Below are 115,343 nucleotides of genomic sequence, written 5' to 3'. Positions count from 1 at the left end.
TCGCCCGCCCGCCGCCGGAACCAAAACAGACCGCCTCCCGGAGGAAGCGGTCTGTAACCGGCGCCGCCGTCACAGAAACGGCGCCATGATCGGCTGGATCAGCCCCAGCGAGAACAGCGCGGCCAGGATCATCGCGACGCTGGCGATGGCTCCCTCCTCGCTGCCGAGCTCGTGGGCTTTGCTCGTGCCGGCCCCGTGGGCGCCCATGCCGAGCAGCAGGCCCCGCGAGATGCCGCTGCGGATGCGCAGCGAGCGGATGACCAGCGGCCCGATCACCGAGCCGCAGATGCCCGTCACGACCACGAACACGGCCGTGATCGAAGGAATGCCGCCGAGCGAACGCGACACCTCCATGGCAATGGGAGTCGTGATGGAGCGAGGCGCCACGCTCTCGATCATCTGCGGGCTGGCGTGAATCCAGCCCGCAGGCAGCACCGACGTGAGCACGGCGACGACGGAGCCGCACAGCACGCCCGCCACAAGCACGATAGCGTGCTTGCGGAGCAGCTTGAACTGGCGGTACAGCGGGATCGCGAACGCTACGGTGGCGGGCTGCAGCAGATCCGTCAGCGGCTTCGTGCCGGCGTTGTAGGCTTCGACCGGCGTACCGGTGAAGAACAGACCGGCGATAAGCAGAACCGGCGCGACGACGAGCGGCGACAGGTAGGCTCTGCCTGTTTTCCGGTACAGCCGGTTGGCCGCCCAGAAGACGACGATGGTGATCAGCAGGTACAGAAGTCCGGTTCCGGTCATAAGGATGCTTCCTCCTTCTTGTCTTTGCCTGCGCGTCTGCGCCCCAGAAATTCCGCCACGAGCCCCGTACTTGCCATGACGAAGAACGTGCTGATAATGATAATGAGCAGGTACCGGCTTCCCGATACCGAGAACATTTCTTTATATTCCAAAATGCCGACGGCGGGCGGGACGAAGAAGAGCAGCAGCTTCGACAGCAGAAAATCGGCGCCCTTCTCGACCCATTCCAAACGGACCCAGCCGAAGTGGAGCGCGGCGAAGACGATGAGAATGCCGACGATGCTTCCCGGCACCGGCAGGTGCAGCCGCTCGGACACGAGACGTCCCAGGTAGGCGAACGCGATCAGCAGGACGATCTGGCCGCAGGTGACGAGCGCCCGCCGGACGTGAACCGGAGCAAACCGGTCCGGCGGCCAAACGAAACGTTGTTTTTTATGTGGACCGCTTAAAGGTGGTGCGGGTTGTTTGTTCATCCGGATAATCCCCTTCCATAATTTCGAGTATACGCAGGGGACAAGGATAGGTAAAATACATATAACGAATGGTTTTCATTCCTTTTCTCTATGGAAGGGGAACCAATGCAGTCACATAAAGGAGACGATGACTTGGACGTTAGGCATCTGCAATATTTTCTGGAAACGGCTAAGCGCAGAAGCTTCACCAAAGCGGCGGAAGCCCTGCACGTCACTCAGCCCACGATCAGCAAAATGATCCGCATCCTGGAGGAAGAGCTCGGCGTCGAGTTGTTCGACCGCACGGCACGACAGATTGTTCTGACGGATGCGGGCGAAGCCGTCATGATCCAGGCGCAGCAGATCGTCCGCTCTCTGGAAAATCTCTCTGTCGATCTGGCGGACGTGACTTCCATGCGCAAGGGGCAGATCCGGATCGGCCTGCCGCCGATGACCGGAGCGCCCTTCTTCCCGGAGCTGATCGCCGCCTTCCATAAGCTGTATCCCCGGATCGGAATCCGGCTGATCGAGGAAGGGGCGCGCACGATCGAGCGCGAGGTGGAGAGCGGGAGCCTCGATCTGGGCGTCGCGGTGCTTCCCGTCGATGCGGAGCGCTTCGACATGTTTACCTTCGTCAAGGAAGAGCTCCGGCTTGTCGTGCATCACGGGCACCGGCTCGCCCGCAGGCAGAGCGTCCGCCTTGCGGAGCTCAGCGGCGAGAAGTTCCTTATGTTCCGCGAAGGCTTCACCCTGCACGAGAGCATTCCCGCAGCCTGCATTCAGGCGGGATTCAAGCCCGACATCATCTACGAGAGCTCCCAGTGGGATTTTCTGAGCGGGATGGCGGGAGCGGGTCTCGGCGTCGCCCTGCTGCCCGAAACGATCTGCCGCAAGCTGAGTCCGGACAAAGTAGCCACGATTACCCTGGTTTCTCCGCGGATTCCGTGGCATCTTGTTATGATTTGGCGCAAAGAGGGTTACTTATCTTATGCCGCCCGCGAATGGCTGCGGTTTTCGAAGGAGCGGCTGTCCCTGCCGAATCTCTAAGAAGTCTGGGAGGCCGGCTCCAATCGCTTCGCGCCAGGCACCGTTTTGTTTCCAGGCAAAACATGGTACGATATACCCAATGCTTTCACCCTGATCACGGACGAAATGAGGACCTTTATGATTCGCACGGTCGCTGTTACCCGCAGCGGAGAACTGGTCTTGGACCTGCCTTTGCAGGAGCTGGACGGAGATTCTATCGACTGGTACTGGGTAGACTTCAACAATCCGACTCACGAAGAGGCTATGCTGCTCGACACCCATTTTCATTTTCATCCGCTTGCGGTTGAAGACTGCTTTCATCTGCTGCAGAGGCCGAAGCTGGACCACTATGAGGATGTCCACTTTTTCGTTCTGCACGCGATTCATCCGCAAACGCTGGAAGCCGATGAGGTCGATCTTTTCGTCGGACCTCGCTTCCTCGTATCTTTCCACTTCACCGAGCTCAAAGAGATCGACGACGCCTGGCAGAAGCTCCAAGCCGAACCGGACAACTGGAAAAGAGGCTCTTCCTTCGGGGCTTATCTCGTCATGGACATGCTTGTGGATGAATATTTTCCTTGTATACATATGCTGGAAGACGAAATGAACGATTTCGATTCCGACCAGAAAGGCACGTCCATTCACGCGCTGATGCGCGGCGTTTTCGATATCCGCTCCAAGCTGGCGCATCTGAGACGGACGATCATCCCGATGCGCGACCTGCTCTACCGGGTCGTCAATTCGGACAAGCTGCCGAACGGGCGCGAACAGAAGATTTATTATGCGGACATTTACGATCATCTGCTGAAACTGGCCGAAATGATCGATTCGATCCGGGATACCACCGCGGACATGCGGGAAAATTTCATTTCATTGAATTCTTACCGGATGAATACCATTATGAAAACGCTGACTGTCATCACGACGATTTTTATGCCGCTGACGTTTCTCGCGGGAATTTACGGAATGAACTTTGACAACATGCCCGAACTTCATTGGCACTACGGTTACTTTATCGTTCTTTTGATTATGTTCGGAATCGGGTTTGCCATGTATGTCTGGTTTAAGCGCAAAGGCTGGTTCGATTGAGAAACCGGCAGTTTATTTATAATCCGTACTAAAAAAGATCGGGAGGATGCGGGCATGAAAGTTAAAAGCGCGTGGTACCGGGAAAGCTTCGGAAAAGACTATCTGCTGGTGTACAAACACCGCAATTTCGAAGGAGCTTACGCCGAGGTCAAACGGATGATGAACTGGCTTCATCTACCCGAAGGCGCCCGTGTGCTGGACCTGTGCTGCGGCATGGGCCGCCATTCGCTGGCGCTCGCCGATTTCGGCTATACGGTGACGGGTATCGACTTATCGGATACGCTGCTGGGGGAGGCGCGGAAGCAGGACCCGGAGGAGCGGGTAACCTGGCTGCACGGAGACATGCGGCGGGTTCCGAGCGAGGAATCTTTTCACGCCGTGGTCAATTTGTTCACTTCCTTCGGATACTTCGAGCAGGAGGAAGAAAACCGCCTGGTGTTGTCGGAAATCGCACGGCTTCTGCAGCCGGACGGGAAATTTATTATTGACTATTTAAATCCCGCTTATGTCAAAATGAACCTCGTTCCCCATTCAAGCCGCGAGGAGAACGGCCTTTTTATAGAAGAGACACGCTCCATCGAGAACGGCTATGTCCGTAAACAAATCTGCATCACGGATGAACAGGACGGCCCTCGGTATTATACGGAACAGGTGCGCCTATACAGCTGCGAGGCTTTTGTCGATATGCTCTACACGGCGGGCTTGCGGGTCGAGCGGATTTACGGCAGCTATGACGGTAAGGATTATGACCGGGAATCGTCTCCCCGGATGATTTTTGTCGGAGGAAGGGAAGGAGAAAGCTTGCAATGAGTCATTCAACAACAGTCATCGCTTTACGGGAGGGGCTTTGGCAGATCAAAGTCCCTCTGCCTTTTCCCCTGCGCTGGGTCAACAGCTATCTGCTTCGGGAGCCGGACGGGAGCCTGACGGTGATCGATCCGGGCCTGCGCACGGAAGCCGCGGAGGCGCTGTGGAACGAAGCGCTGGAGGGGCTCGGCTTCGGGTACGGCCGCATCTCGCAGGTCGTGCTGACCCACCACCATCCCGACCACTACGGGATGGCGGGCTGGTTCCAGGAGCGCACGGGCGCGCCGGTTTACCTGTCGGAAACCGGCATCGGTCAGGTGCGGCTCCTGTGGGGCGACGGTCAGCCGATGACTTCGCAGCTGACCGGGCTTTTCGCGCGGCACGGCATGGACGCCGCGCTGTGCGGGGAGCTGGCGAAGCATATGGACAGCTTCGTCCCGCTCGTTTCCCCGCAGCCGCAGCTGACCGCGCTGCGGGCGGGAGACCGCGTGCGTCTGGGCGGCGCGGCGTACGAAGCGATCGAGACGCCCGGACATGCGGCCGGGCATCTGTGCTTCTACGACGCGCAGACGCGGGAGATTTTTTGCGGCGATCATGTGCTGCCGCAGATTTCGCCGAACGTAAGCTTCATGCCGGGCGTCGAAGACGACCCGCTTGGCGCTTACATGGCCAGCCTGCGCGACATCGCCCCGCTGCCCGTCGACATGGCGTACCCGGGCCACCGGTCGCCCTTCGCGGGCTTCGGCCGGAGGGCGGAAGAGCTTGTCCGCCATCACGAGGAACGGCTTGAGCTTATGGCGGACAAGCTTCATGAGCCGATGACGGCGTATGAGCTGTGCCGCGACACGTTCGGCGACCGGCTCACGCTGCATCAGCTCCGCTTCGCCATGGCGGAGACGATCGCGCATACGGTTCGCCTCGCGGTTGAAGGCCGGGTGACCGAGAGCGAGAGGGAAGGGCTGATCGTGTACGAGGCGCGGGATGAAGGGTAGACGCGGATGCCGAACAAACAACATACAGCGGACTCTCCGGTAAGGGGGTCCGTTTTTTATGCGCCGCGTACCTATTTGACATTCCTGGTGCTTCTTTTTACAATCAAGATGTAAAAACATTTTGACATTGGAGTCTGCTATGGAAAATCGGATTCATGAGCTGCGCAAACGAATCAGGCTGTCTCAGGAAGATCTCGCAAAAGCGTGCGGCGTGTCCAGACAGACTATTAACGCTATTGAAAACAACAAGTACGATCCGAGTCTCCAACTGGCTTTTCATCTGGCCCGTACGCTGGGCGTTACGGTGGATGAGTTGTTCCAGGCAGACAAAGATACGTAAACCAGCCGTATACAAGGAGGCGGAAGCTGTGACCGGACGGAAAACACCGAAGCAGCGGCTCATTGCCGCGGGTTTCGGACTTACCTCACTGGTTGTCATCGGATTTACGCTTAAAAAGTACGCGTCCGGAGAACCGGTCGGAACCAGCGAATTAACGAGCATAGCGGTTGCCCTGGCAGCGATGTTCGGCGCTCTGACCTGGGGGAACAAGGAGGACGGGGAAGGCATTACCCAGGAGGAAGAGAGGGGCAGGCACATTACGTTCGTAAGCGCCAAAGCGGCCTATTTTATTATGCTTGCCGCTTCCCTGATCGTCTGTATCGTGGAAAAACTGGCTTTCGGGCGGGATAATATGGCTGTGCTGATTTTGCTGGCACTGGGCATCGTGCTCCTTCCGGCGGCGGAATATATCGTTGCCCGGAAATACCGGTGACCTGAGGGGAAGCCGCAAACTGCCTATGTAAGAGGAGCGAGCAAGAGGGAAGCCGCAACCATCTTGGGTTTGGGATGAAAAAGGAAAAAAGGAACCGCCGTGACGGCGGTTCCTTTTTTGTGTCGGTTGATCTATACAAAGCTTCCGCTTCTACAGCCGGAAAACGACTCTCCTGACGGATTTTCAGCCCCGTCCCCCCACAAGCGGTTCGCCTTTTTACACGGCTTGCAGTTTCCCGCTGCGGGAATGCTTGGCATCGTATAACGAGGGGACATATCCCGGTAAGAAAGGCCTCTCAGCTCCCGGGAGCATCGCCTTTCGTTTCGGCTTCCGACTGCTTGCGGTGGGCAATGCGGGAGCTTGCGGCAGCGGCGATGGCGCCGACGATATCGTCGAGAAACGTATGCTTTTCGTAGGTGCTTTTATCGTTGAGCTTTTTCAGGATGCCGGGTTTCAGCTTGTCGATGTAGCCGAAATTCGTGAACCCGATGCTGCCGTAGACGTTCACGATCGACAGGGCCAGGATCTCGTCGCAGCCGTACAAGCCTTCGTCATGCTGAATCATCTCCTGCAGAGGGGAGATCAGCTTGCCTTCTTCCGCAAGCATGTCCAGTTGAATGCCGGTCAGGACGGCGTTTTGTACTTCCCTTTTGGCCAGGACGGATTCTACGCTCGCCAGGCACTGCTCCAGGGTCAGCGATTCGAAATAGTCTTTTTGCAGAAAATAAGTCAGTTCGGCGATCTGAGACGTTTGAACGCCTCTTTTTTCAAGCAATTCACGGGTAGCCGAAGCTACTTTTTCACTATCCAGGGAATATTTCACGTTGGGCTTCTCCTCCGTTGTCAAATGAAAGCAGATACCTTAGTATACCCTTTTTTTAGGAAAGAGTATCGCTTCGGAACGGATTTGTCTATCGAAAGAGGAGGACGCAGGGGATACAAGCCCGGAAATTGTCCCGTTTTTTCGGACAACTCGGGCATAAAGTGAGAGGGCCCCCTGTATACATAGGAATACGAAGGACAAACGTCATCCGGACCGGCAGGAAACTCACGAAAGAAGGCGCTGCCGGCGGCGGGCTCAGGCCGTGCCGAACCTTTGCGAAGGGCACATACGAACAGGAGGGGATGGAATTGAGAAAAGTACGCTGGCTTCAGGCGGCAGCCGTGACAGGAGCGATCGCAATTCTCGGGACGGGGTGCGGAATGTGGGGATCGGAGTCCAAACCGATCGACGCTCCGCCGCCCGGCACCGAAACCGCAATGGAGACGGGAACCGGTACGGGGGGGACCGGAGCGGACGCGGGCGCCAAAACGTCGCAAACCGCCAAAATGACCGTCTATGCGAAAGACCCCAAAGGCTTCGTCGTTCCGGTCAGCCTGGATTTGCCGAAGACACAGTCGGTGGCGAAGACCACGCTGGAATATATGGTGGCCAAAGGGCCGGGCGAAAGCCAGCTTCCCGCCGGGTTTGCCTCTCTGCTGCCCGAAGGGACTACGCTGACGGTGGACATAAAGGATAAACTGGCCACGGTCAATTTCAACCAGGCTTTCAAAAAATACGACGCCAAGGAAGAACGCAAAATCATGGAGGGGATCACCTGGGCCATGACCGGTTTTTCATCCGTCGAGCAGGTGAAGATCAAAATAAACGGGCAGGAGCTCAAGGAAATGCCGGTGGCCCACACGCCGCTGGACGAACCGCTTTCGCGGAAAATCGGCATCAACCTGGAGAAGCAGGAAGGGGTCGATTACGGCCAGTCCACGCCGGTGACGCTCTATTTCACGAATGCTACGGCTCAAAACGGCAAATATTATGTACCGGTTACACGCCTGGTAAAAAGGACCGATGACGTCGCCAAGGCGGTCATGGACGAACTTTTGAAAGGCCCCAACACGTCGAAGGGCCTTCAACCGGTATTGAACGCTTCCGCCAAGGTGCTGGATGTGAAGAAGACGTCGGACACGGTGCTGACGGTAAACTTCTCCGACAAGATTCTGGACGAGAACAAAAAAGCGCCTGCGGACGGGCTCCAGTCGGTTATTTTGTCTCTGACGGAAAATACGAACGCCGCCAAAGTTCAAATCACGGTAAACGGCAGTCCGAAGGTGGAAACCTCCGATTCCCAAACCTACAGCCAGCCCGTCTCCCGGCCGCTTCATTTGAACCCGAATCCGGAAAAGCTGTAAAAGGTTCGGCCTTCAGGGGAGAGGAGAGCTCCCCCTTTTTTTTCGTCGAATTCCGCGGTGCTTTTGCTCGGCTCCTTTGTTTGCTACAATAGGAAGGATAGAAATGGATGCTATGATCGTACAGGAGGATACAGAATGCGAGCCGATGGAAGACAGAATGACCAGCTAAGACCGATGAAAATTACGCCGCACTATATCAAACATGCCGAAGGTTCGGTTCTAATAGAAATCGGAGAGACGAAAGTCATTTGTACCGCAACCGTGGAAGAGCGCGTTCCTCCCTTTATGAAAGGCCAGGGCAAAGGCTGGGTAACCGCCGAATATTCGATGCTCCCGCGCGCTACCCAGGTCCGCAACCAGAGAGAAGCGGCCCGAGGAAAGCTCGGCGGCCGCACGATGGAAATCCAGCGGCTGATCGGACGCGCGCTGCGCTCCGTCGTTAACCTGGAAGCGCTTGGAGAGCGTTCCGTGACGCTCGACTGCGATGTGATCCAGGCGGACGGAGGGACGAGAACGACTTCCATCACGGGAGCCTTCGTCGCGATGGCGCTTGCCATGGAGAAGCTGGTGGCGAACGGCAAGCTGAGCAAGCTGCCGATTACGGATTACCTTGCCTCCGTCAGCGTCGGGATCGTGAACGGCAAACCTCTGCTGGACTTGATGTACACGGAAGATTCCCAGGCGCACGTCGATATGAACGTGGTCATGACCGGAACCGGGAAGTTCGTGGAAGTACAGGGGACGGGAGAAGAGGCGCCTTTTTCGCGCGAGGAGCTGAATACCCTGCTGGCCTTGGCCGAGGGCGGCATCAACACCATGGTCGAGGAGCAGAAAAAAGCGCTCGGACGCGTAAGCGGCCTGATCGGAGCGGGTGTCCGTGCCTGATCGTTCCGCTTCCGGCGTCGTGGTGATCGCGACGCGCAACAAGGGCAAAGTGCGCGAGTTTGCCCATTATTTCGGCAGCTTCGGCAAGGAAGTGCGCAGCCTCGACGATTTCGACGATATGCCCGACATCGTCGAGGACGGCGCGACCTTCGCGGCGAATGCCCGGATCAAGGCGTCGGCGATTGCAGGCAGGCTGAACCTGCCGGTGCTGGCCGACGACTCCGGGCTGTGCGTCGACGCGCTCGGCGGCGATCCGGGCGTATACTCCGCCCGGTATGCCGGCGAGCACGCCGCCGACGCGGCGAACAACGCCAAGCTGCTGCGCGAGCTTGGCGCGGTCTCGGCCGCGCCCGGCCGGCCCGGGCCCGGCGCTGCCGGGCAGGCGGCGTCCGCCGGCGAGACGCCTGCGGCTGCGCCGCAGGTGCTCAGCACCGCGCGCTTCGTATGCGCGCTGGCGCTGGTCGACCCGCTCCGCGGGGACACGCTCGAGGCAGAGGGGACCTGCGAGGGTGTCATTATCGCGGAGCCGCGCGGCACGGACGGGTTCGGCTACGACCCGCTGTTTTATTTGCCGGAGCGGGGCTTGACGATGGCGGAGCTGCCGCTCGAAGAGAAAAACGCGATCAGCCACCGGGCCGCGGCGCTCCGGCAGTTTTTCGAGCGCCATTCCGGCCGCTTGACTTAACCGAATAAACAACGTGTCCGCTTGGCGGGCACGAACCAAACCGGTTTCCGATTCGCTTCGGAACCGGTTTTTTTGCGTGTCATAGCGGGTCCGGCAGGCGAAGGTGACAATTGTCATCCGGAAAAGGTTACGGTTGTGGGTAGGGATGAAATTCGCCGCGCGGTATGATGGATTCAGGTTAAAGAGCTTAACGAAACGATGAATCGATGAATCGGAAAGCCCACATAACAGAAGGAGCTGAACCCCTGTGACAACAGCTATCGAATTGAGGCAGGTTACGAAACAATATAAAGGCAAAAAGGCGGTCGACGAGTTAACGCTGACCGTGGAACAAGGAACGGTGCTCGCACTGCTCGGTCCGAACGGAGCGGGCAAGACGACCACGATTTCGATGATTCTCGGCCTTCAGGAGCCTACGAGCGGGACCGTCAAGCTGTTGGGAGGCCATCCGAAAGATCAGCGGGTCAGGGACCGGATCGGAGCCATGCTCCAAGATGTCAGCGTGATCGACAATCTGAAAGTAGCCGAGACGATCGACCTGTTCCGTCATTATTACGCGAACCCGCTCTCGCTGGAGCAGCTTCTGCTCATCTCCGGCCTGGAAGCCGAGCGGAATAAGATGGCCTCGGCTCTCTCCGGCGGGCAGCAGCGCAGATTGGGCTTCGCGATGGCCGCGGCCGGAGACCCGGAAATTATTTTCCTGGACGAACCGACCGTCGGCATGGACGTCACGTCCCGGCAGCTGTTCTGGGATACGATCCGCGCCATGGCCGCGAGAGGAAAAACCGTCGTCCTGACGACTCACTATCTGGAGGAAGCGGATCAGTTGGCCGATAGAGTCGTCGTGATCAATAACGGCAAGCTGATTGCGGACGGGACGCCGAGCGAGATTAAAGCGGCAACGACGGGGAGAGTCATTTCTTTTACGGCAGGCGCAGGGGTTACACATGAACTGCTCCGTGCGATGCCGGGTGTCAGCGATATCAAGTGGAGCGGGCGGCGCGTTGAAATGTTCGGACCGGACACGGACCGGCTGCTTACCGAGCTGATCGACAAACGTGTCGATATGAAAGATATCGAAGTTCGAAGCGGCGGGCTGGAAGACGCCTTCCAGACTTTAATTCAAAAAACGAATGCAGGTTAAAGGAGAGAGAACGATTATGAATGCGACGATTCTGAAAGCGACGACGGCCCAGTGCCGCGCGGAGCTGCTGCGGACCTTCCGGAACAAACGATTTATCTTCTTTTCGATAGTAATGCCGGTGGCCTTCTATTTTCTGTTTACGAGTACGATGGGAAGCGATACGAAGATCGGCAGTGTGGACTGGACGTCCTACTATCTCATGTCCATGACCGTATACGGCGTTATCGGCGCCAGTCTGACTTCCTTCGCCCAGCGGATTTCGAGGGAACGCACCCAAGGCTGGGTCCGCCTGCTCAGCATTACGCCGCTGCCTTCCTGGTCTTACATGGTATCCAAGGTAGCCGCCCAAGGCGTCATTAATTTATTTATCATTCTGATGATGTTTATTATAGGAGGGCTCGGCAAACAGGTGGATCTGCCGGTTTCCGTATGGATCGAAAGCTTCCTCTGGATTTGGATCGGCGGCTTCTCGTTCATGGCGCTCGGTACGCTGCTCGGTTCCATGCGCAACCCCGATGTGGTTCAGGTGCTGACGATGATTCTGTACATGGGGCTGTCCGTTCTGGGCGGATTATGGTTCCCGACCGCGTCCATGTCCGGGACTCTTCAGACGATCGCCAAGTTCACGCCGACCTACCGGTTGGGGCAGGGAGCCTGGAATTTGATCGGAGGCGGTTCGATCGACTGGACGGGCGTGCTTATTCTGGCTGTGTATGTCGTCGTATTTGTGCTATTATCTTCCTATATCATCAAGAGACAGGAAGCGGTTTAAATGTTTCGTCGGCAACCGGCAAGGCCCCGCGAGGGGCCCCCTTTTATTTTTACGATCATCTGGCTGGTGTATCTGATCTTCCCGGTCGTTTCGGTTCTGCAGCTTCCTTTTCCGGAGAAAATACTGGGTTCGGGGCTGCTTATCGCCTTTGTGGCGGCTTATTTGACTTCTTTTCACCGGACGGCGGGAAGGTACTGGTTCATTCTGTTTCAGACGGTCGTTATCGGCTTTCTGTCGATCCGGTATAACGAGAATTTTATTTACCTGGCGTGTTATCCGTCTCCGGTGATCGGGATGCTGCGGAGCGTCAGGCAGATGGCCGCCGCCATAGCGGGTTTGTTTCTGATGTTTGTGGCGGTAGGCTGGCACTACAAGTTCATGAACGATGTCGATTTGTTTTTGCAGCTTCTTCCGGCCCTTGTCATTATCCTGATCATGCCGGTCGCGATGCGCATCGGACGCAGGTCGAAGGAGCTGCGGGGCAAGCTTCAACTGGCTAACGAAGAAATCGCCCGTCTGTCCAAAATCGAGGAGCGTCAGCGGATATCCCGCGATTTGCACGATACGCTCGGGCATACGTTGTCTCTCATCACGCTCAAGGGCGAACTGGCGGAGAAAATGATTCCGAAAAATCCGGAGAAAGCGGTCCGGGAAGTTCAGGATATCCAGGCGACCTCACGGGCGGCGCTCAAACAGGTGCGCGAGCTTGTATCGGATATGAACATGGTCACGATCCGGGAGGAATTCGACCGGGCCAAGCAGATTCTTGCGGCGGGCGGCATTGTGCTGGAATTGAAAGCCGGTGAAGGCGCCGATGACGAAGCTCCCCCGCTGATCGGCAACATTCTCGGCATGTGCCTGCGGGAAGCGGTGACGAACGTCGTCAAGCACAGCAAAGCGAAGCTGTGTATCGTGGAATGGGCCGCCGATGAAGAGGGGTATACGCTGATCGTATCGGATAACGGAGTCGGCTTCGAGAGGGACGAAAGGCAGCCGGACTTGGGTACGAACGGGCTTAGAGGCATGAAAGAGCGGCTTAAGCTGGTGGACGGGCACTGCACGTTCGAATCGGCGGCCGGCCGGGGCACCCGGGTCGTTTTTACGATCCCTAAAGTAACCAAAAACGGAGAAAAGGAGGCGGGCGGAGAATGAAGGTCATTGTCGCGGAAGATCAGGGCATGCTCCGGGGAGCGCTGAGCGCCCTGCTGGATTTGGAGGACGATATCGAAGTGATCGGCCAGGCGGCGGACGGCGCGGAAGCGCTGGAGATGATCCGTACGCTCCGGCCGGATCTTTGCATCATGGACATTGAGATGCCGAAAATGTCGGGCCTCGATGTGGCCGAGGCGCTCCAGAAAAGCAAGGACCCGTGCGGAGTCGTCATGTTGACGACCTTTTCCCGCTCCGGCTATTTTCAGCGGGCCATGCGGGCGGGAGCGCGCGGCTTCCTGCTCAAAGATTCGCCGGTCGGCGAGCTTGCGGCTGCGCTTCGCGATGTGCAGGCGGGCAAGCGCGCGGTCAGCCCGGAGCTGGCGCTCACGTTCTGGGAGGCCGAGAATCCGCTGACGGAACGGGAGCGCGAGGTGCTCAAGCTGGCCAGAGAGGGGCTGTCGTCCGGCGAGATTGCGTCGCGTCTGTTCCTTTCGGGCGGCACGGTCCGCAATTACTTGTCGGAGGCGATCCAGAAGCTGGAGGCGAAGAACCGGATCGACGCCATTGCCGCGGCGGAGAAGAACGGCTGGCTCGATTAGGCCGGAGATTCGGCGCCGGGACCGGGAGTGCGGTCTCGGAATGCGGACACGCAATGTGTGGTCCGGCAACGGAAGCGACAGCGGTACGTATACTCCCGGACTTCGGGCGAAAAGGATAAAAACCTCCAGTGCCATTAAGATGGCGGCTGGAGGTTTTTTTGAAGTTTTTTTTCGCACCGCGCGAAGCTCCCGGCGCACGGTGCTCAGCGCTCGGCGTCACATGACGTGGTCAACCACAATCGGCTCTACTCGGAAGCCGGTGTGCGTGTAAACAGACGTAAGTTTAGACGCGCATTGGTGTGTATAGACATGCATAGACAAGCGGCGGTAAATGCTTAACGGATCGATACCTTATATTCGCGCAGCCACGTATCTACCTGGATCAGATACGCGAACATTTGCGGACCGGACATGAGCTGGCCGAACCAGGGGAATTCGGTCGATTCGGCTCCCGGAGCCGCCATGGCGCGCAGCGTTTTGGCATCCACAAAGGGAAGAAGCGGCGACGACGAATCGTTTAAGATCTCAAGCGCCTGCTGTTTGACCGCGGTCGCATAGTTCGGATTGTGCGTCTTGGGATAAGGGCTTTTTTTGCGGGCCAGCACGTCTTCCGGCAGCACCTCCACGAGCGCCTTCCGCAGAATTCCTTTCTCGCGGTCGCCCGCCGTTTTGATGTCCCAAGGGATGTTCCACACGTATTCCACGAGCCGATGGTCGCAGAAAGGAACCCGGACTTCGAGCCCTACGGCCATGCTCATGCGGTCTTTGCGGTCAAGCAGGGTCGGCATGAAGCGGGTGATGTTCAGGTAAGACATCTCCCGCATCCGGTTCTGCTCCCGCGTTTCCCCCGCCTGACGAGGCACCTCGGCCAGCGCCTGCTCGTAGCGGCCGCGGACGTATGCCTCGGGCTTGATCCAGTCGGCGAAATCGCGCGACAGAATGCCCGCCCGCTGAGGCAGCGAAAGCGACCACGGGAACGTGTTCGCATTCAGGGCGTCTTCCCGGTGGAACCAGGGGTAGCCGCCGAAGATCTCGTCGGCCGCTTCGCCGGAAAGCGCCACGGTGGCGCCTTTCTTGATTTCGCGGCAGAACAGGTAAAGCGAGCCGTCGATGTCGGCCATTCCGGGCGTGTCGCGGGCGAGTACGACGGTGCGGAGCGATTCGACGAGTTCGGGCGTGTCGAACTCGACGTAATGATGCTCCGTGCCGAGGTACTCCGTCATCCGCTTGATCCACGGAGCGTCGGAGTTGGGCTGGAACGCATTCTCCTTGAAGTTCTTGTCGTTGTCGGCATAATCGACGGAGTACGTATTCAGCACGCCGCTGGCGCTGTCCCGGTAATGGTGGGAGGCGAGTGTCGTCAGTGCGCTGGAATCCAGTCCGCCCGACAGCAGGGTGCAGACCGGAACGTCCGAGACGAGCTGGCGCCGGGCGGTGTCGGCCAGGAGCTCGCGGATACGGAGCGCCGTTTCCTCCACATTGTCCGTATGGGGCCGGTTTTCCAGCTTCCAGTAAGGACGGATCGTCAGCCCGCTGCGGTCGTAAACCATAAAATGGCCCGGCTTCAGCTCGGCCAGGTTGCGGTAAATGCCGTGGCCGGGCGTGCGCGCGGGTCCGACGGCGAAAATCTCGGCAAGGCCTTCGGCGCCGACCTCGGTTTTGATATCCGGATGGGCGAGTATCGCCTTCGGTTCCGAGCCGAACAGGAAGGCTCCGTCCGTGTGGCTGTAGAATAGAGGCTTGACGCCAAGACGGTCCCGGGCCAGGAACAGGGTTTGCTCCTGTTCGTTCCAGGCCGCGAACGCGAAGATCCCGTTCAACCGCTCCACGCAGCTCCGGTCCCATTCGACGAACGCGGCCAGCAGAACTTCGGTGTCGCAGGAGGTCGCGAACCGGTGGCCACGGTGTTCCAGCTCGCTGCGCAGCTCGGGAGCGTTATACAATTCCCCGTTATATACGATGGAGTATGTCCGGTCCCCGTCCTTGCGGATCATGGGTTGAGCGCCGTTAAGCGGGTCCATGACACTCAGCCGTCTGTGCCCCAGGGCGCAGTGGCCGGATATCCACGTGCCGGAAGCGTCAGGACCGCGGTGGACCAAGGTTTCCGTCATATTTTCGAGAATGGATGAAGATGTGGTCAGATCTTTGCGCCAGTCTATCCACCCTGTAATTCCGCACATGATGTTCACCCTTTCGAAATACGTTCTAAGCGAGTCTTTCGAGAAGACTGCCGTATGCGATGATTAAAAGGTATGCGGCGTCAGGAGCGAAAATGTCTGTCCGCCCCGTAAGGTCCGGAAGAACCGGAAGGGCGAAATCGGTTTTGTTTCCAGAAAAATTTTGTTACAATAGGATTTGGTAGAAGAAAACTCCCCTGCAAGCGCTATTGGGGAAATCATGCTAAAGGTGGACTGTTATTGATGAAACGTAAATACGCCAGGGCGCAAATCGATTATTTGGCGGCCAAAGAACAATTTCTCGCAGCCAGCCAGCAGGCTGACAAGAAACTGAACGACATGAGACAAAACGGTGCGGAAATCGGTCAGAAAGAAATGGAAGATGCGATTGAACGCAGCGGTTTCCATAAAGCTTTCAATGAGCTTCGCCAGGCGGAGAACCGTCTGATCGAGTGGAGCCATTTCACGATCAAGAACGAAGGCGAGTTCAAAGAAAACAAAGCGGCTTTCGAGAAGCTTTACAGCGAAGTCAAAACGAAGCCGGAAGCGCGCGCGGTTCTGGTTGACATGGCTATGAGACTGGAAGCGGAAGCTTAAGATCTTCCTGAACGGACAAGCACTTATACGTATAAAGAACCGAGGAGCGCCGACTGGTGCTCTTTTTCTTTTTTTCGCGGTCAACGGCATGCTTTCCCCCAAAGCCCGGACATACTAAGACGGCTTCACGAAACTTACTTCCCGGGGAGGCTTGCGGAGATGGACAGTCATTTCATCAGCAAACTGCATGACACTCAGCGTAAAGACGAACGCAACCGGAGGACGCAAGGCAAAAACCGCCCGGACAAACGGCTCCCCAACAAACAGCACTGAGCAGTGCCGCTTTGACTGTTCCGTTCACCGTCCCTTTGCGGCGGAGGCCGGAATAAAGGAAATCGACAAACGGGCGGGGGTGATGAACATGGCGAAGGTTTCGAAAGCGACCAAAGGCAAAAAGTACGAAGTAAACGCGGAATTTGCCGAGGAGATGGAGGCCAAAAACGTCAAGCATTCGGCCCAGAACAACCTCAGTCACGGGACGGAGAAGTAAGCGTAAGGAAGAACGAAAGCCTGCTGCGGCTGCAGCGGGCTTTTTGACGCGGACGCATAAGGAGGCGGAAAAGCAAATAAACTGAAGGAAAGAATAAACGCTATTAGGTATAAAAATGATGAAATAATTGATAATAACGCGATTAATATTTATTTTCTATGACTAATTTCACTTTTTATATTGACATCATGTAAACGTATACATATACTTGATTTAATTAGTTTGTTAGTCATTTTAACTAAGTAAGGTGGTGATTGGGCTTGTGATCGGCAAGGGGAAAACGGGAAATACGAAATTAGTGAAACAAATGAACCGGGAAGGCATTTTGTACCAACTGCGTCAGCATCCCCGTTTGTCGAGAGCCGAATTGTCGGTCCGGACAAAGCTGAGCAGACCCTGCGTCTCCTCTCTCGTGGACGAAATGATCCATGAAGGGCTTATTCATGAAGTGGGAACCGGGGAGTCGAAGGGCGGACGCAAGCCGATTCTCCTTGAATACAACGTGCAGGCGTATACGGTCGTCGGGGCCGTTTTTGAAGGCAGTGCGCTGGAAATGGCCATTGCCGATATGAAGGGCGAGCTGCTGCATCATGTGCATACCCGCCTGGAGCAGCCGGTTGACGGCGATTCCGCTCTGGAAGCGCTCAAGACGAACCTGGATACGCTGCTTGAGAAAAGCGGGTTCGGCCGCGACCGCGTTATCGGAATCGGCGTCGGCCTGCCGGGTATTACGCAGAAACGCAGCGGCACCGTCAGTTACGCGCCGAGCACGGGCTGGATGAACCTGCCGGTCGGGAAGGAAATCGAAGAACGGCTCGGCATTCCCGTTATTCTCGACAACGACGTCAATATGATGACGATGGGCGAATTTTACGGGGGCGCCGGCTCGGGGGTTTCCAGCCTGGTCTACATGTATGTGGGAACCGGGATCGGGGCCGGGATTATCATCGACAAGCAGTTTTACCGGGGCAGTAAAGAGGCTGCCGGCGAAATCGGCTACATGCTGATCGGCGGCGACCGGCTCCGCAGACAAGGCGAATTCGGCGTTTTCGAGAAGAACTACTCCGTTACCGGTATCTGCGACAAAGCGAAAGCTGCCGGCCTTGCCGTCGATCCCGGGCGCAGCATCCTGCGGCAGTTGGTCGAACAGGCGGAGCAAGGAAGCCGCCAGGCCGGGACGCTGCTCGAAGATGTTTACGTCCACTGGGCGTCCGGTATCGCCAATACCGTCAGCGTGCTGGACCCGGAGCTGCTCATCCTGAGCGGCGAAATGGTCCATCTGAGCGAAAGCGGCTTGACCCGTATCCGCCAGCTGCTTGCGCAGTGGGTTCCGGTGCTGCCGGACATCCAACTGGCGGGGCTGAGGGAGCGGGCAGGTTTGCTGGGGGCCGTCCACAGTGTACTGGAAGCGTTTCCGTCCGCCCAGCCGGCCAGATCCTCCGGATCTGCCGGCGCGGATTAAACGATACAATCTAGAACTAGGGGGAGTACAAGTGAAAAAGAAGATGACCAAATGGACTAGTTTGACTCTTATCGCGGCAATGGCTGTCGGCCTGTCGGCCTGCGGCGGCGGTGACGACGGTGCGAAGAAGGGTGCCGAAGGCGCCGGCGGCGGAGCCGCTTCCGGTTCCCAGAAGCTCGTGATTTACACGGCCCGCGACAAGAACGTGGTCGACGAGATTTTGCCGAGATTCAAAGAGAAAAATCCGGGCATTGACGTGGAAGTCATGACGATGGGCGCCCAGCAGGTTCTGGAGCGTATCCGCGGCGAGAAATCGAATCCCCAGGCGGACTTCTGGTGGGGAGGCACGCAGTCCTCTTTCATAACCGGGGCCGAGGAAGGTCTTCTTGAGCCGTATAAGCCGACTTTCGCGGATAATGTGGCGGCTGAGAATAAGGACGCCCAGGACCGCTGGTACGGCGAAATGCTGCTGCCCGAAGTGATCATGTACAACTCCCAGGCGTTGAAGAAGGAAGACGCTCCGAAGGACTGGGATGAGCTGCTCGACGCGAAATATAAAGATAAGCTTCTGATCCGCGGCGTTATGGCGTCCGGTACGATGCGCACGATCTATTCCTCGATGATTTACCGCCAGGACCCTGCGGACCCGCAGAAAGGGTATGAATGGCTCAAGAAGCTGGATGCGAACACGAAGGAATACACGCAGGATCCGACCAACCTGTATCTGAAAATGGCCCGTCAGGAAGGCACGCTTTCCCTCTGGAACCTCCAGGATATCCTGATTCAGAAGGAAATGAAAAAGCAGCCGTTCGATTTCATTTATCCGGCCAGCGGCGCTCCGATCCTCGTAGACGGTGTGGGTATTGTCAAAGGCGCCAAAAACATGGATGCCGCCAAGAAATTTTACGAGTTCCTTTTCGATAAAGAAGAACTGAAGAAGAAAGCGGAAAAACTGTTCCAGATCCCGACCCGGACGGACATCAACAAGGATGAATTCCCGGCTTGGCTGAAAGGAATCGAAACGAAACCGCTGCAGCTCGACTGGAAAGTACTGGCCTCCAAAGAAAAAGAGTGGATGCAGTACTGGGATGAAAACATCAAGGGCAAAGGCAAGAAATAAAGCCCGAAGCCTGACAGATCCGGGTGGGGGAAGCCCCATCCGGGCCCGTTTAGGGCGGGTGCAATATACGATTTGTGCCTTTGTGCCGGCGGGATAGACGTACGGATAGGCAGGGAAGTTTTACTTTCTAGGAGGGATTCCACTTGATAGAAGTCAAGCTCGATAAAGTAAGCAAGAAGTTTAACGGCGCACGCGGCGTTGAAAACGTCGACATTCACATCCAGCCGGGCGAATTCTTCACGTTTCTCGGACCCAGCGGCTGCGGCAAGACGACAACGCTCCGCATGATCGCCGGTTTCTATTACCCGACGGAGGGACGGATCATGTTCGGCGAGAACAACGTGACGTATACGCCTCCCAACAAACGCAACACCGGTATGGTGTTTCAGAACTACGCCTTGTTTCCGCACATGACCGTGTTCGAGAATATTGCTTTCGGTCTCCAAGTCCGCAAACAGTCCAAGGCGGAAATTATGGATAAGGTGACGCGCGCCCAGAAGCTCGTCCACCTGGACGGATACGGCGACCGCAGAATCGACCAGCTGTCCGGCGGGCAGCAGCAGCGTGTGGCACTGGCCCGCGCCTTGGTGATCGAACCGAATATTCTCCTGCTTGACGAGCCGTTGTCCAACCTCGACGCGAAGCTGAGAGAAGAGACGCGCTTGGAAATTAAGCGCTTACAGCTTGAGCTGGGCATTACGACGATTTATGTGACGCACGACCAGGCCGAGGCCATGTCCATGTCCGACCGGATTATGGTCATGAAAGACGGCATCGTGCAGCAGATCGGCACCCCGCACGACATTTACAATCGTCCCGTCAACCGGTTCGTCGCTTCCTTTATCGGGGAGTCGAATCTGTGGGAAGGGACCGTGGAGCGCCTGGAAGGCGACACGGTGTACGTCCGCACCTCGTCCGACACGCTTATCACGGGATTTACCGCCAATGCTTCGCCGGAGTGCCGGTTGGCACAGGGCAGCAAGGTGACGGTTTCGGTCCGTCCGGAATCGATCCGCGAGGCCGCGGCTTCGGAGAGAGGCCTGGAGAACATTCTCGCCGGCAAAGTGCTGATGTCGGAATTTACGGGCGTGAGCGTCAACTACGTCGCGCAGGTCGGCACGCTGCCGGTTAAAGCGATGTTTATCGGTCCCGGCCAGCGCATGCGTCACCGCGATGAGGATATCGCTTTTGCCGTCCCGAAGGAAAGCGTTTATTTCGTAGAATAAGGAGGGTGCGCCCGTGCAGACGAACAAACCGCAAGCCAAGCAGCAGCCGGCCATCCGTCCGAACAGCCGATGGACCACGATCACGACGTCGCCTTACTTCGTCTACGTGCTCATCGCGCCGTTGTTTCTGATTTTGCTTGCCTATGTCATTTATCCGTTTTTTCAGACATTTTTACAGAGTGTGAAGCTGGAAGGGGCTTTTTCGTTCAAAAATTACGCCCGCTTCTTCAGTCTTGAGCATACATCGAATCTGGAAGCGCTGTGGAACAGCGTCTACATCTCCGTACTCAGCGTTATCACCTGCGGCATCGTGGGTGTCGCGATGGCGTTCCTGCTGGAGCGCTACGAGTTTCCGGGACGCAAAATTTTGTCCGTCCTCGCGATCGTGCCGATGGCGCTTCCGCCCCTGATCGGGGTGCTGTCCTTCTCGTTCCTCTACGGGGACAGCGGCATTATCCCGCGCGCGCTTCAGAAGCTGTTCGCTCTCGATCATGCGCCGCTTGCGCTTAAGGGCATCTGGGGGGTCATCGTCGTCCATACGTTCACGATGTACACCTATTTCTATATGACGGCGTCCACCGCCATCAGAGGTTTGGACCCGTCGCTGGAAGAAGCGGCGGCCAATCTGGGCGCCGGACGACTGCTCATCTGGCGCAGAGTCATTCTTCCGATGCTGACGCCGGCTATCATCGCGGCTTCGCTGCTCGTCTTCATGATCTCGATGGCGTCCTATACGGCGCCGCTCGTGTTCGGGATCGACCGGACGCTCACCATGCAAATTTACTTGTCCCGTACGAACGGGGACCTCGACATGGCGGCGACCCAATCGACCCTGCTGTCGATCGTCTCGATCCTGTTCCTGATTATGATGCGCTGGTACCAGAACGCGCGGAACTATCAGAACATGAGCAAAGGCGTCAGCGTCCACCGGACCGAAGTGAAAAGCAAGGCGGGCAAGTACACGGCGATGGTGCTGTCGTTTATCGCCACGCTCGTGCTGATGCTGCCGATTCTCGTCATCGTCCTGCTTTCCTTCTCCGAAGACAGTACGTGGACGGTCCAGGTCCTTCCGCCGGAGTATACGCTCCAGCACTTTAAAGACTTGTTTACCGATCCGAAAACATGGCGCCCGATCGCCAACAGCTTCAAGATGAGCTTTGTGGCGACCATCGGCAACCTGCTCTTCGGCGTTGCGGCGGCTTATGCCATCGTGCGGATGAAATTCAAGGGCAAAACGCTGCTCGACATCCTGATCATGCTGCCATGGGCGCTGCCGGGTACGGTCGTAGCCGTCAACCTGATCACGGCCTTCAGCGAACCGAACGCATTCTCGTTCAACCAGGTTCTGATCGGCAGCTTCTGGATTTTGCCGCTCGCTTATTTCGTCCGCCACCTGCCGCTGATCTTCCGGTCGACATCCTCGACCCTGATGCAGATGGACAGCTCGGTAGAGGAAGCCGCGCGCAACCTTGGAGCTTCCTGGTGGTACAGCTTCCGGCGGGTTGTCTTCCCGATGGCCCTGAGCGGTATTCTCGCGGGAACGCTGCTGGCCATGGTGGAGGGCCTCGGTGAGTTCGTAGCGTCGATCCTTCTGTACACGAATAACACGACACCTATGTCGGTTGAAATTTTCCAGCGCATGTACGCGTTCGAATTCGGTACGGCATGCGCCTACGGGGTCTTGCAGATTGTCATGATCATTCTCGTTCTTTTCGTTTCCAGGAAGCTGACCGGCGGCAACGCCGGGTCTGCTATCTGACCCGAGCTACGGTTCATTATCGTCTGGTCGCCGGCCGTTCCCCCGCGGAACGCCGCGACCGCCGCGATTTTGATAAAGGCAGGGAGTCATGCAGGATTCCTGCCGCCACTTTTACGCCTGAGGAGGAGAAGCGATTGAGTCAAGCAAGTGCAAACAGATGGATGAAAAAGTGGGTGGCAGCCGCCGTCTCGCTGACGGTTGTCGGAACCGTCGCCCTACCGGCGGCGCCGCAGACAGCCTCGGCCGACAGAGGGGTTGTCGATCTCTGGAAATCGATCAAGCCGCTCACCACAATCGCCAGTGCCATGAATACGGGGGCTCACCCCGATGATGAGCACAGTGCTACACTCGCGTATGTATCTCTCGGTCAAGGGGTCGACACGTCCAGTGTGATCGCCAACCGCGGAGAAGGCGGACAGAATGAAATCGGCAGCGAGCTCGGAAATGCCCTTGGCATTATCCGGACCCGGGAACTGCAAGAAGCTTCCAAAATCACGAACATTACGCTGGCCAACCTGAGCGTGAAGCTCGACGATCCGATCTACGATTTCGGCTTTTCCAAAAGCCCCGACGAAACGCTGGAGAAGTGGGGCGAATCCGTCGCCTACGAGCGGCTGATCCGTCAAATCCGCCAGAAGCGGCCGGACGTGCTGATTCCCGCATTTCTGAACGAAGCGTCGACTCACGGTCATCACCGGGCCATCAACGTTTTGACGGTACGGGCGTTCAAAGACGCCGGCAATCCGGCTATTTTCCCGGAGCAGCTTAAAGAAGGCCTTGCCGTATGGCAGCCGAAAAAGCTGTACCTGCCGGCCACGGACAAAGAGTACGACGTCGCTCTTCCGGTCGGAGACTACAACGAAATTTACGGCGCCTCCTACTCGCAGCTTGGGGAAGAATCTCGTTTTATGCACAAAAGCCAAGGCATGGGCCGTCATGTAGATGAAGGTCCGGGAAATTCCTATTACAAGCTGGCAGGCACCGCCGGGGACAACAAGACAGCCGTTTCCAAAAGCAGCTCGCTCTTCGACGGCATTTCCTTTACATTCGAAGATCTTGCCAAAGAACTGGACACCAAAGGCAAAGACAACAAGATCGTCAAAGATCTGAAAACCCTGCAGCAGGATGCCAATGAAGTCATTGCCGCCTATCCTAAATTCGCGAACGTCGCACGCGAGGTTCATGAAATGAAGGCGGACGTAAAGTCAGCGATTGAAAATGTGGAAAAATCCACTTTAGATGCTTCCGTTAAAACTGATATCCTTCATAGATTGCAGGTGAAAACCGATCAGCTTAACAAAGCAAGCATGGAAGCGGCCTCTCTGACCGTTAAAGTGAAGCCCGTATCGGGCGAGCTTGTAGCCGGACAAACGGCGAAGGTAGCGGTCACCGCACACAGCGGCGGCAGCGTGGATATCTCGGACATCGCGATGAAGCTGAATGTTCCGGAAGGCTGGACGGCCAAGGCGGCGGGCGCCGCCGAGTTCAAGAAACTGGGCTACAACCAGACGGTCAAAACCGAGTTCGAAGTGACCGTTCCGGCGAAATCCGCCGACTTCAACCCGTACGCTCTGCCGCTCATCAGCGCTGATGTTACATACACAGCCTACGGCACGCAGGCAGCGGTCCATGCGGTACCGGACAACGCGATTGCCGTTCTTCCGGCAACGTCCTTGACCCTCAGCCCGGAAGCGGCCGTGTTCAATACGCTTAAGCCGGACGAAGCCGTGCCGGTTAAAGTAACCGCCCGCAATTACGCGCCGGGAGCTTCCAAAACAACCGTTTCGCTGAAAGCACCGGAAGGCTGGACGGTCGAGCCCGCTTCGCTGGACGTAAGCTTTGCGGCGAAGAACGAAACGAAAGCCGTCGAGTTTACCGTGAAAGCGCCGAAGGGCGTGAAACCGGGCAAGGTGGACATTTCCGCCGTGGCCAGAGAAGGCCAGACCGATACGAGCCGTACGGTGCAGGTCATTTCGTACCCGCATATCGGCACGACTTATTACGTGAAACCGGCGACTCTGACGATTCAAGCTTTTGACCTTAACGTGCCGAAGGACCTCAAAGTCGGCTACGTATCCAGCGGATTCGACAATATCGATGCCGTTCTGCGCCAGGTAGGCGTTAACGTGACGAATCTGGATGCGAAAGCGATCCAGTTCGGGGATCTGTCCCAGTACGACACGATCGTGCTCGGCATTCGCGCTTACGCGTTCCGTCCCGAACTGATTCCGAGCAACCAGCGTCTGCTTGATTACGCGAAAAACGGCGGCAACCTGGTCGTTCAGTACCACAAGCCGGAAGACAAATGGACGCCGGACCTCGCGCCGTATCCGATCAAAATCGGCCAGCCTCTCATTCAGTGGAGGGTAACGGACGAGAATTCGAAGGTGACCATGCTGGCACCGGATCACAAGATTTTCAACACGCCGAACAAAATTACGGACGCCGACTGGCAGAACTGGATTCAGGACCGTTCCGCCTACAATCCGGCTGAGTGGGGCAAGGAGTACACCGAGCTGATTTCCAACGGCGATCCGGGCGAAAAAGAATTTACGGGCACGTTCCTGTCCGCCAATTACGGCAAAGGCACGTACACGTACAGCTCGCTTGTCTGGTATCGCGAAATGCCGAGTCTTGTTCCGGGCTCCATCCGGATGTTCGTGAACATGATCAGCCTGAAGCAGTAAGCTGGGCAAGCCGAACTTATACCGTTCTTTGATTTTAGAAAAGCTCCATGATTCACGCCTTATTTAAATGAAGAAAGACCGCAGCGGGGGATCTTCCGATCCTCCGTTCTATCGCGGTCGGCTTGGTCCGGCAGCAGGAACAAACCAAAGAAACCGGAGGGGACAGCATGAAGGCCCTAGATATCCACGGAAAGCATGCCGAGGACGCTTTCAGAAATGCCGCCTTTGCGGTCGTTCCGCTGGGAAGCTTGGAGTACCACGGTCCGCATTCTCCGCTGGGGACGGATTTTTTTCTCGCCCAAGGCTTCGCAGATCTTATTGATCCAGGGTTAAATCCCCTCGTTTATCCGGCTATTCCTTACACGGCATGTCCGGGCAAAACGGGAGATTATCCCGGCACCATATCCATTGATCCGGCCGTGTTTCACCGGTATTTGAGCGATGTGCTGGAAGGCATCTGCCGTTCGGGATTCAGACGGATCGTGCTGCTCAACGCCCATGACGGCAACATTGGAGCTTCCAGAACGGTTGCCGAGGAAGTAACTTCCCGTTGGAAGGATGCAAGCTTTCTCCTGATCAACTGGTGGCAGCTGGCTGCTGCGGACGCTCCGGAAAAGCTCGGATTTTTTCAAGGGACGACAGGAAGAGGACACGGCGGGCCTTACGAAATGTCCGCTGTCAAAGCGTTCCGTCCCGACCTGGTTCATGTATCGGAAGAAGATGCGGAATTGACTCCGCCTCCTCCGCTTTCCCCGATGCCTTACGTATTGGTGGAAGGCACGCCGGAAGGCTGGGCGGGCTACACGGGTCACATCCGTCAGACTTCTCTTCAAGCGGGCGATTGGATTGTAGGCGAGGTCACGGCCAACATGAACGCTCTCATTGCGAACTGGCTCGGCCGGCCCGCTCCCTGAACCGCGCACCGCTTACCTGTCATAAACATATAGAAAGTACCACTAGGAGGAATGGACCGCATGAGAAACCGCGAACAGATTTTACAGGAAGAAGGCGCCGCCTTTCCGGGACTGACCTATACGGAAGCCGTGCTTAAACCCGCTTTTAACGAAGCGAAAGCAAGTCTTCTCGGCCCGATGATGGCAATCAATAAAGCGCACCTGATTATGCTTAAAGACCAGGGACTCGTTACCGAAGAGGAAGCGTTGCAAATTGCGGACGCGATCCGCGGACTGGATCTGGAAGGGCTGCGCCAAGCCGAGTATACGGGTCAGTTCGAGGATTTGTTCTTCCAAGTGGAAAGCGACCTGCTGGAAGCGGCCGGAGACATCGCCGGCAATCTCCATCTGGCCCGCAGCCGCAACGATATGGGCATCTCGATTTACCGGATGGTTCTCCGGGAGAAGCTCCAGACGACGATCCGGGGAGCGCTTGCCCTCAAAAGCCAACTGCTCGCTTTCGCCGAGGAACACGCCGAAACGATCATGATCGGCTACACGCACACCCAGCAGGCGCAGCCGACAACGCTTGCTCATTACATCATGGCGGTGGCGGATTCGCTCGACCGGGATGTGCGCCGTCTGCAGGCCGCCTACGCCAACTGCAACCGCAGCAGCATGGGCTCCGCCGCATTGACCACTTCCGGGTTCAATATCTCCCGGGAGAGAATGCAGGAACTGCTCGGCTTCGACGAGCTGATCTACAACTCCTACGACGCCATCGGCGGAGCCGATTATGTCGGCGAGATTGCTACAGCCGTGCAACTGGCCGCCATTAACCTCGGCCGCTCTTCCCAAGATTTCCTGCTGTGGTGCACACAGGAATTCGGTGTTCTGCGCGTAGCCGATCCGTACGTCCAGATTTCGTCGATCATGCCGCAGAAACGCAATCCGGTCTCGTTCGAACACATGCGCTCGCTTCTTTCGAGCTGCGTGGGGAACACCCAGACCGTACTGACGATGATGCACAACACGCCGTTCGGCGACATCGTCGACACGGAAGACGACATGCAGCCGTACGCATGGAAAGCTCTGGCTGTCCTCGATCAGATGTACCGCCTTCTGTCCTGCGTCATCGGTACGATTCACGTGGACAAGGATGTGCTGCGCAAGCGGACGGAAGGCAGCTTCGCCACGGTGACCGAGCTTGCCGACACCCTGGTACGGACCGACAATCTGTCTTTCCGCAAGGCCCACCATATCGTCAGCGGAGTCGTGAAACGCGCGGTATCCGAAGGGCTGGCCGCCAACGAAATATCGCTGGCCATGGTTAACGAGATTGCCCGTCAGGTGATCGGCCGCGACTTGTCGATTACAGAGGAAGCGTTCCGCAGCTCGCTCGACCCTGTCCATTTCGTCTACATCCGCACCCTGCCCGGAGGACCTGCCCCGGACGAAATCCGCAGCACGATCGCAGACCGCCGCAGCCGTCAGCAGACCCAGGAAGCCTGGCTCCGGGATTCGCGGAGCAAAACGGAAGAGGCGCTGTCCCATCTGGATGCGGCGCTTGAAGGATGGAGCTCCGGTCAATGAAGGAGCGCAGCATTCCGCTGCTTGCCGTAGACGGCGGTGGAACCAAGTGCCTGGCTGTTTTTACCGATAGGCAGGGAAAAATAGAAGGAACCGGCCGGGGAGGTTCCTGCAATTACCAGACGACAGGCAAGGAAGCCGCCGTGGATGAGCTGGTACGGGCCATGAAGATCGCCAAGGAGGAGCTAGGCGAACCCCCCGCTCCGGACGAGACGCTGCGCGTCGAATGCGCGGTCTTCGGGATGGCCGGGCTCGATACCGGATACGACCGGCAGATCATAGAAGGGCTCGTCCGCGAAGCCCTCTCCAGAGCGGAGATTCGGGCGGACCGGGTCGTCGTGGAGAACGACGGACTAGCCGCGCTGCTCGGAGCGACGGACGGCAAGCCGGGCGTCCTGCTTATCGCGGGCACCGGCTCCATCGTTTACGGCGTCAACGGGCAGGGACGCAGCGCCCGGGCGGGCGGCTGGGGTTACCGGGTCGGAGACGAGGGCAGCGCCTACTGGATCGGCAAACAGGCCCTCACCGCTATCCTGCAGACCCTGGACGGCAGGCAGGGACCGACGAGTCTCGCCCGCAGAGTCCTGCCCTATCTCGACCTCCGTTCGGAGGAGGAGCTGTACAACTGGGTGTATTCGGCCGACTACCGGGTAGACACCGTTGCGGAACTGTCGCTGCTTGTCAGCGATTCCGCCCGGGAGGGAGACGCATCCTCCCTGCGTATTCTCGAAGCCGCCGCGGATGAGCTTTTTTACGGGGGGCGGGCCGTTATCGAAAAGCTTGGAATGAAAGACACTTCCTTCACTTTGATTCTCCAGGGCGGGGTTCTCCAGAATAATGAGTTTGTGCGGAGTACTTTGACGAAAAAATTGCGCGAATTCGCCCCTTCATGTAATCTGGAAGAAATAAAAAAAGAACCGATTTACGGAGTGATCGCCCAGGGACTCAGCCTGCTGCCGTAAATCCGGAGGAGGTTGGGGGACGTTATGAGGAAAACGCTGCTCTTTGTGTTTGCGCATCCGGACGACGAATCGTTTGCCTGCGGAGGCACGATGGCCAAATACGCGGAACGTGGACATGCTGTCCATCTGGCCTGCGCTACATCCGGCTGCAAGGGCAAAACGGGGGAGTACACGTTTACCTGCAGGGAAGAAGTCGCAATGTACCGGGAAGGGGAGCTCCGCCGGGCCGCCGCCGTTCTCGGCGTTGAGCGGGTTCACTTTTACCGTTATCCGGACGGAGGCCTGGCCGAGGTCCGTGAAGATCTCCTGGCCGCCCGTGTGGCCGCGACGATTCTGGACCTGCAGCCTCATCTCGTCGTCACGTTTCCCCCGGACGGAGTAACGGGGCATCCCGATCATATCGCCATCTCCAAGGCCGTGCTGCGGGCGGTCGAGGAATTGGACGCGGACGGCGGGGCGGCGCCCGACCTTTATTACGCGTCCATTCCTAACTACTACGACCACTGCGGGGACTGCGGCCCGTCCGAGTGCTGCCCTATTACGGCACGCGTGAATATATCGGAATTCCGCAGTCGCAAGGGCGAAGCGCTCCAGGCGCACAAAAGCCAGGTATATTCCGTGGACCGGGCCTATCCCGGCGTCATGCACGGCGACTACTCGGTGATCGGGCGCTACGAATACTTCACGCTTGTGCGGCGGGGCGGACAGCCAACCGGATTAAACAAATGCGCCGGTGAAATTCCGGTTGTTGAACTGGTCTGATATTCTTTTTTATGAAGCAGCTCAATAAACGAGGCCGGCTTTCCTTCGAGGGGAGGCTGGCTTTTTTACGTGTCGGGCCTTAGGAAAAGACAAGGGGGCTTGCGAGAGCGGAGGGACCCGCCCGAATTTCGTTCTTTGATTTCCTTCCGTTAATCCGGTACACTTTATGGATGATCTTTTGCAGGAAGAACTGCGGGAGAATATTTCAAAATCAGCCGGGACGAGTCCGGTTTTGAGGTGGAACTTTTGACTCATTCCTACGACAATGTAGTTTTATTTCCCAAAACGGCCGCTTCCTACGAGAAGCAGATGACCCAGATGCTGGAGCAGGAGCGCTATGAAGAGGCGGTCCGCCTGCTTCGCTACCTTCTGCAGTTCGCCAGGGACGACGCGGAGAAACAAGCCCAGTGGAGAGCTCTTCTGCAGTGGCTGGAAACGATGTTCCCGGAAACTCTGTACGACGACGCCGTCATGCAGGAGGGCGGTGAAGAGGAGGAAATTACCGAGGAAGACCTCAAGCGCCAGTCGGTGGCCGGAAAGTCCGCGGAAGGCCGGCAGTATGTCGGGCGTCTGCTGGACATGCTTGAGGACGGTACGGATATGGAGCGGCAGATGATCGCACTGGAGCAGCTTGCTTTTGCGGAGGACGACCGGATCGACGAGTTTGTAAAAGAGTGGCTCCATACGGCCCCGAGCCATCCGTTCGTTCAGTTCAGAGCTCTGCAGATGCTGAAGCAGCGGGGAGGAAAAGGCCCTGTCGTGCTTGCGCGCGCACAGAACAAAATGGTGCTCCGCATCGAGGATACGCCCCTGAAGCTCGAAGAATTCCCGGACCGGATACGCGAAATGGTATACCGGGTTCAGCAGATCAGCGAGTCGGAGCAGCCCGACTTCGGTTTTTTCGCCGAACAGACGTGGCTGGAATTTCTCAAGACGGTGTACGGCACGGAATTGTACACGTCCATGAGCGGCTGCCGGGAAGAAGAGGTGGACGTCTGGGCGAGCGCCCTGCATACCGTTCTTCACGAATCTTTATTCGGGAGCGCGGACAGGGAGCATATGCGGGAGCAGTACGGAATCACCGCTTCCATGCTGCAGGCGTGGGGCGAAGCTTACGCTTGTCTGCAATCTTTTATCCGGGCTTTGTACACGGGCGGCTAAAATAAAGCCATTCCTGTCATTCGCTTGAAAAAGCAAGGGTTTGTGGTATACTAGAATGGTTATAATGGCCACTAAAAGGCTTACGGGCCTAATTATGAGGTCAGAACGTGAAAAAATACTTGTCAGGGTACATTTTTGGAGGGGAAAGCATAAAATGAAAGCAAGCTGGGAAAAAATAGAGAAGAACACTGCAGTTCTTGATATCGAAGTGGAAGCGGAGCAAGTTGCCGACGCTCTCGACAGAGCTTTTAAGAAAGTCGTAGCCAAAGTAAACGTTCCGGGATTCCGTAAAGGTAAAGTGCCGCGGTCCATTTTTGAAAAGCGTTTCGGCATCGAAAGCCTGTACCAGGATGCGCTGGACATCATTCTGCCGGAAGCTTACATGCAAGCCGTTCAAGAAACGGGCATCGAGCCTGTTGACCGTCCAGAAGTGGACGTTGAACAATTCGGCAAAGGCCAAGCTCTGAAGTTCAAGGCGAAAGTAGCCGTGAAACCTGAAGTGGAACTCGGCGACTACAAAGGCATCGCGATTCCTGCAGCGGACAGCGCGGTAACTCCGAAGGAAATCGACGAAGAGCTGGAACGCCTGCAGCAAAGACACGCTGAGCTTGTCGTGGTTGAAGAAGGCGCGGCGGCAAACGGCGACATCACGATCATCGACTTCGAAGGTTTCGTGAACGGCGAAGCGTTTGAAGGCGGCAAAGCGGAGAAGTACTCCCTTGAGCTGGGCTCCAACAGCTTCATCCCTGGTTTCGAAGAGCAAATCGTCGGCATGACCAAGGACGAAGAGAAGGACATCGAAGTGACATTCCCGGAAGAATATCACTCCGAGCAGCTTAAAGGTCAAGCGGCTACTTTCAAAGTGAAGCTGCACGACATCAAACGCAAAAACCTTCCTGAGCTTGACGACGAGTTCGCTAAAGACGTAAGTGAATTCGACACGCTCGAAGAGTACAAGCAGGACATCGCGAAGAACCTGGAAGAGAAGAAGAAGCAGGATGCTGAAGTTCAGCGCGAAACAGCCGTGGTCGAGAAGGCCGCTGCTAACGCGAACGTTGAAATTCCGGCTTCCATGATCGAAACCGAACTTGACCAGATGGTAGGCGAATTCGAAAGACGTCTGCGCATGCAGGGCATGACGCTGGATCTGTACTTCCAATTCTCCGGCCAGAACGTGGACGTGCTGAAATCTCAAATGAGAGAAGACGCCGAAAAACGCGTTCGCAACAACCTGGTTCTCGAAGCGATCGCGATCGCGGAGAAAATCGAAGCGACGGACGAAGACGTGAACGCCGAGCTGGACCGTCTTGCCGAGCAGTACCAGAAATCCGTTGAAGAGCTTCGCTCGATCTTCGAAGCTAACGGCAGCCTGGAAGGCATCAAGCAGGATCTGGCTGTTCGCAAAACCGTAGACTTCCTGCTAGCTAACAGCACGGAAGAGAAAGAAAAGCCGGCTAAGAAAGAACCGAAAGCTAAAAAAGCAGCGAAAGAGGAAGCCAAGGAAGAAGCGGCCGAGTAATCGCCCCGCTTTCCCGGGCACTGCACGATCCCGACAAAAGCTGTATAATAGGACACATACAAAGGCACGTAATCCAAAGCGTGCCTTTGTTTTACCCGAAAACAGCCGCGAAAGCGAGATTTAGCGGGATTTATCCTAAAAATGACTTTACCTTTTAAACATGGTAAAATGAAAAGTAAGTACCCGCAAAGGAGTTGGTCCAATGAGTCTTATCCCTATGGTTGTGGAGCAAGAAGCCCGTGGTGAGCGTTCCTACGACATCTATTCTCGCCTGCTCAAAGACCGTATTATCTTTATCGGCAGCGCGATTGATGATGATGTGGCTAACCTTGTCATTGCCCAACTGCTGTTTTTACAGTCCCAGGACGCAGAGAAAGACATTCACGTATACATTAATTCTCCGGGTGGCTCGGTAACGGCCGGACTCGGAATTTACGATACGATGCAGCACATCAAACCGGACGTGTCGACGATTTGCGTAGGCATGGCAGCGAGCATGGGTTCCCTGCTTCTGACGGCCGGTGCGCCCGGCAAGCGTTTTGCCCTGCCGAACAGCGAGGTTATGATCCATCAGCCGCTGGGCGGTGTCCGGGGGCAGGCGTCGGATATCAAAATCCACGCCGACTGGATCATCAAAACGAAGCAGAAGCTGAATAATATCTATGTGAAGCATACCGGCCAGCCGTATGATAAAATAGATCGCGATACTGATCGCGATAACTTTATGAGCGCGGAAGATGCGAAGGCGTACGGATTGATCGACGAAGTCATCACTCGAAGCGACCTGAAATCTTAAAGGAGTGATCCAATGTTTAAATTCAACGATGAAAAAGGTCAGTTGAAATGTTCTTTCTGCGGAAAGTCCCAAGATCAAGTCCGCAAACTCGTTGCGGGTCCCGGCGTTTATATCTGCGACGAGTGCATTGAATTGTGCACGGAAATCGTGGAAGAGGAGCTCGGGCACGAGGAAGAGCTGGATCTCAAAGACATTCCGAAGCCGAAAGACATTTGCGGCATTCTCGATCAATATGTAATCGGTCAGGATCAGGCGAAGAAATCCCTATCCGTTGCCGTTTACAATCACTATAAGCGGATCAATTCCCAAAGCAAGCTGGAAGACGTGGAACTGCAGAAGAGTAACATCATTCTCGTCGGTCCTACGGGAAGCGGTAAAACCCTTCTTGCCCAGACGCTTGCCAAAATTCTCAACGTTCCTTTCGCCATCGCGGATGCGACTTCCCTTACGGAAGCCGGCTACGTGGGCGAGGACGTCGAGAACATTCTCTTGAAGCTGATTCAAGCAGCCGACTACGATGTGGAGAAAGCCGAGCGCGGCATTATCTACATCGATGAGATCGATAAAGTAGCCCGCAAGTCCGAGAACCCGTCGATTACACGCGACGTGTCCGGCGAAGGCGTACAGCAGGCTCTTCTGAAAATTCTGGAAGGTACGGTCGCTTCCGTACCGCCGCAAGGCGGACGCAAGCATCCGCATCAGGAATTCATTCAGATCGATACGACGAACATCTTGTTCATCTGCGGCGGCGCGTTTGACGGCCTGGAACAAATCATCAAACGCAGAATCGGGAAGAAAGTCATCGGTTTCAGCTCCGACGGTCTGAAAACCGATTTGAAGCCGGGCGAGTACCTCTCCATGGTACTGCCGGAAGACCTGCTGAAATTCGGATTGATTCCGGAGTTCGTAGGACGTCTGCCGGTTGTTTCCACGCTGGAACCGCTGGACGAAGCGGCTCTCGTTCGTATTCTCACCGAACCGAAGAACGCCCTCGTGAAGCAGTATCAGAAGATGCTGGACATGGATAATGTCAAGCTTGAATTCGATGCGGAATCGCTCGATGCTATCGCCAAAGAAGCCATTAAGCGCAACACCGGTGCCCGCGGTCTGCGTGCGATCATTGAAAGCATTATGCTTGATGTGATGTTCGACGTGCCGTCCCGCACGGATGTAACGAATTGCACCGTTACGAAAGATACGGTTCAGGACAAATTGACCCCTATTCTTTCCTCTCAGGAAGGTCAGGATGTCAACAAGAAGAAAGAAGAAAGCGCCTGATCTCGGTTGAGATCGGAGCTCATACTATAGAGTAACCGACAGCCTCCAAGCTGCCCGGCCTTGGCTGCCCGCTTCATCATTTGAGGCCGGCGCGGCTTTTGCCGGTGCGGCGCGGAGGATGTTTGGTTCATGGGAGAGAAGACACGTATGTTTCACAGAAAAGATACGAGACCGGTTCGTGTCGGAGATTTAACGATCGGCGGCAGCGATGAGGTTATCATTCAAAGTATGTGTACGACGAAAACGGCGGATGTCAAAGCGACTGTAGCCGAAATCCACCGGCTGGAGGAAGCCGGCTGCCAGCTCGTTCGTGTGACCGTCAACAATATGGAAGCGGCTGACGCCGTCAAGGAAATCAAGAAGCAGATTAACATTCCGCTTGTATCCGATATCCATTTCGATCATCGCCTCGCACTGGCGGCCATTGAGAACGGTATCGACAAAGTCCGGATCAACCCGGGCAACATCGGCCGCCGTTCGAAAGTCGAAGCCGTTGTGAAGGCTTGTAAAGAGCGGGGAATTCCAATCCGGATCGGCGTAAACGCGGGTTCTTTGGAAAACCACCTCTTGGAGAAATACGGATATCCGACGCCTGAAGCGATGGTGGAAAGCGCCTTGTTCCACATCGGCATCTTGGAAGAGCTCGATTTCCACGACATCATCGTGTCCCTGAAGGCGTCCGATGTGCCTATGGCAATCGCCGCGTACACTCAGGCTGCGCAGGCATTTAATTACCCGCTTCACCTTGGTATTACCGAAGCCGGAACGCTGTTCTCCGGCACGGTGAAGAGCGCTGCGGGGCTCGGTGCGCTGCTTAGCATGGGCATCGGCTCCACGATGCGGATCTCGCTCAGCGCGGACCCGGTCGAGGAAGTGAAAGTCGCCCGCGAGCTGCTTAAAACGTTCGGCCTCATTACCAATGCCGCGACGCTTATATCCTGTCCGACCTGCGGACGTCTGGACATCGACCTCTTTTCCATCGCCAACGAAGTCGAGGCCTACATCGCCAACCTTAAGGTGCCGATTAAAGTTTCCGTACTCGGCTGCGCCGTGAACGGACCGGGCGAAGCCCGCGAAGCCGATATCGGAATCGCCGGAGCGAGAGGCGAGGGCTTGCTTTTCCGCTACGGGGAGATGGTCCGCAAGGTACCGGAAGCCGAGCTTCTGAACGAGCTGAAGAAAGAAATCGACATCATTGTCCACGAATTCAACCGTACGGGTGAAATTCCGGGACGCCGGCAGCATCAAGAACGTATCGAGCTTGCTCAAAAGCAGGCTCAAGCCCAGCATTCCTGATGCATAAAGGATTCCCCGGCTAAGGCGGGGGGGCAGTCAACCGGAGTATTCCGTTTAAAAAATCAAAAGTCACGATCCCTTAAGGATCGTGACTTTTTTTGTCGGAGCTTAATGCCGGAAGCTGCCGGGGGGACTGTTGTCCTTCGCAAAAAAACGAATTCTCCTGAAAGCGAAGCGGGCTGTCCGTCATTTTGCGGGTGCGGAATCCTTATTTTGGCTGCTGCCGCCGGGCCCGGGGCCTAGATCCACATGGGCGATATAAGCGGCAACGGCATCCCGGATCGCCGCTGCGATTTTTTGCCGGCCCTCGTCGCTCGTCATCCGTGCCCGGTCCTCCGCATTTGTGATAAACCCGATTTCCACGATGACTGAGGGGCTTTGGGCTCTTTTAAGAAGGTAATACGTTTTACCAAGGATGGGGAGATGCCGGGTTCCTGAAATGGCGTTCAACCGTTCTTGGATCTGAGTGGCAAGAAAAAGGGAACCGGCGTTGTTTTGATGCAGCACATAGGGTCCTTTTTTGGAGCGGCTGAACGAAGAATTCACATGCAGCGAAATGAGCAGCTTCGGTTTGAGGTCGTTGGCCATCTGCATCCGCTGAGCGAGGTCTCGGATATGCCGGCTGCGGTTATTAAGCCATTTGTTGTCGTCGCTTAGAGCGTAGTCTTTGTCCCGGTTCAGAACGACCCGGTAGCCCGCTGTCGTCAGCAGCTGATAAGTCTGCTTGGCTACGGCCAGGTTGATGTCTTTTTCGAGCAGATCGCCGTGAACGGCCCCGCCGTCAATGCCACCGTGTCCGACATCAATCAGCACATCCGGCGGATTTATGTGGCTGTTGGTCCTGGAAGCGGATTTGGGAGGCTGCGCGTTGAGCGGGGAGTCAGGTGTCGACGGGGGGTTCATTATATCGGGCAACGATTCCGCATGGGCTTTTCCCGCAGTAAGCGATTTTTTGGCGTCGGCTGCAAGTTTGGATGCCTGCGAGGCGGTATCGGCGGTAAGAGTTTTGGTTTCGGCGAGCCGGTTTGGCGTTCCGCAGGCCGCAGCAAACAAAGAAAGGCCGGTTATGCAAGCGGCCAGACAGGAACCCGTTAGTAAGCGTTTGGTAAACATCCGGTCCATCCTTTCCGGAAAAGAGATAACGGTAGTTTTCTACACCTGCCTTCCTCTCATTCATTATTAGCCGAGAAAACATTTGGACGGCATGATTATTCCTTACCAGGAGGGGAATACTGCCATGTATGAGATCGGACCGGAAAGGACTGAAGATAAAATGGATATGAGCTTTAGTATGATTTTAATGTTGATTCAGGTGTTTTTTGCAGTTGTCATCGGGATGTACTTCTGGAACTTGCTGCGCAATCAGCAGACCAACCGGTCTGCCATCGATAGAGAATCGAAGAAAGAGCTGGAGAAGCTGAGAAAGCTCCGATCCGTATCGCTGACCAAACCTCTGGCGGAAAAAACGCGGCCTTCCAGTATGCAGGATATCGTCGGACAGAAGGAAGGGCTAAAGGCATTAAAAGCCGCTCTGTGCGGTCCCAATCCCCAGCATGTGCTGATATACGGTCCTCCGGGTGTGGGAAAGACGGCCGCGGCTAGGGTTGTCCTGGAAGAAGCGAAGAAAAATCCGCAATCACCTTTTCGAAATGAAGCGAAATTCACGGAAATCGATGCGACCACGGCACGTTTTGACGAGCGGGGCATTGCCGATCCGCTGATCGGCTCCGTTCACGACCCGATTTACCAGGGCGCCGGTGCAATGGGCGTTGCCGGAATACCGCAGCCGAAGCCGGGTGCCGTTACGAAAGCTCACGGCGGTATTCTGTTCATTGACGAAATCGGGGAACTGCACCCGATTCAGATGAATAAATTGCTTAAGGTGCTGGAAGACCGCAAAGTGTTCCTGGAAAGCGCCTATTACAATTCGGAAGACAACAACATTCCGAACTTTATCCATGATATTTTTCAGAACGGGCTGCCTGCGGATTTTCGTCTCGTTGGTGCGACGACGCGCACGCCGAATGAAATTCCTCCGGCCATCCGTTCCCGCTGTATGGAAATCTTCTTCCGTCCGCTTCTTCCGGAAGAAATCGGGGAGATTGCGGCCAATGCGCTGGCCAAAATCGGATTCCCGGCGAACGAATCCGCCATTGAGGTCGTCAAACGCTATGCCACCAACGGCCGCGAAGCGGTCAATGTGATTCAGCTCGCGGCCGGTCTCGCTTTGACAGACAAGCGCGAAGAAGTGACCGCGGCCGATATCGAGTGGGTCGTTAACAGCTCACAGATTCAGCCCAGACCGGAACGCAAAATCCCTTCGGAGCCGCAGATCGGCTTTGTAAACGGGCTTGCGGTATACGGTCCGAATTTGGGCACGCTATTGGAGCTGGAAGTTATCGCAATCCCCGCCGCCCGTCCGGGAAGCGGTTCGTTCAACATCACCGGAGTCGTCGACGAGGAAGAGATGGGCGGCGGTTCCCGCACGCTGCGCCGCAAAAGCATGGCCCGCGGGTCCGTGGAGAATGTGCTGACGGTTCTGAAGCGCATGGGACTGCGCACATCGGACTACGACCTGCACATTAATTTCCCCGGCGGGACGCCGATCGACGGACCGTCCGCGGGAATCGCCATGGCAACGGCAATCGCATCGGCCCTAAACCAGATACCCGTGGACAACAAGCTCGCCATGACCGGCGAGATGAGCATACACGGGAAAGTGAAGCCGGTCGGCGGCGTGGTCGCCAAGGTGGAGGCCGCTTTCCAGGCGGGTGCTACGCGCGTGTTTATTCCGAAGGAAAACTGGCAAGAGCTTTTCGCGGATCTGCCCGGTGTCGAAGTCATCGCGGTGGAATCGGTCGAAGAAGTGCTTTCGCTTGCCCTCGGCCTCCAGATCGCCAGTAATGTCATTCCGATGCCTGCGGCCGGAGAGCAGATGCTGCCGGGCACGATGCCGTTCCTGCATGCGGGACCGACCGATGGATCGGAATCCGCCAAATCGTAACATTTCCGTCTCCGGGCAGAAGCGGCTTTCGGCAGGGAGAAATTCCTTTCCGGGGGCCGTTTTGTGCCCAATTGGTGTTTTTCAGACAATTTTGTTAAAATGTTATCTACAGCATTAGCCCACCAGTAAAAAAGTGGAGGTGTCGGAACATGGGGCCTAATAAAACGCGGATACGCCGCCTGCCGTTATTGCCTCTCAGGGGACTGCTCGTATATCCGAGCATGGTACTGCATCTGGACGTAGGCCGGGAGAAGTCGGTCAAAGCCTTGGAAAAAGCAATGATCGAAGACAGTATGATCCTGCTCTGTTCCCAGGCCGAAGTGAATATAGAAGAACCCGCCAAGGAAGATATTTACCGGGTGGGGACCATCTCGAAAGTTCGTCAAATGCTCAAGCTTCCGAACGGAACGATTCGCGTACTGGTAGAAGGAGTCGTCAGGGCGGAAATTGCCGAGTATATCGCCAACGACGAGTTTTACGAAGTCAACGCGAAAGAACTTCCCGAAGAAGAAGTGAACGACGCCGAAATCGACGCGCTGATGCGTACGGTGCTCAACCAGTTCGAGCACTATATTACGCTGTCCAAAAAAGTAACGCCGGAAACACTGGCTGCGGTATCCGATATTGACGAGCCGGGGCGACTTGCCGATGTCATCTGCAGCCATCTTTCCCTTAAAATCAAAGATAAGCAGGACATTCTCGAAACGGTGGACGTGCGAAGCCGTCTGGAGAAGCTGCTTAATATTTTGAACAACGAGCGCGAAGTGCTTGAACTCGAACGCAAAATCAGCCAGCGCGTGAAGAAGCAGATGGAGAAGACGCAGAAGGAATACTATCTGCGGGAGCAGATGAAGGCCATCCAGAAGGAACTCGGCGATAAAGAGGGCCGGGCCGGAGAGATCGAAGAACTCCGCAGCCAGCTTGCCGCCTCGGAAGTGCCCGAGAACGTTCAGGAAAAAATCGAGAAGGAAATCGACCGTCTCGAGAAGATGCCTTCCACATCGGCGGAAGGAAGCGTTATCCGCAATTATATCGACTGGCTGCTTGCTCTCCCGTGGACGAAGAAGACGGAAGACGATCTGGATATCCATAAAGCGGAAGAAATTTTGAACGCCGATCATTACGGACTGGAAAAACCGAAAGAACGCGTGCTGGAATATTTGGCCGTCCAGAAGCTGGTCAAGAAGCTGAAAGGGCCTATCCTCTGTCTCTCCGGTCCTCCGGGAGTAGGTAAAACGTCCATCGCCCGCTCGATCGCGAAATCGATGAACCGCGAGTTCGTCCGTATCTCGCTCGGCGGCGTACGCGACGAAGCGGAAATCCGCGGTCACCGCCGCACCTATGTCGGGGCGATGCCGGGCCGGATTATTCAGGCGATGAAGACGGCAGGCAGTGTGAATCCGGTTTTCCTGCTTGATGAAATCGACAAAATGGCGATGGATTTCCGCGGAGACCCGGCCGCCGCGCTTCTTGAAGTGCTGGACCCGGAACAGAACAACACGTTCAGCGACCACTTCATCGAAGTGCCGTTCGATCTCTCTAACGTGATGTTCATTACGACGGCCAACGCCCTTCACAACATTCCGCGGCCGCTGCTCGACCGGATGGAAGTTCTGTACCTTCCGGGCTACACGGAAATCGAGAAGCTTGAAATCGCGGACAGCTACCTGCTGCCGAAGCAGAAGCGCGATCACGGGCTCGAAGACGGCCAGATGGTGATGAACCGCGACGCCCTTCTCCAGGTGATCCGCGAATACACCCGCGAAGCGGGCGTCCGCAACCTGGAACAGCAGCTTGCCGCGATCTGCCGCAAGGCCGCCAAGAAGATCGTCTCCGAACCCGGCCGGACGGTCGAGGTTACGGTGGACACCGTGAAAGAAGACCTCGGTCCGCCTAAATTCCGCTATAATATGGCGGATGAGCAGGACCAGATCGGTGCGGTCACGGGGCTGGCCTGGACGGAAGTGGGCGGCGATACGCTGGTCATCGAAGTGACGGTCATGCCGGGCAGCGGCAAGCTGACGCTGACGGGCAAGCTCGGCGACGTGATGAAGGAATCCGCCCAGGCGGCATTCAGCTATACCCGCTCGAGAGCGGAGCAGCTCAAGATCGCGCCGGATTTCCATGAAAAGAATGACATTCATATTCATATTCCGGAAGGCGCGATCCCCAAAGACGGACCGTCGGCAGGGATTACGATGGGAACGGCACTGATCTCCGCGCTGACGAACATTCCCGTGTCCAGCCAGGTGGCAATGACGGGCGAGATTACGCTGCGCGGCCGCGTCCTCCCTATCGGAGGACTGAAGGAGAAGGCGCTGGCCGCACATCGTGCGGGAATCCGCACCATCCTTCTGCCGAAGGACAACGAGAAAGACATCCGGGATGTTCCCGAAAGCGTCCGTAACGATCTTACGTTTATTCCGGTCGCTCATATGGACCAGGTACTGGAACACGCGCTCGTCAAGGAAGTGGATCTGAAGGCTTAAGCCGGTCAGGAATCTTCCGGTCTTCCCCAAGCGGAGACCGGGTGCATATCGATGAAAAGAGTGTGAAACATGAAGGTCAACCAGGCTGAATTTATTATCAGTGCGGTGGGACCGGGACAATACCCTGAGGATGCCTTGCCGGAGATTGCTTTGGCAGGGCGTTCCAATGTGGGTAAGTCTTCGCTCATCAACCGCATGATTTCCCGTAAAAATCTGGCCAGGACAAGTTCCCAGCCGGGCAAAACGCAAACCCTCAATTATTACCGCATTAATGACGACTTATATTTCGTCGATCTTCCCGGTTACGGCTATGCCAAAGTTTCCAAAACGAAACGTGCCGAATGGGGCAAGTTTATCGAAAATTACTTGCTGAAGCGGGAACCGCTGAAAGCGGTTATGCAGCTGGTCGACCTGCGTCACCCGCCGTCCAAGGACGACCAGGCCATGTATGCCTGGCTGAAGCATATGGGGGTGCCGGTCATTGTCGTTGCGACCAAAGCGGACAAGGTACCCAAAGGCAAATGGCAGAAGCACGCCAAGGTCATCAAGGACGACCTGGAGTTTGACCGTTCGGGACCCTTCATTATTTTCTCGTCGGAAACGGGAATGGGGAAGGACGAGCTGTGGGAGATTCTGGAGTCCGCCATCGGCTGGGGACAGGCGCAGCCGGACGGCGACGTTTTGCCGGAATCCGCTCCATCTGAATAAGATTCGCAGTCTTTCGTTTGCTTACGGGCTGTAGTGCAGGAACCGTCTCTTTACGGAGATGGTTTTTTGCTGTCTGCTGAGTAGGAAAAAGATGGGGAGCGGTCCCTTGACGAAGAGGAACAAATCTTGTATTCTTTATTTAGATATTTGTCTAAATATCTAATTAAGATCAATAAAAGGTGTGACTCGACTATGAACCCGTCTACTGATTTAAAGCAGCTCCAGGAGCATCACATCCGCTTGTCCCAGCTGATGTCTCCGCTTTACCTCCTGATCCCGCTGGTCTTCTGGGCGTTTTTCAACTATCAGGGAGTGGACATAACCGTAAAACTGGTCCTGCTGGGCGCAGCGGGCTGGATAGCCGCTCTCGCACTCAGAGGGCCGGTAAGTCTTCTTGCAGCCCGGATGCCCGCGGAAAAAGGGCGCCTGCTTCTCGTATCGTCCTCCGGACCGTTGGAAGAACTCGTCCGCCTGGCTACGCTGCTCATAGCGGGCTTGACGATCGGCTCCGCGGCTTCGATAGGCATTGGCTGGGCCGCTATCGAGATTGTGTACACGCTCGTATCCCTTTTCGCGGTAGCCTCCCTGTCCAAGCGCACGGACGAGAAAGCGATGCAGGCCAAAGCCATGCTGGAGGCCCAAGGGACGTACGGGGCCCATCCGGCCTGGGGGCTTATCGAGCGGGTCTTCGTGAGTGCTTACCACATCGGCGCAGCCTTGTGTATAGCACGCTACCCCTGGTCGGTTGTCGTGCTGATCCCGCTTCATTCTCTGCTCAACCTGGCCGTACTGGCGGTCGCCAAAAGATCGCTGGCCCAGGCCGAAGCCGTCGCCGCATTCGTCGGAACGACGGTACTTGCGATCGGCTGGCAGCTCTACCTGTAACCCGAAGGCTGCCGCGGCATGATAGCTGCCGTTTTCCGATCGGAATGCAAACAAGTTTTTCATGAGGAGGTGAGGGTGGTGAACGATACCTTCAAAGCCCTGTCGGACCCGACGCGGAGACAAATCCTGAAACTGTTGAAAGAAAAGGATTTATCCGCGGGCGAAATCGCCGACCATTTTCAAATGTCCAAACCGAGTATCTCCCATCACCTGAACGTCATGAAGCAGGCTAAGCTCGTGCTGGACGAACGCAAGGGGCAAAGCATCATCTATTCACTGAACACGACCGTCATTCAGGATGCTTTGGGATGGTTGATGGATTTTACGCATAAAGACGAAGGAGGCTCTTAACATGACAAACTCGATTAGTAAAGTGCCGAAATGGACCTGGAAAGATACCTTGCTGCTTATTATTGCCGCCGCGCCCATTCTGTACGCGATAGGGGTCTACGGAAAATTGCCCGAGCAAATGGCGGTCCACTTCGGAGTGGGCGGGGAACCTAACGGCTATCAGAGCAAAGGCTCGTTCCTGATTCTGATGTCCGTTCTCAGCTTGGCTTTGCCTCTGCTGATGAAATGGTCGCCTTCCCGTGATCCGAAACGTGCGAATTACGAGAAATTCCAAGGGGTTTACGATCTTTTCCGAATTTTAATCACGGTGTTATTAAACGGCGTTTTCTTCATGACCCTGTTGACCAATCTCGGATACGATGTACCCATCAATTTCTGGGTTCCGCTCGGCGTAGGCGCTCTTTGGATGGTTGTAGGCAACTATATGGGACGTGCGCGCCCCAACTATACGTTCGGGATACGCACTCCCTGGACGCTGGCCGATGAGGATGTTTGGCGCCGGACCCATCGGATGGCAGGTCCCGTCTGGATGCTGGCGGGAATCGTCTTTATGGGAGTATCGCTGTTCCCGTCGGTCGTCCCCGCCTGGTTCGGAATTGTCGTTATTCTGCTGAGCGTGCTCGTCCCGATCTTGTATTCGTTCATCAAATACCGGCAGCTGAAAAATTAAATGTTCACCAAAGGTTAATAAGTAAAAAGCGCGGACTCCGCGCTTTTTTTGTTTAATCGGAAGCTAGAACGGGTAAAAAGCCGTATGGAAGACTATTTTGCGAAGTGTGCATGGAAAGCGATGAGTTTTCAAGGCAATTGAAGACTTTACGGTGCTGATAGCCAATTTTTTCAGGCAGGAGAGCGTTTTTTCCGGTTTTCGCCGGATTTTCATGCATGATACGCAGGAATATTAAGTCTTGATGTAGTATAATATGAAGTAGGCAAGATCAAAGGCGTTGAAAAAATAGAATTGAGGGATTTCCATGGCACAGAGGTTAGCGACTGAATATGTCAAAACCCGCCTGCAATTAACGGAAGCCGAAATGTCCAAATTTGTCCAAATGTTTGCCGATCAGCAAATCACGGCTCAGGTCAAAGTCATCGAGAACGGAAACCAGGAGTTTGTCTTTCAGGAAGAAGCGGGAGAAGAGATCGTTCTTTCGTTTGAACGCGTCGGTAAGCAGTATATTAGCTCGGGATCCTGCCGTGTAACGAGTCTGCGTTTGACTAATCTTATGCGTAAGGCGATAGCCGAATTCAAAGGTTCAGCCATCGTTAAGCGGATATACGCTACGTTCGTGATGATGTACACCTACGAGAACGGCAAAGTCATCAAAATCGTCGAGATCAAAGGCCAGCATACGAACGTCGTCTATGAGTATCACGATACGCTCGGCCAGTTGGAGAACCTGTTCCGCCGGACGGAGATCGAGCGGGAAATCGATATGATCCAGGATCAGATCAACCATTTGCTGGATATGCGCAACGAAGTTCCCTGCCCTTCGCTTAAAGGCGATATCGACGCACGGCTGACCATGCTGACCCGTCGTTTGTTCGTACTCGAAGCGTAGAACCGGCCCAAGCCCGGCAGTAGGCCTACTATTTTACGTGCAAGTTAAGCTCTATATACAGAAGCGAAGAGCCTGTCCGCAGGCTCTTTTTTTATTTTTTTGTGAAGAAAAAATGGATTCGTCCGGCCCCTTCTGACAGACACGAAGCCGCGTACCGTTACATAGTGTATTACAGACAGAAACGCAAGCAAGGCATTCCGAAAATGAATCTTGCGAATATGAAAAAAACTATTGCATTTCTGTTCAATAGATGTTATTTTTAATTTCGTTGAAAACAATATAGGAACCAGGATTCACTCAGGACATTGAATGTTGCGAGAGATTATTCCCTCGGGAAGTGAATGACGTAGGTCCTAGCGGATGAAATGCGAGAACAATTTTATTCCTAGGAAGGGGGAACCGGAAGATGGAATATTCAACTTTCGGAAGACACGTTGCTGTAGATACTTGGGGAGTAGATTTTGAACTTTTGAACAATGCAGAGTGGCTGCAAGCCCAAATGGTAGACGCAGCTGAAGCGTGTGGAGCAACGGTCATGTCTGTTCAGTCCAAGCAATTTGAGCCACAAGGTGCCACAGTACTAGTACTGCTGTCTGAGAGTCATCTTTCCATTCATACGTACCCTGAGAGAGGTTTTGCCGCGCTGGATTGTTACACTTGCGGTGAAACGGTAGATCCTCAATTGGCTATCGACCACATGATCTCGCTGCTTAAGCCGGAGAAGGTCTATGCCAAGAAACTGGTTCGCGGAATGGGCGAGTTTGAAGTCGAAACGCCGGAAATCAAGCAAGCCGTATTGGCTAAGTAAGTTCGTTGTTTTAGTATACAAGATAAGCGTTTATATAAGTAAGGTAACCACGGAGTCCGCATTCCGTGGTTATTTGTTTGTCAGGCCTCTCATACAATGGTACGGGTCTTCTTAACGGGGACCCGGAAGGAGAGAGGTACCGTGCGAAGCCGAATCAAATCGAAGCTCATCCTGTTTGTGCTGGCAGCCGGGCTGGTTGCCTGGCCGCTTACCAGCTTATACGGCTATGTGACGAAAGGCGCGGATAAGCCGGATGCGGAGCGTCTTTTGTTCCAGGTTTCTTTGTTCCAGATCGAGCTGCTGAACCGATTTCTGCAGGATGCCGCACGATCGGCCGATACGCGGGAACTCGATTCGCTTAAACAGGCGCTGTACACGGCCAGTTATACGCACGAGAGACTCGTACTTGCGGAAGGAAGCGAGAAGCTGCATACGCTGGGCAGTTTGCCTCAGCTGATGCAGTACATACTGAGGCTGCAGATAGGCGGGGAGCGCGCTCTGAAAGCGGAGGAGCAGGGTGTCCTGCAGGAATCCGCGAAGCTCTACGCTCAGCTTTACGAGGCCTATGGGAAGCTCATGACCTCCTCGGGGAGCGTCGTTACTTCGCAAAGCGAAGCCGTGTCGAAAAATGATGAAGCGTTAAGAGAACTGCTTGAAAAAAAGCTGCTCCAATAATCGGTATATCTACAAGAAACATAGACCACACTAGGCATAGCGGGTTCCGGCAGCATTCAAAATTTAGTCAAAATATTTGTCGGTTACGACGGTCGGCTATGTTATAATAATTATTGTTAGCTGCAAAGAAAGGTAGGTGTGCCCCATGCATATTGTCGTCGTCGGATTAAATTACCGGACAGCTCCCGTCGCGATTCGCGAGAAGTTTACTTTTACACAGGAAGAGTTGTCGCAAGCGCTCGTGGAGCTGAGGCAGACAAAAAGCATACTGGAATGTGTTGTCGTGGCCACTTGCAATCGTACTGAAATCTACGCCGTGGTCGATCGTGTACACATTTGCGGGCACTACATTCGCAAGTTTATGGAAGACTGGTTTGAGATTCCGCGGACGGAATTCAATAACCATCTGTATATATATGAACATGACCGGGCCATTGAGCATTTGTTCCGTGTCGCAAGCGGTCTTGACTCGATGATTATCGGCGAAACGCAGATTTTGGGGCAAGTGAAGGACGCATTTTTGGAAGCCCAGCGCCTTGGAGCCACGGGCACGATATTTAATACGCTGTTCAAACAGGCCGTAACGATGGCCAAACGCGCTCACTCGGAGACTTCGATCGGAGAAAATCCGGTTTCCGTCAGCTATGCCGCCGTTGAGCTGGGCAAGCGGATTTTCGGAAGCTACGAGGGTAAGAAAATTCTGATCGTGGGCGCGGGCAAGATGAGCGAGCTGACGGTGAAGCACTTGTATGCGAGCGGCGCCGAACGGGTTGACGTCGTCAACCGCACCTATGAGCGGGCTTTGGAACTGGCCGGCAAGTTCAACGGCCACGCGTATCCGATGGAGAGGCTTTACGAACGGCTGGCCGAAGCAGATATCGTCATTTCGTCCACGGGATCGAGCGATTACGTGCTGACGAAGAAGCAGCTTCAAGCCGTGCTGCCCAAGCGGAAGTCCCGTCCGTTATTTATGATGGACATTGCGGTTCCGCGCGACCTTGATCCGGACATCAGCGATCTTCCGGACGTTTTCCTGTACGACATCGACGATCTGGAGGCCATCGTGGACAGCCATCTCAAAGAACGGAAGAAAGAAGCTGTCAAAATCGAGGAAATGATCGGCGCCGAGATTGCGGCTTTCGACCAGTGGACGAAGACGCTCGGAGTGAGCCCGGTTATTCACGCGCTTCAGGCCAAAGCGAATATGGTGCATCAAGAAACGATGGACAGCTTGTTCAAGAAGCTGCCGGACCTGGATGAGCGCGAGATAAAAGTGATCCGGAAATTAACCAAAAGCATTGTCAACCAGATGCTGAGAGACCCGATTCTCGCCATTAAAGAAATGGCTGCCGAGAAGAAGGGCGACGAGGCGCTTGAAATGTTTACGAAAATGTTCGCTTTAGAGGAACTTATGGCGGAGCAGGCACAAGCCGAAGCTTTGGGAGAAGCCAAAGCGGAAGCGGTCCAGACGGCTGCCCAGAAGCATGCCAAAGAAGAGCTGACCGGCGGTTTTACGATGCAGCCGGCGCTTGCACGCTCCTGATTCCCGGTTCTCCGAGATAGAGGAAGGAGAAATGCCGTGTTCACTCGCAGCTTTCTGTACGATGCGATAATTTATTTATATGCCCTGAGCCTGCTGTTTTACTTCTCTGATGTTGCGCGCGCGAATCGGAGTGCGAAACGGATGGGTACGGGGCTGCTTTCTTTTGTATGGGTTTTGCAGACAGCCTATCTGGGCCACAATTTATATGAACACCTGGGACGATGGGTGTTCTCCATGTTTGAGACGCTCTTTTTATTTTCCTGGGTGCTCGTCACGGTATCGCTCATTATGAGCCGGTTTTTCCGGATCGAGCTGGTGGTCTTTTTCGTTAATTTATTCGGGCTTGCCGTATTGGCCTTAAATTTCTTCAGCGATTCCAATGTCTCTCCCATGATTGATTCCTGGAACGTCAACGACGAGCTGTTGTTCATTCACGTCTCTCTCGCTGTCGGAAGTTATGCGGCCTATACGATCTCGGCCATTTTCTCGGGCATGTATTTGTTCCTGCACCGTAAGCTAAAGCAGAAGAGCTGGACGAATACGATGAAGAGGCTGCCTTCCCTGGAAAAAATCGAACGCTACACGTATGTGAGCGTCGTGATCGGAACGCCGCTGCTCATGCTGGCGCTGGCTCTGGGAGTCGTGTGGGTGCTTATCGAAAAGAACGTCAACGTGCTGTTCGACTCGAAAGTCATCAATTCGCTGCTGGTGCTTTGCGCGTACGGGTTCTACCTGTTCCAGCATCATTCGCTAAGCATGTCGGGCCCGAAGCTGGCGAAGTGGAACTTGGCGGCTTTTGGCATCGTACTGCTCAATTTTATCCTTTCCAACGTGTTCTCCGGATTTCATAACTGGCAGCAGACGGGGGTTGGAGGATGAAGGAATATCCGGCGATGCTGCGGCTCGAAGGCAAGCGCTGCCTCGTTGTAGGCGGCGGAGCCGTAGCCGAAAGAAAAATCGCTTCCCTGCTGGAAGCGGGCGCGCTCGTTACGGTGATCAGCCCTAGGGCTGTCGCGGCCGTCGAGAAGTGGGCGGAAGCCGGCCGGTTAACCTGGCACTGCGGACGCTACGGAGAAGCGGATTATGGTTACACAAAAGATAAAGAAGGTTCGGATAAGGGCCGGCCGGGCACGGCGGCCTCCTTCTATCCGGACCTCTCTCCATATCTCATTGTTTTTGCGGCGACGGACAATCCGGAGGTCAACGAGCGGGTTCGGGCCGACGCCGACGCGGCGGGGAAGCTGGTAAGCTCGGCGGACAAGCCGGACAGCGGAAGTCTGATCGTGCCGGCCGCCGTAAGGCGGGGCAAGCTCACGCTGGCCGTGTCGACATCGGGAGCGAGTCCCGCGCTGTCGGCTAAAATCGGCCGGGAGCTGCAGGAGAGGTACGGACCGGAGTACGAGATTTACCTCGATTTTCTGGCGGAGCTGAGAGAGCTCGCCCGCAGCCGGGTCGGCGATATGCCTCTGCGGCATGAGCTGCTCCGGCGGCTTCCGAACTGGCGTGTCCTCGACCGTATCACCGCCGGCACATACGAAGCGTGGAGAGCATCCCTGCTGGACAGGCTGCTGGCGGCGCAGGATTCGGAAGAAATTTTTGCCGCGATATGGATGGAAGCGGATCAGCAATAGAGGCGGCACCCGGCTACGGGCCCCGCAGTTGAATTAAGGCGGCATTTTCACGGCCTCATAGAAGAAACGGAGGAATTACATATGCGTACGATCGTCGTGGGCACCCGTCAGAGCGCTCTGGCCCTCACTCAAACGAATCAGGTTATCGACGAATTAAAGGAACTGAGCCGGCAATACGGCATAGAATGCGAGTTTGAACTTCGCAAGATTGTGACCAAAGGGGACCGGATTCTGGATGTGACGCTGTCCAAGGTTGGAGGCAAAGGGCTGTTCGTCAAAGAAATCGAGCAGGCGATGATGGACAAAGAAATCGACATTGCCGTACACAGCATGAAGGACATGCCGTTCGAGCTTCCCGAAGGGCTCATGGTCGGGGCGGTGCCTAAGCGGCAGGACCCGCGTGATGTGCTCATCACGAAAGGGGAGAAATCGCTGGACGAGCTGCCCCAGGGCGCGCTCGTCGGAACGAGCTCGCTGCGGCGTTCCAGCCAGCTGCAGCACAGCCGCCCGGACCTGCGCATCCAGCCGGTCCGCGGTAACATCGATTCGAGGCTGCGCAAGCTCGAATCGGAAGGCTTCGATGCGATCGTACTGGCCGCTGCCGGTATGCACCGGATCGGCTGGCAGGATCGCATCAGCGCCTACGTTCCGCCCGAAGTGTGCGTGCCTGCCGTCGGGCAGGGCGCGCTGTGCATCGAATGCCGGGCGGACGACGAATTCGTCTTGAATCTGCTGAGCAAGATTCAAGATGACGATACGGCGCTCGCGGTCAGAGCGGAGCGCAGTTTCCTCGGCAGACTCAACGGAGGCTGCCAGGTGCCTCTCGGCGCGTACGCGATCGTCGAGCGTACCGGCGGCGGCACGGAGCTGTCGCTGACGGCGATGGTCGGCTCGCCGGACGGCGCCGAGCTGCTGAAGGAGACGCTGCGGGGCAGCGATCCGGAAGCGCTCGGCAGAGAAGCCGCGGAGAAGCTCATCGCCCGCGGCGCGGACCGCATTCTGGCCGAAGCGTACGAGAGCGGCCAGATCGAATAGGCGGACGGACGGATTCCGCCTTGCTTTCGCCTATCGGCATCTTTTTACAAACAGCGGTTAACGATAAGCTAAGAATAGCGGACAGCGGGGAAGCTTCCGGTTGAGAAAGGGCGCAAGGTCCGCCGGAGACAGTGGGGGGGCTTGCCGCAAGGGAGACGGAAGCAGCTGAGAGGGAGTGGGCGAGTGGAGAGAGGGAAAGTTTATTTAGTGGGCGCAGGACCCGGTGACCCGAAGTTAATTACGGTCCGGGGACTTCAGGCGATTGAGCGGGCCGACGTGATTGTCTACGACAGGCTCGCGAGCCCCAGACTGCTTAAACACCGCAAACCGGATGCGGAGCTGGTATTTGTAGGAAAGCTCCCGGATAAACATATGATGAAGCAGGAAGACATTAATCGTCTGCTCGTTGATCTGGCCCTCCAGGGCAAGGTCGTGACCCGTCTGAAAGGCGGCGACCCGAGCGTATTCGGCCGTGTCGGGGAAGAGGCTGAGCTTCTGGCCGATCATGGAGTTCCGTTCGAAATCATTCCCGGTATTACTTCCGCCATAGCGGTTCCCGCTTATGCAGGCATTCCCGTCACACACCGGGATTTCACTTCTTCGGTCGCCATCGTAACCGGGCATGAATATCCGAACAAGACTTACACGAAGCTCGATTGGGAGCATCTGGCCAAAGGAATCGGCACGCTCGTGTTCCTGATGGGCGTAGCGAATCTGGAGCAGATCAGCGAGCAGCTGATCCGGCACGGAAAGCCTGCCGACCTGCCTGTCGCGCTGATCCGCTGGGGCACATGGACGGAGCAGCAGACGCTGACCGGCACGTTGTCCGACATCAGCGCCAAAGCGCAGGAAGCGGGTTTCAAGTCACCGGCCGTCATTATCATCGGCGAAGTGGTCAAACTGCGCGAGAAGCTGGCCTGGTTCGAGAAAAAGCCTCTTTTCGGCAAGCGCGTACTCGTTACGCGGGCAAGGAGCCAAGCCAGCGAACTCGTTGCGATGATCGAGGAGCTTGGAGGGGAGCCGGTCGAATTTCCGGTGATCAAGCTCCAGCCGCCGAGCAGCCCGGATGCGCAGCGTCTGCTGGACGAAGCGCTCCGCGGACTCGGGAATTACAATTGGGTCGTGTTTACGAGCACGAACGGGGTGGAGTTCTTCTTCCGCCGCATGCGGGAGCTGCGCCTTGATATACGCGGACTGGCCGGCGTGCGGATCGCGGCAGTCGGACCCAAGACCGCGGAAGCTCTGGAATCCCGCGGGCTGCTCGTCGAGACGCTTCCCGGGGAGTTCCATGCGGACGAGCTGCTTGCGGAGCTGGGAAAAGCGGTCCGCCCGGGAGAGCGCGTACTGCTGCCCACCGCGGATATCGCCCGCAACGCGCTTCCGCAAGGCCTGCGTTCGCTTGGTCTCGAAGTTAGCGAAGTGGACGTTTACGAGAACGTCCCCGAAGTCGAAGGCGGCGAAGACGTGGTCCGGCTGCTGGAGGAAGGGCAGGTGCACATCACGACGTTCACGAGCTCCTCGACGGTCACGAATCTGATCGGAGCGCTTCAGAAGCTCGGGGTCCAAGACCCCGTATCCCTGCTGAAAAATACGGAGATCGCCTGCATAGGTCCGAAGACGGAAGCGACGCTGGCTCATTACGAGCTGGCGGCCGCCTATATGCCGCCGGAAGCGACCATCGCGTCCCTCGTGGAAAGTATTGCCGCAGGCCGGTCCGTTAAAGCGGGAGAGCCTGCGGGCTCTTGAGTCTAATAAACTTTTCGTTATGCGGCGGGAGCGGCCGGGGCTCGAAGTTTGTGGGCCCGCTGCCCTGCCGATATGGATTAAAAGGAGGAAGTTATCATGAGTTTCCCGTTAGTGCGCCACCGCCGTCTGCGCGGTTCGGCTGCAATCCGCAACCTCGTGCGTGAAAACGCGTTGTCCGTCAACGATCTGATTCAGCCGGTTTTCGTGGAAGCCGGTCACAATATCAAATCCGAAATTCCGTCCATGCCGGGCGTTTACCATTTTTCCCTGGATCGTCTGGAAGAAGAAATCCGCGAGATTTCCGAGCTGGGCATCCAGGGCATTCTTCTGTTCGGTGTTCCCGAAACGAAAGACGCCATCGGAACGTCGGCTTTTCACGAGGAAGGAATCGTCCAGCAGGCGTCGCGCCTGATTAAGAAGATTAACCCGAATCTGCTCATTATTGCCGATACCTGTCTGTGCCAGTTCACGGATACCGGTCACTGCGGCGTTGTGCATCATAACCCCGAGACGGGCTGCACGGATATCGCCAACGACGAATCGCTGGAGCTGCTCGTTAAAACGGCCGTTTCCCAGGCGAAGGCCGGCGCGGACATTATCGCTCCGTCCAACATGATGGACGGCTACGTGCATGCCATCCGCGCGGGACTGGATGCGGAAGGTTTGGAACATGTGCCGATTATGGCTTACTCCGTCAAATATTCTTCCGCTTACTACGGCCCGTTCCGTGAAGCGGTGGATTCGGCGCCTCAGTTCGGGGACCGCAAAACCTACCAGATGGATTCGGCCAACTCCCGCGAAGCTCTTCGCGAAGCTGAGAGCGACGTCCTGGAAGGCGCGGATTTCCTGATGGTCAAGCCTGCGCTTGCGTACATGGACATTCTGCAGCTGCTTAAGCAGAACTTCGACCTTCCGCTCGTGGCTTACAACGTAAGCGCGGAATATTCGATGGTCAAGGCTGCGGCCCAGAACGGCTGGATCAATGAAAAAGAAATCGTGCTGGAAACGCTGCTTGGTTTTAAGCGCGCGGGAGCCGATATTATTTTGACCTACCATGCCAAGGACGCGGCACGCTGGCTTAAAAACGTATAATGAAACCTTTTCTCCGCAGGAGCCCGGCCGGGAAACTGCGGAGCGTTTTTTATCCGGATAAAAAGGATCAGAAACTACTGACGAAAGCTGTGTGCCCTAGAAACCGTACCTGTGACAAACCGCCGTGCAGTGTCGCGTCGAGCGCCTGGGATTCGTACGAGTTGAAAATGATAAACCGGGCTTCAAACGGCGTTAACGGAAGTAAGAGTTCGGAGAAAAGCACGCTCCCGGCGGCTTTGTCAAAGATTTGTCGGAAGTCGGAGCGCGGCTGCGGTTGTGACCGGGGTATAATTAGGGCATAATGGTAACAAATCATGACAGGGTCAGGAGAAGGTGTCTTGTGATAAATAATGACCGTTTTATTCGAGCCTGCCTCAAGCAAGAGGTAGACCGGCTGCCCGTGTGGTACATGCGTCAGGCCGGACGCTACGATCCCGAATACCGCAAGATCAAAGAAAAGTACTCGCTGCTTGAAATATGCGAACAGCCGGAACTGGCTGCGGAAGTCACGTTGATGCCGGTGAAGAAGCTCGGCGTGGATGCGGCTATTTTGTATTCCGATATTATGAATCCCGTAGCGTCGCTGGGTATTCAATTCGATATTGTTAAAAACGTGGGGCCGGTGATCGAGAATCCGATCCGTTCCCGTGAAGATGTGATGAAGCTGAAGCCGATCGACGTGGAAGGCGACTTGTCCCATGTTATCGAAACGATCCGGATTTTGGATCGCGAGCTGACGGTTCCGCTCATTACGTTTGCCGGAGCGCCTTTCACTATTGCAAGCTACTTGATCGAAGGCCGTCCTTCGAAAAGCTACATTCGCACGAAAGAACTCATGTACGGAAATCCGGAAGTATGGCACGCGCTTATGGATAAACTCGGAGACATGGTCATTACATATTTGCGTGCTCATATCGCGGCAGGGGCGAAAGCGGTTCAACTGTTCGATTCCTGGGTCGGCGCGCTTGCGCCGGAAGATTTCCGGGTGTTCGTCCTGCCTACGATCCAGCGGATTTTCCGCGAACTCGGCGATCTGAAGCAGCCTAAAATTTATTTCCCGGGCGTAAGCTCGGGCGAACTGCTTCCTCTGCTCGGCGATCTCCAGGCGGATGTGATCGGTCTTGATTGGCGCGTCTCCATTTCGGAAGGACGGAGAAGAACCGGAGGACGTTTTGCCGTCCAGGGAAATCTCGATCCTTACGTGCTTACGGCGCCGATGCCGGTCATTCAGGAGCATGCGAAGCGCATTATCGATCAGGGGATCACGGAGCTGGGTTACATTTTCAACCTTGGTCATGGCTTGTTCCCGGAAGCGTCGCTGGATAAATTAAAGGAACTCACTGATTTTATACACGCCTATTCTGCCGAGGCGCTGGCCGGGCGGAACGCGGGCAAGGGGGTCTGAACCATGAGCAGGAAGAAAGTCGGCGTACTGGTGATGTCTTACGGCACTCCACAGAGCATGGAGGATATCGAAGCTTACTACACGCATATCCGGAGGGGCAACAAGCCGAGTCCGGAACAGCTACATGAGCTGACCAGCCGTTATGAAGCGATTGTCGGAGGTGTTTTTCCGCTGCGGGAAAATACGGACAATCAAGTAGCGGGTCTGCAAAATGCACTCGCTTCCGAACATGACGACGTGGAATTCGTCTGTTTCCAAGGCTTGAAGCACGCATATCCCTTTATCGAAGACGGTATTGAACAAATGGCTCAGAGCGGAATCACCGAAGGAGTGGGCATCGTTCTCGCTCCTCACTATTCGACGATGAGCATCGGCAGCTACAACAAGCGCGCACGCGAAAAGGCGGCCGAGCACGGCATTTCCATGACGTTCGTCGACAGTTACCATCTGCATCCGAAGCTGATTCAAGCTCTGACCGAGCGGGTGGAACGCGCACTCGGCAAGTTCGGAGAGGAGAATCGTTCCTCCGTCCGCGTCCTGTTCTCGGCGCACAGCCTGCCGGAGAAAATTCTCGAGCTGGGCGATCCGTACCCGGAGCAGCTGCTTGAAACTTCGCGCGCGATCGCGGACAAAGCCGGCATCGAGAACTGGCAGTTTGCGTGGCAGAGCGCGGGGCAGACGGCTACCCCATGGCTTGGCCCGGACATCCTGGATGTACTGCGTACTCTCGCGAAGGAAGACGTGAAGCGCGTACTCGTGTGCCCGATCGGATTCGTTTCGGATCACCTGGAAGTGCTGTACGATCTGGATATCGAGGCGCAGCAGCTCGCCAAGGAAATAGGCCTGCACCTCGAACGTACGGATTCGCTTAATACCGACCCGCTGTATATGCAGACGCTCAGCGATGCCGTATGGAAGCAGTACGGCGAACTGACGAAACAAGCTTAAAGTAAGACGACAAAGGAGCGCAGACATTCGGATGCGCCTCTTTGCGATTTTATAATCCGGGCGGCCTTAAGATGCTGTCCGGGCGGAAAGGACGTTGCCCTATGAACGAGGCCCGTAAAATAATCGTTGTCGGCGGAGGCATCACCGGTCTTACCGCCGCTTATTACGTGCGGAAGCGGTTGAAGGAGGCCGGATGTACGGCGGATGTTACCCTGGTTGAAGGAGCCGAAAAGCTCGGCGGCAGAATCCATACTCTGCGTAAAGAAGGATTCGTCATCGAGAAGGGCCCGGATTCTTTCCTGGCCCGGAAGCTTCCGATCATTGAGCTGAGCCGCGAGCTCGGGCTGGAAGGGGAACTCACGGGTACGAACCCGGAGGCGAAGAAGACGTACATTTTACGGGACGGCACCCTGCACCCGATGCCTGCGGGACTGGTGCTCGGCATTCCGACGGACATCGAACCGTTTATGAGAACGGGCCTCGTTTCCGCGAAAGGCAAGGCGCGTGCGATGATGGATCTCGTGCTGCCCAAGAAGGAAGACGACAGCGACGAATCTCTAGGCCATTTCCTTCACCGGAGACTGGGTAAAGAAGTGCTGGACCAGATCGTCGAACCGCTGCTGGCGGGCATCTATGCGGGCGATACGTATGCGCTCAGCCTGAAATCGACCTTTCCGCAGTTCGGCGAAATGGAGCAGCAGTACCGGAGCCTGATCTACGGCATGATATCGAATCGCAAGAAATCCCAGCAGGAGGCTTTGAATTTGCCGGCTCCCGGCCGCAACTCCGTCTTCCTGACCTACAAGAACGGCCTGCAGACGCTGGTTGAGCGGCTGGAGGAAGTGCTGCGGGAGGAAGGGGTTACAATCCGGACGGGCACGAAAGTGACGGAACTCCGCAAGGAAGGGAACCTCTACGAGGTCGGATACGAAGGCGGACAGCGGGAAACGGCCGACAGCGTCATTCTGACCCTGCCGACCTATCACTCCGCCGAGCTGCTGGGCGACCATCCGTCCGTGGACAAGCTGAAGGCGATCAATTACGTGTCGGTCGCGAACGTGGTGATCGCGTACCGGGAAAAAGACGTGAACGTCAAATTCGACGGATCGGGCTTCCTGATCCCGAGATCCGAAGGGCGCTCGATCACGGCATGCACCTGGACGTCCACGAAGTGGCTTCACACGGCGCCGGAAGGTCACGTCCTGCTTCGCTGCTATGTCGGCCGCTCGGGCGAGGAAGACTGGGTGCACCTTACGGACGAAGAAATCGTGGCGAAAGTCCGCAAAGATGTGGCGGAACTGATGGGCATCACGGCGGAGCCTTTGTTCTACGAAGTGACCCGCCTGTACCGGTCGATGCCGCAGTATCCGGTCGGCCATCTGGATCATGTCCGGGAGCTGCGGAGCGATCTAGCCGAGCGTATGCCGGGCGTGTACGTGACGGGCGCGGGCTTCCACGGCGTGGGACTGCCGGACTGCATCCGGCAGGGACGGGAAGCGGCGTTCGAAGCCGCGGATCGCTTGACGGGCGCGGCCGACAGATCGGCGGCGAAAGCTTCGGCGGAAGGCACCAAGGCGGCAGCGAAGGTTTAGTCGCGGAAACTGGAGCCGGGGCCGAAGCGGTAAAAGCAAAAGCGATCGCGAGTGCCTTGGCTAAAGCCAGGTAATTCTGCGCCTCACGTGACGCTTATGGACGAAGTCGACGTCACACAGCTCGCTGCGCACTATAACGCAGCCGAAACCGAAGCCGCTTGCCTATAATGGAACAAAAGCTCGAAGCGAACGCACGCGGCGCGTCGGCAGCGGAGGCCGTGAGCCTCTTAAAGCAATCGAATGCGGAAGCGTGTATAATAGAAACTACTGACAAGCAGAAGCCGGGCCGCCTTTGTTCGTTTGAAGCGTCCCGGCTTCTGTCAAGACGGGAGGGGGCGGACCGCGGTTTACCCGCATCCGCCTGACGGTGCCCGCCCGATAAAGTTTACTGATAACTGAAACCAGGAGGTATCCGGCTATTATGGAACTGAATCACAAACGCAACGATACGAAGTCCGCGGCTGCTTTTGCCGAAGCTAAACAAGTGATCCCCGGAGGGGTGAACAGCCCGGTCCGCGCTTTTAAATCGGTCGGTCTGACTCCGATGTACATGGAACGCGCAAGCGGCTCGCGGGTGTACGACATTGACGGGAACGAATATATCGAGTATATCGGTTCCTGGGGACCTCTCATTCTCGGCCATGCTCATCCAGAAGTGATCGAAGCCGTGAAATCGACGGCGGAAAAAGGAACGAGCTTCGGAGCGCCTACGCTGATCGAGACGGAAATGGCCAAGCTGGTCGCGGAGCGCGTACCTTCCATCGATATCGTGCGCATGGTGAATTCCGGTACGGAAGCGACGATGAGCGCGCTGCGTCTGGCCCGAGGTTTCACCAAGCGCAACAAAATTTTGAAATTCGAGGGAAGCTATCACGGCCACGCCGATGCGCTTCTGATCAAAGCGGGCTCGGGTGTAGCTACGCTTGGCCTGCCGGATAGTCCGGGCGTGCCGGAATCGGTCGCGCAAAATACGCTGACGGTTCCCTACAACGATCTGGAGACCGTTAAGGTAGTGTTTGAAAAATTCGGCGAAGATATCGCCGCTGTCATCGTCGAACCGATTGCGGGCAACATGGGCGTCGTGCCCCCTCTGCCCGGTTTCCTGGAAGGATTGCGCGAGGTGACTTCGAAATTCGGCGCCTTGCTTATTTTCGATGAAGTGATGACCGGCTTCCGCGTCCATCTTAACTGCGCGCAGGGATTGTACGGCGTGACGCCGGATCTGACCTGTCTGGGCAAAGTAATCGGCGGCGGGCTGCCCGTCGGCGCTTACGGCGGACGCAAGGACATCATGGAGCAGATCGCTCCAAGCGGACCGATCTATCAGGCGGGTACGCTGTCGGGTAATCCGCTCGCGATGGCGGCGGGATATACCACCCTTAAGCTGCTCGGACAGCCTGGCGTCTATGAGGAACTCGAACGCAAATCCGCCCGGTTGGCGGAAGGTTTCCTGGCCAATGCCAAGGAAGTCGGCGTGCCAAGCACGCTGAACCGTGTCGGGTCGATGGTGTGTCCGTTCTTCACTGAGCAGAAGGTAGTTAATTACGACACGGCCAAAACGTCCGATCTGTCGGTATTTAACCGCTACTTCGGTCATCTGCTGGATCTGGGTGTCTCGGTAGCCCCTTCCCAGTTCGAGGGCATGTTCGTTTCGGCCGCCCATACGGATGAAGACATCGAAGCGACTATCGAGGCGAATCGCGAAGCTTTGAAACGGTTGTAGGCGTTTATTCCTCTGTTTTGCTTTGATTGCCCTGCTGTACGGTGTCTCCCCGGTCTTTCAGGACCGGGGATTTTTTTGTGCGCATTTGTACGGACATAAGGAACGGTGATTATGCTTGCATCCGGTTACGGGAAAGAGCCTTGGGAGGCCGCCTGCACCTCCTCCTGCCGTAAAGCGGGCCGATGGCGTTTAACAAACGAGGGGACGGTTCCGGACTTGCTTGTTTTCTTTTAAAAGGCGGAGATGATAAAATGGGAAAGACTTTCGATGACGAACGGAGCTGTTTATTCGCATGAAACGCTATTATTTCTTCGATTTTCCGATTGATTTGATCTTTATCGTGTTCGTATTTGTCGTGCTGCTTGCCGTTTTGGCAGTCGTGCTGCGGAAGGGAGGGCGCTATCGTGACAGGCAGAAGAAAAGGGGAATGGATTGAGCTGGCGCTGCCGGGCGATACGTGTGCATGGGAAGAGGTCAACGCGGTACTGCCGGTTCCGCTTAAGCTATGGCGCAAGCTGGAACGAGAAGGCGGAATCCGCCGGCAGGGGAAGAAAGTTCTGCTGAAGGTGTTTCCCGATGAGGCTTCACCCGTGCCAGGGGAGTGGACCGACCTGCAAGTCTTGTTCGAAGACGACTACCTGCTTGTCGTCAACAAACCGGCGGGGATGGCGGTTCATCCATCGGAGCCGGGGCAGCGAGGAACACTGGCGAACGCGGTGGCCGGCTATTACGAATCCACGGGCCAAAGCTGCGGCGTCCGCCACATTCACCGGCTGGATCAGGATACAAGCGGAGCCGTGCTGTATGCGAAGTACGAGCTGCCGCACCTTCTGCTCGATGAAGCGATGCGGGAGAAAGCGATCGGGCGCATTTACGCGGCCGTCTGCGGCGGACTGCCGGCGCCTCCGGCCGGAACGATTTCAGCCCCGATCGGCAAAGACCGTCATCACCGGGCGCGCCGCCGGGTGTCTCCCGGAGGGGATGCGGCGGTGACGCATTACCGCACGGTAGAGAGCTTCAGAGACGCGGCCCTGCTGGAGCTGCGCCTCGAAACCGGGCGGACGCATCAGATCCGCGTACATATGAGTCATATCGGCCATCCGCTGCTCGGAGATGTGCTGTACGGCGGACGGATGAACGCTTTCGGAAGGCAGGCGCTGCACGGCGCGCGCCTTCTATTCCGTCACCCGGTCACCGGTGAAGAGCTGGCTGTCGACGCTCCTTATCCGGATGATTTCCGTGAGCTTCTTGCCGTTTTGAACGCATAAATGCGAAAATGCAGTCATGCCATCCTCCTTCTATCATATACATAGTAAAGAACGGAGTCCCGCGATAAGGCGCAGCTTTACTAGAGGACAACCGAAGGGAGGATGGCAACGTTGACGGAAGAGCAGAACGGTCTGCGATTCGACATCTACGAACGCGTACATTTGGCGGAAGGAGCCGCAGGCATACGGGATTTGGACGATGTGGAACTGATTCCGAGCATAGAGGTGATTCCCCAGCAGGAACAAGCTTTGTTGAAAGGCAGCCTGCTGCTGAACGGAAGCTATCTGGATGAGCAGGAAACGAAACGGTCGCTGCAGCATTCCATTCCGGTGGAGATTACGCTGCCGCTCAGCCGGGTGCAGCGGATCGAGGATATTTTGGTCGATATCGAAACGTTTGATGTGGACGTACTGAATTCGCGGAGCCTGAATGTGACCGGGGTTCTTTCTCTGCACGGTGTGGAGATGGCTTATGAAGCCGGCGGCTGGAGCGAAGAGGACGAAGAGGTTGTTTTTGTGCATGAAGCGGCTTCCGCTCCGCAAAATGCTCCGGCGGAGCCGTGGAGCGAACCTGCCGGCGGAGCCGATGAACTCGAACTTCGTCAGCAGACGGAGTATTCGGCTTCGGCGGACGGGCAGGTGAAGCTGCAGCCCCCGACGACATCGGCTCAGCCCCAGTACCAGGCCCAGCCTCAGGCTCCGGTTTATCCGGGCAGCGCGTACAAGGCCGAAAACCCGTGGCTGCGCGAGACGCGGACAGAGCAGCAGCCCGAGGCCCAGGTGGCGGCGCTGTCTGGGTCGGCGCCAAGCGCCTGGGACCGGCTGGCCGCGCCGAAGTCTCCTCCGCCGCAGGAGGATTCGTCCGCTTCGTATGCGGACCGGTCTTTCGGCGAGCTGACGCTGCACCAGCTCTCCTCCGAGCGCTCATACCGCAGCGCGGGCGAGGAAGAGGCGCAGGAGCAGCGCCCTCCGTCCGCGGCTGGGGGCCAGCAGCCGCTTGCCCAGGCGGCGGAGCCTACTTCGGCCTCCCGGGAGGAGCAGGAGGCGGCCGGACAGGCGGAGCGCGAGGAAACGGCACCGGCCTTCAGTGTCGATGCCGAAATCATCGAGCCCGAGAAAGAACCGGTGCCTGCTTCCGCTTCCGCCGAAGAGAGTTTGGAAGTATTCGCCGATGAAGAGCCTGCCGCGCAGGAAGAAACGAAGGAACTGAAGGTGGCGTTCGGAAGCAAGAAGCAGCAAGACTCGCCATCGTCCGGAGGTTCCGGTCTTCAGTCGCTCTTCGCAAACGGCGCAGGCAGCAGTGCGTCTTCTTACGAACAAACCGAAAAGGATGAGCGGGAATACGCCTCGACCGCCGGTTCGGAAGAATCCAAAGCGGATGCCCTGGAGTGGAAAAAACTTTTTATTCAAACGGGAAAAGACGATCAGCAGTTCCGCAAAGTGACGATGTGCATCGTTCAAAAGGAAGATTCACTGGATCTTATCGCCAAACGGTATGAGATTAATCCGAGGGAGCTTCAGCTCTACAACCGGCTGGAGGATCAGGAAGTCAGCCCCGGCCAAGTCCTGTATATCCCCGGGAAAGCCGTATTTTCTTCCTCCGACCAATAATCCGGCAGGCAATCGGGCAAGTTCAAGTTCCGCTACTTCCGATAGCACGGATGAACAGAATAATTGAGGTTGAAAGAGAAGCCGCCGCGTGCGGCTTTTTTTCTTTTGGCCGATCGGAGGCTGAGCCGGGCCGGTTTGCGGCGCACTAAAAGGAAAGCATAGGAGAAGCTCCTAAAAACTTGAATGGAAACGTTTGCAAAAAACAGCTCTTGAGTCCGTACCCGATTGGGCTGAAAGAAGGAAGGCGCGCGCCCCCTTGTGCCCAAAGTCACTGCCAGGAGGCGAATAGTGCCTGAGCCGGCCAAAAAACGGCGGTTTCCGCGGGGTTGAGTCCATTCGATAGAGCGGAATGTCGGCTTTTCTGCCGGTAAAGTACACAGGAGACGGGAAATTAGTAACGGGATTACCCGGAAGACTGGGACGAAAACCCGGAGTTTGTCCCGGTTTTTGGAAGAAGTAGGTACAGGCCGGGACTATTCCAAGTAAAATCGTGGGAATTTAATCCGGTTCCTTTTTTGCCCCTAAATGCGTCCCTAAGACCTAGGTTAGTTACCCCGTCCCACCCCCAAATCGAAAATTGAGCCGAACGGCTTTCCCTGGGACCTGTCTTTGGTATCATCTGTTAAAAATTCGTTTACGACCCCCCGAAAGCCCGTGGAGCCAGTCTTTTAAAAGCATTAGGGGGTTTTCCGAGTGGAAAAAAAGCATGAACGGATCGTGACCTTGTAGAGAGAAAGGTCTGATTCGTTGTACCTTGCAAGAAGCGGAAGATAGCATTTTAATCGTAAAATACCGCGAAATAATTATAAATAACTGGAAAATGTGATAAATAAAAACAAAAACAAACAGGAAATCCAGCTCATACTTCGCTGTGCAAAATAAGCAAGAGTGACTACATGAATTTATAACTATACACCCTCATGCAATCCATACGTTTTGTGACATAATTTTAGTAACATTCGGATCTGGAGGGAAAATGAATGATTGATATCCATACACACATCCTTCACGGTCTGGATGATGGGCCAGGCAGTCTAGAGCAATCGCTCGAAATGGCGCGAATGGCGGTGTCGAATGGAATATCGACGGTATTCGCTACGCCTCATCACCGGACGAGCCGCTATTTCACCCCCTCCGCAGACATTAAAGAAGCGGTAGCCGGGTTGAATGCGTCCTTATTGGAGCACGGCATTCCGCTTCACGTTAAAAGCGGCCAGGAGATCCGCGTGACCCCGAATCTGATCAACGACTGGTACGAGGATACTTTGCTCACGCTTGGAGGAACCCGTTATCTGCTGATTGAATGTCCGGCTCACTCCCTTCCTGCGGAGCTGGCCGAGATCTGCCATGAATGTTCGGTTTTGGGACTCGTGCCCGTAATTGCGCACCCCGAGAGGAATGCGGAGGTTGCGGGAGATCCGGACAAGCTGCTGCAGCTTGCGGAATGGGGAGCGGCATTTCAGCTCACCTCGGATTCCATCCTGGGCACATTCGGTTCGAAGGTACAGTCGCTCGCCTTTGAGCTTTGCTCCCGCCGGTTGATTCATTTGGTTGCGTCGGATGCGCACGATCTGATCCGCAGGCCGTTCAGGCTGAGTGAAGCCTATGAGAAGATAGAGGCGAAGATAGGCGGGGATTACGCGGAGTACTGCCGCCGGAACGCTATCCGGGTAGCGAACGATCTTCCTTTGGAAAAAAGGGAGCCGGTCGCAGGCAGGCCCCGGAGGATTTTTGCAATGTTCCGTTGAATGGCGCACCTCTGTGCTTTAAGGTTACAAAGCGGCAATTAGACATTGTTTTAATGCGGTGAAGTATGGAGAAAAGCAGCTTGCTGTCCGCAGGCCCTCATCGGGCCGCGTCATACGGATACCAAATGAAAGCGAGGGATTCAGTTAGGTGAGTATAGATTTTGAAATTAAACGGTATTTGGCTGTCCTCCGTAAAAGGCTCTGGCTTATTCTGCTGATCGTGGCGGCGGGCTGTCTGATTACCGGCGTCGTAAGCAAATATTACTTAAAGCCCGTTTATCAGGCTTCCACGAAGCTGATCGTCAACTCCCCTGCGGATACCCAGGGAATGCTGCGGCTCGATATGAATGCGATCAACACGAATATTTCCCTGATCCACACGTACAAAGAAATTATCAAAACACCGGCGATTATGGATCTTGTCGTCAAGGAACATCCGGAATACGGAGTGACCTCCGACGATCTTATGCGGCGGATCCAGTTCAGTTCGGTCAGCGATACGCAGATTTTTACGCTGAGCCTTGAAGATGCTTCTTATTCCAAAGCGGCTCAGATGATTAACACGGTGGCGCAGATGTTCCAGAAGCAGATTCCGAACATTATGAAAATCGACAATGTCTTCGTGCTCCATGAGGCGGACCCGGCCAAAACGCCGGCGCCGGTCAAACCGAATGTGCCGCTGAACGTGGCGATCAGCTTCCTGGCTTCGCTCATGTTCGCCATCGGACTCGTTTTCGCACTCGAATATTTTGACGATACTCTGAAAACAGAGGAAGACGTGGAACATTACCTCGGCCTTCCGACCCTTGTGGCGGTCCCTGAAATAAGGGCCGGAGACATGAAGCCCAAACGCACCCCGATCGGGAAGAAAGTAGGTGAAGCATCCGGTGTCCCTATCCAATAAGCAGCGACCGATTATCGCTCACAGCAATCCCATGTCGCCGATATCCGAAACGTACCGCACGCTGCGGACAAACATTCAGTACTCCGGGGTGGATGGAGAAATCCGGACGCTGATGGTTACCTCGGCAAGTCCCTGGGAAGGGAAGTCCACCACCATCGACAACTTGGCCGTCGTGTACGCCCAAACGGACAAAAAAGTGCTGCTGATCGACGCGGACCTGCGCAAACCGACGGCTCACCGCACGTTCGGCCTCTCGAACCGCACCGGATTGACCGATGTGCTGACGCGCCAGGCCGAAGTGGAGGAAGCACTCAAGGAGACGGATATCCCGGGCTTGTACGTCATGACCTGCGGCACCGTACCGCCCAACCCGTCCGAGATTCTCGGTTCCCTGCGGATGAAGGAACTGCTGGAGCGGCTCAAACAGGAGTTCGACGTGATTCTGATCGATACGCCTCCCGTCCTCGCCGTCAGTGACGCTCAGGTCGTGGCGACCCAGTGCGACGGCGTCGTGCTCGTCGTTAACGCGGGCGGAGTCAAACGCGAGCTCGTGCAGAAAGCGCGGGACAGCCTGCAGTTCGTCCATGCCCGCGTGCTTGGCGTCGTCCTGAACAAAGTCGCCCGCAAGGATGCCAAGATGAATACGTATTACGACTATAGCAGTTGATTTACTTAGAAAACGGCGGTTTTCTCCATTTAGATTCATCATCCTTTTATCAAAACGGTTTCCAACACTAAGGGAGGGGAAAAGATGAGTTATTCTAAACGGACGCCCATGCTTGTCCTGATCGACATGATTATCGTATGGGCGAGCATTTATCTGACTTTCCTGGCGCATTTCCGGGGCGGCATTCCGCAGGAAGTCATGAGTGTCATTATGCTCTACACACTGGTATCCGGTATCTCGCTGGCGTGCGCGATGTTTTACTTCCAGCTCTATAACCGGATCTGGCAGTATGCCAGCGTCGGTGAAATGGTAGCGATCGCCAAAGCGGTCATCGTCTCCTGTCTGATCTCGTATGCGGTGACATCGTTCCTGTCCGCCGGAGAGATTACGCTGTACATGTTCCTCCAGAATCTGAACGGTATTCTGCTTATGCTGGGCGGTTCAAGGTTCGTCTGGCGCGTGTTTTGCGACAACTTTTACGGCAGCTCAAGAGCCCGGGGCGGCAAACCCGCCCAGCGGACGCTTGTCGTCGGAGCCGGAAGCTGCGGCGTCATGTTCGTGAAGGAGCTGGCGCACAACGACAGCTTCATGATGAAACCGGTCGCCTTCGTGGACGACGATCCCTACAAACAGAAGCTTCAGCTTCACGGCATACCGGTCATGGGAAACCGCCTGGACATTCCCCGCATCGTGGAAGAGCAGCGGATCGACGATATTATCATCGCCCTGCCTTCGGTGTCGAAGACGCAGATTTCGGACATTATCAACATTTGCAAAACGACGAAAGCCCGTCTGAAAATCATTCCGCACATCCAGGAATATATCCAGGGTAAAATGGCGGCTAACCAGATGCGCGACGTGCAGGTGGAAGACCTGCTTGGGCGCGATCCCATCCAGACGGATCTGCAAAATATCGCCGATTATGTGCAGAACAAAATCGTGCTGGTCACCGGCGCGGGCGGGTCTATCGGTTCCGAGCTGTGCCGTCAGGTAGCCCCGTTCAAACCGGCCCGGCTGCTCCTTCTCGGTCACGGGGAGAACAGCATTTACGGCATTGAGATGGAAATGCGCCGGCTGTTCCCGAATCTTCCGATCGAAACCGTAATCGCCGATGTGCAGGACCGGACCCGCATTGCGGACGTGTTCCGCGAATTCGGCCCGCAGGTCGTCTTCCACGCCGCAGCGCACAAGCACGTGCCGCTCATGGAGCGCAACCCGTCGGAGGCGATCAAGAATAACGTATTCGGCAGCAAAAACGTGGCGGAGTGCGCGGACGAATTCGGCGCGGAGCGTTTCGTGCTGATTTCGACGGACAAAGCCGTCAACCCGACGAGCATTATGGGAACGACCAAACGGATCGCGGAAATGTTTATCCAGAGTCTGGACAAGCACAGCAAAACGAAATTCGTGGCCGTCCGCTTCGGGAACGTCCTGGGCAGCCGGGGCAGCGTAATTCCGAGGTTCAAGGACCAAATCGCCCGTGGAGGCCCGGTAACGGTAACCCACCCCGAGATGGTGCGTTATTTTATGACCATTCCGGAGGCGGTGCAGCTCGTGATTCAAGCCGGGGCTTTCGCGAAGGGCGGCGAGGTATTCATTCTCGACATGGGCAAACCGGTTAAAATCGTGGATCTGGCGACCGACCTTATCCGGCTTTCCGGCTATGAACCGAACGTCGATATCGATATCGAATTTTCCGGTATCCGCGCGGGCGAGAAACTGTACGAGGAGCTGCTGACCAGCGAGGAAGGCATGACTTCCACGATGCACGACCGGATTTTTATCGGAAAGCCGATGAATATCAACCGGACCGAGCTGGAATTCGAAATGCGCCGTCTCGAACGCGTGCTCGGCAGCGATCCCGAAGAAATCCGCGCGCTGCTGCAGCATCTGGTGCCGACCTACCGCAATGTTTCTTAAAACCAAAGCAGGAATGGAATTGAATCCGGGATGAGCATACATACAACCGCGAAACCACTTACACAGCGTTCTTTATCCAAAATGCTGATGAAAAGCAGCTCGCTGTCTTTCCTGGTCAACGTAGGGGGAATCGGCATTGCGCTGATTCTGCAAATTCTCCTGGCCAGGCAGCTCGGCGCCGTCAGCTACGGCTATTATTCGTTCGTCACGACCGCAGTGACGTTCCTGGTTTTCCCGACGAAGCTCGGGTTCGACACCGCCATCGTCCGGTATGTTTCGTCCTACCGGGCGCACGGGCAGTGGGCGGAGGTGAAAGGCCTGCTCCGCCGGGCGAATCAGATCACGGCGGGATTGTCGCTGGCCGTGACGGTCATTTCGCTCCTCGTCGTGCTTCTGATGAGCGGAACCATGAACGGCGAACTTCTCTACACCTACATAGCCGGCTTGCTCGGCATTCCGGTTATGGCCCTGGCCCTGCTCCGTCAAAGCTCCCTTCAGGCGCTGAAGGAGATGCTGCACGCGCAGCTGCCGGAGAAAATCATCCGCCCGGTCGTGTTCATCGCGCTGCTGTTTCTCTACAACGCCATCGCAGACACGAAGGCCGGGGCGGGAGAAGCGATGCTGCTCTTCCTGGCCGCCATGGCCGTGTCCTACGCCATCGGCGCATGGGTGCTGAAGCGCAGGCTGACTCCGAAGATCCAAGGAGCAGGCACCGCCTACAACACCCGCGAGTGGGTGAACGTCTCCCTGTCGCTTATGTTCGTCTCGGGCATGTACCTCGTGCTGGGCCAGCTCAACGTGCTGATGCTCGGCTGGATGGAGGGAACGACCGAGGCGGGGATTTACGGGGCGGCCGTCCGGATCGCGACGCTCGTTTCGTTCGGTCTGACGGCTATCAACATGACGGCGGCTCCTTTCATCTCGGAGTCTTACGCCAAGAAGGACGACAAGCAGCTCCGGCATGTGCTCAGCCTGAGCAATCTGGCGGGATTCCTGTTTGCGGGCGTCATCTATGTCGCCTTCCTGTTTCTGAACGATCCCATTCTCGGCCTGTTCGGAGAAGAGTTCAAACGGGGATCGCTGGCGCTGCTGATTTTGTCCACCGGCCAGCTCGTCTCCGCTTTCAGCGGGCAGACGGGTACGCTGATGACGATGACGGGTCAGCAGAAAACCCTGGGCCGGATTTTAGCCGGTTCCGCCGTGCTGAACATTGTGCTGAATCTTGCCTTGATCCCGGCCTTCGGCATGCTGGGGGCCGCCGTAACGAATCTGCTTTGCACTGTCTGCTGGAAAACAGCCATGGTGATCGTTATCCGGCGCAAGCTGGGCATTTCCATCGGGATGTTTGCCTGGATGACCGCCAACAAAAAGCGAGGGAACTAACGTGAAACATATATTGCTTGCGGGCGTGCCCCATTCGACGAATCTGGGAGACGGTCTTATCGCGATGACCGTCAACCAATTGATCCGCACCTGCGGGGAATATACCGTCACCAACTTTGATTTGACGGCGGGTCTGTACAGAGAGACTCCGGTCCGCAGCGGTTCCGTTCGGCGATCGGATGGAGGACCCGCTCTAACCCGTGAATACAAACTGAACGAAGTCAGCGTGAAAAAAAAGCTGACGCCGGATTTTCTGCGCTACATGAAATCGTACTCGGTCCATAAACGCAAAGACGCCGTGCTCGGCGAGCAGATCCGCGAGCTTGTCACGCGGGCGGATGCGGTTCTGATCGGCGGCGGACATTTGTTTATCGACACTTACTTGTCGTTTCCCATCGCCATGCGCCGTCTGGTCCGGGAAGTGAAGAGGCAGGGCAAGCCGCTTCACGTCGTGTTCGTCGGCATGAGAGGGCCTTGGAGCTTTCTGGCCCGGAAGTGGTTTACCGATATTTTGCATTACGCCAAAACAATTTCGGTCCGAGACGAAGATTCGCTGGCTTATTTACTTTCCATCGCTCCGTCACTGGCTCACAAAGCCGTTGCTTTATCCGATCCGGCGCTCGTTACCCTGGAAGCATTTCCGGGAAGGCATGCCGGGGACACAAAGTCCGCTTCCGTCCGAACCGTCGGGCTCGGTATCATGGACCCCAACGAAATGAGGCGGCATTCCCCTTACGTATGGGAACGGGACGATTGCGCCGATTGGTGGCACAGTCTGGCGAAGGGAGCGACCGACGGCGGCAGCCGCGTCCGGGTCTTTACGAACGGGGCGGACACCGACAACGCCTTCGTGGAACATTACATCAAACCGCGGCTGGCCGGAATGCCCGGTGTGGAATTCGCCCCTTATCCGGGCGATGTCGGGGATCTGGTCGAGAGCATCCGGGACTGCGATACGGTTATCGCCCAGCGCCTGCATGCGTGCATCCCGGCCATCTCCTTCGGCAAGCCGACCTACGGCATCGCCTGGGACAAAAAGCTGGCGAGTATTTTTAAAGATCTGGGCCTCTCGGGACACGTGCTCGATTTCCGTACGGACCCCCAAGCAGTGCTTGCCGGGCTTGTCCCGGAGAAAAGCCGCCAGGAAGGCTCCGTCCGGATCGTCAACCAGAAAAAACGGGAACTTGTTACTTACGTCGGGAGGATTCTGCATGAAGCCTAAAACGAAAATTCTTCACGTCGTCGGAAAAATGCATCCCGGAGGGATCGAAACGCTATTGATGAACTTGTACCGGACGATTGACCGGGATAAATACGAATTTCATTTTGCCGTACAGTTTGAGGAAAAAGGATTTTACGATGACGAGATCATCGAGCTGGGAGGCCGTATTTTCAGACAGCCTCATCCGAAAAAAGGGCTGCGCGCCTTCCGCCGTGCTTTCCTCGCCAACTTGAAGGAACACGGGCCGTATCAGGTCGTGCACAGCCACATCTACCAGTTCAGCGGCTACGTGTTGAAGCTGGCCGGCGAGATGAACGTGCCGGTCAGAATCAGCCACAGCCACAACACGCACGACAGCAAGCGGGAATCGTGGCTTCGCAACCTCTACCGGAGGTACATGCGGGGACTGATCCGCAGCAACTCCACGACGATGCTCGGCTGCTCCCGCTCCGCCTGCGAAGCGCTTTTCGGGCCCGACTGCTGGGGGGACGAGCGGGTCGTCGTGTTCCCGAACTCGATCCAGGTCCAGCCTTACGGGCAATTGGAGAGAGACCGCTCGGTCTACCGCAGAGCGGTCGGGGTCACGGACCCTCATGTGCCCGTGATCGGGCACATCGGAAGATTCAGCGAGCAGAAGAACCACCGGTTTCTGCTCGACATCTTCGCCCGCTTCCTGCGGACCCGTCCGGACGCTCAGCTTGTGCTGATCGGGGACGGACCGCTGCGCAGCGAGATGGAAGCCCGGGTCCGGGAGCTTGGAATCGCGGATCACGTGCATCTGCTCGGGGTGCGCAAGAACATCCCCGAGCTGATCGGAGCCTTCGATCTGTTCCTGCTGCCTTCGCTGTACGAAGGACTCGGCATCGTGGTCATTGAGGCGCAGGCTGCGGGCGTTCCGTGCCTCATCTCCGATCAGGTGCCCGCAGAAGCGGACCTGAACCTGGGGCTGGTCAGCCGGCTGTCCCTGAACGAATCGGCCGATACGTGGGCGGGGGCGATCCGGCAGAAAACCGTCGGATCGCGGCTCGACTGGCCCGTCCGGCTGGAGGCGCTGCAGGAGTGCGGATACGACATTCAGACGAGTGTGCGGAGACTGGAGCGGATGTACGCTGCGGCGCCATAGCTCTGCAGCCGGGCTGCCGAAGGGAGCGCCTCCTCTTCGGAACCTGTTCGTGGTCGGATATGTACTCCTTATGCTGCTTCTGGAAAAAGGAATTTTTCTGCTGGATGAACGCATGGGAATCATTTCTTTTTTCGTTCTGCTGCTGCCGCTCTTCTGCATGATCCGGTGGCCGGATCAGCCGTTTCTGCTGTATATCGGCTTTTGCGTGATGCTGATCGGGAAGTTCGTTTATGCGCTCACCGCGACTCCCTTGGCCGGGCCCGACGAAAATCATTATTACGAGCAGGTCGTCACGTACCTGGGTCTGGGTGATTTTCTGAATTATGCCTTTGAGCATATTTCGACCTATCTGTTTAACTCATCGGCGTATCCGATTTTCGGACTCATGTACATGCCGTTCTTTAAATTTCTCGACGTGTCCGATCCGCTTGTCATCATTACGTACAACTCGGTTATGCTGATCTGGATCGCTTATCTGATCTATGCGCTAAACCGGTCGTTTTTCGGTTATGAGCAGGCAAACCGCCGCATGTACGAAGGCTGGATCATTCTGGGGCTGTTCGTCAGCCCGTCGTTCATGATGATGACTTCGCTTTTTGCAAAAGACGTCACCTGCGTGGCGCTCGGCTTGTACTGCACGCATCTGCTGCTGAAACGGAAGTACGTTTTGTTCCTGCTCGTGATGCTGTACGCAACCGGCCTGCGCGATTATGCCATCGTGTACACGCTTTGCTTTTATCTGCTGTTTACGAAAAGATTCAAAACCGCGGTCGCCATGCTGGTCGTATCGGCCGGCGTGCTCGCCGTCAAAATCGGCGGACTGGGCATCGTCAATGCGGTATTGCTGACGGCCTTCCTGTTCCTGAGCCCCAATCCCGTCAATCCGGAAAATTGGGAAACGAACGTGATGTTCCGTTCCATGGAAGCCGTCGCGATGCTCGTGGCGCTTGCTTTTGCGGTGCTGATGTTTATCCGATATAAGGAGACGAGAGCGTTTTACCGGATTGTCGTGGTGCTGCTATTCGCTTATGCCTGCACGCTGGTGCTCGTCGGCTACATGACGGTAACGGGACGCGATCTGGAATACGGCGTCGGCACGATCGGGGACAACATGGTGCGCAAGAAGCTCCCCATTCTGCCCCTGCTGTATATGTTTCAGGCCTATACGGCCGGCTGGACGCTGAAATGGTTCAAGTCTATCCGCGACAAAAGGAGAGGAATTCATGAGAGGCCGAGACCGGTTTCACAAATTCAAAACGGTGCTGGACATCGTCATCCGCATTCTCCGTCTCTTCCCGAGGCCGGCGCTTAAGTACGCCTGGACGCTGACCGATCTTCTGCCGGACACGGCGGGGGTGGCGATGCGATACTGTCTGCTGAAGTGCCTGGCGCTGAGCTGCGGAGACAACGTCTTCGTCGGCCGGTCGGTGGAGATCAAATACTGGGAGCGCCTGCGGATCGGCAGCAATGTCAGCATCCACAAGCAGTGCTACCTGGACGCATGCGGCGAGCTTCAGATCGACGACGACGTGTCCATCGCTCACCAGAGCTCGCTGATCTCTTTCCAGCACAGCTGGGAGAACGAATCTCTTCCCATCCGCGACAATCCGGTCGTTTGTTCCAAAATCCACATTCACCGGGATGTCTGGATCGGCTGCGGATGCAGGATCTTGGCGGGCGCAAGCATCGGAAGCCGTTCAATCGTCGCTGCGGGGGCGGTCGTAACCAGACCGGTTCCCTCAATGACAGTGGCGGCGGGTGTGCCGGCCAAAATCATTAAGTCAATCAGAAAAGAGGGTCACTATGAACGTTCTGTGGGCACATGATCATACGTTTTACTTTACGGATTCGGGGAAATTTTACTCAAGCGGCAAGCTGCCTTACGCCGTATGGGAGAGGTATCTTTCCGTATTCGACTCTCTCACGGTCGTGTCCCGGGGCAAGAGAATGACCTCCGCCCATGAAATGGAGAAGAAAAGCTTGTCGAGCGGAGCGGGCGTCAACTTTATCGTCCTGCCTTCCCTCAGCAATCCCGTTAATAAGATTACGAAAAAAGGCTACGTCGAGCGCGTGCTGACGGAAGCGGTCATGAAAGCGGACGCGGTGATCGCCCGGCTGCCGAGCGAAATCGGCTCCGAAGCAATCGCCATTGCCAAGAAGCTGGGCAAGCCTTTTGCGGTCGAGGTTGTAGCCTGCGCCTGGGACGGATTGTGGAACTACGGCAGCGTGCAGGGCAAGCTGTACGCACCGATCGCCACGTGGAAAACGAAGTCCGACGTAAAGGAAGCTCCCTATGCCATCTACGTCACGGAGCAGTTTCTGCAGAAAAGGTACCCGTGCCCGAGCGGCCGCACCCAATCGTGTTCGAACGTCGAGCTTCCCGAGATGGGCGAAGATGTGCTGCAAAGAAGGCTGGAGCGGATTCGCAGCATGAAAACGCCGGTCACGATCGGTTTGATCGGTTCGTTAAACGGCAAAACTAAGGGCATCGACACTGCCTTGAACGCCCTGGCGCGGATCAAAAGCCAACTGCCGCCGTTCAAGTTCCGCATTCTCGGGGACGGGGACAAGTCGCGCTGGATCGCGATGGCAGGAAGCCTGGGACTGCAGGAGAACGTCCAGTTCGACGGCGTCCTTCCGAGCGGCAGCGCGGTGTTCGGCTGGCTGGACAGCGTGGATATCTACATCCAGCCGAGCTTCCAGGAAGGACTTCCCCGCGCCACGATCGAAGCGATGGGAAGGGGCTGTCCCGTAATCGGCTCGACGGCCGGAGGCATTCCCGAGCTTCTCGATCCGGGCTGCCTGTTCAAGCCGGGCCAGGATAAACAATTGGCCGCTCTGCTTACGGGAACGGTTATCAACCGGGACTGGATGCTGGAGCAGGCAAGCCGCAATTTTGCCAAGGCGGCTAATTTCACCAAAACGAAGTTGGACCGCGATCGAAGCGAGTTCTGGCAGTCTTTTCATCAATATGTAAGCAGGGGAGTGTAGGCAGTGTCTATTCTGATCACCGGATCAGCCGGTTTTATCGGCTACCATTTGGCTTTAAGGCTGCTGGAAAGCGGAGCGGAGGTAGTCGGCTACGATAATCTCAACGATTACTATGCCGTCACGCTGAAACAAGACAGGCTGAAGCAGCTTCAAAATTACCCGAATTATCATCATTATACGGCCGATTTATGCGACCACGAGCAGCTTAACCGGGTGTTCGGCGAGCATGAAATCCGGGTAGCCGTCAATCTGGCCGCTCAAGCTGGCGTGAGGTACAGCCTCCAGAACCCGAGAGCTTACGCCGATTCGAATCTGACGGGATTTCTGAACGTTCTGGAAGCGTGCCGGACCTACAAAATCGACCATCTCATCTACGCGTCTTCCAGTTCGGTATACGGAGCCAACACCAAAATGCCGTTCTCGACGGACGACCCGGTCGACCATCCCGTCAGTCTGTATGCGGCTACCAAAAAAGCGAACGAGCTGATGGCTCATTCTTACAGCCACCTATACGGGATACCGGTGACGGGGCTGCGCTTCTTTACGGTATACGGACCGTGGGGGCGCCCGGATATGGCGTACTTCTCTTTTACCCGCAACATTCTCGAAGGCAAGCCCATTCAAGTGTTCAATGAAGGCAAAATGCGGCGCGACTTTACGTATATCGACGATATCGTCGAGGGCATTGTGAGGCTGCTGGACCGCCCGCCCGCGCCGAATAAGGAATGGGATAGGGAAAATCCCGATCCGAGCACGAGCTACGCGCCTTATAAAGTGTATAACATCGGCAACAATTCGCCGGTTGAACTGATGACGTTTATCCGGACGCTGGAAGAGAGTCTGGGCACGAGGGCGGACATTGAGTTCAAACCCATGCAGCCGGGTGACGTGCAGGCGACTTTCGCGGATATTGACGCTCTTCAGAGAGATGTCGGATTCCGCCCGTCGACGCCTATTTCGGAAGGACTCCGCAAGTTCGCCGACTGGTATGTCGGGTATTACGGGTCCGGGTCTTAAAGCAAACGCATCTTAGACGGAAAGGGGAGGCTTCGCTTGAGCAAAATCGCCCATATTTGTACGTCGGCTATCTCTCACAAAATTTTGTCGGACAAAATGTCCGTCCTGCAGCGGGCCGGGCATGAAGTCCATCTGATTTCATCCCCGGAAGGCTACGACGAGCAGGCGATGAAGAACAGCGGACTCAAACTGAAGTTCGTGCAGATGAACCGCAAAATACGTCCGGTGGAAGATGTGCGTTCGATCCTCCGGATGAGAAGGCTTATTAAGCGCGAAGGCTATGACATCGTCCATACCCATACGGCCAAGGCGGGGATTATCGGACGAGCCGCCGCCTGGCTGGCCCGCACGCCGGTCATTATGCACACGAGCCACGGCCTGCCGTTCTATGAAGGCCAGTCGAAGACGGCTTACACGGTTTACCGGACGCTCGAAAAGATCGGCACGTACTTCTGCGATGCGCTTGCTTCCCAGAACCGGGAGGACATCACCAAGCTCCAGTCGCTGAACGCGGGCAAGATCGTGTACTACGAAGGCAACGGCGTCGACCTGGACAAACTGGACAAAGCGGCCGGTACCATCAGCCGGGAAGAGTTGGAGAGGTTAAAGGCGACCTACGGTGTCCCGGAAAATAAGACCGTTCTGCTCATGGGAGCGAGAATGGAGCCGGTGAAAGATCATCATTTTCTGCTGGACGCGCTCGCTCTGCTGAAAAGCCAGGGAATCACGGATTTCGTTTGTCTGCTAGCCGGCAAAGGTCCGCTGGAAAAACAAATCCTCGAACGGATCGTCGAGCTCGGCCTGCAAAAAGAAGTGCTGCTGATCGGGCACCGTTCCGACCTGTATGCCTTTCTGAAAATGGCCGACATCGTCGTGCTGACTTCCGAGAAAGAAGGAATTCCTCGTTTTCTGATGGAAGCGATGGCTTTTTCCAAACCCGTGGTCGCAAGCGACGTGCTCGGTACGAGGGAGCTGGTCCGGCACGAGGATACGGGCCTGCTCGTTCCTTACAAAAATACCGGGGCGCTCGCCAAAGCTTTCCGCACCCTTATCGAGAACAAAGCGTACGGCACCATGCTGGGGCAAGGCGGCCGACGTAGAATCGAACGGGAATTTACCGAGCAGATTGTCGTCAAAAGGCTCGAAACGATGTACAAGGAACTCCGTGCGGGAAAAAGACAAAAGAGCCGCATCGGAAGATGGCTGGGACATACCGCCCTGCGTACGGCGGATCTTGCTATCGCACTGCCTCTGGTGCTTCTGCTGCTTCCGGTCTATGCGGTCGTCGGGCTTCTTGTCCGCTTGAAGCTGGGTTCGCCGGTGCTGTTTAAGCAGAAGCGTCCGGGACGGTTCGGTAGACCGTTCCACGTCTACAAGTACCGGACGATGACCGACAAAAGAGATTCATCCGGAAATCTTCTTCCGGACGAAGTCAGGCTGACCGCATTCGGCAAAGGGCTGCGCAAGCTCAGCCTGGACGAAATTCCGCAGCTCTTGAACGTGATCAAGGGCGATATGAGCCTGGTCGGCCCACGTCCGCTGCTGATGGAGTATATGGAGCTGTACACCGATGAGCAGAAGCGGCGCCACTGGGTACGCCCCGGAATTACGGGATGGGCGCAGGTGAACGGGCGGAACGCGATTTCATGGGAAGACAAGTTCAAACTCGACGTGTGGTACGTCGACAACCGCTCCTTCCGCCTTTATGTCAAAATTCTTCTGCTGACCGCCGTTAAAGTCGTTCGCAGGGAGGGCGTGTCGCAGGAAGGGCAGGCCACGACGACCAAGTACACCGGAAGCGCCGCATCCGGTATCGGAAGCCCGTCGTGAGGGGACTACTCTTGATCGGCGACGGGGGCCACGCCAAGGTCGTGCGCGACATCGCGCTGGCCGGCGGGCAGTACGAGCTGGCCGCCGTGCTCGATGACCGCTATGCGGTCCCGGCCGCCGGGGCGGACGGCCTGCCCCGCGGACCGGTCGCACTGGCCGCCCGCATGCTCGCGGAAGACGAAGACCTGCGCGTCTTCGTCGCCATCGGCAGCGGAACGGTCCGCCGCAGGGTCGCCGGCTCGCTCGGCATAGAGCCAGACCGCTTCGCGCTGCTGATCCATCCCCGCGCCGTCGTGAGCGGGAACGCGAGCCTGGCGCCCGGCACGGCCGTGATGCCGGGCGCGGTCGTCAACGCGGGGGCCCGGATCGGCGCCCACGCGATCGTCAACACCGGCGCCGTCGTGGAACACGACTGCGTGATCGGCGACTACGCGCATGTGTCGCCGAACGCGGCCCTGGCCGGCGGTGTTGACGTGGGAGCGGGAGCGCACATCGGCATCGGAGCCTCCGTGATCCAGGGGCTCGCCGTCGGCGAGTGGAGCACGCTGGGCGCCGGAGCCGTGGCGGTGCGCGATATCCCCGCCGGATGCACGGCCGCGGGCGTGCCTGCCCGGGTGATCCGGCGGGCGTAAGCGGGTGACGGCTGAACGCTGCGCAGGACCGCAGGCGCGAGCCTGGTATTCGCGCGTGCGTTCACCCGTCCGGGGCGGCGAGCGAGTTACCCGGCAGTCAGCCGATATGCAGGTGCGGGTGACCAACGTCATGCCGCACCGCATCGTGACCGGGAGCTGAACTGCGCTGCGCTCGGTGTGACCGGATTCAGCGAAATGATTCTGATTTCATTCAATAAATCGTATTTCGTCAGGTACATAAACACGCTCTTATTCCATTTGACCGAATGACCGGATCAATCAAAGGAGGACCGAATATGGCTGTTCAACTTCAAACTCATGCTTCACCGGCCCGCGCCGTACAGCTTCAAACAGGGACCGCCCCCGGAACGGCGGATAGTCTGCCGGGAACCGGCTGGAGCCGTATTCTCCTGTCTCCTCCGCATATCGGCGAGGAGGAGCAGAAGTTCGTCCGCGAAGCGTTCGAGACGAACTGGATCGCTCCGCTCGGTCCGAACGTGGACGCGTTCGAAGCCGAGCTGGCGGCTTACACCGGCTCGAAGGGAGCCGTGGCCCTCAGCTCCGGCACCGCCGGTATCCACGAGGCGCTGCGTCTCCTTGGCGTAGGCCCGGGCGACCGCGTCCTGTGCTCCTCGCTCACGTTCGTCGCCAGCGTCAATCCGATCGCTTACCAGGGAGCGGAGCCTGTGCTGATCGACTCGGACGAAGCGACCTGGAACATGTCGCCGGCCGCCTTGGAGCGGGCTCTCGCCGAATCGAAGCGGGAAGGGCGGCTGCCCAAAGCGGCGGTCGTCGTTAACCTCTACGGACAGAGTGCGGACATGCTGCCGCTCCTGGAGCTCCTCGACGCCTACGGCGTTCCCGTTGTCGAGGATGCGGCCGAATCGCTCGGCGCGACCTGTTCCGGCAAGTCGAGCGGAACGCTCGGACGTTTCGGAGTCTACTCGTTCAACGGCAACAAGATCATTACGACATCCGGCGGAGGCATGCTGGTGTCGGACGATCTGGAAGCCTTGGAGAAAGCCCGCTTCTGGGCCACGCAGGCAAGAGATCAGGCTCCGCACTACCAGCACAGCGAGGTCGGCTATAACTACCGGATGAGCAACATTCTAGCCGGTGTCGGTCGAGGGCAGCTGCGTGTGCTGGATGAGCGGGTGAACGCCCGCCGGGCCGTGTTTGACCGGTACCGCGAGGCGCTTGGCGGCATCGAAGGCATCGCGTTTATGCCGGAGGCGCCGTACGGCCGCTCCACACGCTGGCTGACCGCGCTGACGGTCGATCCGGCCGCGGCCGGCATTACGACGGAAGAGCTTATCGCGCGCCTGGCCGCGGAGAATGTGGAGTCCCGGCCGGTCTGGAAGCCGATGCACCTGCAGCCGCTGTACGGCAAGTGCGCCTACTACCCGCATGAAGAGGGCGTGAGCGTATCCGAGCGCCTCTTCGAACAAGGGTTGTGCCTGCCTTCCGGTTCCAGCCTCGGCGAATCGGATCAGGATTTTGTCATCGGCATTCTGCTTCATGCTTTGAACGCTTAGAGCCACACGCAGTTAACGACCATAAGGAGGAATGAATCATGAAAGTGCGTAAAGCGATAATTCCGGCGGCAGGTCTCGGCACCCGGTTCCTGCCAGCTACGAAAGCCCAACCGAAGGAAATGCTCCCGATCGTGGACAAACCGACGATCCAATACATTATCGAGGAAGCCATTTCGTCCGGCATCGAAGATATTCTGATTATCAGCGGACGGGGCAAGCGCGCGATTGAAGATCATTTCGACAAGTCGTTCGAACTGGAAGAAACCCTGGACAAAAAGGGCAAACACGGAGAACTCAAACAAATTCAGGCCATTTCCGACATGGCGAATATTCATTATATCCGGCAAAAAGAACCGAAAGGCCTCGGTCACGCCATTTGGTGCGCCCGCAGTTTCGTCGGCAACGAGCCGTTCGCCGTCCTGCTCGGCGACGATATCGTGCAATCCGAGGAGCCCTGCCTGAAGCAGCTGCTCCGCATTCATTCCCGCTACTCCTCATCCGTTGTGGGCGTGCAGCGGGTCAGCGACGAGGATGTATCCAAGTACGGCGTCATCGCGCCGAGAGGGTCGTCCATCGAACCGGATGTCTTTTTCCTGGAAACGCTCGTGGAAAAACCTTCGCGCAAAGCGGCACCTTCCAATTATGCGATTATGGGACGTTATGTGCTGACCCCTGAGATTTTTGAAATCCTGGAAAATCAGGCGCCCGGAGCGGGCGGCGAAATCCAGCTGACGGACGCGATCCGCAGGCTGAACGAGCAGAAACCCGTTGTCGCTTACAACTTTTCGGGCGTCCGTTACGATGTGGGGGATAAGTTCGGCTTCATTAAAGCCACGCTCGACTTCGCTCTTCAGCGCGAGGATTTAAAGCAGGATTTGCTGGGATACATTCAATCGGTTCACGAGCAGCACGCTGCGCTTCACAATCCTATCAGTAAGGTGGCGAAGTAGAATGGAAAAAATTACAGTAGTCGGCAGTGGTTATGTAGGGCTTGTTTCGGGAACATGTTTTTCCGAAATCGGCAACCGGGTCATCTGCTGCGACGTCGATCCGTTCAAAATCGCGATGCTGCGCAAAGGCGAGATTCCGATTTACGAGCCGGGTCTCAAAGAACTGGTGAAGAAAAACGTCGATGCCGACCGTTTGTTTTTTACTTCCGAAATCGGCGATGCCATTGAAGCGTCCGACATCATTTATATCGCGGTCGGTACGCCGATGGGCGATAACGGCGAAGCCGATATGCGCTACGTGCACGAGGTTGCCCGGACGATCGGTCAGCATTTGAACAGCTACAAAATTATCGTGAACAAAAGCACGGTTCCCGTCGGAACCGGGGAGCAGGTCCGGCAGATTATTATGGAAAACCGGAAAAACCGCTTCGTCCAGTTCGACGTCGTTTCCAATCCCGAGTTTTTACGGGAAGGTTCGGCCATCGAGGACTGCATGAACATGGAGCGCGCCGTCATCGGCGCGACGAGCGACAAGGCGGCCAAGCGGATCGCCGATCTTCACGCCCCTTTCCGCACCCGCATTTTCCAGACGAATCTGGAGAGCGCGGAAATGATCAAATATGCGGCCAACGCTTTTCTAGCCACCAAAATTTCTTTTATCAACGGAATCGCTAACGTCTGCGAACGTGTCGGTGCCGACGTCACCTCCGTTGCCGCAGGCATGGGGCTGGACAGCCGGATCGGCGCGAAGTTTCTGCAGGCGGGCATCGGTTACGGGGGAAGCTGCTTCCCCAAAGATACCTTTGCGCTTTCTTATATCGCCGAAGAGGCGGGGTTCGATTTCTCCCTGCTGAAATCGGTTATCGCAGCCAACGACGAACAGCGTTTTGTTGTCGTGGACAAGTTGAAACAGGCGCTCGGCTGCCTGGAAGGCAAAAAGATCGGCGTACTCGGGCTTGCCTTCAAGCCGAACACCGACGATATGCGCTACGCCCCTTCCTTGACGATTATCCCGGAACTGGTCCGGCTCGGCGCCTCCGTACGCGCCTACGATCCTATCGCGATGCAGGCCGCGCGGAATCAGATCGCCGAGTATTACGAAGATTTCGAGACGCTTGAAGAAACGTTGGAAGGCTGCGATGCTTGCCTCATTTTGACGGAATGGAGCGAGATCGTCGAAATGGATCTGGCCCGGGTGAAACAGCTGCTGACGGCCCCGATTATTGTGGACGGGCGCAACTGCTTCTCCGTCCGGGAAATGAAAGAGCGGGAGTTCGACTATTATTCCGTCGGACGCCCCGCCGTCACAACCGGCAGCGCAAATGCCAGTGCGGCCAAGACCGTTTCGCTCTAAGCTTTTATGGATGCTGCCTGTATTGCTGTGGACGCTGCTCGTCTTCCATTGGTCTCATCAATCGTTTCGCGAGCAGAGCATACAGCCTTTATTGCATAAACTTTTCACAAAGGAGGAGATTCATGACTATATCCCGCAGGTGACGGTGAGCTACCATCATACGATTATCCGGGCTCAGTCCGATCCGATGCGGTTCATCGAATTTATTTTTCGTAAAACGGCCCATCTGGTTGTTTATGCCGTACTTGCCGCACTTGCGTATCAAGCTCTTTCATTCTGGAGGAGCCGGCGGAGGAAGCGGATGATCTTTACCCTGCTGTATGTCGTCGTGATTGCGATGGGGGATGAATGGGTTCAATCGGCCGCAGCTATGCGTACCAGTGCAATACAGGACGTTGTCTTGGATACAGCCGGAGGCTTGGCGGGATTATCGGCAGCCGTGTGGGCGGTGCCTTGGGGGATTCGGCTTTGGCGGACAAGCAGCCTGATTAAAAGACGGGAGGCCGGGAGATGAACAAACGACGCCGCTTGTTCCTTTGGGTGGGGACAGGCATCCTTTTAGCGGGAATGGCCGGGAGTTTTGCGGCCGTCCGGATTTCGGATGAAATGATCCGGACGGCGGCCTCCTTCAGTGACGGGCAGGCAGACGCCGAAGCCGACGCTGCGGGCAAGGAAGCGCCGGACGGCCGCCCGGTTCCGGGTGGCGGAGCTCTGGCTTCGCCCGTTGCGGGTGCGCCGGACGGCTCCCGTCCGCAGGAGGCTTTCCCGGGCGTAAAAGCCGTGCCGGGCAGCGGGAAAGCTCCTGCGTCTGCGGCGCCGCCCGCCCGTCCGGCCCCGGGAAAGGCCGGGCATCAGGCAGCCGGATCGGCGGAGGACAGCGACGGAAGCGGCAGCGGCAGCGGAAGCGCGAAAAGCCGCTCCAAAGATCCGGCAGCCATACCGGCGGACCGGGCCGAGCGCCTAAGCGGGGAGATTTCCTGGTCGGAGCGGATGAAGATTACAACCGTTCTGCTGAAGCGGCTGCAGGCAAGCGATATCAAGCAGCTAAGCCTCCTGATGAAGGACGGCGTGTCACGCGAAGAAAAGAAAAAGGCGAAAGCGATCATCATGGCCAGGCTGAGCGAAAGCGAGTATAACGAACTGATTGCCATTGCGGGCAAATATGGCCTGAGCAAAGGCAAGTCGTATCAGCAATCCGTTAACGAGTGAGCTGCGGTTTTGTCAGAACGCCCGCCAAGAGGAGAGTGAAATTGTGAAAAAGTTAAATAAAGCGCTCGTGGCCGCACTGTTGCTGGCTCTGTTGTCCCCGGCTTTCCAGCCGGGTCAGGCGAATGCGCAAGCGGCGATGAATCAGAACGCCCGCGCGAGTTTTGATCAGCTTGCCAACAATGTGTGGGGCTTCCTGAATGAATATCTGCTCCCGATTCTTACGGGCGGCAATCAGAAGTTTCCTGTCCCTAAGCCTGAACCTAAACCAGACCCGACGCCGGTCCCGACACCTGCTCCGGATTCCGGCAACGGCCAGGGCAACAACGGCAATGGCCAGGGTAACAACGGCAACGGCCAGGGCAACAACGGCAACGGCCAAGGCAACAACGGCAACGGCCAAGGCAACAAGGGCAACGGCCAGGGCAACAACGGCAACGGCCAGGGCAACAACGGCAATGGCCAGGGTAACAACGGCAACGGCCAGGGCAACAACGGCAACGGCCAAGGCAACAACGGCAATGGCCAAGGCAACAACGGCAATGGCCAAGGCAACAACGGCAACGGCGGCAAAGACCGTGACGACCGGTATGATTCCATCAATAAAGAAACGATCCGGAAGCTGAATGCGCTGAAAGCGGCGTGCCAACGTGACCTCGTTTCTTACGCGATGCAGTTTGCGCAGGCGACGACAACGCACCAGAAATCGACTCTTTATAAGGAAGCTTCCGAGCGCTTCGCCCAGTGCGTGTCCGATTTCAAGGATATTGTGGGCAGTGCCCAAAATACGCTTCAGAATGAAGGCTTCAGCACGGACATTATCCAAGAATATCAGCGTGAGTACGATATTCAGATGGAGACGGGCCGCATGCTGCTGGATAACATTGTGAAGTAAGCGGGAACGGCCGGTGACGCGATAAGCGTTGCCGGTTTTTCCGTGCCGTTTTTCGTAAACCTACTATTATTAATACACGTCCAGAAGAAAACCAAGATAGGCCAGAAACAGAACGAACAAGAGAAAGACATCCAGGCCGTTGGGAAAAATCAGCGTGCGGACAAACTGAATGCAGATGAGCGGGAAAAGCACGCCCCGAACGGTGAACCGGGTTTTCCACCACCATTTTTGCATGAGTATCCCCCTCCGGTCATAAAAATTTCCGCTATCAGTTTATGCGGGCGCCTCCTTGGTTATGATGGGTAATAGTCCTTTTCGGATTGAAAAGATTGACGTTTTTGGTCCGTTTGGTTTATTATAAAGTGTAATTTAACGGTTTGCTTTACAAACATTTTTTATTACGTTGAATCGACGTGGATGGGGAGTAGTAGACGGCGAGCCCTTCAGAGAGTGGAATTGCAGCGCTGGAAGGTTCCACAGGGAGATAAACGGCCGTTCGAAGTCGCCCCGGAGTTGTTTGCGTGAGCACTCGTTCGCTTTAAGGCGGCGAAGTTTAGCGTGAACCGGCCCGCACCGTTATATGCGTCTCAAGTGTCACGTTCCGCTCGTTTCGGGAGCAGGCGTGAAATGAAGGTGGTACCACGGAAGCACATCCTTTCGTCCTTTGCGGCGAAGGGATTTTTTTGTTAGCTGGAGCAGCTGCGCAAGGTACTTGAATGGAGGAAATGGACTATGGCAGAAACAAGCGATAAAAACTCGGTATCCATGCCGACAACCTACGATCCCTCGCAAAGCGAGAAAAAATGGTACGATTACTGGATTTCTAACGGATTTTTCCGTGCAGGACAGCGTCCGGACGCGGAGACCTATACGATTGTAATCCCGCCGCCGAACGTAACGGGCATGCTGCACCTGGGCCACGCGCTCGATTTTACGCTGCAGGATATTCTGGTGCGCACGAAGCGGATGCAGGGCTATGACGCGCTCTGGCTTCCGGGCTCCGACCACGCGGGTATCGCCACACAAACCAAGGTGGAGCAAAAGCTGCGCGAGGAAGGGCTTTCCCGCTACGACCTCGGACGGGAGAAGTTCTTGGAGAAAGTGTGGGAATGGAAAGACCTGTACGCCGAAACCATCCGCGAGCAGTGGGCGAAAATGGGCTTTTCCCTCGATTATTCCCGTGAACGGTTTACGCTCGACGAAGGTTTGTCCAAAGCCGTACGTGAAGTTTTCGTAAGCCTGTACAACAAGGGCCTGATTTACCGCGGCAAATATATTATCAACTGGGACCCGAAAGCGCGGACCGCTTTGTCCGACATCGAGGTTGAATATAAAGAAATCCAGGGCAGCCTGTACCACCTCGTGTATCCGCTCAAAGACGGCAGCGGCTCCATTACGGTAGCGACTACCCGTCCGGAAACGATGCTTGGCGATACGGCCGTTGCCGTTCATCCGGAAGACGAGCGTTACAAGCACATGATCGGAAAAATGCTCGTGCTGCCGGTGGTAGGCCGTGAGATTCCGGTTATCGCCGACGAGTACGTCGAGAAAGACTTCGGAAGCGGAGCGGTTAAAATCACGCCGGCGCACGATCCGAACGACTTTGAAGTGGGCAAGCGCCACGACCTGCCGCAAATTCTCGTGATGGACGAATCCGGTACGATGAACGCTAACGCGGGCCCTTACCAGGGACTGGACCGTGCGGACTGCCGCAAGAAAATCGTCGCCGACCTGCAGGAGCAGGGCGTCCTCGTCAAAATCGAGGAACACGTCCACCAGGTCGGACACAGCGAGCGCAGCGGCGCTGTTGTGGAGCCTTACTTGTCCACACAGTGGTTCGTGAAAATGCAGCCGCTTGCCGAACGTGCCATTGAAGCGCAGAAGAACGGCACCGGCGTCAACTTCGTTCCGGACCGTTTCGAGAAAATCTACCTGCAGTGGATCGAAAATGTACGCGACTGGTGCATTTCCCGCCAGCTCTGGTGGGGACACCGCATTCCGGCCTGGTATTGCGCGGACTGCGGCGAGGTGACCGTCGCTCAGCAGGACGCTCATGCCTGCGAGCACTGCGGAAGTGAAAATATCCGTCAGGATGACGACGTCCTGGATACGTGGTTCTCCTCCGCGCTCTGGCCGTTCTCCACGCTCGGCTGGCCGGAGCAGACGGAAGATCTGCAGCGCTACTATCCGACGAACGTACTCGTCACCGGCTATGACATTATATATTTCTGGGTCGCGCGGATGATTTTCAGCGGCTTGGAATTTACGGACCAGGTTCCGTTCAAGGACGTGCTGCTGCACGGCCTCATCCGCGACGCGGAAGGCCGCAAAATGTCCAAATCGCTCGGCAACGGCGTCGATCCTCTGGAAATTATCGAGAAATACGGCGCGGATGCGATGCGGTATATGCTTTCGACTTCGAGCACGCCGGGACAGGATTTGCGCTTCCGCATCGAGCGCGTGGAGCAGACGCGCAACTTCGCGAACAAGATCTGGAACGCTTCGCGTTTCGCGCTGATGAACCTCGAAGGATTCACGGCCGCGGACATCGACCTGAGCGGCAAGCTCGGAACGGCCGACCGCTGGATTCTGCACCGTCTGAACGAAACGGCACGCGATGTAACGCGTCTGATCGACCAATACGAATTCGGCGAAACCGGCCGTCTGCTGTATAACTTCATTTGGGACGATCTGTGCGACTGGTACATCGAATTCAGCAAACTTTCCCTCTACGGGGAGGACGAAGCGGCCAAGAAAACGACGAAATCCGTGCTGGCCTATGTACTTGACCGGACGCAGCGCCTGATTCACCCGTTTATGCCGTTTATTTCGGAAGAAATCTGGCAGCATCTGCCTCACGAAGGCGATACGATTACGCTGGCCGCCTGGCCGGTGTACGATGACCAGTTCGAAGCGCCGGAAGCGGTGCGCGAAATGGAGCTGCTCATGGACATTATCCGCGCCGTGCGCAACATCCGTGCGGAAGTAAACGTTCCGATGAGCAAGAAGATCGAGCTGCTCGTCAAGCCTTCCGGCCAGGACGCAGAGACAATTCTTTCCCGCAACGAAGAGTATCTCCGCCGTTTCTGCAGCACCTCGGAGCTGAGCATTTCCGCGGAACTCGCGTCGCCGGATAAGGCGATGACGGCTGTCGTGACGGGAGCGGAGCTGTTCCTGCCGCTCGCGGGACTTATCGATATCGCTCAGGAAGTGGCCCGCCTGGAGAAAGAAATGCAGACGCTCATCGGGGAAGTGACCCGGATCGAGAAGAAGCTTTCGAACGAAGGCTTTATCGCCAAAGCCCCGGCCAAGGTTATAGAAGAAGAAAAAGCGAAAATGGCCGACTACGCGGATAAGCGCGACAAAGTCGTTGCCCGTCTGGCCGAACTGAAAGCCTAAGCCTGCATTATATCGCGGTGCGCCCCGTCCGGTTTGACGAGGAGCACCGCGATTCACATCAATTAAAGGGATGATAGTCATGGAACAATACACACAAGAGGCTTCCCCGTTCAAGACTTATACCGAAGCAGTGAACTGGATCACCGGTCTCGTGCCGGTCGGCATCAAACCCGGACTCCAACGAATGGACCTGCTGATGGAGAAACTCGGTCATCCTCACCGGAGACTGAAGTTCATACACGTCGGCGGCACGAACGGCAAAGGCTCGACCTGCGCCTTTCTGACGAAGGTGCTTATCCGCAGTGGATACGATGTCGGAACCTTTACGTCCCCATATCTCGAAAAGTTTACGAACCGTATACAGTATAACGGTCAAGATATTGAAGAAGAAGATCTGCTGCTTCTGGCGAACCGGCTGAAACCGATCGCCGACGAACTGGAAGAGACCGAGCTCGGTTCCCCGTCGATGTTCGAAATTTGCACGGCGCTCGCGCTCTTGTATTTCGGCACAGTCACGTTCCCGGATTATGTCGTTCTGGAAGTGGGACTCGGCGGCCGTCTTGACTGCACCAACATCGTATCGCCGGTCATCTCCGTTATCACGAACATCGGCCACGATCATATGGATATTCTCGGCGATACACTGGAGCAGGTGGCGCTTGAGAAGGCGGGCATCATTAAGCCGGGCGTACCCCTGGTTACGACCGTGGAACAGCCCGAGCTTGCGGAACTGTTTATCCGGGATGCGAAGAGCAAACGCACAACGGTTTATCTCTTGGGCAAGCAGTTTACCTACGAGCCCGTATCCACGGAACTGGACGGCCAGAAGCTGAACTTCACGGGTCCGTTCCGTTCGATCGAGAACGTGCCGGTTTCCCTTAACGGGGCGCACCAATTGAAAAATGCCGCCGCGGCGCTGATGACGCTCGAAGTCTTGCGCCAGTATAACGCGCTAATCGTGGACGACGAAGATCTTTTCGCAGCCATGAGCGAAACGCAGTGGCCCGGCCGCCTTGAAATGGTTTCCGACAATCCGCGGATTCTGCTGGACGGAGCCCATAATCCCGAGGGAGCGCAAACGCTGGCCGCCGCACTGAATGACACGTATTCCTACAAGAAACTGCATTTGATGGCCGGCATGTTGTCCACGAAGAATCAACCCGGCTATTTCAGGCATATACTACCAATGGTGGATACGCTTATCCTTACGGAACCGGATTTTCATAAAAAAGAAAATGCATCCCGTCTGGCCGACCGGGCCCGGGAGACCCTCCGGGAACTGGACGTGAACCGGGATATCGATATCGTGGTGGAACCGGATTGGAAAAAAGCCCTGGAACAACTGAAGCAGCGAACGGGACAGGATGATCTGGCGGTCGTATCCGGCACGCTCTACCTGATTTCTGATGTTCGTTCTTGGCTCTTATACACGACCGACTCTGAAAAAGGATGGTGAGAACGACATTGAATACTCCAGAACACGTGCATTTTATCGGCATCGGCGGCTACGGTATGAGTGCGATCGCCAAAGTGATGCTGGAAATGGGTTATCAGGTATCCGGCTCCGATCTGGCCCAGCAGGAACTGACTGAGAAGCTTCGGGCCAAAGGCGCCCGCGTCTATATCGGGCATGAAGCTCAGAACGTGAACGGAGCGGACCTCGTGGTCTACTCCACGGCGTTGTCCAAGGACAATGTGGAAATGGTCGCGGCCGGAGAGCAGAACATTCCGGTCATTCACCGCTCGCAAATGCTGGCGAGATTGATGAATGAGCGCAAAGGCATCGCGGTAGCCGGAGCGCACGGCAAAACGACCACCTCTTCCATGATCGCGCTTGTGATGGAGCACTGCGGAACAGATCCGACGTATATCATCGGCGGCGAAATCATGAACATCGGCTCGAATGCCAAAGCGGGCAAAGGCGACTACGTCGTAGCTGAAGCGGACGAGAGCGACGGCACTTTCCTGCAGTATCATCCGACGCTTGCCCTTGTGAATAACATCGAAGCGGATCATCTGGAAAACTATGACGGAGATTTCGAGAATCTGAAAAAAGCCTATGCCCAGTTCCTCAGCCAGGTGAGAGAAGACGGCAAGGCGATCATTTGTCTCGATGACGAATATTTGCGGGGCATGCTTCCGCAGATCAAAAGCGAAACCCTTACTTACGCCATCGACCGGGATGCCGACTATGTGGCGACGGATATCGAGCTGGGCGACCGGAAAGTGTCCTTCAACGTTCGCCGCGGCGGCGAGACGCTCGGCAAGCTGCGCTTGTCGGTTCCCGGCCGGCACAACGTATACAATGCGCTGGCTACGCTGATTACGTGTCTGGAAGCGGGCCTTACCTTTGACCAGATCGCCGAGGCGATCTACGAATTCCGCGGCGCCAAACGGAGATTTCAGGTGCTGGGCGAAGTGAACGACATTCTCGTAATCGACGATTACGCCCATCATCCTACGGAAATCGAGGCGACGATCTCTGCGGCCAAAGCGACCGGCAAGCATCTTATCGCGGTGTTCCAGCCCCAGCGCTATACGCGTACGTTTTACTTATTCGAGCAGTTCAGCCATGCGTTCAAAGAGGCGGACGAGGTGCTGATCACCGACATCTACTCACCCGCCGGGGAGAAGCAGATCGAAGGCATCAGCTCCGAGAAGCTCGTCGAACTGATCCGCAAGAACAGCAATCCGAACGTCACTTATATCCCGACCCGCGGCGAAGCGGAAGTCTACTTGACGGACCGCGTTAAACCGGGTGACCTCGTGATCACGATGGGAGCCGGAGACATTTGGAAAACGGCGGACGGTCTCGCCAAAACACTTCGCGCCCGCTATGAGGCGGAGTAAAGAAGTGTTTAACATAACAAAATATACTGCACGCTCCAGTACGAAAACCTTCCTCAGCCTGCGCTGACGGGAGGTTTTTTTATGGGGGAATAAGGTGGCCGGGAAGGGAAGCGTTTCGCGAGATAAACGGCTAGTTGTTTTTCTTTCTCCATCTCTCTAGTTCCGTAAAATCGTTAGTTATCCCTATTAGCTCCTGTGTTTTGGTTTTTACTAGAACGTATGTAGGATACGACGTGATTTTAAACTTATCCATAGGCGGATTGTAAGAGATTACGTCGATACCGAGCCCTTTAAGCTGCTCCTCGGTCAAAGGAACATGGGGATTAAATACGTACAGAGTAGTGGATGGGTTAGACCCTGTCAGATTTGACGCAAGAGCGATAAAGCCCAAGACGGCGAGTATACTTGCAAGCAGCAAAGAGTTTCTTTTGTTGATCGGGGCCATGATTCGGGTACCTCCGTTTATCCGCTTCATCCTTATAGCATATACCACGATATGGAAAATTCCCACTCTAGTAAAATTTTCAGAGGCCCGGACATATTTTTCCGCTTTCGTTCATAGGCTGATAGCAGAACGCGGATAAGGAGATGGGCCGTATGAATAAAGCGAGAATTTCTTACCGTATAGACGGAAGCGACCGGACAAACCGTAAAGAAGATAAATCGGGCGGTAAAGTTATACCTTTAACGAAAGAGGAGTTTTCGGTTTCGGAAGCTCTTTGGAGAGACGCGGAGGCGGATAGAGCGCAAAAAGCCCGGCAAAACCGGAGGGACACGGAAGCGGGACCCCGGAATCGGGAAGGACTGAATGAATATACGGCCGACTTCGGTACATGGCAAAGTCCTTATGATGCCGAAACGGAACGGATCGCCAAACTTATCCGGGAATCCGAACCGGGTTACCGGGGAGATTCAGGTTATTTTGAGAGCACGATCAATGAACGTTTCAGGGAAGAAAAAGAAAGAAGACAGGAATACGAGAATTTGGACCGGACCGCGTACGGGGAACGTAGAGACGAGGAAACGGCCGCAAGGCAGATGAGGGACTTTGAGGGGCCGTCCGAGCGGGAGGACGAATATACGGATTACCGGTTTCGGGAGAATCGGGCCGTGGAGCGCGATAATTCAGGTGAACGGGGACGCGAAGAACGCTATCCGCTTCCGCCAAACCTCGGCTGGCCGGAGGATCCAAGCGGCTTTATCGATCACGGGACGGCCTCCCTGCCCGGCTATAACAGCCTCCGTGCCGCTCAAGAAGACGAGCGTGAGGATGACGGCTATACGCGTTCCGGATACAACGGTGTGCAAGATACGAGGGACAGAAGGTTTAGGTCCTCCTCGGAAGAGAGGAGCTTTCAAGACCGGCAGCTTGCGGAAGCGCCACATTCGGGGCAGAGGCGGAGTCCGCCCGCCTATTACGAAGGCGAAGGGGCAGAATACCGCAGAGAGCCCGTTTACGAAGACCCGTACAACCGGCTGCATTGGGAGGAGCCCGTAAAATCGGGCGTGCGGATTTCCCGTTCGGGCGGCGGCGGCTTTTTGCGCGTCGCCACATCCGTTGCGGGAGCGATGGTAACCGGGGCGGCCTTCGGCTATTTTGTCCTTTCCATGTTCTCGGGAGGGGCGGAGAAGCCGATCACGATTGACGCGGGTCCTGCCGCGACAGCCCAGGTCCAGCCGAGCCCCGGGGCCGTCACGCCGCTGAAGCCGGATGCCTCCGCCCCGGCCGCCCCAGGCGCTTCCGCTCCGTCGGCGGGCACGGCCGCTGCCGCCACGCCGGTCGGAGGGCCGACTGCGGCGGCCTCCATCCCGGCGCGCTCCTACACCGTGCTGCAGAACGGCATCTTCAGCACGCCGCAGAGCGCGGAGACCGCCCGCGCCGACGCGCGGGGCAAAGGCGCCGCGGCGGTGGCGGAACCCGGCACGAAGACGACGGTGTACGTCGGACTCGCCGGGAGCAAAGAGGACGCCGCGAAGCTGAAAACAGCCCTTGCCGCCAAGAAAATCGAAGTCTTCGCGAAGCCGCTCGATCTTCCCGCCGTCGGCAAGGTGTACTGGAAGAGCGGCAGCGCCCAGCCGCTCGCGGATTATCTCGCGCAGGGCGCGAAGGTCGCCGGCACGGCCGGCAGCCTCTCCGCCGCGAAGATGGCGGAGGCTTCGCCGGGCACGCTCGACGCGGCTTCGCTGCAGCCGCTTGACGCCGCCGCCAAGGCGTGGGCGGCTCTGCAGCCGGCGGTAGCCGCGGGAATCCCCGACGCGGCCAAGCCGCAGGTCGAGGAGATGAACGCGGCTCTCGCCAAGGCGGTGGCGAAGCTCGGCGAGTACGGCAAGTCGCCGTCCGCCCCGCTTCTGGCCGAGACCCAGGAGGCGCTGATGCAGTACGTCGTCGCCGAGAAGCGCCTGATGCAGCAGCTGACGGCCGCATCGGCGTAGCTCAAACCGCCGCTCCATCACGCAAAAACACGGCCTGCGAATTCGCAGGCCGTGTCGGTTTTAGGGCTGAAGCTTGGAGTAGCGGTCCATCATGACGGCAATCTCCGCCCGGGTTATGTAACGGTTCGGTTTAAATTCCGTAGGGCTTGTCCCGTCGACGATACCGGCCTTCGTCAGCGTATAGACGGCGCCGGCGCACCACATGGAAGCGGGAACATCGGAGAAAACGTCCTGCCCGGACGGCGGCGTTAAAGTCGGCGTGCCTTTCATTTCGCGAAGCCGCTGAAGAATAGCGGATACCTCGCCGCGGGTGATCGCCTGGTTCGGTCGTACGGTATGATCCGCGTATCCGTCGAGGAGTCCGAGGCGGACGGCTTTTGTCATCACGGAATAGGACCACTGGGTAGATTTCAAATCGCTGAAAGCGGGTGCGGATGCGGAATTTTCCGTTCCGAGCAGGCCGTCGAAACCGAAGACGCGGTCCATCACGGTTACGAATTCCGCGCGTGTCAGCGCCCGATTAGGTTCGAAATTGTTTCCGATGCCTTCCATCCAGCCTTTGTCTTTGATGCGCAGGATGGCTTCGCGTGCCCAGTGCCCGGCCGTATCCGGGAAAACCGGCGGCTGGTAAGAGACGACACCGTCTGCGATCGCTTTTGCCATTTTGGTGCGGAATGCCGGATCGGCCAGTAAATCCGCTTCTTTTTTATTGCTCAAAAAGCCGGTTTCGACAAGGATGCTCGGGATTTTTCCTTTGCGGACGACATAAACCGCGCTCGGAACCAGGCCTTGATCCTTCAGTCCGGTTTGTGACAGAACGGAACTTAACACCTTTTGGGCCAGCAGCCTGCTGGAAGGTGTAAGGGCTTCCATTTCCGGACTGGCGGGATAATCGTCCTGGGGATAGCGGCTGTCGTAATACAGCACCTGCGATCCGTTCGCGGCTGAGCTCGGATTTGAATTGGCATGCACGGATACGAAAACGTCCGCGTTCTGGGCGTTTGTAAATTGAACTCGCTCGTCAAGGGACAAATAACGGTCGTCCGCTCGGGTCATCACGACATCAACGCCCTTTTTCTTGAGCTCGTCGCGGAGCTTCAGAGAAACGTCGAGGTTGACCGTTTTTTCATTGAGACCGTTTACACCGATGGCTCCCGGATCTTTTCCCCCGTGACCGGGATCGACGACAACCTTGTAGGCCATCGCCTCGTAAGGAAAGACCAGCAGAAGCGCGAGGGTCAGCCCTGCTAATTTTGTAGTTTTTTTCATCCTGTTTTTCCCCTCCCGTTTCCAATTGTACAGGGACTTTCCAGGTTAGTAAGCCGGAAATATGTTACAATTTGTTGTTTTTTCGGATTGATGCCAGACGTGTCGCTTCGTATAATAAGGGAGAAACAAGGGAAGAGAGAGGATAACGGATGAAGAAAAACGGCTTCACCCTCGTTCTGTTTTTAGTGATCGGTCTTGTCGTCGGCATCATTGTGGGACAACTGCTTGCACCGGTCAAAGCACTGGCGTTCCTGACCAAAACGACGGATATCGTCTGGCAGCCCAAAGCGGACCTGCAGGTCATCCAGTATGATATCCTTTTGCAGATTAAACTGAATTTGTGCAGCATTATAGGCCTCGCAGCCGCTTTCTGGCTGTACCGCAAGGTATAGCCCGTGAGAAGACATAGCCCGTGAGAAGACGAAAGTAAATTTTTAAGAGAAAAGTGGAGGCATACCGCTATGAGCCGATCGGGCAGCGCGCCCTATGAGCAGGGCATTAAACTGATTCTCGCATCCTCTTCGCCAAGACGGCAGGAGCTGCTGAAAGGGATGGGGCTTGATTTTGAAATTATCGCCAGCGATGCGGATGAAACCGTGGAGAAGAACCTGAGCCCCCGGGAGATCGTCGAGACGCTTGCCGTGCGCAAAGCGGAGGCTGTATCGGCCTCTCTACCGGATTCGTATGCGCCGGATAGAACCGTCGTCATCGGGTCCGACACGATTGTGGTCCTGGGCGGAGAAGTGCTGGGCAAACCCAGAGACGAGCGGGACGCTCTTCGCATGCTGTCCGCTCTGCAGGGCCAGACTCACGAGGTATTCAGCGGAGTTGCCTGTCTGAGCGCGGACCGCAGGAATGTTTCGGTGAGCCACCGCCGGACGAAAGTCACGATGAAAGCGATGGACGAGCAGCGGATTCTCCGGTATATCGGGACGGGCGAGCCTTCGGATAAGGCGGGAGCATACGCGATTCAGGGGATCGGGGCCACATTGATCGAGGGAATAGAAGGCGACTACTTCAATGTCGTCGGTCTTCCGGTGTCTCTTCTGAGCGAGATGCTCGAGCCTTTCGGCATCCGTGTCATCTAAGTGGATGCCCCCGGCCCTGAACCGTTTTCATTAAGAGCCGATTCTGCTACAATAGAGAGAACATCAGGAGAAAGGAGGGCTATGTCATGAACAGCGAATTTACGATTGCCGTGCACAGTCTGGTGCTTCTTGCCCATTTGCCGGAACACATGGCTTCGAGCGATGATATTGCTTCCAACGTTTGCACCCATTCCGCGCGCATCCGCAAAATTATGGGCTGTCTGCGCAAAGCCGGATTTGTTCGCACTAAGGAAGGATGCGGGGGCGGATTTATTCTTAATCACGACCCGGATGAGATTACGCTCGGCGACATTTATCAGCTAACTTCGCTCGGCACCCTCAAACCGAACTGGTGTTCGGGCGACCAGGGAAATGATTGTCTTGTTTCTGCGAACATGCAGAATGTGATGGACAACATGCTGGATGGAGCCGAACAGAATATGATTCAATATTTGAAAGGCGTGACGATCGGCAGCATGCTCCGTACCTTGAACGAGACGGAGAAGAAAGCCGCCGATGCCGAGAAGAATCTGATTTCCTGAAGCGGCGTCTGCCTACGCTAAGTGTTCAAGGACATGCAGGCGTCCGCTTTATTGCAACGATACATGAGGAAAGACACCCGGTGCTGCGGGGCGGCGCGGACTCAGCTTTCACAAGGCGCGATTTCTCCGTCAGGGAGACGTTTTGCCGGTCCGTCCGCCTGTCTCTTCTTGGGTCTTGGTGGCCACTGCTTTCCTAGCCGTATTCTCATTCGCCGAGTAGGTTGAACGGCTAAGCTTGATTTTACCCTTCCATGCACTTCGCTTTCTTTCCGCTTTCGGGCCCCTGCGCCCTTGTTTTTTTACCTTCCATTCCCTTTTCTTCTTCGCGAGTTTATTGCTTGCTGTCTATCTCTCCCGCATTCCGTTTTAATTTTTTTTCTTCGCTGACGCATCTTGTTTTCCGATCCGTTCTTTCCTGTACTACTGCCTTCCCAAGCACATCGGCTTTTAAATCCTGCTGTTAGACAAATTCCTCTGAGTCCATCCTCAAAACCAAAACCCGCCGTTAGCATACTTACCTCTGAGCGATCCTTTGTATTTTTTGTCGAGGTGTGCAGACTTTTTTAGGACCTCAATCGTCCTATTTAACAGCCCCTCTGATCTTTGTATGGTTTTGTGCGGTTTTATAGACTGACCGCATAGGTATAAACGAATAATCTATACCGATTTTACAGGCGTTTCCGTTCTGGTCACCCCGCTACGGTTGATTGGGGATGCACCAGTTAAAACCGGGCTTCACAGCGGCTGAACGAAGACGGCAAAAGCCCGGCAGACAGCGTTTTTCGGACGTTCGGCGCCCGTTTTAAAGGAAATGTTGGAAATTGGCTTAAGAACATACCGGAAGAGGGGAATATATGATATCATCAATTGTCACCTTGCGTGAAATTCCACCGGAAGAGAGACCCCGCGAAAGAATGATGCAGGTTGGGGCTTCATCGCTAAGCAGTGCCGAACTGCTGGCTATCCTGGTTCGTACGGGAACCTATTCCGAGTCTGCTTTGGCGCTCGCACAGCGGATTCTTTCCGATACGGGAGGACTCCGGGGGCTAGTGGAAGCCAGCCGGGAAGAGCTTGTCCGAATCAAGGGGATAGGCGACGCCAAGGCGCTCCAGATTATGGCCGGAATTGAGCTCGGAAGACGAATTTCCCGGACCCGCACGGAAGAAATCACGACGGTGCGCTCTCCGTTTGATGTTTTCGATCTGCTTAAGGACGAACTGCGCTATTTGCAGAAAGAACACTTCGTTTGTTTGTTCCTCAATACGAAAAACCACATCATCGGACGCGAAACGCTGTCCATCGGAAGTTTGAACGCCTCCATTGTGCATCCGCGCGAAGTTTTCCGCGCCGCGATTCAGCGCAGCAGCGCCTCCATCGTTTGTGTACATAACCACCCCAGCGGGGATCCAACGCCAAGTCCACAGGACATTGAACTTACGCACAGGCTGACAGAGGCCGGTGATATCATAGGGATCGAAGTACTCGATCATATTGTCATCGGAGATGACCGCTATGTCAGTTTGAAGGAGCATGGTCATATGTAATATAATAAAGATTATGTTCGTGGAAAGACCCCTAATTTCGACAATGACTACGAAAACTATGACGAAACAATAAACCGTCGGTATTTTTTGCTGCCATTTAAGCAGTTAATCAGACAGAAGATGGATTTTGGGAAGGAGCCGTTTTATTATGTTCGGAGGTTTTACAAAGGATTTAGGTATCGATTTGGGTACTGCCAATACATTGGTGTATTTGAAGGGCAAAGGAATTATCGTGAGGGAGCCGTCGGTAGTCGCCATCCGCACGGATACGAAAACCATTGAGGCCGTCGGCGACAACGCGAAGAAAATGATCGGACGTACGCCAGGTAACATCCGTGCCATTCGTCCCATGAAAGACGGCGTAATCGCGGATTTCGAAACGACCGCCACGATGATCCGTTATTTCTTACGTCAGGCACAGAAGGATCGTTTCATGTTCCAGCGCCATCCGAATGTTATGGTCTGCGTACCTTCCGGCATTACGGCGGTTGAGAAGCGCGCCGTGGAAGACGCGACCAAGCAGGCCGGAGCACGTGACGCTTATACGATCGAGGAGCCGTTCGCGGCCGCAATCGGCGCGGATCTACCCGTTTGGGAACCGACGGGAAGCATGGTTGTGGACATCGGCGGCGGTACGACCGAAGTGGCCGTTATTTCTCTCGGAGGGATCGTGACGAGCCGCTCCATTCGCATCGCGGGCGATGAGATGGACGAAGCCATCACTCAGTACATCAAGCGCACCTACAACCTGATGATCGGGGAGCGCACGGCGGAAACGCTGAAAATGGAAGTAGGCTCCGCCCTGCCGATGGAACAGCCGGAATTTCTTGAAATCCGCGGCCGAGACCTCGTGACAGGTCTGCCGAAGACGATTTCCGTCACTTCCGACGAAATTACGGAAGCGTTGACCGACACCGTGAACGCCATTATCGACGCGGTTAAAGTGACGCTGGAGAAATGTCCTCCCGAGCTGGCCGCAGACATTATGGATCGCGGTATCGTGCTGACGGGCGGGGGAGCCCTGCTTCGCAATCTCGATAAACTGCTTGCAGGCGAAACCGGGATGCCGGTTATCGTGGCGGATAATCCGCTTGATTGTGTAGCCATCGGGACCGGCCGCGCCCTGGATCACATCCATCTGTTCAAAGGTGCCAAATCCGGCGCCAAATACAGACGCTAGTCTGACTGTGCCGACGGAGAAGGTGTTGAATTGTTGAAATTCATGGGGAACAAGAGGCTGATGGTTCTGCTTGTGGGTCTCATCTGTTTTTTCATTCTGATGGGGCTTACGCTTAGCGGACGGACGAAATTTTACTGGCCGGAAAAATTTCTGAAAGATTCGATCGCTTGGACGCAGAGCGTATTTTACAGACCCGCGGCGGGCGTGGCGGGCTTCTTTGAGGACGTCGGCAAGCTTAAAACCATCTATGACGAGAATCAGATCTTGAAAAAAAGACTGACCGACTACGCACTCGCTACCCAGCAGCTGAACGCGCTTGAAGATCAGAACAAACGGTATAAAGAAGCTCTGGAGTTCACGGAGCGCCAGAAACAAGTGTCCAATTATAAATACCGGATTGCCGACGTGATTGCGGCAAGTCCCGACCCTTATAACGGGACCATCACCGTAAATCTGGGCGAGAAAGACGGCATCAAGCCCAATATGGCCGTTATTAACGTGGACGGTCTTCTCGGCCGGGTGCTCACCGTAACGGAATTCACCTCCAATGTGCAGCTTCTTACGGATTTGAGCGATACCAACAACAAGGCGCCCGCTATTTCCGCAACCGTCAAAGGCAAGGAATACAAATCCGCCGAAGGCCAAGGATCTTACGGGATCATTGAGTCGTACGACAAGGAAAAGGGCCTGCTCGTGATGAACAAAATCGATCAGAACGACAAGCTTGCGGTCGGCGACACCGTTATTACCTCCGATATCGGCAAAGTATTCCCAAGCGGTATTCCGGTAGGAACGGTCGTATCCCGCGAGCCCGGGGATTTCGGGATTACCCAGAAAGCGTTGATCAAACCTTTCGCTGATTTCAGACATATCCGGGAAGTCTTTATCATCGAAATACCCGAGGTGAAATAGCCATGGTACGCAACTCGCTCTGGCTCATTCTGCTCTCGCTGCTCATATTGGAAGGCTCGCTCATTCATTGGCTGATTCCGGATTCCTGGCAGCAAAGCGTCCGGATCTCTTCCAATTTCATGCTGATCATTATTTTGTATATCGGACTTTATTTAAACCGGCATTCTGCACTGCTGTATGGCCTCGGTTTCGGGCTGCTTCACGATTTCGTCTATTTCGGACACATACTCGGCGTCTACTCCTTCGGATTCGGACTGGTCGGTTACGTCGCGGGGCTTCTTCCCCGCAGGCAGACGAACCTTATTTTCACTACTTTGATGACGATGGGAGTCGGCGTTCTTATTTTCGAGATTATCAAATTCGGAATCAACCGTTTATTTAACATCGTAACGGTGAATTTTCAGTTTGCGTTTACCCATATTATGCTGCCGAGCGTGCTGTTCAACATGTTGTTCGCGCTCGCGGTATACATTCCGATGCGCAAGCTTATGGAAGCCCTCCAAGGCCAAGGATCTAGAGCGGAACATTAATTTTGACCGTTCTTTTTCACCCGGCAGGAAAACCCGGACAGCAGGCCGAATTGTATGGGGTGGGAGGTTGGAACGTTTATGGCGACGGCAGGTAAACATCATGTGATTATAAAAGGAGTCAAAGACGGCCTGAACTTTCTTCTCGACGATTCATGCGAGCTTGCGACTGTCCTGGAAGAACTGCGGCACAAGGTGGAGAGCACTCACGACCGCATTTTGACCGGACCTATCGTGCGTGTTCATGTCAGACTCGGTAAGCGCAGCGTCAGTGACGAGGAGAAGGAAGAAATCCGCGCCATCATCGGACAGAAGGGCAACCTGCTCATTCAGTCCATTGAATCCGATGAACCGGAGCCGCTTGTCGGAACGGCTGCTCCCATTACCATGCTTAAAGGCATGGTCCGGTCGGGACAGACACTGAGCCATGAAGGCAATCTGCTGTACATGGGGGATGTCAATCCCGGAGGCACTATACTGTGCACCGGCAGCATCTACATCATGGGTTCCTTGCGGGGAATGGCACATGCGGGTGTGGACGGGGACGAGGCTGCGATCGTTGCGGCGTCCCATATGCGTCCGACTCAACTGCGCATTGCCGGCGTAATCAGCCGGCCTCCGGATGAATGGGGATTCCAGGAGGCATTTATGGAATACGCCTATATCAAAGACGGGCGTATGGAAATTGATAAATTGAACGGACTGCACCGTATGGTGCTTGCTTAATAGCCGGATGGTCTTTTGCAAGCCGGCAGCACGCAATTATCGTAACGCTGAGGAGTGAATACCATGGGAGAGGCAATCGTTATCACTTCCGGAAAAGGCGGCGTCGGCAAAACGACCACGTCGGCCAATGTGGGGACAGCACTCGCTCTGCAGGGCAAGAAAGTATGTATGGTCGATACCGACATCGGTCTGCGCAACCTGGATGTGGTTATGGGGCTGGAGAACCGGATCATTTATGACCTGGTTGACGTTGTGGAAGGGCGCTGCAGGCTTCCTCAAGCGCTGATCAAGGACAAGAGGTTCGAAGAACTGTATCTGCTTCCGGCCGCACAAACCAAAGACAAACATGCCGTTTCCCCGGAGAGCGTCAAGGATATCGTGCTGGAATTGAAAAAAGATTTCGATTTCGTCATCATCGACTGCCCTGCCGGAATCGAGCAGGGCTTCCGCAATGCGGTGGCCGGAGCCGACAAAGCGATTGTCGTCACGACCCCCGAGAATGCGGCCGTCCGGGATGCGGACCGGATTATCGGCCTGCTGGAGAACGAGAAAATCCATGCTCCGAAACTGATTATTAACCGCATTCGTCAGAACATGGTCAAAAAAGGCGAAATGCTTGATATCGACGAGATCTGCTCCGTACTGGCCATCGACCTTCTCGGAATCGTGCCGGATGACGAGCATGTTATTAGGGCTGCGAATTCCGGCGAACCGACCGTGATGAATCCGACTTCACGGGCAGCCATCGCTTACCGCAATGTCGCACGACGCATACTTGGTGAATCGGTCCCGCTTATGCCGCTTGACGAAAAGCCGGGTATGCTGGCTAAATTGAAAAAGTTTTTTAAATTAGGATGAGTGCGATATGCTTGCCAAATTAAAAAAGTTAGATTTGACCATCATTTTTTTACTGATGGTATTAATTACTATCAGTTCCTTTTTGGTATACAGCGCGGATATTGACGACCCTAACATTAATGTAAATTGGACGAAAACGATCATCATTTACGTTATTGCTTTATTCGCCCTAACCGCTTGCAGCTTTTTGGATTATAGACTCCTTATCCGGTTTTGGATCTTTCCTTATTTGATCAGCATCGGGCTGCTTGTTTTTGTACTTAAAGTAGAAGCCATCAATGGGGCGAGCGGATGGATCCAAATAGGGGACTTCCTTTTTCAGCCGGCCGAGCTTTGTAAGCTATGTGTCATCATTGCACTTGCTGCCTGGCTCCGCAAAAAAAATGAAGAAGACCTCCAACTCTTTAAAGATGTGATCCCGATGGGATTATTAACCTTACTTCCTTTTGCTTTAGTCTTTATTCAACCCGACTTGGGAAATGCGATCATCCTGATTGGGGTTCTTATCGGAATGCTTTGGATAGGGAACGTTAAATATTCTCATGCGCTCATCGGTCTTATCGTTTTCGGTGGCGGCCTGTTTGTATTCTTCTACTTTTATTCGATGCATCCGAAAGAAATCAGTGGGTATTTGATTGATAATTTCCATTTTAAAAAACATTGGTTCAAGCGGATTGATACGTTTTTAGATCCGGCTACGGCAAGCTTGAACGACCGCTATCAAATGGAAAATTCCTTCAGGGCGATCGGTTCCGGCGGCTTGACGGGTGAAGGTTACTTGAACGGAAGCTCCATTCACTCCAACTTCATTCCGTATGCTTATTCGGATTCCATCTTTGTCGTGGTTGGTGAAGAATTCGGGTTCCGCGGTGCAGCCGTGCTTCTGATGCTTTACTTTTTCCTTATTTATAGGATGATTCTGATCGCCATTCAAAGTAAGAATCGAATCGGTTCCTATCTGGTTGTCGGAGTTGTAGCCATGTATGTCTTCCAGATATTTGAGAATATCGGTATGTTGATAGGTTTGATGCCTTTGACCGGTATTACGCTTCCTTTTATCAGCTATGGGGGGACATCTTTGTTAATCAACATGCTCTGTATAGGAATGGTACTAAGCGTTAAAATCCATGATCATGCCATAGAAGACGATAAATAAACAGGCCTGTGGGGCCTGTTTTTTGTATGCTCATATTTCGTACAAGCCGCTCATATGCTGTAGTAAACAAGCCCCGCCTCACAGGAGGTTAAGTCATGGAGAACAAGCATAATGTGCGCCAGCGCAGACTGGAAAAAATCAGGAAGCTGCAGGAAAGCCCCTCGGGTAAAGCCCCTCGTCACCGGCAGTCAAGCGAACTTTTGCCCTTTGGGAATCCGTCTTCGGAGGTGGAACCGGCGCTTGACATTCTGCCTTTAGCCCGCCGGGATCAAGAGTTTGACGACAGATGGAACGACCCCGAATATGTATGGAAGCAAAAAATGCAGCGCGAGCTTCAGCTTCCCGCCTCTTACTATGCCCGGGGATCCGGCGCCCCGGATCGGGATGATGGAGACGGGGGTGGATATCACCCTCGTATCCCTTACCGTATCCGGTTTCTGCGGCAGTTGGTCGCCAGCGCCATGCTGTTCGGTCTTATCTGGGGCATGTTTCAGCTTCAGCATCCCTTGATCGAACGCGGGAAAGGGATTGTCACGACGGCTCTCCGCGAACCGCTCGATTTTCAGCAGCTGTCGGCCTGGTATCAGAACACGTTTGCCGGGGCGCCTTCCTTTATTCCGGCTTTTCATTCGGACGAAGAAAATCCGGCTGTTAAGGCGGATGCCCAGAAACGCTCCTATTTTGTCCCCCTCAAAGGAAAAATCCACGAGACCTACACGGCTGACAAGCCCTTCGTAAGCGTGGCGGCCGAGCCTCACACCCCCGTGTACGCACTTGATGCGGGACAAGTCACCTTTGCGGGACCCAAAGACGAGACAGGCTACACGATCATCATCCGCCATCCGGGTGGCCTGCAGTCCGAGTACGGGCAGATCGAGCAGTCCCGCGTCGAGGTCAACGACTGGATCAAAGGGGGCGAAGCGATCGGTCAAGTGTCCAGAGACAGCAAGAGCGACAAAGGGCTTCTCTATTTTGCCGTCCAAAAGGAAAGCCGCTACGTGGATCCGGCGGGTGTGATCCCGTTTGAATAACTTGCTGCAGGTACGTTTCCGCTTTCATCCCCTTTTTACAATGGTGATGCTGCTTTCACTGGCGACCGGACATTTTTTGGAATCGGCCACGTTGTTTGGCATCGTTTTTCTCCATGAGCTCGGTCATTTCGGAGCCGCGGCCGCTTTCGGCTGGAGGGTGCGGGAGGTTCGCCTGCTGCCGTTCGGAGGTGTACTTGTCGTCGACGAGCTGGCATCGGTTCCACTGCGGGAAGAAATGATCGTCGCGCTCGCGGGACCGCTCCAACATCTCTGGCTGATCGCCCTCGGCTTCCTCTGCCGTTTCCTCGAAGCGGGGGACCCGGAATGGTGGTCCTATTTTATCGAAATCAACGCGGTTATCGCCTTATTTAATTTGCTGCCCGTTTTGCCGCTTGACGGGGGAAAACTGCTGCAGGGGCTGCTCAGCATGGGCTTGCCTTACCGGCGCACCCTGGTGTGCACAGTCTGGGTGTCTATCGTACTCGGGTTGATGATGACCGTCATCGCCATTTGGCCGGCAGGGACGGGACAGATTCACATGAACGTCCTTATCGTCGGTTTGTTTCTGCTCTATCAAAATTGGGTGAGCCGCAGGCATCTGCCTTTTTATTTTCTCCGGTTTTTGATGAACCGCGAAGCGAATACGGAGCGCCTCATGCAGAAGGGAACGCAAGCAAGGCCCATTGCGGTCGCAAGGCAGCGGAAGGTCGGAGAAGTGGTGAAGCTTTTTATGCGTGAAAAATATCATCCCGTCTACGTGATGGGCAGCCGGGGAACGATCGAAGGCATCCTTCCGGAGCAGCAGGTGGTCGATACTTATTTGACACACAAAAACCGTTCGTGTACGGTTTCCGAGCTGCTTCCTTGAAAGGAAAAACGGACCGACCTGCCGTTTCCTAACTTTTTCACCCTAATGTGCGGGGTTTCGGTGTCCGGCTCGCTTTCCTGCTTTTATTCAGTAAAGTGCGAAATTTTGCTCCTTCATGTACAATAATGGTGGGGTGAACGCCATGAAACAACTGATCGTAAGCTGCGAGGCGGCTTCGCTTCAGGCGGCTCTGCTCGAAGATCGCAAGCTCGTGGAACACGAGGCTCAGCATCCTAGCGAGACGCAGCGTGCCGGAAGCATTTACATCGGCCGTGTCGTAAACGTACTGCCTGGCATGCAGGCGGCATTTGTAGATATCGGATTGGATAAGAACGCTTTTTTATACATAGATGACGTGCTGCCTGTGAACATGCAGAAGCAGCCTAAGACGAAACCGCCTATCGGGGATCTTCTTCAGCCGGGCCAACGGGTGCTTGTTCAGGTTGTCAAAGAACCGGAAGGGTCCAAAGGGGCGCGTGTTACGACCCATTATTCCATTCCGGGCCGCTGGCTGGTGTACATGCCCGGAGCGGGGTACACGGCCGTCTCCCGCAAAATCGAAGCGGAAGAGGAGAAAGTCCGCCTGAAGCAGGTGGCGGACAGCCTCCGCTGCGGAGAAGAAGGGCTCATCCTCCGCACAGTGTCCGAGGGGCGCAGCGAAGAGGAGCTGCGCCGCGACCTGCTCGATCTCCGCGAGCTGTGGGCGGTGATCGAGCAGAGAGCGGAGGCCGGCGCGGCGCCGGCCTGCATCTACCAGGATCTCGAGCTGCTCCCGCGCCTTGCGCGGGATGTGATCACGGAGGACGTGCTCGAGATCTGGGTAGACGACGAAGCCGTCCGCGCGGAGCTGCAGGGGCTGCTGCGGCAGCGCAGCCCGGAGCTTGCGGCGCGCGTCCGCCTGGACGGCGGCGATACACCGCTCTTCGAGCGGTTCGGCATCGCCGAAGAGCTTTCCCGCTCGCAGCGCCGCAAAGTGTGGCTGCCGAGCGGAGGCTATCTCGTCATCGACCCGACGGAGGCGCTGACGGTCATTGACGTGAACACGGGAAGGTTCACAGGGACTTCGTCCCTGGAGCAGACCGTGTTCCGCACGAACATGGAAGCAGCCGCCGAGATTCCGCGGCTGCTGCGGCTGCGCAATTTGCGCGGCATTATCATTGTCGATTTCATCGACATGGAGCAGTCCGCGCACCGCGACCGCGTGCTGGAGTGCATGGCGGAGGCGGTCAAGAAGGACCGCTCCAAAACGATACTCCTCGGCTGGACGAAGCTCGGCCTGCTGGAAATAACGCGCAAACGCAAGTAGGAATCCGCAACATGAATCCTCTATCGTTTGTGGCGCCATACCGGCTGCCGGGGCCTGAATTTTGCACGGTATACAAGAACTATGTACAAACAAGCAGTACCATCAAACGTTAAAACCTTTAGCATGACAGCGGCCGCTATCCGGTACTCGTAAACGGGATTGATCCGGTAATCGGCACGGCATACGGCACAGACACGGATAAAAACCGGACAGCGGGAAACTTTCGCCGTCCGGTTTGTTTTACGTGCAGCTTAAGATTCCGGCATCGAGCGAGGGATTTCAAGACTTTGCCGATTAGGGACATAATCGGTCGGAAAGATAAGAGGAGAGCATCGCCGTCCGGAGCTGTTGAATAAAACGTTGCAAAGGACGAACCCTTTTGCTATACTACTATGAGTGCGTTGCTTAGGCATGCGCTGTAACCGCACGGATCGGGTTTGTGAAGCACGGGCAGAGGCTCTGCCGCTGAACGTCACCTGGATATTGGCGAGTCTGAGACATGAGGAGGTGCAACGAAATGTACGCAATTATTGAAACAGGCGGCAAGCAATACAAAGTACAACAAGGCGATGTTCTTTACATCGAGAAGTTGGAAGCCGGCGCAGGCGATGTGGTCACTTTTGACCGTGTTCTGGTTGTTTCTGGCGACAACGGTCTTCAAGTAGGAGCTCCAGTCGTAGAAGGTGCTAAAGTTTCCGGCAAAGTCGAGAAACAAGGCAAAGGACGCAAAATCATCGTTTACAAGTACAAGGCGAAAAAGAACTACCGTCGTAAGCAAGGTCATCGTCAACCGTACACGAAAGTCGTAATCGAGAAAATCGAAGCTTAAGAGGCCATCAGATGATCCACGTTACGGTTTCCAGACGGTCTGAACAAGACCCTACGATAGAAGCGTACCAGGTCGAAGGCCATGCGGAATTCGACGTTCCCGGCAAAGACCTTGTCTGCGCCGCGGTATCGGCCATTACGGTCGGGACGGTCAATTCGATCGAAACGCTAACCGGAGTTGTACCGGGCACAGAGATGGAGAAAGGCTGGCTTGACGTTATCCTTCCTCTTGATTCGGAACCGGCACAGATGGCTCAGGTTCAGCTGATCATCGAATCTATGATCGTGATGCTTCATACTATTGCAAGTTCCTACAGTGACTATATAGCAATTCATACAGCCTATAATGAAGGAGGTTGACACCATGTTGAAATTGGATCTTCAGCTGTTCGCATCCAAGAAGGGTGTAGGTTCCACAAAGAACGGTCGTGACAGCATTGCAAAGCGCCTTGGCGTTAAGCGTGCAGACGGTCAAACCGTTACCGCAGGCAGCATTCTCGTGCGCCAGCGCGGAACGAAAATTCACCCGGGCAACAATGTGGGCATCGGTTCCGATGACACTCTGTTTGCTAAAGTGGAAGGCGTTGTTAAGTTCGAGCGTTGGGGTCGTGAGCGCAAGAAAGTTAGCGTCTACCCGGTAGAAACCGCTCCAGTAGCGGCTACTGTAGAAGCATAAGTTAAAAATTCATGCATGTACAGCCCTGGCGACGTTATGTTTGCTGGGGCTTTCTTGCTTTTTAGAGGCATCCGACCGGAACCTGCAGCCATTTATGCGCGGATGCGTTTTGGGACCGGAAATGGTATAATGTGCTAATGGGAAGTCGGAAACGGAGCGTATGCGTACATGGGGAACAGGTTGTGGATACCGGCAGCCTTGCTGGGTCTGCTCGGTTTGATAATGCTGGCTGCCGTGCCTTTGACGGCAGGGCTTCGTCTGGCCGCGGGCGTCGTGACTGCCGCATGTTTTGCAGCGGTTCTGTACATTCGGCACCGGATGAAGCTTAAGGAGGCGGAAGAAGAGCGTGCGCGGATTCAGCGGCTTGCTCAACAAGAGATGCTTCTGACGATCAATCATCTTCGCCACGATTGGATGAACGATATCCAGGTGCTTCTTGGATATATTCAATTAAAGAAATACGATCATCTTCACGGTGTGGTTGCCGGTGTGATGGGAAAGCTCCAGCATGAGAGCTTTATGGCCAAGCTGGGCGATCCGGGTCTGATCGTGTTTTTGCTCACCGCGAAAGCGGAAGGCAGGCACATGAAGCTGGAGGTCGAGCTTGACCAGTAGGTCAACATCCGCAAGCTGGCGCTGGACGGCGACGCCGTCTGCAAGTTGATTCCCGAGCTTATCGAAGGTTTCAAACAAGCGTCAGCGGGAGAAAATGAAGAAGGCGGCATGCTCAGTATGCAGCTCGTCCCCGAAGAGGATTCGCTGCTGCTCGATTTTGTATATCAGGGACCGTATAACCGGGGCCTACTGGAAGAGGCTTTGTCGCTCGCATTGGAATTGGGGACAGGCCGTACCTTGGCTGCGGTTGTGGAACAAAATGACTATCAGGAACAGGAGGCGGCCCTCGCCCTGCGGCTGCCTTACCGGACATCAGTTGAGGTGTGATGCACATGTTTGTAGATAAAGCGAAGATTTATGTAAAAGGCGGCGACGGAGGCGACGGTCTTGTCGCGTTCCGCCGCGAGAAATATGTACCCGAAGGCGGCCCCGGCGGCGGTGACGGAGGCGATGGCGGCGATGTGATCTTCCGCGTGGACGAAGGACTCCGGACGCTGATCGATTTCCGCTACCAGAAGCATTTCAAAGCCAAGCGCGGCGAGAAAGGCCGCAACAAATGCCAGCACGGAGCCAACGCCGACGATATGGTCGTTCGCGTTCCGCCCGGTACGCTGGTCATTGACGACGACACCGGCGAGATTGTTGCCGACCTGACGCGTCATCAGCAGGAAGTGGTCGTTGCGAAGGGCGGACGCGGCGGACGCGGCAATATGCGCTTCGCCACGGCCAAGAATACCGCTCCGGAAATCGCGGAGAACGGCGAGGAAGGTCAAGAACGCTGGGTCGTTCTCGAGCTTAAAGTGATGGCCGACGTGGGCCTCGTCGGGTTCCCGAGCGTGGGCAAGTCGACGCTGCTATCCGTCGTGTCGGCGGCGACTCCGAAGATCGGCGCCTACCACTTTACGACGATTACGCCGAACCTGGGCGTCGTCGATCTCGGCGAAGGCCGAAGCTTCGTCATGGCCGATCTGCCGGGCCTCATTGAAGGCGCCAGCCAGGGCGTCGGACTCGGCCACGAGTTTCTGCGTCACGTCGAGCGGACGCGCATCATCGTGCACGTGGTCGATATGGCAGGGACCGAGGGCCGCGACCCGTATGAGGACTGGAAGAAGATCAATGAGGAAATCAAGCTCTACAACGCCAAGCTGGAAGAACGTCCTCAGGTAATAGTCGCGAACAAGATGGACATTCCGGAGGCCGAAGAAAACTTGGCCGCTTTCCGTAAGCAAATGGAGGAAGACGGCAAGTCCGCCCAAATCTTCCCCATCTCGGCCGTTACCAAGGAAGGCATTCAGCCTCTCCTGTACCGCGTAGCCGATATGCTGGACGCGATTCCCGACGCTCCGCTTCTTGAAGAAGTGCAGGAAGTCGAGGAGCGCAAAGTGTACCGGATGGAGAAAAAGAACGAATATGATAACGATTTTGTTATTCGCCGCGAGAACGATGTTTTCGTTGTAGAGAGCCCAAGCATCGAGAAGCTGATGAAACGGACCAACTTTACCACGGAAGAAGGCGTGCTACGCTTTGCCCGGATTCTGCGGAATATGGGTATCGACAAGGCGCTCCGCGAACGGGGTGCAGTCGACGGACAGACGATCCGTCTCAACGATTATGAATTCGAATTCGTGGAAAAATCTTAATGGAAAACCCCCTTGCCGGCAGGCATGGGGGTTTTTAGCGTGTTGTTTAAAGTAGAACCGGCGGCGGACAACGAAAATTCTCCATGCCGGATAAAGACTATTTATAAACACTTCTTAATCTTTTCAAAGCGTTTTTGGCGTTCGGATAACGGAATGGCAGGTCGAAGCGGCTCGTCTGCTTCAGCACGCTTTTACGGTGAGTGAACACATCGAAGCTTGCTTTGCCGTGATACCCGCCCATCCCGCTGTTTCCGACGCCTCCGAAAGGAAGATACGGAGTTGCGATGTGGAGGATCGTATCGTTGATGCAGCCTCCGCCGAACGAAATCGAGTGGATGATCCTCTGCTGGATTTCTTCGCTTTCGGAGAAAGCGTACAGGGCGAGCGGCTTCGGGCGGGCGTTTACTTCCCGGATCACGTCCTCCAGATTGCGGTAAGTGAGGACCGGAAGAAGCGGACCGAAAATTTCCTCCTGCATAACCGGGTCCTCCCAGCCGACATCGCCGATAAAAGAGGGCTCGATCTTAAGAGACCGCTCGTCCGTTCTTCCGCCGTATACCAGCTGACCGGCTTCCATCAGGCTCTTAAGCCGGTTGTAATGGCGGGCATTGATAATGTTCGGGTACGGGCTGCCGTCCGCAAGCGGATCACCGTAGAAGGCGTCTACGGTTTCCTTCATTCCCTTTAGCAGTTCGTCCTTGACGCTTTCGTGAACGTATAAGTAATCCGGAGCGATGCAGGTTTGTCCCGCATTCAGCGTTTTGCCCCACACGATGCGCTTGGCCGCGTGCTTGATGTTGGCGTCGGCATGTACGATGCAGGGGCTTTTGCCGCCTAGCTCCAGCGTGACGGGAGTCAGATGTTTGGCCGCCGCTTCCATGACGATCCGTCCGACCCCGACGCTCCCCGTGAAAAAAACCGTATCGAATTTTTCCGCGAGCAGGGCATTGCTCGTTTCGACGCCGCCTTCGATAACGGCCACATACGCTTCGTCGAAGGTCTGACCGAGAAGCCGGGCGAGCAGGGCGGAAGTATGCGGCGCAAGCTCGGAGGGCTTCAGGACAGCGCAGTTTCCTGCGGACATGGCTCCGATCAAGGGCGAGATTGCCAATTGGAACGGATAGTTCCACGGCGAGATGAGGAGCGCAATGCCGTATGGCTCCGCATAAATGCGGCTCTGCGATCCGATATGCGTAAGAGGCGTTTTAACCCGCCGCGGCTTGCTCCAGCGTTTGAGATGTTTAAGCACATGGTTGATTTCTTCAAGCAGAATGCCGATTTCCGTAGCGAACGCTTCAAAGTCGGATTTTCCGAGATCAAGCCTCAGCGCTTCCATAATCGCTTCCTCATGATCCCGGATCATGGCTTTTAACCGGCGGAGCTGTTCCGTGCGGTAGTTCAGCGGTTTGGTCGCACCTGTCGCGAAAAAGTTTCTCTGCTTGTCGAGAAGCGCGTGTATCCGATTCAAGGGGCTTCGTCCTTTCCGGGTCTGCTGACTTAGGTTCTTTCGGGATCTTGGAGCGCGGTCCAGCTCACTTCGGGAATGCCGGAGGAGCCTGGAACGGCCGTTCCGATCCATGTATGGGGAGTGTCTCCGTTAGACAAATAATGCTCAAGCGCATAGCGAAAAATAAACGGAAGCTCCCGGTTCAGGATCTCGGTGCGGGGAATCCAGTGCAGATCGCCCTCGGAGGTCCGGATTCGGGGAGAAACATCCGTGTGTCCGACATAAATAAACTGCTGCCGGATATCTTGATCTTTTAACCTTATTAGAATGTACTGCAAACGGAGCCCCGAAATTTCGTCCTCGCGTATTCCGGTTTCTTCCTCGATTTCACGCAGGCAGGCTGCCCGGGGGCGGGCCATTTCAAAGCTTTCCAGATGGCCGCCCACGGCCGCCCACATACCGGGCGATAGCGTCCTTTTCATGGATCGTATCATCATAAGCAGTTCGCCTCGGGCGTTGAACAAAAGAGCTGCGGATATTAATCGCAACGTGATCAAAACGGGTCGCCTCCTTGCTGATTTTCAGCTTACCATAGGGGAAGAAGGACAAGCAAACCCCCGTCCGGAAAGCATTTTGACGCCTATCGTATTTGAGAGGCGCTTGTTTTTCAAACGGAAGTCAGGAAAAACCGATAAAAAGAAAGACGCCTGAAATTTTATGGTTTGGACAAAGGTTAGAGCGGCCGGACTTGATAAAATCAGCGGTCACGGACCGTGCCGGATCGAAGCAAACTGCGAAGATTCGGATTCTTTTTCCGGTGAAAGGCAGGGGAAACAGCAGGGCGAAAAGGGAGGATGCCATTTTCCTATTGCCGAAATTTGTAGAGTTAAGTATAATGTCCTCTATATAAGAACAAACGTCTTTCTGGAAAGGACGGACTTTCTGTGATGGAACCTAAACAGGCCGCCGGTTGGAGCGAGTCCGGCTTTTATCTCGTAAACGAGCAGATTTTGCCCGAAGGCATTTTAAAAACGGTGCAGGCCAAAGAACTGCTGGCCCGGGGAGAAGTAAAGACGATCCACGAGGCGGTTGAGCAGGTAGGGCTGAGCCGGAGCGCATTTTATAAGTACAAAGACGGCGTATTTCCCCTGAACAAGCTGGATAAAGAGCGCATTGTCACCATCTCCATGAATTTGGAGCACCGCTCGGGCATTTTGTCCCGGGTGCTGGCGCTTATTGCCGGACAGGAAGGGAATGTGCTGACGATCAATCAAAGTATTCCGCTGCAGGGAATGGCGAACGTGGTCATTTCCGTGGAAACGTCCTTGATGGGCGATAAAGCGAAAGAGCTGGTTCAATTGCTGGAATCGCAGGACGGGGTCAAAAAAGCCGCCGTGATCGGACAGGGAAGCTCGATTTAACGCAAAGCAAGGCCCTGGGAAGAGCAGCCCGGCTAAAAACCGGAGAGGCACAGACTCAGGGTACAGAAAAAGAACAGCATGTATACGGGAGGAATTGTGACTATGAAAAAACCTATTAAAATCGGCTTGCTGGGACTCGGAACCGTCGGAACTGGCGTTGTCCGGATTGTGGAAGGCCACCGGGAAGATCTCGAGAAGCAGACGGGCTCCGCCATCGTAGTGGAGAAGGTGCTGGTGCAGGATTTGAGCAAGCTGCGCTCCGTTTCCGTAGACCGCGATAAACTTACCGACCAGCCTTGGGATATTATCCGCAACCCTGAAATCGACGTTGTCGTCGAAGTGATGGGCGGCGTTCAGGAAACGAAAGCGTATATTCTGGAAGCCCTGGAGCAAGGAAAGCACATCGTGACCGCGAACAAGGATCTGATGGCGATGCACGGCCCCGAGATTCTTGCCAAAGCCGCCGAAAAAGGCTGCGATGTATTCTATGAAGCAAGCGTGGCCGGGGGAATCCCGATTATTCGTACGCTGGTCGAGGGCTTTTCTTCGGACCGGATTACGAAAATCATGGGGATCGTGAACGGAACGACCAACTATATCCTGACCAAAATGAGCCAGGAAGGCGCCGCCTATGCGGACGTGCTCAAAGAAGCGCAAATGCTGGGCTATGCCGAAGCCGACCCGACTTCCGACGTGGAAGGACTGGACGCCGCCCGTAAAATGACCATTCTCTCCACGCTGGGCTTCCATTCGGAAGTGGCGCTGGCTGACGTGAAGGTCAAAGGGATCTCCAAGGTCAGCAAAGAAGACATCCAGTACGGCAAAAAGCTCGGCTACGAAGTGAAGCTTCTCGGCATTGCGGAAAAGCATGACGAGCACATCTCCGTGTCCGTCGAGCCGACGATGGTCAAAACGTCGCATCCGCTCGCTTCCGTCAACGGCGTGTTCAATGCCGTATACGTATACGGCGAAGCCGTGGGCGAGACGATGTTCTACGGGCCGGGCGCCGGTGAAATGCCGACGGCGACTTCCGTCGTGGCGGATCTCGTGGCTGTCGTACGCAACCTGAACCTGGGTGTAAACGGCCAGCACAGCACGGCGCCTTACTTGGAGAAAAAATTGAAAACGGACGAGCAAATTTCTTCGAAATATTTTGTGCTTCTCCACGTGGAGGACAAAGCGGGCGTTCTTGCGCAAATCACGCAAATTTTCGCCAGGCACGAAGTCAGTCTGGAGTCCGTGTTTCAACATCCGAACGAGCATAATCCGAAAGCGGAAATCATTATCATTACCCACGACGCCAGCCAGGCCGGCATGAATAAAGTTCTGGCCGAATTCGAAAGCCTGGATGTCATTCAGACGATCCAGAGCGTTTACCGCGTCGAAGGCTAAATTTTATATTTAAAGAAAAGAGGCTGCAGAAAAAAAATGAGATATATGGGCTTGCTGCATCAATATAAATCTTACCTCCCGATTACGGAAAAAACCCCGCTGCTTACCCTGCACGAAGGAAACACTCCGCTTATCCGCGCGGAAAAATTGTCCGAGGAGCTGGGACTCGACCTCTACGTCAAATACGAAGGACTGAACCCGACGGGTTCGTTCAAAGACCGCGGCATGGTAATGGCCGTGGCCAAAGCGATGGAGGAGGGAAGCTCCACGATCATGTGCGCTTCCACCGGCAATACATCGGCAGCCGCTGCCGCCTATGCCGCTCGCGGCGGGCTGAACTGCATCGTGCTTATTCCGAACAACAACATTGCGCTCGGCAAGCTGGCGCAGGCTATCATTTACGGGGCGAAAGTAATCGCCATTGAAGGGAATTTCGACCGGGCGCTGGAGATTGTCCGTGAAATTACGGCGAAGCAGCCGATTACCCTCGTCAATTCCGTCAATCCCTACCGGATTGAGGGACAGAAGACCGCCGCTTTCGAGGTGTGTGACCAGCTTGGTAAAGCGCCGGATTATCTCGCGATTCCGGTCGGCAATGCGGGCAACATCACGGCCTACTGGAAAGGCTTCAAGGAGTATCAGGCGGCAGGCAAATCTTCTTCGCTGCCCAAAATGATCGGATTCGAAGCGGAAGGCGCCATGGCGATCGTCAAGGGAGAGCCTATCCTCAATCCGGAAACCGTAGCGACCGCCATCCGGATCGGAAACCCGGCCAGCTGGGACGGAGCCGTAAACGCGGCCAACGAATCCGGCGGCCAGATCAACTACGTCACGGATGACGAAATTTTGGCGGCTTACCGCAAGCTTGCTTCGCAGGAAGGCATCTTTGCCGAGCCGGCATCGGCGGCATCCCTTGCGGGCGTCATCAAGCTGAAGCGGGAAGGCCACTTCCGGCAAGGACAATCCGTCGTGTGCGTGCTGACCGGCAACGGCCTTAAAGATCCGCACAACGCCATTCAGAGCGTGAAAGCCGAGCCGCTCGTCGTAGAAGATTCGGAAGCAGCCGTAATGGACGCGATCCGGCAGCTGGAGCAGGTGGGCAGCTAATGGCCCCCGTCGTGGTACGCGTCCGCGTTCCGGCCAGCACCGCCAATCTGGGACCGGGCTTCGATGCGCTCGGCATGGCCCTTGATTTGTACGCCCGGATTGAGATGAGTGAAGCGGACCGGACACAGATCGAACTTTTCGGAAGCAATATGCAGGGAATTCCGACGGATAAGACGAACCTGATCTATAAAGTGGCCCGCACTTTGTACGATCACGCGGGTCTTCCCATGCCGGAGCTGAGCATCCGCATGGACAGCGACATTCCGCTCACGCGCGGCCTGGGCAGCAGTGCCTCCGCTATCGTCGGGGCGCTTGCCGCGGCAAATGCGCTGAGCGGTGCGGACCTTCCGCCGGACGAGCTTTTCCAGATCGCCTCCGGTATGGAAAAGCACCCCGACAACGTCGGCGCCTCGCTGTTCGGCGGCATTATCGCGGCCTACTGGGACGGCCGTGAGGCGAAGCACGTGCGCATCGAGCCGCACGAGCGCCTGGAGACGCTGGTCGCCGTGCCGGCGTTCCAGCTCTCCACGGAGCATGCGCGCCGCGTGCTGCCGGATCAGGTGCCGATGAAAGACGCCGTCTTCAACATCGGTCACTCGTCTTTGCTCGTCGCGGCGCTTGCCGCCGGGGAGCTGGGCATGATCCGGCACGCGATGAAAGATGCGCTGCATCAGCCGTACCGAGCGGCTCTCGTTCCCGGAATGGAGAAGATTCTCCGGGAAGCGGCCGACCACGGCGCGCTGGGAGCTGCGCTCAGCGGCGCGGGACCGACTCTTATCGCATTCGCCGATAAGAGCGAGGGGAGGCAGGAGGAACTGGAGGCGTTCCTCCGGGAGACGTTCCGCGCCGAAGGCATCGAGGCGGAAACGAGATGGCTGAGGCCCTCCCGCGAAGGCGTCCGCGTCTGGAAGCTGGCGGGCGGGGAGCCGTCCTTCGAGGAATTCGCGGGGGGAGCGGAATAGCGATGGCGAAGAAACGGATTGCGATGCTGGGGCCCGGCACATTCTCCGAAGAGAGCGTGCATCATTTCCTCGGGAGGGACGGGTACGAATATGTACCGTTCAAGCTCATCTCCGATGTATTCCTGGCAACCGCTTCGGGAGAAACGGATTACAGCGTTATTCCGATCGAGAATACGATCGAGGGTTCCGTTACCCTGCATATCGATTGGCTCGTCCATGAGGTGGATTTGCCGATGCAGGTGGAATGGGTTTATCCTATAGATATGAACCTGATCGGTCTTCCCGGCAGTGCCCACCGGGCGGACGATGACAAGAACGGCTTGGCGAGACTGGAGCACGGGGAACCGGCAAGCTCTCCGCCCGTCTCTTGGTCAAACATTACCAAAGTGCTGTCCCATTCGGTCGCGCTTGCCCAATGCCGCAAGTTTCTGCGCACGTATATGCCGCAGGCCGAGATCGAGCAGACGGGTTCCAACGGGGAGAGCGTCCGCCTTGTCAGCGAGCTGGGAGACCCGAACGTGGTGGCGATCGGGACGACAAACGCCGCCGGCATGTACGGAATGGAGCTTCTCGCGTCAAAAATACAGGACAACCCCGACAATTCGACCCGTTTTATTTTGATCGGGCGTGAAAAGCTGGACCTGCCGGCCTCCGGCCATACAAAAACGACCATTCTGGTCACACCGCCCGAGGATTATCCGGGGGCGCTGCACCAGGTGCTGTCGGCTTTCGCTTGGCGCCGGATCAACTTGTCGAGGCTGGAATCCCGGCCGACGAAACGCAAGCTCGGCAGGTACTATTTTTATATCGATGTAGAAGGCTCGCTGGAATCGGTTCTCGTCCGGGCCGCATTTGAAGAAATCGAAGCGATTGGCTGCCAGGTGCGGATTCTGGGCTGCTACCCGACGTACCAGTACGAAACCCAAACCCCGGAGGTGTAAGAACGAATTATGGCACAGCAGTGGATTTACCTGGATGGAAGCTTCGTTACTAAGGAAGAAGCCAAGGTATCCGTATACGAT

Annotated in this window: 110 protein-coding genes and 1 other annotated feature (1 of these 111 only partly in view); of the genes, 100 read left to right on the top strand and 10 right to left on the bottom strand. The window is 55.9% G+C overall.

What is annotated here, in order from left to right; translation table 11 throughout:
• Nucleotides 1-69 precede the first annotated feature (69 nt).
• Together KVT34_RS09200 and KVT34_RS09195 are read right to left on the bottom strand one after the other, a co-directional pair.
• Nucleotides 70-753, bottom strand: a complete 684-nt coding sequence (locus KVT34_RS09200) for an LrgB family protein (protein WP_217558266.1) — start codon at nucleotides 751-753, stop codon at nucleotides 70-72.
• Complete coding sequence (locus KVT34_RS09195; protein ID WP_217558265.1) at nucleotides 750-1,226, bottom strand: CidA/LrgA family protein; 477 nt, start codon at nucleotides 1,224-1,226, stop codon at nucleotides 750-752. Before KVT34_RS09195 ends, KVT34_RS09200 begins: the two co-directional genes overlap by 4 nt.
• A gap of 132 nt (nucleotides 1,227-1,358) precedes the next feature.
• On the opposite strand from KVT34_RS09195, the gene KVT34_RS09190 reads away from it, so the two are divergent.
• The 6 genes from KVT34_RS09190 to KVT34_RS09165 all read left to right on the top strand — a co-directional run bounded on the left by KVT34_RS09190 (nucleotide 1,359) and on the right by KVT34_RS09165 (nucleotide 5,892).
• Nucleotides 1,359-2,252, top strand: a complete 894-nt coding sequence (locus KVT34_RS09190; protein WP_217558264.1) for a LysR family transcriptional regulator — start codon at nucleotides 1,359-1,361, stop codon at nucleotides 2,250-2,252.
• A gap of 117 nt (nucleotides 2,253-2,369) precedes the next feature.
• The gene (corA, locus tag KVT34_RS09185; RefSeq protein WP_217558263.1) at nucleotides 2,370-3,320 is read left to right on the top strand and encodes a magnesium/cobalt transporter CorA; all 951 of its coding nucleotides are present in this window, start codon (nucleotides 2,370-2,372) and stop codon (nucleotides 3,318-3,320) included.
• 54 nt (nucleotides 3,321-3,374) lie between these two features.
• Nucleotides 3,375-4,130: a class I SAM-dependent methyltransferase gene (locus KVT34_RS09180; protein WP_217558262.1), complete on the top strand. Its 756-nt coding sequence runs from the start codon at nucleotides 3,375-3,377 to the stop codon at nucleotides 4,128-4,130.
• A complete protein-coding gene (locus KVT34_RS09175; RefSeq protein WP_217558261.1) occupies nucleotides 4,127-5,119 on the top strand; it encodes an MBL fold metallo-hydrolase in 993 nt (330 codons plus the stop codon). The genes KVT34_RS09180 and KVT34_RS09175 overlap by 4 nt, the downstream gene beginning before the upstream one ends.
• A 139-nt stretch (nucleotides 5,120-5,258) precedes the next feature.
• A complete protein-coding gene (locus KVT34_RS09170; protein ID WP_042230579.1) occupies nucleotides 5,259-5,459 on the top strand; it encodes a helix-turn-helix transcriptional regulator in 201 nt (66 codons plus the stop codon).
• 28 nt (nucleotides 5,460-5,487) lie between these two features.
• Complete coding sequence (locus KVT34_RS09165) at nucleotides 5,488-5,892, top strand: hypothetical protein (RefSeq protein WP_217558260.1); 405 nt, start codon at nucleotides 5,488-5,490, stop codon at nucleotides 5,890-5,892.
• Between the two features lie 295 nt (nucleotides 5,893-6,187).
• On the opposite strand, the gene KVT34_RS09160 is transcribed toward KVT34_RS09165, so the two are convergent.
• Nucleotides 6,188-6,715: a phosphatidylglycerophosphatase A family protein gene (locus KVT34_RS09160; RefSeq protein WP_217558258.1), complete on the bottom strand. Its 528-nt coding sequence runs from the start codon at nucleotides 6,713-6,715 to the stop codon at nucleotides 6,188-6,190.
• Between the two features lie 308 nt (nucleotides 6,716-7,023).
• Here KVT34_RS09160 and KVT34_RS09155 point away from each other — a divergent pair, with 308 nt between their 5' ends.
• The 7 genes from KVT34_RS09155 to KVT34_RS09125 all read left to right on the top strand — a co-directional run bounded on the left by KVT34_RS09155 (nucleotide 7,024) and on the right by KVT34_RS09125 (nucleotide 13,316).
• A complete protein-coding gene (locus KVT34_RS09155) occupies nucleotides 7,024-8,079 on the top strand; it encodes a GerMN domain-containing protein (RefSeq protein ID WP_217558257.1) in 1,056 nt (351 codons plus the stop codon).
• 135 nt (nucleotides 8,080-8,214) lie between these two features.
• Complete coding sequence (gene rph, locus KVT34_RS09150) at nucleotides 8,215-8,964, top strand: ribonuclease PH (RefSeq protein ID WP_217558256.1); 750 nt, start codon at nucleotides 8,215-8,217, stop codon at nucleotides 8,962-8,964.
• Entirely contained in the window at nucleotides 8,957-9,649 is a 693-nt protein-coding gene (locus tag KVT34_RS09145) for a non-canonical purine NTP pyrophosphatase (RefSeq protein ID WP_217558255.1), read from the top strand. Before rph ends, KVT34_RS09145 begins: the two co-directional genes overlap by 8 nt.
• Nucleotides 9,650-9,896: 247 nt before the next feature.
• Nucleotides 9,897-10,793 carry an ABC transporter ATP-binding protein gene (locus KVT34_RS09140; RefSeq protein WP_217558254.1) on the top strand — a complete coding sequence of 299 codons (897 nt, stop codon included), beginning with the start codon at nucleotides 9,897-9,899 and terminating at the stop codon, nucleotides 10,791-10,793.
• Nucleotides 10,794-10,809: 16 nt separating this feature from the next.
• Complete coding sequence (locus KVT34_RS09135) at nucleotides 10,810-11,565, top strand: ABC transporter permease (RefSeq protein WP_217558253.1); 756 nt, start codon at nucleotides 10,810-10,812, stop codon at nucleotides 11,563-11,565.
• Nucleotides 11,566-12,717, top strand: coding sequence for a sensor histidine kinase (locus KVT34_RS09130; RefSeq protein WP_217558252.1), 1,152 nt, complete (start codon nucleotides 11,566-11,568; stop codon nucleotides 12,715-12,717).
• Nucleotides 12,714-13,316: a response regulator transcription factor gene (locus KVT34_RS09125; RefSeq protein ID WP_217558250.1), complete on the top strand. Its 603-nt coding sequence runs from the start codon at nucleotides 12,714-12,716 to the stop codon at nucleotides 13,314-13,316. The genes KVT34_RS09130 and KVT34_RS09125 overlap by 4 nt, the downstream gene beginning before the upstream one ends.
• 335 nt (nucleotides 13,317-13,651) lie before the next feature.
• On the opposite strand, the gene asnB is transcribed toward KVT34_RS09125, so the two are convergent.
• Nucleotides 13,652-15,496 (bottom strand): asparagine synthase (glutamine-hydrolyzing), encoded by a 1,845-nt coding sequence (asnB, locus tag KVT34_RS09120; RefSeq protein ID WP_217558249.1) that lies wholly within the window; start codon nucleotides 15,494-15,496, stop codon nucleotides 13,652-13,654.
• A gap of 240 nt (nucleotides 15,497-15,736) precedes the next feature.
• Between asnB and KVT34_RS09115 the strand changes: the two genes are divergently transcribed.
• From KVT34_RS09115 to ispG, 17 genes are all read left to right on the top strand, one after another.
• Complete coding sequence (locus tag KVT34_RS09115) at nucleotides 15,737-16,090, top strand: hypothetical protein (RefSeq protein ID WP_217558551.1); 354 nt, start codon at nucleotides 15,737-15,739, stop codon at nucleotides 16,088-16,090.
• Nucleotides 16,091-16,249: 159 nt separating this feature from the next.
• Nucleotides 16,250-16,363, top strand: a complete 114-nt coding sequence (locus tag KVT34_RS09110; protein WP_084706608.1) for a DUF4023 domain-containing protein — start codon at nucleotides 16,250-16,252, stop codon at nucleotides 16,361-16,363.
• Nucleotides 16,364-16,451: 88 nt separating this feature from the next.
• The gene (locus KVT34_RS32350; protein ID WP_302695126.1) at nucleotides 16,452-16,580 is read left to right on the top strand and encodes a hypothetical protein; all 129 of its coding nucleotides are present in this window, start codon (nucleotides 16,452-16,454) and stop codon (nucleotides 16,578-16,580) included.
• Nucleotides 16,581-16,842: 262 nt separating this feature from the next.
• Nucleotides 16,843-18,042 carry an ROK family transcriptional regulator gene (locus KVT34_RS09105; RefSeq protein ID WP_217558248.1) on the top strand — a complete coding sequence of 400 codons (1,200 nt, stop codon included), beginning with the start codon at nucleotides 16,843-16,845 and terminating at the stop codon, nucleotides 18,040-18,042.
• 31 nt (nucleotides 18,043-18,073) lie between these two features.
• On the top strand, nucleotides 18,074-19,162 hold the full coding sequence (locus tag KVT34_RS09100; RefSeq protein ID WP_387540759.1) for an extracellular solute-binding protein: 1,089 nt from the start codon (nucleotides 18,074-18,076) through the stop codon (nucleotides 19,160-19,162).
• A gap of 143 nt (nucleotides 19,163-19,305) precedes the next feature.
• On the top strand, nucleotides 19,306-20,388 hold the full coding sequence (locus KVT34_RS09095) for an ABC transporter ATP-binding protein (RefSeq protein ID WP_217558247.1): 1,083 nt from the start codon (nucleotides 19,306-19,308) through the stop codon (nucleotides 20,386-20,388).
• A gap of 52 nt (nucleotides 20,389-20,440) precedes the next feature.
• Nucleotides 20,441-22,147, top strand: a complete 1,707-nt coding sequence (locus KVT34_RS09090; protein ID WP_372011940.1) for an ABC transporter permease — start codon at nucleotides 20,441-20,443, stop codon at nucleotides 22,145-22,147.
• A 161-nt stretch (nucleotides 22,148-22,308) separates the two neighbouring features.
• The gene (locus tag KVT34_RS09085; protein ID WP_217558549.1) at nucleotides 22,309-24,834 is read left to right on the top strand and encodes a PIG-L family deacetylase; all 2,526 of its coding nucleotides are present in this window, start codon (nucleotides 22,309-22,311) and stop codon (nucleotides 24,832-24,834) included.
• A gap of 167 nt (nucleotides 24,835-25,001) precedes the next feature.
• Nucleotides 25,002-25,748, top strand: a complete 747-nt coding sequence (locus KVT34_RS09080; RefSeq protein ID WP_217558245.1) for a creatininase family protein — start codon at nucleotides 25,002-25,004, stop codon at nucleotides 25,746-25,748.
• A gap of 60 nt (nucleotides 25,749-25,808) precedes the next feature.
• Nucleotides 25,809-27,320, top strand: coding sequence for an argininosuccinate lyase (gene argH, locus KVT34_RS09075; protein ID WP_217558244.1), 1,512 nt, complete (start codon nucleotides 25,809-25,811; stop codon nucleotides 27,318-27,320).
• Nucleotides 27,317-28,279: an N-acetylglucosamine kinase gene (locus KVT34_RS09070; RefSeq protein ID WP_217558243.1), complete on the top strand. Its 963-nt coding sequence runs from the start codon at nucleotides 27,317-27,319 to the stop codon at nucleotides 28,277-28,279. Before argH ends, KVT34_RS09070 begins: the two co-directional genes overlap by 4 nt.
• Nucleotides 28,280-28,303: 24 nt before the next feature.
• Entirely contained in the window at nucleotides 28,304-29,041 is a 738-nt protein-coding gene (locus tag KVT34_RS09065; RefSeq protein WP_217558242.1) for a PIG-L deacetylase family protein, read from the top strand.
• A gap of 246 nt (nucleotides 29,042-29,287) precedes the next feature.
• The gene (locus tag KVT34_RS09060) at nucleotides 29,288-30,202 is read left to right on the top strand and encodes a hypothetical protein (protein WP_217558241.1); all 915 of its coding nucleotides are present in this window, start codon (nucleotides 29,288-29,290) and stop codon (nucleotides 30,200-30,202) included.
• 154 nt (nucleotides 30,203-30,356) lie between these two features.
• Complete coding sequence (gene tig, locus KVT34_RS09055; protein WP_217558240.1) at nucleotides 30,357-31,721, top strand: trigger factor; 1,365 nt, start codon at nucleotides 30,357-30,359, stop codon at nucleotides 31,719-31,721.
• Nucleotides 31,722-31,923: 202 nt separating this feature from the next.
• Nucleotides 31,924-32,517 carry an ATP-dependent Clp endopeptidase proteolytic subunit ClpP gene (clpP, locus tag KVT34_RS09050; RefSeq protein WP_009674201.1) on the top strand — a complete coding sequence of 198 codons (594 nt, stop codon included), beginning with the start codon at nucleotides 31,924-31,926 and terminating at the stop codon, nucleotides 32,515-32,517.
• A 12-nt stretch (nucleotides 32,518-32,529) separates the two neighbouring features.
• Nucleotides 32,530-33,795, top strand: a complete 1,266-nt coding sequence (gene clpX, locus KVT34_RS09045; protein ID WP_042230544.1) for an ATP-dependent protease ATP-binding subunit ClpX — start codon at nucleotides 32,530-32,532, stop codon at nucleotides 33,793-33,795.
• A 147-nt stretch (nucleotides 33,796-33,942) separates the two neighbouring features.
• Entirely contained in the window at nucleotides 33,943-35,091 is a 1,149-nt protein-coding gene (gene ispG, locus KVT34_RS09040) for a flavodoxin-dependent (E)-4-hydroxy-3-methylbut-2-enyl-diphosphate synthase (protein ID WP_009674222.1), read from the top strand.
• Nucleotides 35,092-35,277: 186 nt separating this feature from the next.
• On the opposite strand, the gene KVT34_RS09035 is transcribed toward ispG, so the two are convergent.
• Nucleotides 35,278-36,204 carry an N-acetylmuramoyl-L-alanine amidase family protein gene (locus tag KVT34_RS09035; RefSeq protein ID WP_217558239.1) on the bottom strand — a complete coding sequence of 309 codons (927 nt, stop codon included), beginning with the start codon at nucleotides 36,202-36,204 and terminating at the stop codon, nucleotides 35,278-35,280.
• Between the two features lie 166 nt (nucleotides 36,205-36,370).
• Between KVT34_RS09035 and lonB the strand changes: the two genes are divergently transcribed.
• From lonB to KVT34_RS08830, 41 genes are all read left to right on the top strand, one after another.
• Nucleotides 36,371-38,095: an ATP-dependent protease LonB gene (gene lonB / locus KVT34_RS09030; RefSeq protein ID WP_174446821.1), complete on the top strand. Its 1,725-nt coding sequence runs from the start codon at nucleotides 36,371-36,373 to the stop codon at nucleotides 38,093-38,095.
• A 149-nt stretch (nucleotides 38,096-38,244) separates the two neighbouring features.
• A complete protein-coding gene (lon, locus tag KVT34_RS09025) occupies nucleotides 38,245-40,584 on the top strand; it encodes an endopeptidase La (RefSeq protein WP_217558237.1) in 2,340 nt (779 codons plus the stop codon).
• A 69-nt stretch (nucleotides 40,585-40,653) separates the two neighbouring features.
• The gene (yihA, locus tag KVT34_RS09020; RefSeq protein ID WP_217558236.1) at nucleotides 40,654-41,292 is read left to right on the top strand and encodes a ribosome biogenesis GTP-binding protein YihA/YsxC; all 639 of its coding nucleotides are present in this window, start codon (nucleotides 40,654-40,656) and stop codon (nucleotides 41,290-41,292) included.
• Between the two features lie 192 nt (nucleotides 41,293-41,484).
• Nucleotides 41,485-42,177, top strand: coding sequence for a hypothetical protein (locus tag KVT34_RS09015; RefSeq protein ID WP_254634657.1), 693 nt, complete (start codon nucleotides 41,485-41,487; stop codon nucleotides 42,175-42,177).
• A gap of 78 nt (nucleotides 42,178-42,255) precedes the next feature.
• The gene (locus tag KVT34_RS09010; protein WP_174446816.1) at nucleotides 42,256-42,528 is read left to right on the top strand and encodes an autorepressor SdpR family transcription factor; all 273 of its coding nucleotides are present in this window, start codon (nucleotides 42,256-42,258) and stop codon (nucleotides 42,526-42,528) included.
• Nucleotide 42,529: 1 nt separating this feature from the next.
• Entirely contained in the window at nucleotides 42,530-43,198 is a 669-nt protein-coding gene (locus tag KVT34_RS09005) for an SdpI family protein (protein ID WP_217558235.1), read from the top strand.
• 304 nt (nucleotides 43,199-43,502) lie between these two features.
• On the top strand, nucleotides 43,503-44,090 hold the full coding sequence (locus tag KVT34_RS09000; protein WP_217558234.1) for a non-ribosomal peptide synthetase module: 588 nt from the start codon (nucleotides 43,503-43,505) through the stop codon (nucleotides 44,088-44,090).
• A gap of 406 nt (nucleotides 44,091-44,496) precedes the next feature.
• On the top strand, nucleotides 44,497-44,898 hold the full coding sequence (speD, locus tag KVT34_RS08995) for an adenosylmethionine decarboxylase (RefSeq protein ID WP_016423520.1): 402 nt from the start codon (nucleotides 44,497-44,499) through the stop codon (nucleotides 44,896-44,898).
• A gap of 141 nt (nucleotides 44,899-45,039) precedes the next feature.
• Nucleotides 45,040-45,573, top strand: a complete 534-nt coding sequence (locus KVT34_RS08990; protein ID WP_217558233.1) for a hypothetical protein — start codon at nucleotides 45,040-45,042, stop codon at nucleotides 45,571-45,573.
• A 145-nt stretch (nucleotides 45,574-45,718) separates the two neighbouring features.
• Nucleotides 45,719-47,116 (top strand): glutamyl-tRNA reductase, encoded by a 1,398-nt coding sequence (gene hemA, locus KVT34_RS08985; RefSeq protein WP_217558232.1) that lies wholly within the window; start codon nucleotides 45,719-45,721, stop codon nucleotides 47,114-47,116.
• A 36-nt stretch (nucleotides 47,117-47,152) separates the two neighbouring features.
• Nucleotides 47,153-47,995 (top strand): cytochrome c biogenesis protein, encoded by an 843-nt coding sequence (locus tag KVT34_RS08980; RefSeq protein WP_217558231.1) that lies wholly within the window; start codon nucleotides 47,153-47,155, stop codon nucleotides 47,993-47,995.
• Nucleotides 47,992-48,747, top strand: coding sequence for a precorrin-2 dehydrogenase/sirohydrochlorin ferrochelatase family protein (locus KVT34_RS08975; RefSeq protein WP_217558229.1), 756 nt, complete (start codon nucleotides 47,992-47,994; stop codon nucleotides 48,745-48,747). Before KVT34_RS08980 ends, KVT34_RS08975 begins: the two co-directional genes overlap by 4 nt.
• An 81-nt stretch (nucleotides 48,748-48,828) precedes the next feature.
• Nucleotides 48,829-49,782 carry a hydroxymethylbilane synthase gene (gene hemC, locus KVT34_RS08970; protein WP_217558227.1) on the top strand — a complete coding sequence of 318 codons (954 nt, stop codon included), beginning with the start codon at nucleotides 48,829-48,831 and terminating at the stop codon, nucleotides 49,780-49,782.
• A 183-nt stretch (nucleotides 49,783-49,965) separates the two neighbouring features.
• Nucleotides 49,966-51,528, top strand: coding sequence for a uroporphyrinogen-III C-methyltransferase (gene cobA, locus KVT34_RS08965; protein WP_217558226.1), 1,563 nt, complete (start codon nucleotides 49,966-49,968; stop codon nucleotides 51,526-51,528).
• A gap of 96 nt (nucleotides 51,529-51,624) precedes the next feature.
• Nucleotides 51,625-52,620 carry a porphobilinogen synthase gene (hemB, locus tag KVT34_RS08960; protein ID WP_217558225.1) on the top strand — a complete coding sequence of 332 codons (996 nt, stop codon included), beginning with the start codon at nucleotides 51,625-51,627 and terminating at the stop codon, nucleotides 52,618-52,620.
• A 340-nt stretch (nucleotides 52,621-52,960) separates the two neighbouring features.
• Nucleotides 52,961-54,025 carry a uroporphyrinogen decarboxylase gene (gene hemE, locus KVT34_RS08955; protein ID WP_217558224.1) on the top strand — a complete coding sequence of 355 codons (1,065 nt, stop codon included), beginning with the start codon at nucleotides 52,961-52,963 and terminating at the stop codon, nucleotides 54,023-54,025.
• A 3-nt stretch (nucleotides 54,026-54,028) separates the two neighbouring features.
• Nucleotides 54,029-54,973, top strand: coding sequence for a ferrochelatase (gene hemH / locus KVT34_RS08950; RefSeq protein WP_217558223.1), 945 nt, complete (start codon nucleotides 54,029-54,031; stop codon nucleotides 54,971-54,973).
• 101 nt (nucleotides 54,974-55,074) lie between these two features.
• On the top strand, nucleotides 55,075-56,565 hold the full coding sequence (hemY, locus tag KVT34_RS08945) for a protoporphyrinogen oxidase (protein WP_217558222.1): 1,491 nt from the start codon (nucleotides 55,075-55,077) through the stop codon (nucleotides 56,563-56,565).
• Nucleotides 56,566-56,986: 421 nt separating this feature from the next.
• A complete protein-coding gene (gene hemL, locus KVT34_RS08940; RefSeq protein ID WP_217558221.1) occupies nucleotides 56,987-58,288 on the top strand; it encodes a glutamate-1-semialdehyde 2,1-aminomutase in 1,302 nt (433 codons plus the stop codon).
• A gap of 292 nt (nucleotides 58,289-58,580) precedes the next feature.
• Nucleotides 58,581-58,724, top strand: a complete 144-nt coding sequence (locus tag KVT34_RS08935; protein ID WP_164977153.1) for a hypothetical protein — start codon at nucleotides 58,581-58,583, stop codon at nucleotides 58,722-58,724.
• On the top strand, nucleotides 58,693-59,556 hold the full coding sequence (locus tag KVT34_RS08930) for an RluA family pseudouridine synthase (protein WP_217558219.1): 864 nt from the start codon (nucleotides 58,693-58,695) through the stop codon (nucleotides 59,554-59,556). Before KVT34_RS08935 ends, KVT34_RS08930 begins: the two co-directional genes overlap by 32 nt.
• Before the next feature lie 102 nt (nucleotides 59,557-59,658).
• On the top strand, nucleotides 59,659-61,167 hold the full coding sequence (locus tag KVT34_RS08925; RefSeq protein ID WP_254634655.1) for a LysM peptidoglycan-binding domain-containing protein: 1,509 nt from the start codon (nucleotides 59,659-59,661) through the stop codon (nucleotides 61,165-61,167).
• 980 nt (nucleotides 61,168-62,147) lie between these two features.
• The gene (locus KVT34_RS08920) at nucleotides 62,148-62,915 is read left to right on the top strand and encodes a tyrosine-protein phosphatase (RefSeq protein ID WP_217558218.1); all 768 of its coding nucleotides are present in this window, start codon (nucleotides 62,148-62,150) and stop codon (nucleotides 62,913-62,915) included.
• Nucleotides 62,916-63,063: 148 nt separating this feature from the next.
• Nucleotides 63,064-63,819, top strand: a complete 756-nt coding sequence (locus tag KVT34_RS08915) for a YveK family protein (RefSeq protein WP_042230503.1) — start codon at nucleotides 63,064-63,066, stop codon at nucleotides 63,817-63,819.
• Nucleotides 63,803-64,486, top strand: a complete 684-nt coding sequence (locus KVT34_RS08910) for a CpsD/CapB family tyrosine-protein kinase (RefSeq protein WP_217558546.1) — start codon at nucleotides 63,803-63,805, stop codon at nucleotides 64,484-64,486. The genes KVT34_RS08915 and KVT34_RS08910 overlap by 17 nt, the downstream gene beginning before the upstream one ends.
• An 84-nt stretch (nucleotides 64,487-64,570) precedes the next feature.
• A complete protein-coding gene (locus KVT34_RS08905; RefSeq protein ID WP_217558217.1) occupies nucleotides 64,571-66,406 on the top strand; it encodes a polysaccharide biosynthesis protein in 1,836 nt (611 codons plus the stop codon).
• A 30-nt stretch (nucleotides 66,407-66,436) separates the two neighbouring features.
• Nucleotides 66,437-67,789, top strand: coding sequence for a flippase (locus tag KVT34_RS08900; RefSeq protein WP_254634654.1), 1,353 nt, complete (start codon nucleotides 66,437-66,439; stop codon nucleotides 67,787-67,789).
• A gap of 1 nt (nucleotide 67,790) precedes the next feature.
• On the top strand, nucleotides 67,791-69,011 hold the full coding sequence (locus KVT34_RS08895; protein ID WP_217558216.1) for a polysaccharide pyruvyl transferase family protein: 1,221 nt from the start codon (nucleotides 67,791-67,793) through the stop codon (nucleotides 69,009-69,011).
• Nucleotides 69,001-70,134 (top strand): glycosyltransferase family 1 protein, encoded by a 1,134-nt coding sequence (locus KVT34_RS08890; protein ID WP_217558215.1) that lies wholly within the window; start codon nucleotides 69,001-69,003, stop codon nucleotides 70,132-70,134. The genes KVT34_RS08895 and KVT34_RS08890 overlap by 11 nt, the downstream gene beginning before the upstream one ends.
• 49 nt (nucleotides 70,135-70,183) lie before the next feature.
• Nucleotides 70,184-71,446, top strand: coding sequence for a hypothetical protein (locus KVT34_RS08885; RefSeq protein ID WP_217558214.1), 1,263 nt, complete (start codon nucleotides 70,184-70,186; stop codon nucleotides 71,444-71,446).
• On the top strand, nucleotides 71,358-71,960 hold the full coding sequence (locus KVT34_RS08880) for an acyltransferase (RefSeq protein WP_217558213.1): 603 nt from the start codon (nucleotides 71,358-71,360) through the stop codon (nucleotides 71,958-71,960). Before KVT34_RS08885 ends, KVT34_RS08880 begins: the two co-directional genes overlap by 89 nt.
• Nucleotides 71,938-73,125 (top strand): glycosyltransferase, encoded by a 1,188-nt coding sequence (locus KVT34_RS08875; protein WP_217558212.1) that lies wholly within the window; start codon nucleotides 71,938-71,940, stop codon nucleotides 73,123-73,125. The genes KVT34_RS08880 and KVT34_RS08875 overlap by 23 nt, the downstream gene beginning before the upstream one ends.
• A gap of 3 nt (nucleotides 73,126-73,128) precedes the next feature.
• On the top strand, nucleotides 73,129-74,142 hold the full coding sequence (locus KVT34_RS08870; RefSeq protein ID WP_217558211.1) for an NAD-dependent epimerase: 1,014 nt from the start codon (nucleotides 73,129-73,131) through the stop codon (nucleotides 74,140-74,142).
• Nucleotides 74,143-74,178: 36 nt separating this feature from the next.
• On the top strand, nucleotides 74,179-75,972 hold the full coding sequence (locus KVT34_RS32590; protein WP_217558210.1) for a sugar transferase: 1,794 nt from the start codon (nucleotides 74,179-74,181) through the stop codon (nucleotides 75,970-75,972).
• Nucleotides 75,973-75,983: 11 nt separating this feature from the next.
• Entirely contained in the window at nucleotides 75,984-76,604 is a 621-nt protein-coding gene (locus KVT34_RS08860; protein WP_254634653.1) for an acetyltransferase, read from the top strand.
• Between the two features lie 296 nt (nucleotides 76,605-76,900).
• The gene (locus KVT34_RS08855) at nucleotides 76,901-78,139 is read left to right on the top strand and encodes a DegT/DnrJ/EryC1/StrS family aminotransferase (RefSeq protein WP_254634652.1); all 1,239 of its coding nucleotides are present in this window, start codon (nucleotides 76,901-76,903) and stop codon (nucleotides 78,137-78,139) included.
• A 38-nt stretch (nucleotides 78,140-78,177) separates the two neighbouring features.
• Nucleotides 78,178-79,089 (top strand): UTP--glucose-1-phosphate uridylyltransferase GalU, encoded by a 912-nt coding sequence (gene galU, locus KVT34_RS08850; protein WP_042230487.1) that lies wholly within the window; start codon nucleotides 78,178-78,180, stop codon nucleotides 79,087-79,089.
• Nucleotide 79,090: 1 nt separating this feature from the next.
• Complete coding sequence (tuaD, locus tag KVT34_RS08845) at nucleotides 79,091-80,443, top strand: UDP-glucose 6-dehydrogenase TuaD (RefSeq protein WP_217558207.1); 1,353 nt, start codon at nucleotides 79,091-79,093, stop codon at nucleotides 80,441-80,443.
• A gap of 22 nt (nucleotides 80,444-80,465) precedes the next feature.
• Entirely contained in the window at nucleotides 80,466-80,957 is a 492-nt protein-coding gene (locus KVT34_RS08840; protein ID WP_217558206.1) for a VanZ family protein, read from the top strand.
• Nucleotides 80,954-81,652 carry a hypothetical protein gene (locus KVT34_RS08835; protein ID WP_217558205.1) on the top strand — a complete coding sequence of 233 codons (699 nt, stop codon included), beginning with the start codon at nucleotides 80,954-80,956 and terminating at the stop codon, nucleotides 81,650-81,652. Before KVT34_RS08840 ends, KVT34_RS08835 begins: the two co-directional genes overlap by 4 nt.
• Before the next feature lie 43 nt (nucleotides 81,653-81,695).
• The gene (locus tag KVT34_RS08830) at nucleotides 81,696-82,544 is read left to right on the top strand and encodes a hypothetical protein (protein ID WP_217558204.1); all 849 of its coding nucleotides are present in this window, start codon (nucleotides 81,696-81,698) and stop codon (nucleotides 82,542-82,544) included.
• Between the two features lie 69 nt (nucleotides 82,545-82,613).
• Here KVT34_RS08830 and KVT34_RS08825 read toward each other — a convergent pair whose 3' ends face one another.
• Entirely contained in the window at nucleotides 82,614-82,778 is a 165-nt protein-coding gene (locus KVT34_RS08825) for a hypothetical protein (protein ID WP_009672975.1), read from the bottom strand.
• Nucleotides 82,779-83,276: 498 nt separating this feature from the next.
• On the opposite strand from KVT34_RS08825, the gene KVT34_RS08820 reads away from it, so the two are divergent.
• From KVT34_RS08820 to murC, 3 genes are all read left to right on the top strand, one after another.
• The gene (locus tag KVT34_RS08820; protein ID WP_217558203.1) at nucleotides 83,277-85,943 is read left to right on the top strand and encodes a valine--tRNA ligase; all 2,667 of its coding nucleotides are present in this window, start codon (nucleotides 83,277-83,279) and stop codon (nucleotides 85,941-85,943) included.
• Nucleotides 85,944-86,022: 79 nt separating this feature from the next.
• Nucleotides 86,023-87,399, top strand: a complete 1,377-nt coding sequence (locus tag KVT34_RS08815; protein WP_217558202.1) for a bifunctional folylpolyglutamate synthase/dihydrofolate synthase — start codon at nucleotides 86,023-86,025, stop codon at nucleotides 87,397-87,399.
• 8 nt (nucleotides 87,400-87,407) lie between these two features.
• Nucleotides 87,408-88,793: a UDP-N-acetylmuramate--L-alanine ligase gene (gene murC, locus KVT34_RS08810; protein ID WP_217558200.1), complete on the top strand. Its 1,386-nt coding sequence runs from the start codon at nucleotides 87,408-87,410 to the stop codon at nucleotides 88,791-88,793.
• Between the two features lie 130 nt (nucleotides 88,794-88,923).
• Here the strand turns inward: murC and KVT34_RS08805 are convergent, their stop codons facing one another.
• Entirely contained in the window at nucleotides 88,924-89,238 is a 315-nt protein-coding gene (locus KVT34_RS08805) for a hypothetical protein (RefSeq protein WP_217558199.1), read from the bottom strand.
• A gap of 152 nt (nucleotides 89,239-89,390) precedes the next feature.
• Here KVT34_RS08805 and KVT34_RS08800 point away from each other — a divergent pair, with 152 nt between their 5' ends.
• Nucleotides 89,391-91,226, top strand: coding sequence for an SPOR domain-containing protein (locus tag KVT34_RS08800; protein ID WP_217558198.1), 1,836 nt, complete (start codon nucleotides 89,391-89,393; stop codon nucleotides 91,224-91,226).
• Between the two features lie 60 nt (nucleotides 91,227-91,286).
• Here the strand turns inward: KVT34_RS08800 and KVT34_RS08795 are convergent, their stop codons facing one another.
• Complete coding sequence (locus tag KVT34_RS08795) at nucleotides 91,287-92,495, bottom strand: N-acetylmuramoyl-L-alanine amidase (RefSeq protein ID WP_217558197.1); 1,209 nt, start codon at nucleotides 92,493-92,495, stop codon at nucleotides 91,287-91,289.
• A gap of 149 nt (nucleotides 92,496-92,644) precedes the next feature.
• On the opposite strand from KVT34_RS08795, the gene KVT34_RS08790 reads away from it, so the two are divergent.
• The 19 genes from KVT34_RS08790 (at nucleotide 92,645) to obgE (ending at nucleotide 107,992) form a co-directional block, all read left to right on the top strand.
• Nucleotides 92,645-92,887: a DUF4321 domain-containing protein gene (locus tag KVT34_RS08790; protein ID WP_009672966.1), complete on the top strand. Its 243-nt coding sequence runs from the start codon at nucleotides 92,645-92,647 to the stop codon at nucleotides 92,885-92,887.
• 69 nt (nucleotides 92,888-92,956) lie between these two features.
• Nucleotides 92,957-93,583: a Maf family protein gene (locus KVT34_RS08785; RefSeq protein ID WP_217558196.1), complete on the top strand. Its 627-nt coding sequence runs from the start codon at nucleotides 92,957-92,959 to the stop codon at nucleotides 93,581-93,583.
• An 86-nt stretch (nucleotides 93,584-93,669) separates the two neighbouring features.
• A complete protein-coding gene (locus KVT34_RS08780) occupies nucleotides 93,670-94,125 on the top strand; it encodes an RrF2 family transcriptional regulator (RefSeq protein WP_042230469.1) in 456 nt (151 codons plus the stop codon).
• 854 nt (nucleotides 94,126-94,979) lie between these two features.
• On the top strand, nucleotides 94,980-95,669 hold the full coding sequence (gene radC, locus KVT34_RS08775; RefSeq protein ID WP_254634651.1) for a RadC family protein: 690 nt from the start codon (nucleotides 94,980-94,982) through the stop codon (nucleotides 95,667-95,669).
• 148 nt (nucleotides 95,670-95,817) lie between these two features.
• Nucleotides 95,818-96,849 (top strand): rod shape-determining protein, encoded by a 1,032-nt coding sequence (locus KVT34_RS08770; RefSeq protein WP_009672964.1) that lies wholly within the window; start codon nucleotides 95,818-95,820, stop codon nucleotides 96,847-96,849.
• A 33-nt stretch (nucleotides 96,850-96,882) separates the two neighbouring features.
• Nucleotides 96,883-97,761 carry a rod shape-determining protein MreC gene (mreC, locus tag KVT34_RS08765; protein WP_217558540.1) on the top strand — a complete coding sequence of 293 codons (879 nt, stop codon included), beginning with the start codon at nucleotides 96,883-96,885 and terminating at the stop codon, nucleotides 97,759-97,761.
• 2 nt (nucleotides 97,762-97,763) lie between these two features.
• Nucleotides 97,764-98,291, top strand: a complete 528-nt coding sequence (mreD, locus tag KVT34_RS08760; protein ID WP_217558195.1) for a rod shape-determining protein MreD — start codon at nucleotides 97,764-97,766, stop codon at nucleotides 98,289-98,291.
• 54 nt (nucleotides 98,292-98,345) lie between these two features.
• Nucleotides 98,346-99,014, top strand: a complete 669-nt coding sequence (locus KVT34_RS08755; protein ID WP_254634650.1) for a septum site-determining protein MinC — start codon at nucleotides 98,346-98,348, stop codon at nucleotides 99,012-99,014.
• A gap of 63 nt (nucleotides 99,015-99,077) precedes the next feature.
• Nucleotides 99,078-99,872, top strand: a complete 795-nt coding sequence (minD, locus tag KVT34_RS08750; RefSeq protein ID WP_217558194.1) for a septum site-determining protein MinD — start codon at nucleotides 99,078-99,080, stop codon at nucleotides 99,870-99,872.
• A 7-nt stretch (nucleotides 99,873-99,879) separates the two neighbouring features.
• Nucleotides 99,880-101,028 (top strand): FtsW/RodA/SpoVE family cell cycle protein, encoded by a 1,149-nt coding sequence (locus KVT34_RS08745; RefSeq protein WP_217558192.1) that lies wholly within the window; start codon nucleotides 99,880-99,882, stop codon nucleotides 101,026-101,028.
• A 95-nt stretch (nucleotides 101,029-101,123) separates the two neighbouring features.
• Complete coding sequence (locus KVT34_RS08740; RefSeq protein WP_217558191.1) at nucleotides 101,124-102,059, top strand: M23 family metallopeptidase; 936 nt, start codon at nucleotides 101,124-101,126, stop codon at nucleotides 102,057-102,059.
• Nucleotides 102,052-102,927 carry a M50 family metallopeptidase gene (locus KVT34_RS08735; protein WP_254634649.1) on the top strand — a complete coding sequence of 292 codons (876 nt, stop codon included), beginning with the start codon at nucleotides 102,052-102,054 and terminating at the stop codon, nucleotides 102,925-102,927. Before KVT34_RS08740 ends, KVT34_RS08735 begins: the two co-directional genes overlap by 8 nt.
• Nucleotides 102,928-103,069: 142 nt before the next feature.
• A complete protein-coding gene (locus KVT34_RS08730; protein WP_217558190.1) occupies nucleotides 103,070-104,233 on the top strand; it encodes an Rne/Rng family ribonuclease in 1,164 nt (387 codons plus the stop codon).
• A 410-nt stretch (nucleotides 104,234-104,643) separates the two neighbouring features.
• Nucleotides 104,644-104,737: a sequence feature (ribosomal protein L21 leader region), on the top strand.
• Nucleotides 104,738-104,750: 13 nt separating this feature from the next.
• Entirely contained in the window at nucleotides 104,751-105,062 is a 312-nt protein-coding gene (rplU, locus tag KVT34_RS08725) for a 50S ribosomal protein L21 (RefSeq protein ID WP_009675460.1), read from the top strand.
• 11 nt (nucleotides 105,063-105,073) lie between these two features.
• Nucleotides 105,074-105,421 carry a ribosomal-processing cysteine protease Prp gene (locus KVT34_RS08720; protein WP_217558189.1) on the top strand — a complete coding sequence of 116 codons (348 nt, stop codon included), beginning with the start codon at nucleotides 105,074-105,076 and terminating at the stop codon, nucleotides 105,419-105,421.
• Nucleotides 105,422-105,425: 4 nt separating this feature from the next.
• Nucleotides 105,426-105,737, top strand: coding sequence for a 50S ribosomal protein L27 (gene rpmA / locus KVT34_RS08715; RefSeq protein ID WP_009675465.1), 312 nt, complete (start codon nucleotides 105,426-105,428; stop codon nucleotides 105,735-105,737).
• 168 nt (nucleotides 105,738-105,905) lie between these two features.
• A complete protein-coding gene (locus tag KVT34_RS08710; RefSeq protein ID WP_217558188.1) occupies nucleotides 105,906-106,352 on the top strand; it encodes a Spo0B domain-containing protein in 447 nt (148 codons plus the stop codon).
• A gap of 45 nt (nucleotides 106,353-106,397) precedes the next feature.
• Nucleotides 106,398-106,679, top strand: a complete 282-nt coding sequence (locus KVT34_RS08705; protein ID WP_217558187.1) for a hypothetical protein — start codon at nucleotides 106,398-106,400, stop codon at nucleotides 106,677-106,679.
• 5 nt (nucleotides 106,680-106,684) lie between these two features.
• The gene (gene obgE, locus KVT34_RS08700; RefSeq protein WP_217558185.1) at nucleotides 106,685-107,992 is read left to right on the top strand and encodes a GTPase ObgE; all 1,308 of its coding nucleotides are present in this window, start codon (nucleotides 106,685-106,687) and stop codon (nucleotides 107,990-107,992) included.
• Nucleotides 107,993-108,089: 97 nt separating this feature from the next.
• Here the strand turns inward: obgE and KVT34_RS08695 are convergent, their stop codons facing one another.
• Both KVT34_RS08695 and KVT34_RS08690 read right to left on the bottom strand, forming a co-directional pair.
• Complete coding sequence (locus KVT34_RS08695; RefSeq protein WP_217558184.1) at nucleotides 108,090-109,460, bottom strand: aldehyde dehydrogenase; 1,371 nt, start codon at nucleotides 109,458-109,460, stop codon at nucleotides 108,090-108,092.
• 29 nt (nucleotides 109,461-109,489) lie between these two features.
• Nucleotides 109,490-109,996: an NUDIX domain-containing protein gene (locus KVT34_RS08690; RefSeq protein ID WP_217558183.1), complete on the bottom strand. Its 507-nt coding sequence runs from the start codon at nucleotides 109,994-109,996 to the stop codon at nucleotides 109,490-109,492.
• A 390-nt stretch (nucleotides 109,997-110,386) separates the two neighbouring features.
• Between KVT34_RS08690 and KVT34_RS08685 the strand changes: the two genes are divergently transcribed.
• From KVT34_RS08685 to ilvE, 6 genes are all read left to right on the top strand, one after another.
• Entirely contained in the window at nucleotides 110,387-110,860 is a 474-nt protein-coding gene (locus KVT34_RS08685; RefSeq protein WP_009675461.1) for an ACT domain-containing protein, read from the top strand.
• 102 nt (nucleotides 110,861-110,962) lie between these two features.
• Complete coding sequence (locus KVT34_RS08680) at nucleotides 110,963-112,252, top strand: homoserine dehydrogenase (RefSeq protein ID WP_042230445.1); 1,290 nt, start codon at nucleotides 110,963-110,965, stop codon at nucleotides 112,250-112,252.
• 36 nt (nucleotides 112,253-112,288) lie between these two features.
• On the top strand, nucleotides 112,289-113,359 hold the full coding sequence (thrC, locus tag KVT34_RS08675) for a threonine synthase (RefSeq protein WP_217558182.1): 1,071 nt from the start codon (nucleotides 112,289-112,291) through the stop codon (nucleotides 113,357-113,359).
• A complete protein-coding gene (gene thrB / locus KVT34_RS08670) occupies nucleotides 113,359-114,321 on the top strand; it encodes a homoserine kinase (RefSeq protein WP_217558181.1) in 963 nt (320 codons plus the stop codon). Before thrC ends, thrB begins: the two co-directional genes overlap by 1 nt.
• A gap of 2 nt (nucleotides 114,322-114,323) precedes the next feature.
• Nucleotides 114,324-115,262, top strand: coding sequence for a prephenate dehydratase (locus KVT34_RS08665; protein WP_217558180.1), 939 nt, complete (start codon nucleotides 114,324-114,326; stop codon nucleotides 115,260-115,262).
• A 9-nt stretch (nucleotides 115,263-115,271) separates the two neighbouring features.
• Nucleotides 115,272-115,343 carry the 5' end (the start) of a branched-chain-amino-acid transaminase gene (gene ilvE, locus KVT34_RS08660; RefSeq protein WP_217558179.1) on the top strand. Its footprint extends 810 nt past the window's final position, so the window shows 72 of its 882 coding nt (coding positions 1-72); its start codon is at nucleotides 115,272-115,274; the stop codon falls past the right edge of the window.

This window comes from Paenibacillus sp. GbtcB18 (assembly GCF_019091125.1).
Taxonomy (GTDB): Bacteria; Bacillota; Bacilli; order Paenibacillales; family NBRC-103111; genus Paenibacillus_F; species Paenibacillus_F chitinolyticus.
This window is presented reverse-complemented; position numbering and strand designations above follow the sequence as displayed.

Bases quoted from the DNA above. Each gene is read 5' to 3' on its own strand.
- KVT34_RS09200 (WP_217558266.1), bottom strand. From the start codon at position 753: ATGACCGGAACCGGACTTCTGTACCTGCTGATCACCATCGTCGTCTTC.
- KVT34_RS09195 (WP_217558265.1), bottom strand. From the start codon at position 1,226: ATGAACAAACAACCCGCACCACCTTTAAGCGGTCCACATAAAAAACAA.
- corA (WP_217558263.1), top strand. From the start codon at position 2,370: ATGATTCGCACGGTCGCTGTTACCCGCAGCGGAGAACTGGTCTTGGAC.
- KVT34_RS09180 (WP_217558262.1), top strand. From the start codon at position 3,375: ATGAAAGTTAAAAGCGCGTGGTACCGGGAAAGCTTCGGAAAAGACTAT.
- KVT34_RS09175 (WP_217558261.1), top strand. From the start codon at position 4,127: ATGAGTCATTCAACAACAGTCATCGCTTTACGGGAGGGGCTTTGGCAG.
- KVT34_RS09170 (WP_042230579.1), top strand. From the start codon at position 5,259: ATGGAAAATCGGATTCATGAGCTGCGCAAACGAATCAGGCTGTCTCAG.
- rph (WP_217558256.1), top strand. From the start codon at position 8,215: ATGCGAGCCGATGGAAGACAGAATGACCAGCTAAGACCGATGAAAATT.
- KVT34_RS09135 (WP_217558253.1), top strand. From the start codon at position 10,810: ATGAATGCGACGATTCTGAAAGCGACGACGGCCCAGTGCCGCGCGGAG.
- KVT34_RS09130 (WP_217558252.1), top strand. From the start codon at position 11,566: ATGTTTCGTCGGCAACCGGCAAGGCCCCGCGAGGGGCCCCCTTTTATT.
- KVT34_RS09125 (WP_217558250.1), top strand. From the start codon at position 12,714: ATGAAGGTCATTGTCGCGGAAGATCAGGGCATGCTCCGGGGAGCGCTG.
- asnB (WP_217558249.1), bottom strand. From the start codon at position 15,496: ATGTGCGGAATTACAGGGTGGATAGACTGGCGCAAAGATCTGACCACA.
- KVT34_RS09115 (WP_217558551.1), top strand. From the start codon at position 15,737: ATGAAACGTAAATACGCCAGGGCGCAAATCGATTATTTGGCGGCCAAA.
- KVT34_RS09110 (WP_084706608.1), top strand. From the start codon at position 16,250: ATGGACAGTCATTTCATCAGCAAACTGCATGACACTCAGCGTAAAGAC.
- KVT34_RS32350 (WP_302695126.1), top strand. From the start codon at position 16,452: ATGGCGAAGGTTTCGAAAGCGACCAAAGGCAAAAAGTACGAAGTAAAC.
- KVT34_RS09085 (WP_217558549.1), top strand. From the start codon at position 22,309: ATGAAAAAGTGGGTGGCAGCCGCCGTCTCGCTGACGGTTGTCGGAACC.
- KVT34_RS09080 (WP_217558245.1), top strand. From the start codon at position 25,002: ATGAAGGCCCTAGATATCCACGGAAAGCATGCCGAGGACGCTTTCAGA.
- argH (WP_217558244.1), top strand. From the start codon at position 25,809: ATGAGAAACCGCGAACAGATTTTACAGGAAGAAGGCGCCGCCTTTCCG.
- KVT34_RS09070 (WP_217558243.1), top strand. From the start codon at position 27,317: ATGAAGGAGCGCAGCATTCCGCTGCTTGCCGTAGACGGCGGTGGAACC.
- KVT34_RS09065 (WP_217558242.1), top strand. From the start codon at position 28,304: ATGAGGAAAACGCTGCTCTTTGTGTTTGCGCATCCGGACGACGAATCG.
- tig (WP_217558240.1), top strand. From the start codon at position 30,357: ATGAAAGCAAGCTGGGAAAAAATAGAGAAGAACACTGCAGTTCTTGAT.
- clpP (WP_009674201.1), top strand. From the start codon at position 31,924: ATGAGTCTTATCCCTATGGTTGTGGAGCAAGAAGCCCGTGGTGAGCGT.
- clpX (WP_042230544.1), top strand. From the start codon at position 32,530: ATGTTTAAATTCAACGATGAAAAAGGTCAGTTGAAATGTTCTTTCTGC.
- ispG (WP_009674222.1), top strand. From the start codon at position 33,943: ATGTTTCACAGAAAAGATACGAGACCGGTTCGTGTCGGAGATTTAACG.
- KVT34_RS09035 (WP_217558239.1), bottom strand. From the start codon at position 36,204: ATGTTTACCAAACGCTTACTAACGGGTTCCTGTCTGGCCGCTTGCATA.
- lonB (WP_174446821.1), top strand. From the start codon at position 36,371: ATGAGCTTTAGTATGATTTTAATGTTGATTCAGGTGTTTTTTGCAGTT.
- lon (WP_217558237.1), top strand. From the start codon at position 38,245: ATGGGGCCTAATAAAACGCGGATACGCCGCCTGCCGTTATTGCCTCTC.
- yihA (WP_217558236.1), top strand. From the start codon at position 40,654: ATGAAGGTCAACCAGGCTGAATTTATTATCAGTGCGGTGGGACCGGGA.
- KVT34_RS09015 (WP_254634657.1), top strand. From the start codon at position 41,485: ATGAACCCGTCTACTGATTTAAAGCAGCTCCAGGAGCATCACATCCGC.
- KVT34_RS09005 (WP_217558235.1), top strand. From the start codon at position 42,530: ATGACAAACTCGATTAGTAAAGTGCCGAAATGGACCTGGAAAGATACC.
- KVT34_RS09000 (WP_217558234.1), top strand. From the start codon at position 43,503: ATGGCACAGAGGTTAGCGACTGAATATGTCAAAACCCGCCTGCAATTA.
- speD (WP_016423520.1), top strand. From the start codon at position 44,497: ATGGAATATTCAACTTTCGGAAGACACGTTGCTGTAGATACTTGGGGA.
- hemA (WP_217558232.1), top strand. From the start codon at position 45,719: ATGCATATTGTCGTCGTCGGATTAAATTACCGGACAGCTCCCGTCGCG.
- KVT34_RS08975 (WP_217558229.1), top strand. From the start codon at position 47,992: ATGAAGGAATATCCGGCGATGCTGCGGCTCGAAGGCAAGCGCTGCCTC.
- hemC (WP_217558227.1), top strand. From the start codon at position 48,829: ATGCGTACGATCGTCGTGGGCACCCGTCAGAGCGCTCTGGCCCTCACT.
- hemB (WP_217558225.1), top strand. From the start codon at position 51,625: ATGAGTTTCCCGTTAGTGCGCCACCGCCGTCTGCGCGGTTCGGCTGCA.
- hemH (WP_217558223.1), top strand. From the start codon at position 54,029: ATGAGCAGGAAGAAAGTCGGCGTACTGGTGATGTCTTACGGCACTCCA.
- hemY (WP_217558222.1), top strand. From the start codon at position 55,075: ATGAACGAGGCCCGTAAAATAATCGTTGTCGGCGGAGGCATCACCGGT.
- hemL (WP_217558221.1), top strand. From the start codon at position 56,987: ATGGAACTGAATCACAAACGCAACGATACGAAGTCCGCGGCTGCTTTT.
- KVT34_RS08935 (WP_164977153.1), top strand. From the start codon at position 58,581: ATGAAACGCTATTATTTCTTCGATTTTCCGATTGATTTGATCTTTATC.
- KVT34_RS08925 (WP_254634655.1), top strand. From the start codon at position 59,659: ATGGCAACGTTGACGGAAGAGCAGAACGGTCTGCGATTCGACATCTAC.
- KVT34_RS08920 (WP_217558218.1), top strand. From the start codon at position 62,148: ATGATTGATATCCATACACACATCCTTCACGGTCTGGATGATGGGCCA.
- KVT34_RS08905 (WP_217558217.1), top strand. From the start codon at position 64,571: ATGAGTTATTCTAAACGGACGCCCATGCTTGTCCTGATCGACATGATT.
- KVT34_RS08900 (WP_254634654.1), top strand. From the start codon at position 66,437: ATGAGCATACATACAACCGCGAAACCACTTACACAGCGTTCTTTATCC.
- KVT34_RS08890 (WP_217558215.1), top strand. From the start codon at position 69,001: ATGAAGCCTAAAACGAAAATTCTTCACGTCGTCGGAAAAATGCATCCC.
- KVT34_RS08880 (WP_217558213.1), top strand. From the start codon at position 71,358: ATGAGAGGCCGAGACCGGTTTCACAAATTCAAAACGGTGCTGGACATC.
- KVT34_RS08875 (WP_217558212.1), top strand. From the start codon at position 71,938: ATGAACGTTCTGTGGGCACATGATCATACGTTTTACTTTACGGATTCG.
- KVT34_RS08855 (WP_254634652.1), top strand. From the start codon at position 76,901: ATGGCTGTTCAACTTCAAACTCATGCTTCACCGGCCCGCGCCGTACAG.
- galU (WP_042230487.1), top strand. From the start codon at position 78,178: ATGAAAGTGCGTAAAGCGATAATTCCGGCGGCAGGTCTCGGCACCCGG.
- tuaD (WP_217558207.1), top strand. From the start codon at position 79,091: ATGGAAAAAATTACAGTAGTCGGCAGTGGTTATGTAGGGCTTGTTTCG.
- KVT34_RS08835 (WP_217558205.1), top strand. From the start codon at position 80,954: ATGAACAAACGACGCCGCTTGTTCCTTTGGGTGGGGACAGGCATCCTT.
- KVT34_RS08825 (WP_009672975.1), bottom strand. From the start codon at position 82,778: ATGCAAAAATGGTGGTGGAAAACCCGGTTCACCGTTCGGGGCGTGCTT.
- KVT34_RS08820 (WP_217558203.1), top strand. From the start codon at position 83,277: ATGGCAGAAACAAGCGATAAAAACTCGGTATCCATGCCGACAACCTAC.
- KVT34_RS08815 (WP_217558202.1), top strand. From the start codon at position 86,023: ATGGAACAATACACACAAGAGGCTTCCCCGTTCAAGACTTATACCGAA.
- KVT34_RS08805 (WP_217558199.1), bottom strand. From the start codon at position 89,238: ATGGCCCCGATCAACAAAAGAAACTCTTTGCTGCTTGCAAGTATACTC.
- KVT34_RS08800 (WP_217558198.1), top strand. From the start codon at position 89,391: ATGAATAAAGCGAGAATTTCTTACCGTATAGACGGAAGCGACCGGACA.
- KVT34_RS08795 (WP_217558197.1), bottom strand. From the start codon at position 92,495: ATGAAAAAAACTACAAAATTAGCAGGGCTGACCCTCGCGCTTCTGCTG.
- KVT34_RS08790 (WP_009672966.1), top strand. From the start codon at position 92,645: ATGAAGAAAAACGGCTTCACCCTCGTTCTGTTTTTAGTGATCGGTCTT.
- KVT34_RS08785 (WP_217558196.1), top strand. From the start codon at position 92,957: ATGAGCCGATCGGGCAGCGCGCCCTATGAGCAGGGCATTAAACTGATT.
- KVT34_RS08780 (WP_042230469.1), top strand. From the start codon at position 93,670: ATGAACAGCGAATTTACGATTGCCGTGCACAGTCTGGTGCTTCTTGCC.
- radC (WP_254634651.1), top strand. From the start codon at position 94,980: ATGATATCATCAATTGTCACCTTGCGTGAAATTCCACCGGAAGAGAGA.
- KVT34_RS08770 (WP_009672964.1), top strand. From the start codon at position 95,818: ATGTTCGGAGGTTTTACAAAGGATTTAGGTATCGATTTGGGTACTGCC.
- mreD (WP_217558195.1), top strand. From the start codon at position 97,764: ATGGTACGCAACTCGCTCTGGCTCATTCTGCTCTCGCTGCTCATATTG.
- KVT34_RS08755 (WP_254634650.1), top strand. From the start codon at position 98,346: ATGGGGTGGGAGGTTGGAACGTTTATGGCGACGGCAGGTAAACATCAT.
- minD (WP_217558194.1), top strand. From the start codon at position 99,078: ATGGGAGAGGCAATCGTTATCACTTCCGGAAAAGGCGGCGTCGGCAAA.
- KVT34_RS08745 (WP_217558192.1), top strand. From the start codon at position 99,880: ATGCTTGCCAAATTAAAAAAGTTAGATTTGACCATCATTTTTTTACTG.
- KVT34_RS08740 (WP_217558191.1), top strand. From the start codon at position 101,124: ATGGAGAACAAGCATAATGTGCGCCAGCGCAGACTGGAAAAAATCAGG.
- KVT34_RS08730 (WP_217558190.1), top strand. From the start codon at position 103,070: ATGAAACAACTGATCGTAAGCTGCGAGGCGGCTTCGCTTCAGGCGGCT.
- rplU (WP_009675460.1), top strand. From the start codon at position 104,751: ATGTACGCAATTATTGAAACAGGCGGCAAGCAATACAAAGTACAACAA.
- KVT34_RS08720 (WP_217558189.1), top strand. From the start codon at position 105,074: ATGATCCACGTTACGGTTTCCAGACGGTCTGAACAAGACCCTACGATA.
- rpmA (WP_009675465.1), top strand. From the start codon at position 105,426: ATGTTGAAATTGGATCTTCAGCTGTTCGCATCCAAGAAGGGTGTAGGT.
- KVT34_RS08710 (WP_217558188.1), top strand. From the start codon at position 105,906: ATGGGGAACAGGTTGTGGATACCGGCAGCCTTGCTGGGTCTGCTCGGT.
- obgE (WP_217558185.1), top strand. From the start codon at position 106,685: ATGTTTGTAGATAAAGCGAAGATTTATGTAAAAGGCGGCGACGGAGGC.
- KVT34_RS08685 (WP_009675461.1), top strand. From the start codon at position 110,387: ATGGAACCTAAACAGGCCGCCGGTTGGAGCGAGTCCGGCTTTTATCTC.
- KVT34_RS08680 (WP_042230445.1), top strand. From the start codon at position 110,963: ATGAAAAAACCTATTAAAATCGGCTTGCTGGGACTCGGAACCGTCGGA.
- thrC (WP_217558182.1), top strand. From the start codon at position 112,289: ATGAGATATATGGGCTTGCTGCATCAATATAAATCTTACCTCCCGATT.
- thrB (WP_217558181.1), top strand. From the start codon at position 113,359: ATGGCCCCCGTCGTGGTACGCGTCCGCGTTCCGGCCAGCACCGCCAAT.
- KVT34_RS08665 (WP_217558180.1), top strand. From the start codon at position 114,324: ATGGCGAAGAAACGGATTGCGATGCTGGGGCCCGGCACATTCTCCGAA.